At 60.5% G+C, this 115,343-nt stretch carries 98 protein-coding genes, 4 tRNA genes, 1 other RNA gene, 4 pseudogenes and 1 riboswitch (2 of these 108 running past the window's edge); of the genes and pseudogenes, 81 read left to right on the top strand and 26 right to left on the bottom strand.

What is annotated here, in order from left to right:
• The 11 genes from MMB48_RS00505 to MMB48_RS00555 all read left to right on the top strand — a co-directional run.
• Positions 1 to 224 carry the 3' end of an urease accessory protein UreF gene (locus MMB48_RS00505; protein WP_032745054.1) on the top strand. The gene continues 598 nt to the left of window position 1, outside the view, so 224 of the gene's 822 nt are visible here — the last part of the coding sequence; the start codon falls outside the window, past its left edge; its stop codon occupies positions 222 to 224.
• A 43-nt stretch (positions 225 to 267) separates the two neighbouring features.
• Entirely contained in the window at positions 268 to 879 is a 612-nt protein-coding gene (gene ureG, locus MMB48_RS00510) for an urease accessory protein UreG (RefSeq protein WP_032745053.1), read from the top strand.
• A gap of 55 nt (positions 880 to 934) precedes the next feature.
• Entirely contained in the window at positions 935 to 1,789 is an 855-nt protein-coding gene (locus tag MMB48_RS00515) for an urease accessory protein UreD (RefSeq protein WP_032745052.1), read from the top strand.
• A 31-nt stretch (positions 1,790 to 1,820) separates the two neighbouring features.
• Complete coding sequence (locus MMB48_RS00520; RefSeq protein WP_155270638.1) at positions 1,821 to 1,967, top strand: hypothetical protein; 147 nt, start codon at positions 1,821 to 1,823, stop codon at positions 1,965 to 1,967.
• Between the two features lie 40 nt (positions 1,968 to 2,007).
• Positions 2,008 to 3,459 carry an FAD-dependent oxidoreductase gene (locus tag MMB48_RS00525; protein WP_032745051.1) on the top strand — a complete coding sequence of 484 codons (1,452 nt, stop codon included), beginning with the start codon at positions 2,008 to 2,010 and terminating at the stop codon, positions 3,457 to 3,459.
• Positions 3,460 to 3,596: 137 nt separating this feature from the next.
• Positions 3,597 to 4,535 carry a zinc metalloprotease HtpX gene (gene htpX / locus MMB48_RS00530; RefSeq protein ID WP_032745049.1) on the top strand — a complete coding sequence of 313 codons (939 nt, stop codon included), beginning with the start codon at positions 3,597 to 3,599 and terminating at the stop codon, positions 4,533 to 4,535.
• A 160-nt stretch (positions 4,536 to 4,695) separates the two neighbouring features.
• Complete coding sequence (locus MMB48_RS00535; RefSeq protein WP_080714885.1) at positions 4,696 to 7,215, top strand: LamG-like jellyroll fold domain-containing protein; 2,520 nt, start codon at positions 4,696 to 4,698, stop codon at positions 7,213 to 7,215.
• Between the two features lie 156 nt (positions 7,216 to 7,371).
• Positions 7,372 to 7,445, top strand: a tRNA-Gly gene (locus MMB48_RS00540).
• Between the two features lie 187 nt (positions 7,446 to 7,632).
• A complete protein-coding gene (locus MMB48_RS00545) occupies positions 7,633 to 8,745 on the top strand; it encodes an MFS transporter (protein WP_230581278.1) in 1,113 nt (370 codons plus the stop codon).
• A gap of 429 nt (positions 8,746 to 9,174) precedes the next feature.
• On the top strand, positions 9,175 to 10,344 hold the full coding sequence (locus MMB48_RS00550) for an ImmA/IrrE family metallo-endopeptidase (RefSeq protein WP_032745044.1): 1,170 nt from the start codon (positions 9,175 to 9,177) through the stop codon (positions 10,342 to 10,344).
• The gene (locus MMB48_RS00555) at positions 10,337 to 10,900 is read left to right on the top strand and encodes a DUF4411 family protein (protein WP_050496308.1); all 564 of its coding nucleotides are present in this window, start codon (positions 10,337 to 10,339) and stop codon (positions 10,898 to 10,900) included. The genes MMB48_RS00550 and MMB48_RS00555 overlap by 8 nt, the downstream gene beginning before the upstream one ends.
• A 16-nt stretch (positions 10,901 to 10,916) precedes the next feature.
• On the opposite strand, the gene MMB48_RS00560 is transcribed toward MMB48_RS00555, so the two are convergent.
• Positions 10,917 to 11,117 (bottom strand): tyrosine-type recombinase/integrase, encoded by a 201-nt coding sequence (locus MMB48_RS00560; protein ID WP_208430657.1) that lies wholly within the window; start codon positions 11,115 to 11,117, stop codon positions 10,917 to 10,919.
• The gene (locus tag MMB48_RS00565) at positions 11,111 to 11,257 is read right to left on the bottom strand and encodes a hypothetical protein (RefSeq protein ID WP_208430658.1); all 147 of its coding nucleotides are present in this window, start codon (positions 11,255 to 11,257) and stop codon (positions 11,111 to 11,113) included. Before MMB48_RS00565 ends, MMB48_RS00560 begins: the two co-directional genes overlap by 7 nt.
• Positions 11,258 to 11,907: 650 nt before the next feature.
• Here MMB48_RS00565 and MMB48_RS00570 point away from each other — a divergent pair.
• From MMB48_RS00570 to MMB48_RS00595, 6 genes are all read left to right on the top strand, one after another.
• A complete protein-coding gene (locus tag MMB48_RS00570) occupies positions 11,908 to 12,237 on the top strand; it encodes a hypothetical protein (protein ID WP_080714884.1) in 330 nt (109 codons plus the stop codon).
• A gap of 119 nt (positions 12,238 to 12,356) precedes the next feature.
• The gene (locus MMB48_RS00575; RefSeq protein ID WP_032745042.1) at positions 12,357 to 13,082 is read left to right on the top strand and encodes a GntR family transcriptional regulator; all 726 of its coding nucleotides are present in this window, start codon (positions 12,357 to 12,359) and stop codon (positions 13,080 to 13,082) included.
• Complete coding sequence (locus tag MMB48_RS00580; protein ID WP_032745040.1) at positions 13,069 to 14,097, top strand: ADP-ribosylglycohydrolase family protein; 1,029 nt, start codon at positions 13,069 to 13,071, stop codon at positions 14,095 to 14,097. The genes MMB48_RS00575 and MMB48_RS00580 overlap by 14 nt, the downstream gene beginning before the upstream one ends.
• Before the next feature lie 3 nt (positions 14,098 to 14,100).
• Positions 14,101 to 15,045, top strand: a complete 945-nt coding sequence (locus MMB48_RS00585; RefSeq protein WP_080714882.1) for a PfkB family carbohydrate kinase — start codon at positions 14,101 to 14,103, stop codon at positions 15,043 to 15,045.
• 124 nt (positions 15,046 to 15,169) lie between these two features.
• The gene (locus MMB48_RS00590) at positions 15,170 to 16,639 is read left to right on the top strand and encodes a purine-cytosine permease family protein (protein ID WP_032745036.1); all 1,470 of its coding nucleotides are present in this window, start codon (positions 15,170 to 15,172) and stop codon (positions 16,637 to 16,639) included.
• 32 nt (positions 16,640 to 16,671) lie between these two features.
• Positions 16,672 to 17,232 carry a cysteine hydrolase gene (locus tag MMB48_RS00595; protein ID WP_032745034.1) on the top strand — a complete coding sequence of 187 codons (561 nt, stop codon included), beginning with the start codon at positions 16,672 to 16,674 and terminating at the stop codon, positions 17,230 to 17,232.
• Between the two features lie 221 nt (positions 17,233 to 17,453).
• Here MMB48_RS00595 and MMB48_RS00600 read toward each other — a convergent pair whose 3' ends face one another.
• Together MMB48_RS00600 and MMB48_RS00605 are read right to left on the bottom strand one after the other, a co-directional pair.
• On the bottom strand, positions 17,454 to 17,612 hold the full coding sequence (locus MMB48_RS00600; protein ID WP_234884536.1) for a hypothetical protein: 159 nt from the start codon (positions 17,610 to 17,612) through the stop codon (positions 17,454 to 17,456).
• A gap of 430 nt (positions 17,613 to 18,042) precedes the next feature.
• On the bottom strand, positions 18,043 to 18,681 hold the full coding sequence (locus MMB48_RS00605) for a mismatch-specific DNA-glycosylase (RefSeq protein ID WP_032745033.1): 639 nt from the start codon (positions 18,679 to 18,681) through the stop codon (positions 18,043 to 18,045).
• Between the two features lie 151 nt (positions 18,682 to 18,832).
• Between MMB48_RS00605 and fbaA the strand changes: the two genes are divergently transcribed.
• From fbaA to ilvC (MMB48_RS00675), 14 genes are all read left to right on the top strand, one after another.
• Entirely contained in the window at positions 18,833 to 19,921 is a 1,089-nt protein-coding gene (gene fbaA, locus MMB48_RS00610) for a class II fructose-bisphosphate aldolase (protein WP_012576570.1), read from the top strand.
• Positions 19,922 to 20,124: 203 nt separating this feature from the next.
• Positions 20,125 to 20,541, top strand: coding sequence for an AAA family ATPase (locus tag MMB48_RS00615; protein WP_032745031.1), 417 nt, complete (start codon positions 20,125 to 20,127; stop codon positions 20,539 to 20,541).
• A 10-nt stretch (positions 20,542 to 20,551) separates the two neighbouring features.
• Positions 20,552 to 20,911, top strand: coding sequence for a hypothetical protein (locus MMB48_RS00620; protein WP_032745030.1), 360 nt, complete (start codon positions 20,552 to 20,554; stop codon positions 20,909 to 20,911).
• Positions 20,912 to 21,020: 109 nt separating this feature from the next.
• Complete coding sequence (locus tag MMB48_RS00625; RefSeq protein ID WP_032745028.1) at positions 21,021 to 22,307, top strand: adenylosuccinate synthase; 1,287 nt, start codon at positions 21,021 to 21,023, stop codon at positions 22,305 to 22,307.
• A gap of 23 nt (positions 22,308 to 22,330) precedes the next feature.
• Positions 22,331 to 23,914, top strand: a complete 1,584-nt coding sequence (locus MMB48_RS00630) for a ClC family H(+)/Cl(-) exchange transporter (protein ID WP_032745026.1) — start codon at positions 22,331 to 22,333, stop codon at positions 23,912 to 23,914.
• A 186-nt stretch (positions 23,915 to 24,100) separates the two neighbouring features.
• Entirely contained in the window at positions 24,101 to 25,162 is a 1,062-nt protein-coding gene (locus tag MMB48_RS00635) for a fluoride efflux transporter FluC (protein WP_032745137.1), read from the top strand.
• Complete coding sequence (locus tag MMB48_RS00640) at positions 25,162 to 25,557, top strand: fluoride efflux transporter FluC (protein ID WP_003832500.1); 396 nt, start codon at positions 25,162 to 25,164, stop codon at positions 25,555 to 25,557. Before MMB48_RS00635 ends, MMB48_RS00640 begins: the two co-directional genes overlap by 1 nt.
• 273 nt (positions 25,558 to 25,830) lie before the next feature.
• The gene (locus tag MMB48_RS00645) at positions 25,831 to 26,916 is read left to right on the top strand and encodes a LacI family DNA-binding transcriptional regulator (RefSeq protein ID WP_032745025.1); all 1,086 of its coding nucleotides are present in this window, start codon (positions 25,831 to 25,833) and stop codon (positions 26,914 to 26,916) included.
• Between the two features lie 192 nt (positions 26,917 to 27,108).
• Entirely contained in the window at positions 27,109 to 28,635 is a 1,527-nt protein-coding gene (gene gtfA, locus MMB48_RS00650; RefSeq protein WP_032745023.1) for a sucrose phosphorylase, read from the top strand.
• 204 nt (positions 28,636 to 28,839) lie between these two features.
• Positions 28,840 to 30,477, top strand: a complete 1,638-nt coding sequence (locus tag MMB48_RS00655; protein WP_032745022.1) for an MFS transporter — start codon at positions 28,840 to 28,842, stop codon at positions 30,475 to 30,477.
• Between the two features lie 488 nt (positions 30,478 to 30,965).
• Positions 30,966 to 32,333: an MFS transporter gene (locus tag MMB48_RS00660; protein WP_007057579.1), complete on the top strand. Its 1,368-nt coding sequence runs from the start codon at positions 30,966 to 30,968 to the stop codon at positions 32,331 to 32,333.
• A 477-nt stretch (positions 32,334 to 32,810) separates the two neighbouring features.
• Positions 32,811 to 33,017 (top strand): hypothetical protein, encoded by a 207-nt coding sequence (locus MMB48_RS00665; RefSeq protein ID WP_230581276.1) that lies wholly within the window; start codon positions 32,811 to 32,813, stop codon positions 33,015 to 33,017.
• Between the two features lie 131 nt (positions 33,018 to 33,148).
• A complete protein-coding gene (locus MMB48_RS00670; protein ID WP_230581275.1) occupies positions 33,149 to 33,601 on the top strand; it encodes a hypothetical protein in 453 nt (150 codons plus the stop codon).
• Positions 33,602 to 33,883: 282 nt separating this feature from the next.
• Positions 33,884 to 34,936, top strand: a complete 1,053-nt coding sequence (gene ilvC, locus MMB48_RS00675; RefSeq protein WP_032745020.1) for a ketol-acid reductoisomerase — start codon at positions 33,884 to 33,886, stop codon at positions 34,934 to 34,936.
• A 146-nt stretch (positions 34,937 to 35,082) separates the two neighbouring features.
• On the opposite strand, the gene MMB48_RS00680 is transcribed toward ilvC (MMB48_RS00675), so the two are convergent.
• The 3 genes from MMB48_RS00680 to MMB48_RS00690 are packed head-to-tail and all read right to left on the bottom strand — an operon-like array spanning position 35,083 to position 36,970.
• Complete coding sequence (locus tag MMB48_RS00680) at positions 35,083 to 35,676, bottom strand: energy-coupling factor transporter transmembrane component T family protein (protein WP_012576582.1); 594 nt, start codon at positions 35,674 to 35,676, stop codon at positions 35,083 to 35,085.
• Positions 35,673 to 36,389 (bottom strand): energy-coupling factor ABC transporter ATP-binding protein, encoded by a 717-nt coding sequence (locus MMB48_RS00685; protein ID WP_230474130.1) that lies wholly within the window; start codon positions 36,387 to 36,389, stop codon positions 35,673 to 35,675. The genes MMB48_RS00680 and MMB48_RS00685 overlap by 4 nt, the downstream gene beginning before the upstream one ends.
• A 14-nt stretch (positions 36,390 to 36,403) precedes the next feature.
• Positions 36,404 to 36,970, bottom strand: coding sequence for a biotin transporter BioY (locus MMB48_RS00690; RefSeq protein WP_012576584.1), 567 nt, complete (start codon positions 36,968 to 36,970; stop codon positions 36,404 to 36,406).
• A gap of 320 nt (positions 36,971 to 37,290) precedes the next feature.
• Here MMB48_RS00690 and MMB48_RS00695 point away from each other — a divergent pair, with 320 nt between their 5' ends.
• Entirely contained in the window at positions 37,291 to 37,590 is a 300-nt protein-coding gene (locus tag MMB48_RS00695; RefSeq protein WP_230581282.1) for a CHY zinc finger protein, read from the top strand.
• 242 nt (positions 37,591 to 37,832) lie between these two features.
• Positions 37,833 to 38,885: a ketol-acid reductoisomerase gene (gene ilvC / locus MMB48_RS00700; RefSeq protein WP_007051650.1), complete on the top strand. Its 1,053-nt coding sequence runs from the start codon at positions 37,833 to 37,835 to the stop codon at positions 38,883 to 38,885.
• Positions 38,886 to 39,093: 208 nt separating this feature from the next.
• Here the strand turns inward: ilvC (MMB48_RS00700) and MMB48_RS00705 are convergent, their stop codons facing one another.
• The 5 genes and pseudogenes from MMB48_RS00705 to malQ all read right to left on the bottom strand — a co-directional run bounded on the left by MMB48_RS00705 (position 39,094) and on the right by malQ (position 46,674).
• Positions 39,094 to 39,885, bottom strand: a complete 792-nt coding sequence (locus MMB48_RS00705) for a hypothetical protein (RefSeq protein WP_032745018.1) — start codon at positions 39,883 to 39,885, stop codon at positions 39,094 to 39,096.
• The gene (locus tag MMB48_RS00710; protein ID WP_032745017.1) at positions 39,882 to 40,910 is read right to left on the bottom strand and encodes a membrane protein; all 1,029 of its coding nucleotides are present in this window, start codon (positions 40,908 to 40,910) and stop codon (positions 39,882 to 39,884) included. Before MMB48_RS00710 ends, MMB48_RS00705 begins: the two co-directional genes overlap by 4 nt.
• 206 nt (positions 40,911 to 41,116) lie before the next feature.
• Positions 41,117 to 42,931: pseudogene (locus MMB48_RS00715) on the bottom strand (alpha-amylase family glycosyl hydrolase).
• A gap of 159 nt (positions 42,932 to 43,090) precedes the next feature.
• The gene (locus tag MMB48_RS00720) at positions 43,091 to 44,125 is read right to left on the bottom strand and encodes a LacI family DNA-binding transcriptional regulator (RefSeq protein ID WP_032745016.1); all 1,035 of its coding nucleotides are present in this window, start codon (positions 44,123 to 44,125) and stop codon (positions 43,091 to 43,093) included.
• A gap of 311 nt (positions 44,126 to 44,436) precedes the next feature.
• Positions 44,437 to 46,674, bottom strand: coding sequence for a 4-alpha-glucanotransferase (gene malQ, locus MMB48_RS00725; protein ID WP_032745014.1), 2,238 nt, complete (start codon positions 46,672 to 46,674; stop codon positions 44,437 to 44,439).
• Positions 46,675 to 47,037: 363 nt separating this feature from the next.
• Here malQ and MMB48_RS00730 point away from each other — a divergent pair, with 363 nt between their 5' ends.
• The 20 genes and pseudogenes from MMB48_RS00730 (at position 47,038) to MMB48_RS00825 (ending at position 67,138) form a co-directional block, all read left to right on the top strand.
• Positions 47,038 to 47,319, top strand: a complete 282-nt coding sequence (locus tag MMB48_RS00730; protein ID WP_136527177.1) for a hypothetical protein — start codon at positions 47,038 to 47,040, stop codon at positions 47,317 to 47,319.
• Positions 47,298 to 49,373 carry an alkaline phosphatase gene (gene phoA, locus MMB48_RS00735; protein ID WP_032745012.1) on the top strand — a complete coding sequence of 692 codons (2,076 nt, stop codon included), beginning with the start codon at positions 47,298 to 47,300 and terminating at the stop codon, positions 49,371 to 49,373. The genes MMB48_RS00730 and phoA overlap by 22 nt, the downstream gene beginning before the upstream one ends.
• A 430-nt stretch (positions 49,374 to 49,803) precedes the next feature.
• Positions 49,804 to 51,699 carry a molecular chaperone DnaK gene (dnaK, locus tag MMB48_RS00740; protein ID WP_032745010.1) on the top strand — a complete coding sequence of 632 codons (1,896 nt, stop codon included), beginning with the start codon at positions 49,804 to 49,806 and terminating at the stop codon, positions 51,697 to 51,699.
• On the top strand, positions 51,699 to 52,379 hold the full coding sequence (gene grpE, locus MMB48_RS00745; RefSeq protein ID WP_032745009.1) for a nucleotide exchange factor GrpE: 681 nt from the start codon (positions 51,699 to 51,701) through the stop codon (positions 52,377 to 52,379). Before dnaK ends, grpE begins: the two co-directional genes overlap by 1 nt.
• Before the next feature lie 212 nt (positions 52,380 to 52,591).
• Positions 52,592 to 53,602, top strand: coding sequence for a DnaJ C-terminal domain-containing protein (locus tag MMB48_RS00750; RefSeq protein ID WP_032684209.1), 1,011 nt, complete (start codon positions 52,592 to 52,594; stop codon positions 53,600 to 53,602).
• Positions 53,603 to 53,616: 14 nt separating this feature from the next.
• Complete coding sequence (locus MMB48_RS00755; RefSeq protein WP_012576594.1) at positions 53,617 to 54,204, top strand: heat shock protein transcriptional repressor HspR; 588 nt, start codon at positions 53,617 to 53,619, stop codon at positions 54,202 to 54,204.
• A 130-nt stretch (positions 54,205 to 54,334) separates the two neighbouring features.
• Positions 54,335 to 54,431, top strand: a riboswitch (TPP riboswitch).
• Between the two features lie 47 nt (positions 54,432 to 54,478).
• Complete coding sequence (locus MMB48_RS00760) at positions 54,479 to 55,831, top strand: solute carrier family 23 protein (protein ID WP_032745008.1); 1,353 nt, start codon at positions 54,479 to 54,481, stop codon at positions 55,829 to 55,831.
• Positions 55,832 to 55,867: 36 nt separating this feature from the next.
• A complete protein-coding gene (locus MMB48_RS00765) occupies positions 55,868 to 56,989 on the top strand; it encodes a coenzyme F390 synthetase (protein ID WP_032745007.1) in 1,122 nt (373 codons plus the stop codon).
• Positions 56,976 to 58,475, top strand: a complete 1,500-nt coding sequence (locus tag MMB48_RS00770; protein WP_032745005.1) for an acyl-CoA reductase — start codon at positions 56,976 to 56,978, stop codon at positions 58,473 to 58,475. Before MMB48_RS00765 ends, MMB48_RS00770 begins: the two co-directional genes overlap by 14 nt.
• An 86-nt stretch (positions 58,476 to 58,561) precedes the next feature.
• Positions 58,562 to 59,331, top strand: a pseudogene (locus MMB48_RS00775) (SDR family oxidoreductase).
• A 112-nt stretch (positions 59,332 to 59,443) separates the two neighbouring features.
• Entirely contained in the window at positions 59,444 to 60,115 is a 672-nt protein-coding gene (locus MMB48_RS00780) for an HAD family hydrolase (RefSeq protein ID WP_032745004.1), read from the top strand.
• Positions 60,116 to 60,349: 234 nt separating this feature from the next.
• Entirely contained in the window at positions 60,350 to 61,075 is a 726-nt protein-coding gene (locus MMB48_RS00785) for a DedA family protein (RefSeq protein ID WP_012576600.1), read from the top strand.
• A gap of 353 nt (positions 61,076 to 61,428) precedes the next feature.
• Complete coding sequence (locus tag MMB48_RS00790) at positions 61,429 to 62,247, top strand: P-loop NTPase (protein WP_257798113.1); 819 nt, start codon at positions 61,429 to 61,431, stop codon at positions 62,245 to 62,247.
• A gap of 4 nt (positions 62,248 to 62,251) precedes the next feature.
• The gene (locus MMB48_RS00795) at positions 62,252 to 63,319 is read left to right on the top strand and encodes a CpaF family protein (protein ID WP_050496307.1); all 1,068 of its coding nucleotides are present in this window, start codon (positions 62,252 to 62,254) and stop codon (positions 63,317 to 63,319) included.
• Positions 63,319 to 63,975 carry a Flp pilus assembly protein TadB gene (tadB, locus tag MMB48_RS00800; protein WP_032745001.1) on the top strand — a complete coding sequence of 219 codons (657 nt, stop codon included), beginning with the start codon at positions 63,319 to 63,321 and terminating at the stop codon, positions 63,973 to 63,975. The genes MMB48_RS00795 and tadB overlap by 1 nt, the downstream gene beginning before the upstream one ends.
• On the top strand, positions 63,972 to 64,574 hold the full coding sequence (gene tadC, locus MMB48_RS00805; protein ID WP_032745000.1) for a Flp pilus assembly protein TadC: 603 nt from the start codon (positions 63,972 to 63,974) through the stop codon (positions 64,572 to 64,574). Before tadB ends, tadC begins: the two co-directional genes overlap by 4 nt.
• 284 nt (positions 64,575 to 64,858) lie before the next feature.
• Entirely contained in the window at positions 64,859 to 65,146 is a 288-nt protein-coding gene (locus MMB48_RS00810; protein ID WP_012576605.1) for a DUF4244 domain-containing protein, read from the top strand.
• A 5-nt stretch (positions 65,147 to 65,151) separates the two neighbouring features.
• Positions 65,152 to 65,529, top strand: a complete 378-nt coding sequence (locus MMB48_RS00815) for a TadE/TadG family type IV pilus assembly protein (RefSeq protein ID WP_032745132.1) — start codon at positions 65,152 to 65,154, stop codon at positions 65,527 to 65,529.
• A 53-nt stretch (positions 65,530 to 65,582) separates the two neighbouring features.
• Positions 65,583 to 65,960 (top strand): Rv3654c family TadE-like protein, encoded by a 378-nt coding sequence (locus MMB48_RS00820; RefSeq protein ID WP_012576607.1) that lies wholly within the window; start codon positions 65,583 to 65,585, stop codon positions 65,958 to 65,960.
• Between the two features lie 47 nt (positions 65,961 to 66,007).
• Entirely contained in the window at positions 66,008 to 67,138 is a 1,131-nt protein-coding gene (locus MMB48_RS00825) for a diacylglycerol/lipid kinase family protein (RefSeq protein ID WP_032744997.1), read from the top strand.
• A 195-nt stretch (positions 67,139 to 67,333) separates the two neighbouring features.
• Here MMB48_RS00825 and MMB48_RS00830 read toward each other — a convergent pair whose 3' ends face one another.
• The gene (locus MMB48_RS00830; RefSeq protein ID WP_032744996.1) at positions 67,334 to 67,933 is read right to left on the bottom strand and encodes a TetR/AcrR family transcriptional regulator; all 600 of its coding nucleotides are present in this window, start codon (positions 67,931 to 67,933) and stop codon (positions 67,334 to 67,336) included.
• A gap of 195 nt (positions 67,934 to 68,128) precedes the next feature.
• On the opposite strand from MMB48_RS00830, the gene MMB48_RS00835 reads away from it, so the two are divergent.
• Both MMB48_RS00835 and recR read left to right on the top strand, forming a co-directional pair.
• Positions 68,129 to 70,837: a DNA polymerase III subunit gamma and tau gene (locus tag MMB48_RS00835; RefSeq protein ID WP_032744995.1), complete on the top strand. Its 2,709-nt coding sequence runs from the start codon at positions 68,129 to 68,131 to the stop codon at positions 70,835 to 70,837.
• A 25-nt stretch (positions 70,838 to 70,862) separates the two neighbouring features.
• Positions 70,863 to 71,465, top strand: a complete 603-nt coding sequence (gene recR / locus MMB48_RS00840; RefSeq protein ID WP_007051621.1) for a recombination mediator RecR — start codon at positions 70,863 to 70,865, stop codon at positions 71,463 to 71,465.
• Here recR and MMB48_RS00845 read toward each other — a convergent pair.
• Positions 71,462 to 72,595, bottom strand: a complete 1,134-nt coding sequence (locus MMB48_RS00845; RefSeq protein ID WP_032744994.1) for a class C sortase — start codon at positions 72,593 to 72,595, stop codon at positions 71,462 to 71,464. The two genes, recR and MMB48_RS00845, sit on opposite strands and share 4 nt — an antisense overlap.
• Positions 72,596 to 73,006: 411 nt before the next feature.
• Here MMB48_RS00845 and MMB48_RS00850 point away from each other — a divergent pair.
• The 3 genes and pseudogenes from MMB48_RS00850 to MMB48_RS00860 all read left to right on the top strand — a co-directional run.
• Positions 73,007 to 73,450: pseudogene (locus tag MMB48_RS00850) on the top strand (DUF4143 domain-containing protein); the annotation flags it as partial.
• Positions 73,451 to 73,814: 364 nt separating this feature from the next.
• The gene (locus MMB48_RS00855; protein WP_012576614.1) at positions 73,815 to 74,579 is read left to right on the top strand and encodes an aspartate kinase; all 765 of its coding nucleotides are present in this window, start codon (positions 73,815 to 73,817) and stop codon (positions 74,577 to 74,579) included.
• 55 nt (positions 74,580 to 74,634) lie between these two features.
• The gene (locus MMB48_RS00860; RefSeq protein WP_012576615.1) at positions 74,635 to 75,201 is read left to right on the top strand and encodes an ACT domain-containing protein; all 567 of its coding nucleotides are present in this window, start codon (positions 74,635 to 74,637) and stop codon (positions 75,199 to 75,201) included.
• A gap of 77 nt (positions 75,202 to 75,278) precedes the next feature.
• Here the strand turns inward: MMB48_RS00860 and asd are convergent, their stop codons facing one another.
• On the bottom strand, positions 75,279 to 76,373 hold the full coding sequence (gene asd / locus MMB48_RS00865) for an aspartate-semialdehyde dehydrogenase (RefSeq protein ID WP_032744993.1): 1,095 nt from the start codon (positions 76,371 to 76,373) through the stop codon (positions 75,279 to 75,281).
• A 233-nt stretch (positions 76,374 to 76,606) separates the two neighbouring features.
• Here asd and MMB48_RS00870 point away from each other — a divergent pair, with 233 nt between their 5' ends.
• The gene (locus tag MMB48_RS00870) at positions 76,607 to 77,227 is read left to right on the top strand and encodes a DUF5701 family protein (protein WP_032744991.1); all 621 of its coding nucleotides are present in this window, start codon (positions 76,607 to 76,609) and stop codon (positions 77,225 to 77,227) included.
• Positions 77,228 to 77,229: 2 nt separating this feature from the next.
• Here the strand turns inward: MMB48_RS00870 and MMB48_RS00875 are convergent, their stop codons facing one another.
• The gene (locus MMB48_RS00875; RefSeq protein ID WP_032744989.1) at positions 77,230 to 78,810 is read right to left on the bottom strand and encodes a metallophosphoesterase family protein; all 1,581 of its coding nucleotides are present in this window, start codon (positions 78,808 to 78,810) and stop codon (positions 77,230 to 77,232) included.
• A gap of 688 nt (positions 78,811 to 79,498) precedes the next feature.
• Between MMB48_RS00875 and leuA the strand changes: the two genes are divergently transcribed.
• Positions 79,499 to 81,415 carry a 2-isopropylmalate synthase gene (gene leuA, locus MMB48_RS00880; RefSeq protein WP_012576620.1) on the top strand — a complete coding sequence of 639 codons (1,917 nt, stop codon included), beginning with the start codon at positions 79,499 to 79,501 and terminating at the stop codon, positions 81,413 to 81,415.
• A gap of 69 nt (positions 81,416 to 81,484) precedes the next feature.
• Here the strand turns inward: leuA and MMB48_RS00885 are convergent.
• Positions 81,485 to 83,650, bottom strand: a pseudogene (locus MMB48_RS00885) (transglycosylase domain-containing protein).
• A gap of 429 nt (positions 83,651 to 84,079) precedes the next feature.
• Here MMB48_RS00885 and ffs point away from each other — a divergent pair.
• The 5 genes from ffs to MMB48_RS00910 all read left to right on the top strand — a co-directional run bounded on the left by ffs (position 84,080) and on the right by MMB48_RS00910 (position 90,737).
• Positions 84,080 to 84,174: signal recognition particle sRNA small type (gene ffs, locus MMB48_RS00890), an RNA gene on the top strand.
• A gap of 71 nt (positions 84,175 to 84,245) precedes the next feature.
• Entirely contained in the window at positions 84,246 to 85,394 is a 1,149-nt protein-coding gene (locus MMB48_RS00895) for a phosphatase PAP2 family protein (RefSeq protein ID WP_032744983.1), read from the top strand.
• 126 nt (positions 85,395 to 85,520) lie between these two features.
• Entirely contained in the window at positions 85,521 to 88,610 is a 3,090-nt protein-coding gene (gene topA, locus MMB48_RS00900; protein ID WP_032744981.1) for a type I DNA topoisomerase, read from the top strand.
• Between the two features lie 277 nt (positions 88,611 to 88,887).
• The gene (tmk, locus tag MMB48_RS00905) at positions 88,888 to 89,589 is read left to right on the top strand and encodes a dTMP kinase (RefSeq protein ID WP_032744979.1); all 702 of its coding nucleotides are present in this window, start codon (positions 88,888 to 88,890) and stop codon (positions 89,587 to 89,589) included.
• Positions 89,586 to 90,737, top strand: coding sequence for a DNA polymerase III subunit delta' (locus tag MMB48_RS00910; protein WP_032744977.1), 1,152 nt, complete (start codon positions 89,586 to 89,588; stop codon positions 90,735 to 90,737). The genes tmk and MMB48_RS00910 overlap by 4 nt, the downstream gene beginning before the upstream one ends.
• 20 nt (positions 90,738 to 90,757) lie before the next feature.
• Here the strand turns inward: MMB48_RS00910 and MMB48_RS00915 are convergent, their stop codons facing one another.
• The 3 genes from MMB48_RS00915 to MMB48_RS00925 form a co-directional block, all read right to left on the bottom strand.
• The gene (locus MMB48_RS00915; RefSeq protein WP_032744975.1) at positions 90,758 to 91,390 is read right to left on the bottom strand and encodes a LacI family DNA-binding transcriptional regulator; all 633 of its coding nucleotides are present in this window, start codon (positions 91,388 to 91,390) and stop codon (positions 90,758 to 90,760) included.
• 123 nt (positions 91,391 to 91,513) lie between these two features.
• Complete coding sequence (locus MMB48_RS00920; RefSeq protein WP_032744973.1) at positions 91,514 to 91,774, bottom strand: HPr family phosphocarrier protein; 261 nt, start codon at positions 91,772 to 91,774, stop codon at positions 91,514 to 91,516.
• A gap of 34 nt (positions 91,775 to 91,808) precedes the next feature.
• Complete coding sequence (locus MMB48_RS00925; protein ID WP_162859228.1) at positions 91,809 to 91,979, bottom strand: hypothetical protein; 171 nt, start codon at positions 91,977 to 91,979, stop codon at positions 91,809 to 91,811.
• 51 nt (positions 91,980 to 92,030) lie between these two features.
• Here MMB48_RS00925 and ptsP point away from each other — a divergent pair, with 51 nt between their 5' ends.
• From ptsP to MMB48_RS00945, 4 genes are all read left to right on the top strand, one after another.
• Positions 92,031 to 93,680 carry a phosphoenolpyruvate--protein phosphotransferase gene (ptsP, locus tag MMB48_RS00930; protein WP_032744972.1) on the top strand — a complete coding sequence of 550 codons (1,650 nt, stop codon included), beginning with the start codon at positions 92,031 to 92,033 and terminating at the stop codon, positions 93,678 to 93,680.
• Between the two features lie 210 nt (positions 93,681 to 93,890).
• Positions 93,891 to 94,445: a YbhB/YbcL family Raf kinase inhibitor-like protein gene (locus MMB48_RS00935; protein WP_032745126.1), complete on the top strand. Its 555-nt coding sequence runs from the start codon at positions 93,891 to 93,893 to the stop codon at positions 94,443 to 94,445.
• Between the two features lie 143 nt (positions 94,446 to 94,588).
• Positions 94,589 to 96,190, top strand: a complete 1,602-nt coding sequence (locus MMB48_RS00940) for a C69 family dipeptidase (RefSeq protein ID WP_032744970.1) — start codon at positions 94,589 to 94,591, stop codon at positions 96,188 to 96,190.
• A 157-nt stretch (positions 96,191 to 96,347) separates the two neighbouring features.
• Entirely contained in the window at positions 96,348 to 97,865 is a 1,518-nt protein-coding gene (locus MMB48_RS00945; RefSeq protein ID WP_032744968.1) for a formate--tetrahydrofolate ligase, read from the top strand.
• A gap of 303 nt (positions 97,866 to 98,168) precedes the next feature.
• Here the strand turns inward: MMB48_RS00945 and MMB48_RS00950 are convergent, their stop codons facing one another.
• Positions 98,169 to 98,516 (bottom strand): phenylpyruvate tautomerase MIF-related protein, encoded by a 348-nt coding sequence (locus tag MMB48_RS00950; protein WP_012576632.1) that lies wholly within the window; start codon positions 98,514 to 98,516, stop codon positions 98,169 to 98,171.
• A gap of 200 nt (positions 98,517 to 98,716) precedes the next feature.
• Between MMB48_RS00950 and MMB48_RS00955 the strand changes: the two genes are divergently transcribed.
• Entirely contained in the window at positions 98,717 to 99,253 is a 537-nt protein-coding gene (locus MMB48_RS00955; protein WP_032744967.1) for a GtrA family protein, read from the top strand.
• A 51-nt stretch (positions 99,254 to 99,304) separates the two neighbouring features.
• On the opposite strand, the gene MMB48_RS00960 is transcribed toward MMB48_RS00955, so the two are convergent.
• The gene (locus tag MMB48_RS00960; protein ID WP_032744966.1) at positions 99,305 to 100,756 is read right to left on the bottom strand and encodes an MFS transporter; all 1,452 of its coding nucleotides are present in this window, start codon (positions 100,754 to 100,756) and stop codon (positions 99,305 to 99,307) included.
• 239 nt (positions 100,757 to 100,995) lie between these two features.
• Here MMB48_RS00960 and MMB48_RS00965 point away from each other — a divergent pair, with 239 nt between their 5' ends.
• The 3 genes from MMB48_RS00965 to MMB48_RS00975 all read left to right on the top strand — a co-directional run bounded on the left by MMB48_RS00965 (position 100,996) and on the right by MMB48_RS00975 (position 103,651).
• Entirely contained in the window at positions 100,996 to 101,655 is a 660-nt protein-coding gene (locus MMB48_RS00965) for a histidine phosphatase family protein (protein WP_032744964.1), read from the top strand.
• Positions 101,656 to 101,742: 87 nt separating this feature from the next.
• Complete coding sequence (locus MMB48_RS00970) at positions 101,743 to 102,651, top strand: hypothetical protein (protein WP_032744962.1); 909 nt, start codon at positions 101,743 to 101,745, stop codon at positions 102,649 to 102,651.
• A gap of 124 nt (positions 102,652 to 102,775) precedes the next feature.
• Complete coding sequence (locus MMB48_RS00975) at positions 102,776 to 103,651, top strand: D-hexose-6-phosphate mutarotase (RefSeq protein ID WP_032744960.1); 876 nt, start codon at positions 102,776 to 102,778, stop codon at positions 103,649 to 103,651.
• A gap of 87 nt (positions 103,652 to 103,738) precedes the next feature.
• On the opposite strand, the gene MMB48_RS00980 is transcribed toward MMB48_RS00975, so the two are convergent.
• Positions 103,739 to 104,833 (bottom strand): DUF805 domain-containing protein, encoded by a 1,095-nt coding sequence (locus tag MMB48_RS00980; RefSeq protein WP_032744959.1) that lies wholly within the window; start codon positions 104,831 to 104,833, stop codon positions 103,739 to 103,741.
• Positions 104,834 to 104,983: 150 nt separating this feature from the next.
• On the opposite strand from MMB48_RS00980, the gene gltX reads away from it, so the two are divergent.
• From gltX to MMB48_RS00995, 3 genes are all read left to right on the top strand, one after another.
• On the top strand, positions 104,984 to 106,504 hold the full coding sequence (gene gltX, locus MMB48_RS00985; RefSeq protein WP_032744957.1) for a glutamate--tRNA ligase: 1,521 nt from the start codon (positions 104,984 to 104,986) through the stop codon (positions 106,502 to 106,504).
• 211 nt (positions 106,505 to 106,715) lie between these two features.
• Positions 106,716 to 106,788, top strand: a tRNA-Glu gene (locus MMB48_RS00990).
• A 39-nt stretch (positions 106,789 to 106,827) separates the two neighbouring features.
• Positions 106,828 to 106,902: transfer RNA gene (locus MMB48_RS00995), tRNA-Gln, on the top strand.
• A 270-nt stretch (positions 106,903 to 107,172) separates the two neighbouring features.
• Here MMB48_RS00995 and MMB48_RS01000 read toward each other — a convergent pair.
• Together MMB48_RS01000 and MMB48_RS01005 are read right to left on the bottom strand one after the other, a co-directional pair.
• On the bottom strand, positions 107,173 to 107,670 hold the full coding sequence (locus tag MMB48_RS01000; protein ID WP_032744955.1) for a hypothetical protein: 498 nt from the start codon (positions 107,668 to 107,670) through the stop codon (positions 107,173 to 107,175).
• A gap of 165 nt (positions 107,671 to 107,835) precedes the next feature.
• Positions 107,836 to 108,684, bottom strand: a complete 849-nt coding sequence (locus MMB48_RS01005; protein WP_012576643.1) for a YoaK family protein — start codon at positions 108,682 to 108,684, stop codon at positions 107,836 to 107,838.
• Positions 108,685 to 109,009: 325 nt separating this feature from the next.
• On the opposite strand from MMB48_RS01005, the gene MMB48_RS01010 reads away from it, so the two are divergent.
• Positions 109,010 to 109,489 carry a hypothetical protein gene (locus tag MMB48_RS01010; protein ID WP_412488997.1) on the top strand — a complete coding sequence of 160 codons (480 nt, stop codon included), beginning with the start codon at positions 109,010 to 109,012 and terminating at the stop codon, positions 109,487 to 109,489.
• Between the two features lie 514 nt (positions 109,490 to 110,003).
• Here the strand turns inward: MMB48_RS01010 and MMB48_RS01015 are convergent.
• A tRNA-Ser gene (locus tag MMB48_RS01015) sits at positions 110,004 to 110,088 on the bottom strand.
• 301 nt (positions 110,089 to 110,389) lie between these two features.
• On the opposite strand from MMB48_RS01015, the gene MMB48_RS01020 reads away from it, so the two are divergent.
• From MMB48_RS01020 to MMB48_RS01035, 4 genes are all read left to right on the top strand, one after another.
• Positions 110,390 to 112,033, top strand: coding sequence for a DUF6020 family protein (locus MMB48_RS01020; protein ID WP_032744953.1), 1,644 nt, complete (start codon positions 110,390 to 110,392; stop codon positions 112,031 to 112,033).
• A 170-nt stretch (positions 112,034 to 112,203) separates the two neighbouring features.
• Positions 112,204 to 114,132: an FTR1 family protein gene (locus tag MMB48_RS01025; protein ID WP_032744951.1), complete on the top strand. Its 1,929-nt coding sequence runs from the start codon at positions 112,204 to 112,206 to the stop codon at positions 114,130 to 114,132.
• Between the two features lie 132 nt (positions 114,133 to 114,264).
• Positions 114,265 to 114,960 (top strand): iron transporter, encoded by a 696-nt coding sequence (locus MMB48_RS01030; protein ID WP_080714872.1) that lies wholly within the window; start codon positions 114,265 to 114,267, stop codon positions 114,958 to 114,960.
• Between the two features lie 152 nt (positions 114,961 to 115,112).
• Positions 115,113 to 115,343: the 5' portion of a DUF2318 domain-containing protein gene (locus MMB48_RS01035; protein ID WP_032744948.1), read on the top strand. It continues 1,038 nt past the right edge of the window; 231 of the gene's 1,269 nt are visible here — the first part of the coding sequence; its start codon is at positions 115,113 to 115,115; its stop codon lies off the right edge, out of view.

The following is a 115,343-nucleotide window of genomic DNA, read 5'->3' on the forward strand; positions in this document are numbered from 1 at the left end:
ATTGCTACTCGCTGCTCAGCGCACTCACCGTCTGCGCGGTCAAAGCCGTGCCGATCAGCCAATATGCAGGGCAGGTGGCGCTCAGTCGTGCGTTTCCCGAAATCGTCGCCGCGGTCGATCTGGCGTTCACGCTCACTCCCGATGACCTGGGTGTATCCGGGGCGTACATCGACATCGCGGCCATGCAGCACGAAACGTTGTACTCACGGTTGTACATGAGCTGAGCAGACGGAACACGATACCACAGTGTTGAAAGAAAGGAACATCATGAGTTATGTGAGAATCGGCGTGGCGGGACCCGTTGGCTCCGGCAAGACCGCTCTGATCGAGCGGCTGACCCGCAAGATGGCCGACGATTATTCGATATGCGTCGTGACGAACGACATCTACACGAAGGAAGACGCCGAATTCCTGATCGCCAATTCGCGCCTGCCCGAGGACCGGATCGTGGGTGTGGAGACCGGGGGATGCCCGCACACCGCCATTCGCGAGGACTGCTCGATGAATCTGGAGGCGTGCGAGGCGATGGCCATGTCTCACCCGGACGTGGACATCATCTTCGTGGAATCCGGCGGAGACAATCTGTCCGCGACGTTCAGCCCCGATCTGGCGGATGCGACGATCTATGTGATCGCCACCGATGAGGGAGACAAGATCCCCCGCAAAGGAGGGCCGGGCGTGACGCGTTCCGATCTGCTGGTCATCAACAAGACCGATATCGCGGATCTGGTGCACGCCGATCTGAATGTGATGGCGCGCGATTCCGAGAGGATGCGTAACGGCCGACCGTACCTCTTCACCGATCTGATGAACGACAAAGGCGTGGACGACGTCATCGCATGGATCCGGAAATCGGTCTTGTTCGAGGACATGCGGTGACTGCATGAATCACGCCATCGCACGACCACGCACCGCACGACCGTAAGAGGGGCGTATGCCGGAAAGCACATTCCGCATGTCCACGGCGTTCCGTCATGGGCGCACCAAAGTGGACGACCTGTATTTCGAGGCGCCATTCAAGCTGATGACGCCGTTTCATGACGGCGCGCACACGGATTGCATGGTCATGCTCGCATCCCCCGGTTTCCTTGGCGGCGATGTGGCGCATATCGAGTGCACGTTCGGAGCCGATACCGATACGACGATGCGCACGCAGAGCTACGAGAAAGTACTCGACACGGCTGACGGCGAGGCGAAACGAACCATCGACCTGACGGTGCTGGACAACGCGAAAGCCGTGTTCCTGCCGTTCCCGGTCATCCCGTTCGCGCACTCGGTGTTCTCGAACGTCACGAACGCCCATATCGGTGCGCAATCGTCATTCATGTATGCGGATGTGGTCACCTGTGGTCGTGTGGGCATGGGGGAGCGGTGGAAAATGCGGCGGTTCAGCAGCTCCACTCGCGTCTATGTGGACGAGGCGAGCGAGGAGGGCGGTCCCCGGTCTCGCCCCCGTGGCGACGGGGAGGAATCCGCCCCGCGTCTGGTCTTCGCCGACCGCCTGCTGCTGGAACCGGACCGCTTCACGTATACGGATACGGCCATGTGGCGGGAGTTCACCCACTGCGGCATGGCCTATCTGCACGTTCCCCGCCGGGAATCAAGGCGGACGCAGATGACGGCGGAGGACGAGCTCGTCGAACGGATTCGTGCGCTGGCGCACGATCGTGGGCCGAGAGGCGAGATCGGCGTGAGCCGCCAGAACGAGGGGATCGCGGTGCGTCTGCTCACCGACCGTGGGGACGACGCCTTCGGGTTCTTTGCCGAAGTCGCGCAATTGCTGCGGTAGATAACCGAACACTCGTGCACGGCGTGTCGACATGCTCCTTGACGAGACCCGGAAACTGGTCGATGACCTCTCCGCCGCACTGTTGCGCGTCGAACGCATCATCGACATGCTCAAGCGCGAACACGACCAAGAGGCGAACCGGCCGGGCGGCGAGATGCGCCCGCATCCCCACGAATGATCCCTATCGCAACGGAAGGCTTTGCGCTAGGCTAGAGCGCGTGACTGAATCCGTGAATACTGAACTCCGCATTGCTGTAATCGGCGCCGGGCCGGCCGGCGTCTATTCCTCCGACATCTTCCTGCGCCAGCTCAAGAAGTTGGGTGAGGGACTCGGCCTTGGCACCGAAGCGCGCATCGACCTGTTCGAAAAACTGCCGGTACCTTTCGGGCTGGTGCGTTACGGCGTGGCTCCGGACCACCCGTCCATCAAGTTCATCGCCTCCGCGCTTGAGAAGACGCTCGACAACCCGAATATCCACCTGTACTGCGATGTGGAATTCGGCAAGGACGTGACCCTCGACGAACTGCTGGCCCGCTATGACGCCGTGCTGTTCGCCACCGGCGCGGTCAAGGACAAGCCGCTGAACCTGCCCGGCGCCGACCTTGAAGGCGTGTACGGCGCCGCCAAGTTCGTCGAATGGTACGACGGTTACCCCACCGGTGCCCGCGAATGGCCGCTTACGGCCGAGAACGTCGCCGTGATCGGCGGCGGCAACGTGGCCATGGATGTGGCCCGCGAGCTCATGCGCGACGCCGACGACCTCAAGGCCAGAACCGACATTCCCGACAACGTGTACGAGGGCATCGGCCAGAACAAGGCCAAGGTGCTCCACCTGTTCATCCGCCGTGGCGTGGCCCAGGCCAAGTTCAGCGTGCAGGAACTGCGCGAGATGGAGAAGTTGCCCGGCGTGCAGCTCATCATCAACGAAGACGACTTTGACCTGGACGACGAGACCATCGAGGTGGCTGGCAAGGACAAGCTCACCCGCCAGATGGTCGAGGAGCTGTTCGCCATCCGCGAGATGGCCGAAGACATGGAAGATGATGGCGACGTCGACTTCGAAGGCAATCCGGCCGACCGCAGGTATTATGTGCACTTCAACTCCGCCCCCACCGAGATTCTCGGCGAGGACGGCAAGGTCAAGGCCATCCGCGTGGAACGTACCGAGACCGGCGCCGATGGCAGGATGCGCCGCACTGGCGAGTTCACGGACTACCCGGTCGAGGCCGTCTACCATGCCATCGGCTACCGGCCCGCCGAAGCCCCCGGCATCGCCTACGACGAACATGGCGCCCACCTGGCCAACGCCAACGGCGACGGCCGCATCACCGCCGATGCCGACGGCGGCGACGTGCGCGAACGGTTGTACGCCACCGGTTGGGCCAAGCGCGGCCCGGTCGGTCTGATCGGCTCCACCAAGTCCGACGCGCTCGCCATCGTGACCAACATGCTCGAGGATCTGGCCAAGGCCGCTGAAGGTGGCCGTGTGGCAGCCGACCGCGACCCCGAATCCATCGACCGACTGCTGGCCGAGCGCGGCGTCCGCCCGATCGACTTCGCCGGCTGGAAGAAGGTCGATGCCTTCGAGCGTGCCGAGGGCGCCAAGGAAGGCCGCGAACACAAGAAGGTCATCGATCCCGAGCAGATGCGCGAGCTCGCCCACGCCTGACGGTTCGCCCGCGCCGTCCGGCACCCGTCCGTACCCGCGCCCCGTGTGGGCGCGGCCGGGCGGACCGGGCGAATATTCGACATTGCGCTTGGCGCATATCCAGCAATCATTCAGCCTGCGACTTTAGTGTGTGCAGTATGGATGCCAAAGTACGGGTGCACGGCCACTTCAACGGCCTGAAAACGACGTTGCTCTTTACCCTGATGTGGGCCGTCATCATGCTCATCTGGTGGGCCACGGGCGGCAGCAGGCAGACGTTGGGCGTCTATATCGTCATCGGACTGGTCACCACGTTCGGCACCTACTGGTTCTCCGACAAACTCGCCATCGCCTCCATGGGCGCGCGGGAAGTCAGCGAACAGGAAGCCCCGGAAATCTACCAGATCGTGCGTGAACTGAGCGCCAAGGCCGGCAAGCCCATGCCGCGCATCTACATCGCCCCCACCATGAGTCCGAACGCCTTCGCCACCGGACGCAACGAACGGCATGCGGCCGTATGCTGCACCCAAGGCATCCTGCAGATTCTCAACGCCCGTGAACTGCGTGGTGTGCTGGGCCACGAACTTATGCACGTGTACAACCGTGACATCCTGACCTCCGCCATCGCCTCCGCCATGGCCACCGTCATCTCCTACCTGGGCTACTCCCTGATGTACTTCGGCGACAACCGGAGCGATGATCGCAACGATTCCGGCGGACTCGGCCTGATCGGCGCGTTGTTGAGCATGATTCTCGCGCCGATCGCCGCCTCCCTGATTCAGATGGCCATCTCCCGCACGCGTGAATACGACGCCGACGAGGACGGCAGCCTGCTGACCGGAGACCCCGAAGCCCTCGCCTCGGCGCTGAACAAGATCTCCTATGGCGCGCAGGCCGAGCCGATGCGCAAGACCGCGGGCACCCAGTCCGTTTCCGCGATGATGATCGCCAATCCGTTCTCCATGGCCGGCTTCTCACGCCTGTTCTCCACGCATCCGCCGACCGAGGACCGCATCGCGCGTCTCATGCAGATGGCCAACGAAATGAACGGCACGCCGATCGCTCCGCCCACCTACTCCACACGAACTATTCGCTAAGTGCCTCCTACGTAGGTCTCCATCATTGTTTTTTCGTTGTTCATGGGTGAGCCACGTCTTTGTCGGGCAACTGTAATCGCTGTTTTCTAGCGTGTACTCGCTGATGTCGCTGAACCATGGAAACACGTGAGCGCATGAGCGTGAACACAAGGAGAAAACAATGAAAAGACATTACGCTGTACCTGTGGTGCCAGCTATGGTTATGGTGCTAGCTAGCGTTCTGGCAGCTCCGTCCGCGCATGCCGAGCAGTCTGCAACATGGGATTTGCCGCGAGATAAGGATGTCGTGGCGCGATTCGGTTTCGGCAGTGATATTCACGTGGGGCGCGACAGCGGCAAATATGGTTCTGCTGTAGACAAGCTCAAGAATGCGTTGAGCGCTTACCGCCAATCGGGCGTAGATGCGGTCGGTTTTTCCGGCGATCTTACTGATTCCGGTCAAGTCGGCCAGTACCAGACCTTGATGGACACGTTGAACGCCGGCACGGATGATTCCGAACAGGTCATTCTGGCTATGGGCAATCATGAAACACTTGATGCGGGTGTGTCAGATTCGCCGCAACGTTTCAAGAAGTACACCGGGCAAGATATGAACAAACTGGTCGAAGTCAACGGCGTCGATGTCATCACGATGGGACCGCAGAACGAGGATGACGATTATCGGGCGGATTGCGATTTCCTGAAGACTACGCTTGACCGCATCACCTCTCGGGCGAACTACGATCCGAACCGCCCGATTTTCGTGCTGACCCATCACGGCGTGCAGAATACCGCCTATGTGACCAACGAATGGTACGGCGAGTACGGTGCCGGTACCGACCACGACCTGGTGAAACTCATGCAACAGTATCCTCAGATCATTCAGGTTTCCGGACACTCCCACGCCACGTTGGAAGACGCGCGCTCAATTGATCAGAGCTTGGGATACACCAGCATCCAAGACGGTACGATTGGCGCCTATTTCGAGAATGAAAGCGGCAAGGTGGATCCTATTACCGGTACTGCCGCCACTCGGCCGGCCGATTCCGAGCTGGCCTCGCAGGGGTTGTTGGTCGATGTGTATCGGGACGGCACGGTGAAAGTGCATAGGATGAATTTCGCAACCGGCACGTGGATATATCCTGACGAACCATGGACCATTACCGCCGATGGAGCCAAGGCTAACGTGTATGGCAAGAATCGTCCAAGTACCCCGGCCATGTTCCCGGACGGCGCGTCGGTAGGCTTTGACACTGCGAAGACCACCGGGAACAGTGCTGCTGTCACCTTCCCGGCAGCCAAGCCCGCTGACGGCACGAACAACAATATGATTCACTCATATCGCATCACGATGACGCCTAAGAACGGCGGCGAGACGGTATACAAATCCGTGTTCAACGATTATTACTATGCCAAGGCTGGGGTCGGGGCTGCTGGAGCCGTGCCGACCCAGAAAAGCAGGTGGTCCGTTACCGTTAAAGGCCTGACGCCGCAGACGGAATACACAGCCACGGTCGAGGCGCTGACCTCGTTTGAAGAGGAGAACGGGGCTGCCGGTGCCGTGATCGCCAGCGGCCAGACAAGTGTGACCACCAATGAGGCCCCTGCTCCCAGCCCGATGTTCAATGTTGATTTTGGCAGTGGCTCGGCCGATGACTACTACGCTCACCAGTCCGTTAAGCAGGGTGGCGTTTCCGCAATCGAGGATAACGCCGAGCTCGGCCAGCAAGTGCTGCATGTGCGTGGCGGAGATGGTGGATACCGGTACACGATGGAAGACGAGGACTACAACGCCATCGCCAACGGATTCACCACGGATGTCGTATTCTCGATTGCGGATGTGCAGAAGGACCAGTGTGTCTTTTCCAATCAGCAAAATGCGGGATTCGGCTTTGAAGTCGAGAACGGCAAACTGGAATTCTGGCTGAATGCCGGGAGTGGCCGAGCCAAGCCAGCAGTGGCTATTCAGCCCGATACTTGGTATCACGCCAGTGCCGTATACGATGGCAACACCGTAACGCTGTATTTGAACGGCGAGAAGGTTGATTCGGCGTCGGCTAAGAGCGGCTTGGTGATTCCGCCCAACGGCGCAAAATACTTCTTCATCGGTGCGGATACCAGCGGCTCTGGCGCTCCGGAATACCAGATGAAGGAAGGGTATGTTGCTCTTGCGCGCATCTCCAGCCAAGTGTTCTCTGACGATGAAGTTGCCGCATCATATACCAACGCGATGGGCGGCGGCCCGGCCGCCAAGCAAACGGTGCGCCAGGCCTTGACTGCGGCTAAGCGTGTGGTTGAAGCTGGCCAGGGAAACTATAGCGATGCAACGTGGTCTGCGTTCGCCGATGCCTATACCACTGCGCTGGTGCGGGTCGAAGACTTCCGTGCCGCCCCGGCCGACCTCAATGCCGCTGCGGTCGCCCTGCGTTCAGCACAGCAGGCATTGCAGGAAACGAATAGCGGAGATGACGGGAATGGCGGCAATGGCGGGGACGGTGGATCAGACGCTGGTGGCCAGGATGCTAATCAGCCAGGCGGTTCGCACGATTCCGATTCCGGCGCGGACAAGTCCTCCGCCAGTCAGGAAGCCAATGCTGCTGACCGTTTGAGCGCAACAGGTGTGAACACGGCTGGATTGTTGGCCGTAACACTGGTACTTGTTGGTGCGGCGCTGACGCTGAAAGTCGTTCGGCGTAGATAGGCCCGGAAAGGCAATTCGGGCATTGTCTAGATGTGAATAACACCAAAGGCGTGTGGTGGAGCATTGTTCAAGTTCCGGCACACGCCTTTTCCAGGTAGAGAAGTCATGCTACAGTGACTCTTCGTGCAATACGCCAAGAGTGTTGGCAGCGCACGTGCGGACATAGTTCATCGGTAGAATGAAAGCTTCCCAAGCTTTAGAGGCGGGTTCGACTCCCGTTGTCCGCTCCACTTGTCTCAAATGGTGAGACCATCCAATCATTCCAACGTTTTTTTTTAATCTTGTAGACACCTGCTCAATCACTTGGTCTTTTGATGAGATAGTGATTCCTGCGGACATGAGGGGAGGCTTCTAATGCGTGGTCAACAGCGCGCCATTAGGGTTTTGTTTGTTGCGCAGGGACTGAGTCTCGCTGCGATGAGCGTTGACCTAACGGTCACTGCGCTCGTGGGCAGTGAGCTGGCCCCGTTCGCGTGGATGGCGACGATACCGATCGCCTTGATCGCGTTGGGGACGGTGTTCGCCAATACCTTCGTCAATCGCCTCATCGCCCGCATCGGGCACAAGCATGTGTTCGAGGCCGGGGCGGTCATCGCCATATGCGGCGGAATCAGCTCGTTCTGCGCGGTATGGTTCCACAATTTCCCGCTTCTATGCGTCGGCACGTTCGCGGTCGGCATCTATCAGGCGGCCTCCAACTACTACCGTTACGCGGCGGCCGATCTCAACCCCGATACAAAGGACCGGGCCGTGTCCGTGGTGCTGTCGGCAGGCGTCATCGCCGCGATTGTCGGCCCGTTGCTGGCGACGTGGGCCGAGGGACTGTTCCCCGTCCACTACGCAGGCTCCTATCTCATCGTAAGCGTCCTCGGCATACTCGCTCTGGCGACGGTGGCGATGTTCCCGGCAGACCAGCAGATCGGAAACACGCGGCAGCCCGTTGGTTCGGCGCAGAAGGTCGGCCTGCTTGAGCTTCTGCGCCGCCCGCGCTTTCTGCTCGGCATCGCCTTGGGATTCACCGTGTGCTGCGCCATGACCATGATCATGGCCGGCGCCCCGCTGGTGATGGAACATGTGCTGCACGAATCCGACGGCACGCGCATGCAGGCCATGCAACTGCACATGCTCGGCATGTATCTGCCTATGGCATTGATTCCACTGCTCAACTCCAAGAAACGCTCTCACACGGTCTTTGTATCTCTTGCTCTAGGGCTAGGCCTTGTCAGCTGTCTGTTGGGTCTAGGTCAGAACGCTCCGCTCGTCGCGATGGCATTGCTGGGCATCGCCGTCGCCTGGGCACTCGGCTACAACGAGGGCACGGTGTTGCTGGTGAGCTCGTATTCCGCCGACGAAGTGGCGTCGGCCAGAGGCAAGGGCGAGTTCTTCCTCGTATGCGGACAGGTCATCGGCAGTCTGTTGGCCGGCTCCGTCATCGAATTCCTCGGATGGCGGACCATGCTGGCGATCCTGACTCTGCTGTTTGTGCTGACATCCGGTATCGCCATCAACAGTCGAAAGGCTATCGTCTAGCTTTAAATCGAAAAACCAATAGGAATCGGCGAAAGGTCTTGGAACGGGAATTCCAAGACCTTTCGCCGACTTTGCTTCTCAGTAGCTTGTATTCTTGCGATGATCAGCGGCTTTTCGGCATCGGCCAGGTAGGGTTCGACTCCCGTCGTCCGCTCCATTCGCTTCAACGCTGAGGCTGCAAAACCTAATCATTCCAATGATTCTCAATTATGTAGGCACTTGCTCGATCACACGATTTTTGCCGAATTGTTGTCATCGTGTTGTCACGAGAGAGCTTGACTGTTCAGGTTGGATGATTTCTCTTGGTAACCTATTTTTTGAATGGTTATGAGTAATTCTGGGATCTAAGAGAATTCGTGTCGCGAGACATCATCGCATTACCATCTGGTATGGTAAACAATTTTGGCCTAGGCAGGAAAGGAGTGCATTATGGCTGAAATAACCGTTTATCCAGCCACGCTCCGTTGGGCCGTTAAAACAAGTAATGCTGATCCTGCTGCTGTGGCTGCCAGACGAGGTTTGGCAGATTTTCCGGAATGGCTGAGTTCTAGTGAACCGCTTCGTCTCTCCTTCAGTAAGCTGTCGGATATAGGAAAGGCGCTGCAAATGCCATTCGGCAGTCTTGTGCGTTCCTCCGTTCCTGAGCAGCATGAGGATGAGTTGGTTCAGTACCGTACCATTAAGAATCACGGAGTCGAGCCGAGTAGAGATTTGCGAGACGTGATCCGTCTAATGCGTAACCGTCAAGATTGGGCTAAAGATGAGCTCTCTGCACGGGGGCTTGATGAGAACCAGCTTGTCGGCAGCGTTGCTTCTGACATATCCGCTGAAGAGCTTGGGAAGGCGATTCGTGAGAAACTTCAGCTGGATGATGCATGGTATGCGCGCAAAACTGTGGAGGAGCAGTTCCGATACATTAGGCAGCGAGCCAGCGAAAATGGTCTGATTGTGATGGTTGATTCCAAAGTGGGGACTTCTCACAGGCGCTTAAGCGTACAGGAATTTCGTGCATTTGTTCTCTTGGACCCGACGGCCCCATTGATTTTTATCAATCGCAATGATTCCTATTCTGCGATGCTTTTTTCGTTGCTTCATGAGATTGGTCATGTCCTGCTCGGAAGTAACGAAATCTTTAATGATGATTTTGCAATGGGTGAAACGCGGGTTGAGAGGCTTATTAACCGGGCTGTCGTTCAATCTGTCGTGGATAATCAAGATTTTTGTAGCTACTGGAAAGAGTCCAGCCGCAGAAGTAACGATATATTGATGATTGCTAATGAATGTGCGAGGCGCTATGGCCTTAGTGCGTTAGCGCTCACCATTCATGCCAGGTACTTGGGGTTGGCTGCTGATGAAGATGTGCAGACTGTGTCTGAAGAGATGCGGGAGCGTCTTAGTAAAACACGCAGTAGTGATGCAAAAGGCGGCAATCAGAACAACACGAATGCATTCCATCTAGATAGCGGTTTCGTTGGATTAGTGAAGAGCAGCATTGACCGTGGTTCTCTGAGTTACTCTGATGGTTTTTCTTTGCTGGGTGTGAAATCCATCCAGGCTTATGATGGCCTACTCCAGGTGAAGGGGATGGCGAATGAGTGATTTATTTTTGCTTGATTCAGATATTTTTATTAGCTCATTTCGTACCCATCATCCTTTTTCATATAAAGAATTTCATTCTTTCTGGCGTTGGCTAGAGAAATTGGCTTCTGAGGGGAAGGTGCTTCTACTTGATTCCGTTTATAAGGAAATAACGCATAAGAATAGTAAAGGCCAAATCGATGAATTAGGGCAGTGGGCTGAAGCTATTTTTAGTGAACGCCAAATTAGTCATAAGACCGATGAGATTGGTGCGGCTTATGCCCAGGTGCAAGATTATTTGGCTACATGTGGCTGTTATCGTTCTGCCTCGTATGCGCAGTGGGAGCCTGAAGATAAAGCTGATCCTTGGCTCATTGCTGCTGCCAAAGTCCTTCATGCCACCGTCGTGACAAATGAGCAGGCGGTAAAGCCGACGCGTAATCAGCCTTTAAAAAGGGAGCCTAAAATTCCCGATGTGGCTGAAGCTTTGGGCGTGCATACCATGGGTTTGCGTGAATTTTATGACGCAAGTGGCGGTCTCACCCATAGTGCTTATCCGATACAACCGGCATTCTAGTTAAGGTCTGATTGACTTACATAGTTCCTGCGGTTGCGATCTTGTTGCTGATAGATGTTGCCACGTCGTCAAGATCGGTGTCGAATAGGTCTGCATAAGTATCCAGCGTCATGGCCGCGTTCTTATGACCCAACATACGTTGTACGGCCTTGACATTGGCTCCGGAGCTGATGGCGATAGATGCCGCTGGGTGGCGAAGGTCATGGCAGGTTAGCATGGGAACGCCGGAATCGCGCAATGCTCTTGAGTACCAACTGTGGTTTTCGCGGATTGCTCGCGCAGGTGGCCGCCAGAAGGTGAGGTGAACACCAAATCCTCGGCATCCTTACCTTCGCGTTGCTTTTTGAGGGCCTCCATTACTTGCTTTGGAACGGGAACGTCCCGTATCTCCCATGTTTTCGGAGCTCCCTCAAAATGTTTTCTGCCAGAACGCACCCAACTTAGGCGCACCTTAAGTCGGTTGTTCTGGACATCCACATGCTTGACGCGCAATGCAGCCGCCTCGCCCCATCAGAGGCCGCAGAAGCCCAGCGTCAAGATTAAAGCCCGGTAATTGCCGGATGCATTGGCAAGACTAACGTCGGTAATGGAAATGGTAGCATCGGCAAACCCGGCTGCTCTTCGGAATCGTAGCAGGGCAAACCCAATCAGCGGCACGTCAATGCCGATACATCGGGCAACCTACCGAATACCGGTGTTTCGGTGGTAGGTGTGCTATCGGTGATGGCGTTACTGTCCACTGCTGCCGTCGCCATCGGTCGTAAGGCGTCATTCCATGAACGCAATTAGCATTCGATTGGCTCGAGGGTAGGAGCATTCCGTACACAACGAGCAGGCTGTGCTTTGCAGGCGCGTCTGCCCGTTTTTCCATCGGCGGAGGTGTTGCCACATATTCGATATTCGCACTGATCCGTATCATAATGACTAATCGGTGAGGTAGGCACGGCTCATCGCGGCGTATGTCGGGTGCAGATAGATTACAAGTGAGGCGAAGAAGAAGGTCGCGGATGACGATGTTCGGTCCGTCGCCGGACGTCGCGTGCGTCGGCGTCACGCACGACGATGGCACCGTGTTCGCCCGCGCGCCCGATCGTGCGATGAGCCGACCATGGCCATGTACTTCTGATCCGTGCTCCAGCCGTCGGCGGGGAGGTGACGAGAACCGTAACGGCATGATCCGCCGGTACCTGTCCAGGCGCTGCGAGATCAGGATGGACGTGGCGAAGAAAATCAGGGAGATTGTTGACGAGACCGACAGCCGTCCCATGCGCGTGCCGGACTACCTGACACCCAATGAGGCGTTCGTCGACGAATTGCTGGAATTACAGGACCAATAGAGGCGTTGCAGTTCTAAACAGACAACGAGGATGACGCAACTTGTACAAACCTGTGTTATCCTGTATACAGTTGTTCAATGTCAATGCCGATTGTATCAGCATTGTTCTGGAGGTCGAAGATGACTGCTTACACCCGGACGGAACATCTGCGGCACGAGCTCGCCTCGCAGATTAGGAATGGCACACTCAAGCCAGGGAACAGAATCATGTCCGAAACGCGCCTGGCCGAGGAGTACCAGGTCTCCCGCGGCACCGTGCGCAGGGCCTTGGAACAATTGAAGAAGGCGGAACTAATCGAAACCCGTATGGGATCGGGCAGTTATGTGGCGTTCAATGGCGGTAGCATGAGCGGGCCGGACGGATGGACTTCGGCCTCGTTGCGTTCAGGAGCGCCGACCACAACAGAACTGCTGTCCATCGCGTTGGTTGATCGTCCTTCGTCGCTGGAAGGGGAGAGTGAGTGTGAACGCTTCTATAAAATTGCCCGCCGTCGGCTTTTCAGGTCGGCACCGGTCTCGTACGAGGTCTCATACTTACCTGCCATCCCGGCGTTATGTGGAGTAATCGAACGTGCGGGGGGTCTTATCGACGGTTCCATTTTGAAAACCATGGAACAGGCCGGGCTTCGGACAGCCTCCGGATATATGAACGTATCCGCCGATAGGCTCGGCCCGATTGCCGAAACGCTGGAAAAGACCCCGGGAACGGTGTTTCTGTTGTCCGAACGGCACAACTTCGGAGATGACGGCGCGCTGGTCGAATACGTGCGTTCGTTCCTCGATCCGGGCCACTTCACGCTGCATGTCACCACAGGAGAAACTGGAGGAAACCATGGTGATCGATGAACATCTGACCGAACGTGCCCGTGGCGCAATGATAGGTCTCGCCGTCGGCGACGCGCTTGGGATGCCTACCCAAAGTATGTCAGCCACGCAAATCGTCGAATATTACGGCGGTCTAATCCATTCGCTGATGGACGCTGTGCCGCAGCAGCCAATCGCGCCGAATATGCCGGCTGGGTCGGTGACCGACGATACGGAACAGGCATTCGTACTGGCCAATCGCCTTATCGAGGATGACGGTCGAATCGACAACGACGCGTACGCCCAAGATCTCCTGCGCTGGGAGATGAAAATGAAGGCGCGAGGCTCGCTCGATTTACTTGGCCCGTCCACCAGAGCCGCGTTGCAAGCACTGACGGATGGCGTCGAACCGGAACATACTGGTCGATTCGGCACCACGAACGGTGGCGCTATGCGCGCCACCCCAGTAGGCATAGCTTTTAGACCGGGGAAGACTTTGGCCGAGGAAGCCTGGCGATCTTGCGTGGTGACTCACAACACGGTCCAGGGCATCGAATCGACCATGCTTGTATCTGCCGCCGTGAGCTTCGCAGTTGAAGGGAGACGTGATTTCCTTCAGAAGGCGTTGGAGTTCGTGGAATCGCAGCCGACGCGCGGCAACTGGTCGGCCAAAGCGTCCGTCGTGGCTCGCGTGAAGATGTTCATGGAACGGGTCATCAGCGAAGGCGTCACCATATCCGATGATGAATTCGCCGTCATCCTCCGGCGCGACTGTGGCACCAGCGTGGAGGCCAACGAATCCGTAGCTGCGGCGTTCGCCATCGCAACCCGTTTCTTCGACAGACCCACCGAGGCACTGTGCTTTGCGGCCTCCCTCGGCGGCGACACAGACACCATCGCCGCGATTACGGGCGCGATGCTCGGTGCGTGGCATGGGGTGGATGGTTTCGACCAAGCTATTGTCGGCCAGGTGCTACGCCGGCTCAAGGACGACAACCGGCTTGACGTGAGCCGAACGGTGGCGGGACTACTCGCCTTGAGGGAACGGGAAGGCTGAACCATGGGACGTGGAGCCGTTATCTCGCTGGGGCAGGTGATTGTCGATCTGACCATGAGCGTCGGTAAAATCCCCCAACCAGGCGAGGATGTATTCGCCGACAAGGTCGGAATCTGCGTCGGAGCGAGTTACAATACCTTGCATGCGGTACGTCAGATGGGCGTCGCAGCATGCCACGCCGGCGTCCTTGGCATTGGTCCTTGGGCGGACATGATTCGTGAAGTCTTCAAAAATGAAGGAATTCGTCACATCGGTTCCGATGATGTGGACAGGGATTCCGGATTCTGCGTAGCACTGACCGACGCCGCAGCCGAACGAACCTTCATCTCGACGCGCGGTGCCGAAGCCTACGGCGACGAAGACACCTTCCATAACATCGATCCGTCTGACGGTGATGTCGTACATATCAGTGGATACACCTTCGCGCATCATACTGGTGAAGGATTACGGGCTTTCATACGGCGGACCTCGGTAGGACGGAACTTCACTGCGTTGTTCGACCCGTCGCCGGTGGTGGCTCATATCAACGACGAGACGTTTGACGAAGTGGTCAGATACCGTCCGATTTGGTCATGCAATGAACGGGAGGCGACTATTGTCGCGAAGCGTCTGGGATTGCCGGGCGACCGGTTCACGTCCCGTGCCCTAATCGAACAGATGGCGCGGTTGCTGGACTCCACGTTGATCGTCCGTATCGGCAGGGGCGGCGCATGGCTGGCTCGGCCGGACATGGATGCTGAACTCGTTCCAGGATGCCCGGTCCATGCCATCGACACCAATGGTGCTGGTGACTGCCACGCTGGTGTACTGTGTGCCGAACTGAGCTGTGGAATAGTGCTCCATGAGGCGGTCAGAACTGCAAATGCGGCGGCCTCCATTGCAGTGACACGACGGGGGCCGGCCACATGCCCTACAAGAAAGGAGGTGAGGGAAATGCTCTCGTCATGAGAGCGTTTGGTCAGTTTGACCATAAGATGATGTGCCCGCACGGTGTGAGAGCATGAGGGAAGGACGTTCTCACCGGTCTGGGCGCTTTCTGCAAAGTGCAACGAAGCAAAGGAGACCTTACGAAATGAGTAAGGATAGAGGAGCCCTCACTGTCGAGGAGCAGGGCATTGACACAATTTCCGAAGACGAGCGCAAAGGCACACCGGGCAGCTTGTTCTGGCCTTGGTTCGCGGCGAACATCTCCATGTTTGCCATGTCATACGGCGCATGGGCTCTGGGATTCGGTATCTCCCTCTGGCAGGCCACCATCATGGCCATCATCGGCGTGGTCGTATCATTCCTGCTGGTAGGCGTTATATCCATAGCGGGCAAGCGCGGCAACGCGCCGACCATGGTGCTTACCCGTGCCACCTTCGGAGTGGAAGGTGCCAAAGTGCCGGCTGCGTTGAGCTGGATTGCTACACTGGGCTGGGAAATTTCCCTGACCACCACTGCGGTGCTTGCTCTGTCTTCCACCATCACCAAACTCGGCTGGGGTTCTGGTGACGCGCCGAAGCTCATCTCCGCCATCGTGGTGGTCGGTCTGGTGGTGGTCGCCGGCATCTTCGGCTATGACTTGATCATGCACTGCCAGCAGGTCATCACTATCGTGACCGGTGTGATCACCGTCGGATTCTTCATCCTCGGCTGGGGACACATTGACTTCGCAGCCATCGGACGGATTCCGTCTGGCAGCCTGCCGGCCATGCTCGGCTGCTGCTTCTTCGTCATGACTGGCTTTGGCTTGGGGTGGGTGAACATCGCGGCAGACTATTCGCGCTATCTGCCGCGCAAGGCGTCTAATGGTGGCATCGTCTTCTGGACTACGTTCGGCGCATCCATCGCCAATGTGTTCCTCATCTTCTACGGTCTGCTGCTGGCTGGGTCGAACGCCAAACTCGCTGAAAACGTCGGCAACGACCCGATTGGGGCCATGGCGTCCATTCTGCCCACTTGGTACCTCATCCCATACACCCTTGTGGCTGTGCTGGGCCTCATGTCCGGATCTATCATGGACAACTACTCCAATGGATTGGCACTCCTGAGCTTTGGCGTCAAACTACCCCGTACGGCGGCCGCTGGGCTGACCGCCGCGCTCACCGTGGCGGGCGTGGTCTACGTGACCTTCTTCTCCGATACCTTTATTGGCCCGTTCCAAGGTTTCCTAACCACCCTAGGTGTGCCCATGGCCGTGTGGGCAGGCATGTTTGTGGCCGATGTGATTCTTCGCAAGAAGGACTACAGCACTCCCGACCTGTATGATCCGAACGGTCGCTACGGCAAGTGGAACGTTAAGTCGTTCATCATCCTCGCCGTCGGTACCATCCTCGGTTGGGGCCTCGTGATTAACACCGCCGCAGATTGGTTGACCTGGCAAGGTTATCTTCTCTTCCTGATCGGAGGCAAGGATGGCAGCTGGGCTTCAGCTAACCTTGGCGTAATCGTAGCGCTGCTGGTTGGTCTGCTCGGTGCATTGATCTTCCAGCGTGAGGACATCGCCAAGCAGGAGGCGGACCTATCAGAGTTTGAAACGACTCTGTCTGAAGCCAACTGACAAGCGGCGTAACTGTAGGAAAGGAGCGCATGATGATCGCAGAAGACGAGTGGCTGGTTGTCATCGACCGCCAGAAAGTATTTGCCGAAAGCAAATGGTCCACTTGGGCCTGTGCTGGAGGAAGCTACTACAGTACCGACGAACCGTTCGGAAGACTGGCCAAGGCGTTTGGCGACCGCGTGGTCTACACTCGCTACATCGCGCCGATTCCGCCAAAGGACGCCTGGGTTGACTACTTCAAGAACTGGCCGCAATTCCTGGTACCGCCGGACGATCCGATGTACGATTTCACCGATGAGACCGCGGCGCTCGCTGAAGGACACCAAGTGGTGGACCGCACCACATTCGGCAAGTGGGGTTCGCAGTTGATTGGAGCAATCGGCGGAGCTAAGAAGATCACGGTCTGCGGCGTGGCCACTGACTGCTGTGTGCTCACCACCGTGCTCGCCGCCGCCGATAGTGGTGTGGCAGTACGCGTGCCAGCTGATGCCTGTGCCGGCAGCACTCCGGAGAACCAGGAGTTGGCACTCAACACAATGCGCTTGTTCGAGCCACTGGTCACGGTGACCGATACTGAATCAATTCTGGCATAGCAGCATTCGACACACATTCACGGGCGAATGGGCCTTGCGTTGTTCCTCGAACCAACATATTGCGGAACAACGCGGGGTCTTCTTGTTTTGCTGCACCCCGTTGTCTAAATGAAAGTGCAACACCCGTTAGATTGGTAACTGTCTAGGAAACCAGCCCGAAGGGATGTTGCATCTATGGGAGAAGCATGTTCGCACCTGTCGGAAGAGGAGTGCAGGATTGCCTAGGGTGTGTTTACACTAGTTGGGTTTTTGGCTGTGTTTTTCAGGTAGATGGCGATGAGGATGGGCCGGGGGTTGGCGAGGAGGGTCTCGTCGAGCCTGTCGTGGCGGGTGGCGGCCTTGCGGTGGTGCTTCATGCGGTTGAAGACGCGTTCGACCATGTTCCGCCCCTTGTGCGCCTCCCTGTCGCGATTCCATGGGGCCGCACGGTTCCCCTTGGGCGGTGCGGCCGGCGTCAGGCCGAACGACTCGGCCGGCAGCCGGGTGGAACCCCCGTACGCGCGGTCCATGAGCGGGCGCGTGCCCATGGACCGCGTCGCGCTCGTTGCCCGGGCTCAGACGGATCTCGACGACCGCGCTCCCGCCGTCGGATGGCACGTGAACTTTGGTATTCCACCCTCCCCGGGAGACGCCGACGGACCGGGAGCCCCTTTTTCGGCGCCCCGGCCGTGTGCCGGTGGACCTTCACGCCCGTGGGGTTCATGGTGGGCACATACGACAATTATCACGCAAAACTTAAATCGTTAACAATGTCTGGCTCCCCTCAGAGAGGGGAGCCGGAATTAACAAACGAATCAACGGTGTGGGATACTAGCGCGCGGCGGCGAGATCCAGACCGGCCGCGTCGGCGACCCTGCGCCACCAGTCGACCAGCACCGGCATGGTGGCGTGCGCGTTCAACCCGCTGGGCTGGGGAATCACCCACAGCTGCGCGCCTCCGAACCGGTCGGTCTCTTCCGCGGTGAGGTCCTGCAGCCCCAGCGCGGCGGACTTATCGGCGAACGCCTGTCGGTACGCCGTGATGCCCAGTATCGCAATGGCCCGGGGATGGACCCTCGCGCACAGCTCCCGCAGCCGATCGGCGCCCTGACGCAGCTCGGCGGTGTTCAGCTCGTTCGCTTTCGCGGTGGCGCGATTGACGAGATTGGTAAGCCCGATGCCGCGGTCGATCATCATGCGCTCATCGCGAAGGCGCAGGCCGTAACTGGCGTCCACCTGCCACGGCGTGAGCCCCGAGGCGAAAAGCGACGGCCAGAATCGGTTGCCGGGATAGGCGAAGGGTGCGTTGACCGCGGCCGTCCATAACCCGGGGTTGATGCCTACGATAAGCAGTTTGGGGTGTGGGCAGCGGATGTCGTCGACCGTGCCGTCGACGAAACCGGCGAGCTCGGTGCGCTTCGGCCGCCGGCCTTCCAGCGGAGAATGTCGAATATCGCTCACGGGTTCCATGGTAGTCGTGCCCCGCTTACGGCGGTTTGCGGCGTAGGTTCGAGTTGTCGGTGAGCTCCGCGCCTCGCGGGCAAGGTGATCTTGCGCACATTCGCCGCCGAGGCCTCCCCGACAATGCGATTCGTCACTCGGCGGCGGGATAATGGAAGCCATGACTATCGCAACTGCCGAACGCTATGCCGAAATGCTGGATGCCGCCCGCCACGGCGGATACGCCTATCCCGCGATCAACGTGACCAGCACGCAGACGCTCAACGCCGCGCTGCAGGGATTCGCCGAGGCCGAGTCCGACGGCATCATCCAGGTGTCGGTCGGCGGCTCCTCCTACTTCTCCGGCCAAAGCGTGAACGACCGCGTGGTCGGGTCGCTCGCGTTCGCCGCATTCGCGCACGAGGTGGCGAAGCGCTACCCGAACATCACGGTCGCGCTGCACACCGACCATTGCGCCAAGCAGTACCTGGACGGCTGGGTCCGCCCGCTGCTCGCGCACGAGGCCGAACAGGTCAAGCGCGGCGAAGAGCCGACGTTCCAGTCGCATATGTGGGACGGCTCAACTGTGCCGCTGGAGGAGAACCTGGACATCGCCGCGGAGCTGCTCGAGAAATCCGTCCGCGCGCATACGGTGCTGGAGATCGAGATCGGCGCGGTCGGCGGCGAGGAGGACGGCCATTCCGCGGAGATCAACGAAAAGCTGTATTCCACGCCGACCGACGGCGTGCGCGTGGCGGAGCGGCTCGGCCTCGGCGAGCACGGCCGCTATATGGCCGCTTTCACCTTCGGCAACGTGCATGGCGCATACAAGCCGGGTGTGGTCAAGCTCCGCCCGGAACTGCTGCGCGACATCCAGTCCGAAGTGTGGGACGCGGCCCTCGACGGCCGTCTTGGGTCGCTGGGCGCGTCGGCGGTGTCCACGTGCGCGCTGCCGGACATGCCCGAGCGCAAGCCCTTCGCGCTGGTGTTCCACGGCGGTTCCGGCTCCACGCCCGACGAGATCGCCCGCGCGGTGAGCTACGGCGTGGTCAAGATGAACATCGACACGGACACGCAGTACGCCTTCACGCGCGCGGTCGCCGGCCACATGTTCGCGCATTACGACGCCGTGCTCAAGATCGACGGCGAGGTCGGCAACAAGAAGCTGTACGATCCGCGCTCCTGGGGCCGCGAGGCCGAATCGGCCATGGCTGCCCGCGTGGTCGAGGCGTGCCGGCAGCTCGGCTCGGCCGGCAAGGCATTGAAGTAGCGAAGCGGCGGGCGGCACCGCTGACGGGCTGCGGTCATGTGATGAGATCAGGACATTGATGGATTGTTCGCCAGACGGATGGGGACTGCAATGAGCGCACCGACGGAGGATGATCGTATCATGAGGCCGGATGTAATGTGCCTGCGGCAGTTGTCCCTGCATAATTGCAGGGAGGCAATCGTTTCGATGGATATGATGGCTGCTTGAGTTCCGAGGTCAGCATCAAGAAGATGTCGGTCTGGTTCGAAAAAATGACTGCGCGGGAGTACCGCAAGGGAACCGTGATACCGGAATTCCGGGCGGTGCGGCGCGTGGTCACGGATTGCCTTCGCCTGTTGACCGGCTTCGACGACGCCAGCATCGCCTACGACGGCGGTTTCGTGGTCAGTTACACGGCATCCGACGGAACATACATGGAGGATCAGCCGTTCGAAACTCTGAGCGACGGCTATCGCGTAGTCATCGGGTTGGTGGCCGACATAGCGCGGCGTATGGCACAGCTCAACCCCTTCCTCGCCGAACAGGCTGTTGCGCGAACTCCCGGAGTGGTGCTTATCGACGAGGTGGATCTGCATCTGCACCCCAAATGGCAGGGGGAAGATCCTGGGCGTTTTGCATGAATTGTTCCCCTTGGTGCAATTCATCGTCACCACGCATGCCCCGATGGTGATCTCCTCGGTACAATCCAAGAATCTACGGGTGATCGAGCCGGTCGATGGCGGTGACGGCAAGTACGTCGCCGTCTCTCCGGACGACGAAACGTACGGTGTCAACGCCGGGGCGATACTGCGCGAAGTCATGGGGACCCCGGATAAGCCGGCGGCGGTTCAGGATAAACTGGATGAATTCGGCCAGTATCTGAACGACAAAGAATACGGCAGGGCTCAAGCGACGCTACGAGCGTTGCAGAACGAGGTAGGGGAAGACAACCCAGATCTGAGCAACGCGTGGGCCGCGTATTATTTCGCCGTGCCGGCGCCGGACGCGTGAGGGCGCGCGGGTAGCTTGGACAGGCCGGCGGCTGCATATGGCGTGGCAGCGGTAGAGGCTGTACGGTAGTCTGTGTTCGGCGGAAAAGGCGATGTTGCGGAGGTGTGTTATGCCTGGAATTGTTCTTATTGGTGCTCAGTGGGGCGACGAGGGTAAAGGCAAGGCTACCGATCTGATCGGCACCAAGGTCGATTACGTCGCGCGCTTCAACGGCGGCAACAACGCGGGCCATAGCGTGGTGGTCGGCGATGAGTCGTACGCCCTGCACCTGCTGCCCTCCGGTATTATCAACCCGAACCTGACCCCGGTGATCGGCAACGGCGTGGTCGTGGACCCGGAAGTGCTCTTCGAGGAGATTGACGGCCTGGAATCCCGCGGCATCGATTGCTCCCACCTCAAGGTGAGCGAGGCCGCACACATCATCGCGCCCTACCATCGCACCCTCGACAAGGTGACTGAACGCTTCCTTGGCAAGCACAAGATCGGCACCACCGGCCGTGGCATCGGCCCAGCCTACGCGGACAAGATCAACCGTGTCGGCATCCGCGTGCATGACCTGTTCAACGCCGACCATCTGCACGACAAGGTGGAGGCCAGTCTGCACCAGAAGAACCAGATGCTGGTCAAGCTCTACAACCGTCGTCCGATCGACGTGGACCAGACCACCGAGGAGCTGCTGAAGCTCGGCGAACGCCTCAAGCCGTACGTGGCCAACACCGGCCTGATTCTCAACAAGGCGCTTGACGAAGGCAAGACCGTACTGTTTGAAGGCGCTCAGGCCACCATGCTCGATGTGGATCACGGCACCTACCCGTTCGTCACCTCTTCCAACCCGACCGCCGGCGGCGCCTGCACCGGCACCGGCGTGGGCCCTACCAAGATCACCCGCGTAATCGGCGTCTCCAAGGCCTACGTCACCCGCGTGGGCGAAGGCCCATTCCCCACCGAACTGCTGGACGAGTCCGGCGAATGGCTGCGTCAGCAGGGCCACGAGTTCGGCGTGACCACCGGCCGCCCGCGTCGCTGTGGTTGGTTCGATGCGGTCGTCAACCGTTACGCCTCCCAGGTCAACGGCCTGACCGACATCGTGCTCACCAAGCTCGACGTGCTCACCGGCCTGAAGGAGATTCCGATCTGCGTGGCCTACGACGTGGACGGCGAACATCACGACGATATGCCGACCGATCAGGCCGCTTTCGCCGCCGCCAAGCCGATTTACGAGACCATGCCCGGCTGGGACGAAGACATCTCCGACTGCCACTCCTTCGACGAGCTGCCCGCCACCTGCCAGGCCTACGTCAAGCGTTTGGAAGAGCTGAGCGGCTGCCGTATCTCCGCGATCGGCACCGGTCCGCAGCGCGATCATGTCATCCAGATCAATTCGCTGGTCGACTGACCGTCTGCAACGAATTTCCCGGCTTGACTGGTAACGACGCGGCACATGATATCCGCCGGCTGATTCCGCGATTCGACCACTTGAAGTGGAAGATGGCGGCGGCCGGCATAGTCATTGGTCTGGTTTCAGGATTGCTGGTTGTCGTATACCGTCTCGGCATCGAATACGGCACGGATGCGTCCCGTTGGATATATGCGCGGATTCGCGAGACCCCGTGGCTGATTGCGCCGTGGGCGGTTGCCGCGGTGGCGGCCGCGCTGGCGATCGCGTGGATGGTCGGCAAGGAGCCGATGGCTGGTGGCAGCGGCATCCCGCAGACCAACGGCGTGGTGATATGCGGCTTGAAGATGCGTTGGCAGACGATTCTGTCAGTCCGTTTCGTCGGTGGACTGTTGGGCGCGTTGTTTGGTCTGTCGCTCGGCCGTGAGGGGCCGTCCATTCAGATTGGTGCGTCGGGCGCGCAGTGTGTATCCCACCGTTTGCGCGGCCGCCGCCGTGAGGACATGCAGGAGCATTATCTGGTCACCGCCGGTGCCGCGGCCGGCTTGTCCGCCGCGTTCAGCGCGCCGCTGTCCGGCATGATGTTCGCTTTGGAAGGGGTGCATCGGAGTTTTTCCCCTGCGATTCTGATGGGCGCCACCGCCGCATCGCTGACCGCCGATTTCGTCTCGAAATACTGTTTCGGTCTGCGTCCGGTTTTGGATTTCGGTGATATCGGTCAGCTGTCGTTGGAAGAGTATGTGTGGCTGATTCCGTTGGGATTGGTGGCCGGTTTGGTTGGTTCGCTGATGAACCGCTCGTTGCTTGGCTTCCAGACGCTGTACGGCAAACTGCCGGCATGGAGCCGCCCGATGATTGCGATTGCGATCGCGTTGCCTGTCGGCATCTGGTTGCCCGATGTGCTCGGCGGCGGCTCGAATCTGATTGATACCGCCGAACATGCGCGCGTCGGCTTGGGAATGCTGTGTCTGCTGTTCGTGGCGAAGATGCTGTTCACATCTACGAGTTTCGGCTCAGGCGCGCCTGGCGGTATTTTCATGCCGATTCTTGCGGTCGGTTCGTTGGCCGGCGGCATCTGCGGTGAAGTGTTGCATCGATTCGGTGATCTGCCATCCGACGCAGTGGCGGTGTTTGCGGTGTGCGTGATGACGGGCACGCTCGCCGCGTCCGTGAAAACGCCGATCACGTCGATTCTGTTGGCTGTGGAGATGTCTGGAACGTTGACGCACATGCTGCCGGTCGCGGCCGTCGCTTTCATCGCGCTGTTGGTGTCCGATTTGCTGCGCACCAAACCGATCTATGGGGAGTTGCTGGAGCGGTACGTGCGCGCGCAAGGCATGCAGATGGCGATCGCAAGCCATGTGGGCAGCGGCATTATGGAACTGCCATTGGAAATGGGGGCGATTGCGGACGGCAAGCGGGTGCGTGACGTGCGTTGGCCGTCTGGGTGTCTGATCATCGGCCTGCGTCGCGGCGAAAGCGAGATCGTGCCGCGCGGCGATACACGGCTGCGTGCCGGCGACTATCTGGTGGTGCTGTTCAGTGGCGAGGAGGAGCGCGAGGTGCGACCTGCGATGCGGCGGCTGTGTGATGCCCGGCTTGACTGAGCCTGGCTGAATTCGGCTGGACTCTGGATGTACGAATCTGCGGAATCGGACATCCAGGGTGCATACGTTGGCGCTCCGTGTAAACTCATATGCGTTAGGAAGGCAGCAATCGCGGCCCAGCTCGTTGTTGCACGGCCTATGGGCGGAACAACGCTGTCCGCGGAAGGCCAGTACAGGGGGAGCGCAATGGAATCGCAAGAACAATCGCCGGGAGACGTGGTGACTGCGGGTGAGGACTCGCATCCCATCACGCAGGCAATCGACGCTGTTGAGGTGACGCATGCTGGTGCAACCGCGCCCGCCGCTAACACCATGGATCCGCCTACGATTCCCCTGGCACCGATGAAACGTATGCAGGCGCGGTTCAATCCGCTCGCCGACGGACTGATGTATGTTGTGGTGTTCGTCGGTGGATTTGTTGGAGTCGGCTGTCGGCATGCGTTGGATATGCTTCTGCCGTCGGTCAGCGGGACGCCGTTCGTTGTGGGCACGTTTGTGTCGAATATGGTCGCCTGCTTCCTGTTCGCGATGCTGACCGAATTCATGGCGACCGCTTCGTGGCTGCGTCGCCGGGTGCGGCAGGTTGTCAGCCGTGGCGTTGGGCTCGGCTTGCTCGGCGGGCTTTCGACGATGTCCGGCGTGATGCTGGAAACGATGGAAGGTTTGCACGAGCGGCATATCGCCAGTGCGCTTGGCTATCTTGCGGGAAATTTTGCAGGCGGTTTGCTCACTGCCGCCGCCGGCGTGGTTCTGATGCAGGCACTGCTGTCACGGAGTACTCGAAAGCGGGTTCGGGGTGCGTTTTCAGCTGTTTCCGTTTCCGATTCTGCCGAATCGGACACGCAGGGCGTACGCCATGTGAAAGTGGCCGACGTGGCGCGTTCTGCCGCGCAGGCCGCAATGGAAGCCGCGCAGGCGGCGCAGCAGGCCGCGCAGACGGCCCAGCAGATTGCACAGACGGGACAGGTTCCGCGAGTCGAAACGCCAACCGTGCCGCCGCCAGCCAGCCAGCCTATGCAGACAGGCCGCGTTCCGCAGGTTCCTCCGCTGGTCGTTCCTCAGCTGGCACAGTCATCGCAGCCGTTGTTGTGCGAGCCGGATACTCCAGACTTGGGGCAGCTGCCCGAGATTCAGCAGTCGCAGCCGATCCAGCAGCCGGCCAACCCGCTTCCACCCAGCTTCGAGCCCAAACCGATCACTGCGGAGATTTCGCTTGTCGCCGACCCGACTACCGGGGAGGTGCGCTGATGATGTGGATGATCTGTCTGTTCGGCGGTCTGGGCGCCATGGCCCGTTACGTGCTCGACGTGTCAATTCAACGAGGCTGGAACCGCGAGAATCGGAGAACGAACCGCAACTTCCCGCTATCCACGCTCGTCATCAACGGCGTCGCCTCGCTATGCGCGGGCATCGCCATGATGTCCTACTATTCGCAATCCGTGGATATGGACACGGTCATGATGTTCGTTGTCGGATTTCTCGGTGGTTTCTCGACATTCTCCACGGCGCTCAACGAAGTGGTTTCATTGATTCGCCAGCGTCGTTTTACGCTGGCTCTGGGCTATGGAATAGCAACCGTCGCGGTGCCTCTCATTTGCGTGGCCACCGGTTTCGGCATTGCGCTGCTTGCCAATCCGGCGTAATTTTCACGTTACACGGACGGTCGCTGAGTAACGTGAAAGAAATCTGAGTACAACCGCCATCAAGGCCGCCAGTCCGGATGCAACGCTGGTGATTGCATTCGACCAGACCAAGCCGCTGCTGAAGGCCTTCGCCTCCGCGGGAGTCGACACTAAGAAGCTGTATTTCGTTGCCGGACTGTCGAACAGGTTCGAGAGAATGTAAATGAATGTAATATTAGCGGTAAACACGTGAGAATACGGCGATAGAACAGTGATGACGGGGAAGGTGCGATCATGGTCGGCATGCGCGATGTGGCGAAGAAGGCCGGGGTGTCTCTGAGCACCGTCTCGCTGGTGGTGAACGGCAACGGGTACGTGTCTGATGACATGCGCGAACGTGTGCGCAAAGCCATGCAACTGCTCAATTATGTGCCGAACGAGCTTGCCCGCAATCTGTATCATGATCGTACGAATCTGGTCGGCGTCATCGTGCCCACCATCCGCCACCCGTTCTTTGCAACGTTTACCGCACATCTGCAGCATGCGCTCGCCGCGCAAGGATTACGCACTATGTTGTGCTCTACCGCAGATGAGGCGGACGGCGAAATCCAGTATGTCGACATGTTGCGTCGGCACATGATGGACGGCATCGTCATGTGTGCGCACACTTCGCATCCCGGCAATTATTGGACGTCGATTCATCGCCCGATCGTCGCGTTCGACCGTGTGCTTGGAGACGGTATTTCGTCGATTGGATCCGACCACGAGCAGGGTGGGCGATTGATTGCGCAGATGCTGATCCGCAATGGTACCAAACATGTGGTGATGATTGGCGGTCCGCGAGAGCAATTCTTCGATTTGGCTGCGCGCGGAGAAGTCGAGGAAGGACCGTTCGATTTGGGAAAGACCACGTTCCCGACGGTGCGCTATTACCTCACGTTGGAACAGGAATTGACCTCCGCAGGCGTGAAATACGAGTACGTTGAAGCTGGCGAAGTGATGGATTTTGCCGGCTATCATCGTGCGGTCAGCAATGCGCTCGACAAGGTGACGACCGACGGCGTCGATGCCGTGGTCAGTTCCGATATTGGCGCGTCGTTCTGCGTGCGCGAAGCGTTGAGCCGCGGAATTTCCATTCCTGACGAGCTGCAGATCGTTGCCTACGATGGTACGTATTTGACTGATTTGGCCGGCATGAAGCTGACCGCGGTCGCGCAGGATTTCTCGGCGATCGCACAGTCGACGGCCGACCATATCGTGCAGGCTATTGCCAATGAGGAAGTGGCCGCGGCTAACGCTTCACGCAGGGACATCCCCAAGCCGTTCGAGCCGAACGTGCTTATTCCCATGACGCTGGTGCCAGGCGATACCACGCGTTGATGCTGCGCGTTGGAACGCTGGGTTGTGTAGAACACCGCATCAAACCGGTTCGACACGCGCATTTTGCGGTATTACTGGACATCGACGTCCCTTTCGAGGTAATATCAAACCGGTTCGATACGTATAAGTATGTAAAAGCACGCATACACTGCGTACACATTGCACCTGCATCCATGAACCAAGGGGGGTCCCATGAAAAACAAAGTGCAGCTCATCGCTTACGCCGATCGTCTCGGCGATGGCACTCTTAGCTCGATGACCGACATCCTGCGCACCCACTTCGACGGCGTGTATGACGGCGTGCATATCCTGCCGTTCTTCACTCCGTTCGATGGTGCGGATGCAGGCTTCGACCCGATCGACCACACCAAAGTCGACCCGCGTCTCGGCAGCTGGGACGACGTCGCTGAACTTTCCAAGACCCACGGCATCATGGTCGATGCCATCGTCAACCACATGAGCTGGGAATCCAAGCAGTTCCAAGACGTGCTTGAAAAAGGTGAGGAATCCGAGTATTACCCGATGTTTCTGACCATGAGCTCCGTCTTCCCGAACGGCGCCACCGAAGAGGAACTGGCCGGCATCTACCGCCCGCGCCCGGGCCTGCCGTTCACCCACTACAAGTTCGCCGGCAAGACCCGCCTGGTCTGGGTCAGCTTCACTCCGCAGCAGGTTGATATTGACACCGATTCCGACAAGGGCTGGGAATACCTCATGTCCATCTTCGATCAGATGGCCGCATCCCACGTCAGCTACATTCGTCTCGACGCCGTCGGCTACGGCGCTAAGGAAGCTGGCACGAGCTGCTTTATGACTCCGAAGACATTCAAGCTCATCTCCCGCCTACGCGAGGAAGGCGTCAAGCGAGGCCTCGAAATTCTCATTGAGGTGCATAGCTACTACAAGAAGCAGGTTGAAATCGCCTCCAAGGTGGACCGCGTCTACGACTTCGCCCTGCCTCCGCTGCTCCTGCACTCGCTGTTCACCGGTCACGTGGAACCCGTGGTCCACTGGACCGAAATCCGCCCGAACAACGCCGTCACCGTGCTCGATACGCACGACGGCATCGGCGTGATCGACATCGGCTCCGATCAGCTCGACCGCAGCCTCAAGGGCCTCGTGCCCGACGAGGACGTCGATAATCTGGTCAACACCATCCACGCCAACACCCACGGCGAATCCCAGGCCGCCACCGGTGCCGCCGCCAGCAACCTCGACCTCTATCAGGTCAACAGCACGTACTACTCCGCGCTCGGCTGCAACGACCAGCACTATCTGGCCGCCCGCGCAGTCCAGTTCTTCCTGCCCGGAGTGCCGCAGGTCTACTACGTGGGCGCGCTCGCCGGCCGCAACGACATGGAACTGCTGCGCAAGACCAACAACGGCCGTGACATCAATCGCCATTACTACTCCACCGCCGAAATCGACGAAAACCTCGAGCGCCCGGTGGTGAAGGCCCTGAACGCCCTGGCCAAGTTCCGCAACGAACTGCCTGCATTCAATGGCGAGTTCAGCTACGAAGCCGACGGCGACACATCCATCACCTTCCGCTGGATCGCTGCCGACGGCAAGACCAAGGCCGCTCTCATCTTCGAGCCCGGCCGCGGACTCGGCACGGATAACACCACTCCGGTCGCCAGCCTCGCCTGGACCGATGCCGCCGGTGACCACGAGACTGATGATCTGCTGAGCAACCCGCCGATTGCCGATATCGACTAACCGTTGGCTCATAAACGCCACTCCGCTGTGCGCGCTCCAAGTAGTGCGTCCGGCGTAAGCTGGGTCCATGGAAAACAAACCGCCCGCAGTGCACTGAAGCTAGTGCGCTCGGGCGGTTTTGCATGTGGCGGGGTTGCGGGTCATGCTCAGTCGGAGCTGGCCGGTACCTCCTGCCGGTGATGAGAGCAAAGAAAGAGCAGCAACATGTTGGAACCGTACGTGCGCCCGGGTATTGACGACCGCCCGGATCTCGACAAGGCATTGAGTCCCGAAGACAAGGATGCCGTGGCCCGACTGGCCATCAAAGATCGTCGGCGTCCTCCCGAGGCATCCGCCGATCAGCCCGAGGCCCAGGCCGTGCGTCTGGCGGCCGCCGGTTCGTCGGCTGCTGCCGCTGCCGCGGCCAGCGTGGATGCCCCTGCGCCTGATCTGTCGTCTGCATATCTCGATATGCGCGATCCGATGGTCGCCGCCAATGGTCAGCGACCCACCGCTGTTCAGATTTCCCGTCTTAATTGGGGTTTTTTCGTGGCTTCGATTCTGGCCGGCGCGCCTTGGGCGGCGTTGAACACCATCGCCATGCCCAACGCGGTGGCTCGTCTGTTCGGCTACGACACCGCTTCTGCCATATCGGTCACCATCAATCCGTCCACCGGCCGTCCGCTGCCCGTCGCCACTGACTTGGTGGTGCCTCTGGCCGTGCTGGTGGTCGTTGGCGTGGTGGCCTCCATGTTCGCGATGCCCTTGGTCTCCGCGCTGTCCGACCGCACACGTATTCCTCTGGGCCGCCGTACCCCGTGGATGGTGGCGGGTGGCGTGCTGTGCGCGCTGATCACGCTGGTTCTGGGGCAGAACACAGGCCTCGTAGTGCTGTGTTTCTTCTGGGCGCTCATGCAGTTTGCCTATGCGATGATTTCCGTGCCGTTGGCCAGCGCCATCAGCGAACGGGTTCCGGACAAATTCCGTCCGCGCATTGAGCGCTGGCACGGTATCGGCGTGATGCTTGGCCAAGCGCTTGGTGTATGCATGGGTGCGCTCGGCGTGATGTTCGACTCCTTCACGCCGTTTGCCTACACCGCCGTGCTGTTTGCGGTTTCCGGCATCCTGACCGTGATCATGCTGCCCAAGGAGCCTTCCAGCCAGGAGCAGCCACATCAACGATTCGAGTCGGGCCAGGTGTTTGACCAGCTGCGTCCGCCGGCACATGCGCCTGCATTCGCCCGTGTGTTCGCCGCTCGCGTGTGCATGATGACGGGCGTTGGACTGACCGGGGTCTTTCTGTGGTATCTCGTGCGCTTTTGGGTGTATGGCAAGGCTGTGGTGTTCACTTCCGCGCCATTGACCATTCCCGCGGGCCTCCTCATCGCCGGCATGGCCGCGGCAACGCTCATCGGTGCTGCGCTCGCGTCCTGGGCCGCTGGGCCGATCTCCGAGAAGATCGAGGAACGGAACATCGCCACCACTGCAGTGGTGGCGGCATCCTGCCTGCTGTATGCCATCGGCGTGGCGGTGGCATGGGGGCTCGGCGTCTGGTCCACCGGCACGGCACGCGAAAACGGCATGCTGCTCTTCGCGCTGATCTCCGGATTCGCCTTCGGCATTTACGATTCGCTCGGCCTTGAACTGGTGATGGACTCTTTGCCCGACCCGCGCCGAGCCGGCCACGACCTCGGCATTTATGCGCTCGCCAACTCGGCCGGTCTGGCGCTCGCCGCCATCATCGGAGCCGTGCTGGTCAGCGCATTTGCGAGCAGCTTCGGCTACTACCTGCTGTTCCCCTCCGCCGTCGTCATGGTGTTCCTCGCCGGAATCATCACCCTCACCGCCGAGTCCGCGCAATGACGGGCCGGTCCGGCTCCCCGGCCGCCGGCGGCGTTCCTCCCCGCGGCGGGGGCGTTCGTCTCGGCGACGTGGCGTCCACAATGTGAACCCTTGCTGGATTGGCAAGACAGCCAGACCTATGTTTACATTCCAGTTCAGGTCGAACGGCCTGAGGAAATACTGAAAGGAGGCCACGCGATGACTGGATTCAATGCTTCTGCGTTTGTATCCGCACGAATTATTAGCCCGTCTTCGCTGGCGGACTAATTCGGCATTGATGCTTGAAGCCCCGTCAACGAAGGCAGGGCCAATCAAGCTGACACAATCGGTAAGGCCCTGCATGATGCGGGGCTTTTTTGTTGCGCTCACAAGGCTTACGGCAGAATCCCGCAGACGGAAACGGTAGCGGACAGTACACGGCAACAACACAGCAACAGAACAACAACCTCCCTGTGAGACGAAATAATCGCCCGCCAATGAGAGTGAACGAGAGCAAAACAGGAGTAACAATGACTGCAGCAGTCGAAGAGACTGGCTTAGGGCAGGCGGCAGGTAAAGCCGCTACCTTGGTACGCGATTCGGTCAAGACCGTGATCGCTGCATCGATGGTCGGTACCGCCATCGAATTCTATGACTTCTACGCCTACGGCACCGCCGCGGCAAACTACTTCCCGCACATCTTCTTCTCCGCGAAGGACAACCCCACCGTCGCACTGCTGATGAGCTTGCTGACCTTCGCCATCGCCTTCATCGCCCGCCCGCTGGGCTCACTGATCTTCGGCCACTTCGGTGACCGCATGGGCCGCAAGACCACGCTGGTCGTCAGCCTGATGACCATGGGTGTCGGCACCTTCCTGATTGGCTGCCTGCCCACCTACGATCAGGTCGGCGTTGGCGCAGTCGCCATCCTCTGCCTGCTGCGCTTCATCCAGGGCATCGGCCTGGGCGGCGAATGGTCCGGTGCGGCACTGGTCGCCACCGAGAACGCGCCTGAAGACAAGCGCGCGCTGTACGGCTCCTTCCCGGAGCTGGGCGCGCCGATCGGCTTCTTCCTGTCCAACGGCACCTACTTCGTGCTCGAATCCTTCAACAATCAGGACGCGATGCTGGCCTGGGGCTGGCGTGTGCCGTTCCTGCTGTCCGCCATCCTGGTGATCGTCGGCCTCGTGGTCCGCGTTCACATGGAGGAGACCCCGATCTTCCGTATGGCTCAGGAGCAGAAGAAGGTCGTCAAGTCCCCGCTGACCGAGGTCTTCCGCAAGTCCTGGCGTCAGGTGCTGCAGGCCACCTTCCTCGTGGCTGTGACCTACACGCTGTTCTACACGCTGGCCACCTGGTCGCTCGCGTGGGGCACCAAGAGCTCCGCCGACGGCGGCGGCGACCTCGGCTTCAGCAACCAGCAGTATCTGCTGATGCTCATGGCCGCCGTATGCGTGTTCGCGCTGTTCATCGTGCTGTCCTGCGTGTACGCCGACCGGATCGGCCGTCGCCGTGTGATCGTCTTCTCGTCCTGCGCGCTGGTGGTGTTCGCCTTCGCCTTCCCGTTCCTGCTGGACGGCGGTCTGGTGGGCCAGCGCAACTTCGTGGCCACGATGGCGTTCCTGTGCGTCGGCTTCATGCTGATGGGCATCGCGTTCGGCCCGATCGGCGCGTTCCTGCCCGAGCTGTTCGAGGCCAATGTGCGCTATTCCGGCTCCGGCATCGGCTACAACCTCGCCGCGATCGTCGGCGCCGCGTTCGTGCCGACCATCGCCACCTGGCTGTCCGCCAACTGGGGCGTGCACTCGGTCGGCCTCTACCTCGCCGTGATGGCCGTCTGCTGCCTGATCGCCGTACTGTCCTGCAAGGAGACCAAGGACGTCGATTTCACCAAGTGATACCGGCGGTTGATCGACACCCCTCACGCGGTTCCGACTCCGTTCGGGTGCCGCCGGGGGGGGGCACATTGCGCCAACCCCCGTCTGTATTCGGGGGTGGGCCATTGGCGCGCGGCGGCGCACCGTGGTGCGTAATGGCGCGCAGTGGCGGCCGGCGGACATCTATCTGCGGTAGGAGGGGCGCCGAATACAGAGGGGCTGACGGTGCTTACCCCAACCGACAAATCAGTCTATGAAAATAGCGAAAGCTTCACAAAACCGGGCCATCAGGGAATACGTGTCCAACGTGTGATGATGTGATATTTTTGCATTGGCGGGATGTTGATTAAATTAGGGCGCTTATCTGCTTCCGGACATGATGATTAGACAACAATGAATAGTGTATGAATGGTGAATGATATTGGCTGTTGTTGCTGATGTATGCTGCCTTGATGGGGTAAGATTATCGTGTCTGTAGAAATGGGGTGCGCTAGGCGTATGAAAGCAATGAGTATGGTCTTCTGTGCCCTTTTCGTCATCGGAGCATTGGGCGCGACGCCTTCCGCATTCGCTTTAGATGGCCGCGCCGAGGTGAGTAATGCTTTTGCATATTTATTGTCAACCTTGGCTGACGTAGAGAGTGTGCTTTCAGAGAACGTTGAGATTTCCAATTCGATTTTTGTGACGTTGAAGGTGACGCCGTGACTCATATGTTTGGTGGAACATTGAGGCGAACGGTTGGGTTTGTGGCGGTGATCGTGGCGGTAGCTTCGGGATGTTCGGGATGCGTCGCGCGTTCGAATGACGCATGCGGATATTTGGCGTCGAATATATCGGTGCGTGATGCAGTGAATACGTTCGTGCGCGGCATCGCCGATCGCGACGTGGAGACAATCTGTTCGGTCGTCACCGGCAGTGAAGGCCAGTCGCCGTCCCGAGAAAGTATCCGTGAAGCCCTTCCGGACGTCGCCGATAATCTGGCGGACATCAGCGGAGGTACGTTCGCGTTTGGGGTGTCGGTGGAGCATGGGTTCGACGAGTTGTATAACGTGGGCCTTTCGTATAACGGGCGAAGACTGGTGATTGCCTGTGAGGGAGATAGCGCGGCGTGCGATTCCGGGCAGCAGCAGTTGACGTTGCTGGTTCAGGCTGATGGATATGCGCGTGCGATTGCGCGGGGAGAGCAGTCGGGCATGGACGTGAGGCGCGTGGTAACGGATGACGGTGCCCCATTCGCGGTGATATGGCGGCCGGAATCGTTGGCGCAGTGCACTCTGGGTGACGGATAGCCGATTCGGGATGGGGTGCCAGTTGTCGCCGGATGAATCATGTGGGTCTGCTGCGTGCTGCGCGATCGGCCGGTGCATGCCGGCGCCAAAGGAAAATCGGCCGGTCACAATGTGGACATGGGGGACGTCCGTGGGTCGGGGAGGACTAGAACAATACCCCAGAAGGGGATGACTTTCCCGCGGGGACACAATCCGCCACGTCGGAAGCCGTCCGCAATCAACGGATTGCCGGACGCATCATGCGCTCGACAGCATCGTCAAGACATCAAAGGAGCGCCAATCATGGCAGCAACTATCTGGTACGAAAAGGACGCCGACCTCGCCGCGTTCGAAGGCAAGAAGGTCGCCATCCTCGGCTACGGCTCGCAGGGCCACGCGCATGCGCTGAACCTGCGCGACTCGGGCGTCGACGTGGTGGTCGGCCTGCGTCCGACCTCGAAGTCGGTCGAGTTCGCCAAGGAGCAGGGCCTGGAGGTCAAGCCGGTCGGCGAGGCCGTCGCCGAGGCCGACGTGGTGATGATCCTGCTGCCCGACCAGTACCAGGCCAAGGTCTATCAGGAGGAGGTCGAGCCGAACCTGAAGCCGGGCGCCGCGCTGGCCTTCGCCCACGGCTTCAACATCCACTACGGCTACATCAAGCCGTCTGAGGATCACCCGGTGTTCATGGTCGCGCCGAAGGGCCCGGGCCACATCGTGCGCCGCGAGTACGCGGCCGGCCGTGGCGTCCCGGTCGTCGTTGCTGTTGAGCAGGATCCGGACGGCAAGACCTGGCCGCTGTGCCTGGCTTACGCCAAGGCTCTGGGCGCTCTGCGTGCGGGTGCCATCAAGACCACCTTCACCGAGGAGACCGAGACCGATCTGTTCGGTGAGCAGGATGTCCTCATGGGTGGCATCAACCACCTGTGCGACCTCGGTTTCGACGTGCTGACCGAGGCTGGCTACCAGCCGGAGATCGCCTACTTCGAGGTCTTCCACGAGCTGAAGATGCTGGTCGACCTGGCTAACGAGGGTGGTCTGAACAAGGCTCGCTGGTCCTGCTCCGACACCGCTCAGTACGGCGACTACACCTCCACGGTCATCACCGAGGAGACCAAGAAGCGCATGCAGTACCAGCTCAAGCGCATTCAGGACGGCTCCTTCGCCAAGGAGTTCATGGATGATCAGGCTGCTGGCGCCCCGAAGTTCAAGAAGCTGCAGGAAGAGTTCTCTCACCCGCACCTCGAGACCGTCGGCCCGAAGCTGCGCGCCATGTTTTCCTGGAACAACGCCGAGGCCAAGGACAAGGACGAGGCTGAGTCCTTCAACGGCAAGATCGCTCGTACCCAGGTTCAGTGACCTATGACCTCCTTCTGATGAGGGAGGTGGCATCGCGTAGCGATGGCGGAGGGAGAGATCGTTAGGATTAAATCCCTTTGTACAAGCAAGAAACCGCCGTTCCCGTTCATACGGGAGCGGCGGTTTCTTGTGTTCAGTCGAATCAGCTACAGCCCACGACTATCGAGCGCATCGGCCAGCTCGTCGGACTGCTTCAGGATAAGCACCAGCAGAGGCACCGCCCATGCGGTCACGCCACCGTGACCTCCACGGGCCTGATTCGCTTCCCGCACAATTCGCACATTGCGATTAATCAGTGGAATCGCTGAGATGGTCAATGCGCACAGTAGCCCAATGCGGTCCGGATTGACGCCGAATCGTCGCAATGGCCGCAATGCTGCCAGCACGGTATCCAGCATGTCTTCAGTGCGGGTGGTGAGTGTTACCAGATTTGCGATCATGACCAGTTCAAGTACGCGCACCGCATTGAACGCCGTGGTTTGCCATGGCACAAAGAACACCTGCACCACCACGGTGAATGCCACCACCCACCACGCGCTCCACAATTGACGAGCAAAAACGTGCGGACCAAGGCCGGACATGGCATACCATATTGCGCATAGCGCGCCGCAGACGGCTATCGCCCACCACGATAGGTGCGGAATCACCAATACCGTTGCCATCACCAGTGACACGATGAGTTTCACTGCGGCAGGGCATCGATGCAGCACGCTATCGCCTGCGATATACAGCGAAATCATAGGGACGCCTCGGCTTCTTCGTTGTCCGCGACGCCGCAGTCGGCAAGATATCGCGCGATAACGTGGCGTGGCTCGCCGGTTTCGATAATGTGCCCATCGGCAAAGCGAACTGCCATATCGCAGCGTGCGGCAAGCCGAAGATTATGGGTGGAAACAATCAGCGGGCAGGCGATATCGTGTATCAGCAGATTTTCGATGCGCGTCGCGTTGGGCAAATCGAGCATGGTGGTCGGCTCGTCGGCAAGCACCAGCTCCGGGTTGCGCACGAGCACGGCGGCAAGGGCCAGCATTTGTTTCTGCCCGCCAGACAGGCTGTGCGCCGGAGTGCCAGCGTGAGGCGTTAGGCCGAATGATTGCAGCTGACGGTCAACCAGTGCCGAAGACTCGGATTTGCTCAGCCCCATGCCCCGCAGCGAAAAGGCCACGTCTTCGGCTGGCGTGGGCATGATGATTTGCGTGTCAGGGTCGGTGAACACGAACCCCACTTTGCGGTGCAGCTGCTTGGCTTGCCGTGTGGGGTCGAAGCCCATGACACGTATGGTGCCCGATGTGGGCTTGGCCAGACCGTCGATCAGACGGAGAAAAGTGGATTTACCTGAGCCGTTGACGCCAATGACGGCAATACGACGAGGGCCTGAGCCCCCAGCAAGACCAAGGTCAAGCTGGCAACTCAGGTCATCAATAATACGTTTGCCTTCTGCCTCGACGCTCACATGGTCGAAGACGATCATTTGCTAGCGCGCAACGATTCGGGGAATGCGGCCGGGTATGCGCGCATCAGCGCGGTGGCAATCAACGTGGCAATCACCACTTTGGCGATATCACCGGGAACAAAGATCATGCCGGAGATAATAACACCCTTGAGAGGAGCGCCCATAACCAATGCCTGAACCGGGAATCCGATGGCATACGGAATCAGTACGCCGCCAACCAGGCTTGCCAGCGCACTCTTCCACCACACCAGACGATGGCCCTGATGTGCGATAAGTCCGATCACCAAGGCTCCAAGAATCCAGCCGTACAGATATCCAGCGCTTACACCCACGAAAATCGCTGGACCGCCGTTGCCGCCAAGCAGGGGAATGCCGACGAAGGTGAGTACGAGCATCAGCAACACCGACAGCATTCCATTCACCGGTCCCAGAATCAGACCCGCTAACATCACAGCAAGGGTTTGCAGAGTAATCGGTACCGGACCAACAGGAATGCGGATAAAGCTGAACACACTGAGCAACGCGGCGAACATGGCAATGCGCACCAAGTCGCGGCTCGTGAAATGAACATGCGAAGCCATAATAAATACAGTCCCTTCATAGTAGTTGCCATGTGCTTTCGGCCGAATCTGTCCCTCCGCCCGATGCTCCCCATGGAGCTCGTGCGGCATATTGCTTGCACGAGTGTGGGTCGCAGACCGCTGCACATGACGAGTTGTAATAACGAGCACTCATGCTAACGATGATGAGCGGCGTGCGATTGGTTGGCCTGTACAAAAAATAGTGCATCTACTTGTGCAACACTGAATATTGGTCATAGCCGGAAAGGGGAGGCATAGTGAACGGCGTGAGTGACGGATCGCAGGACAAAGGCTGGAATCCAGCCATTCGCGGGCGTCTCGTGGATGGTCAGGGGCGATGTGTTCACTGGCATTCGCCATTGGATGTTGTTGCGAATCGTTTCGCCTGCTGTGACGAATATTACGCTTGCTACCGGTGCCATGATGAACTGGCTGGACATGATCGCATCGCGTGGCGAGACATGGATTCGCTCGCTGTGATGTGCGGTGTCTGCCGGCACCAGATGACGCCTCGCGAATACGGGCGGGCGATGGAGTCTGTTACTCCGTGCTGCCCTTGCTGCGGCGCACGGTTCAATCCTGGATGTGCCCTTCACCACGATATTTATTTCAGTGATTGATGGAGGCGGACGCTGGCGCAACTCTTGTTTTGGAATTGCTATGCGGGGGTGGCAAGTCTATTTCTCATGCTCTGGCGTGAAATAGCTCACGTTGTGGACTCTGACCGGGCTGTGGCCACGTTGTCGGTAGTATTGAACTCGGTTTGAGGGACACAATCCTTGCAAAACAGGACTCATCTGCACACCGTAGATACCCCGGCGCCCGTGGCGCCACACCCCACTACTGAAAAGGAGTGCCAATAATGGCAGCACAGATCTGGTATGAGAACGACGGTGATCTTTCTGTTCTCGAAGGCAAGAAGGTCGCAATCATCGGCTACGGCTCCCAGGGCCACGCCCACGCGCTGAACCTTCGCGATTCCGGTGTCGACGTGGTCGTCGGCCTGCGTCCGACCTCCAAGTCGGTCGACTTCGCCAAGGAGCAGGGCCTCGAGGTCAAGTCCGTGGCCGAGGCTTCCGCCGAGGCCGACGTGATCATGATCCTGGCCCCCGACCAGTACCAGCGCACCATCTGGGCCAACGACATCGAGCCCAACATCAAGCCGGGTGCTGCTGTTGCGTTCGCTCATGGCTTCAACATTCACTACGGCTACATCAAGCCGTCTGAGGATCACCCGGTGTTCATGGTTGCCCCGAAGGGCCCGGGTCACATCGTTCGTCGTGAGTACGCCGCTGGCCGTGGCGTGCCGGTCGTCGTGGCCGTCGAGCAGGATCCGCGTGGCGATGGTTGGGCTCTGACCCTGGCCTACGCCAAGGCCCTCGGTGCTCTGCGCGCCGGTGCCATCAAGACCACCTTCAAGGAAGAGACCGAGACCGATCTCTTCGGCGAGCAGAACGTGCTCATGGGTGGCGTGAACAAGCTCGTCGAGATGGGCTTCGAAGTCCTGACCGACGCCGGCTACCAGCCGGAGATCGCCTACTTCGAGGTCTGCCACGAGCTCAAGATGCTCGTCGATCTGATGAACGAGGGCGGCCTGAACAAGGCTCGTTGGTCCTGCTCCGACACCGCCCAGTACGGCGACTACGTCAACACCGTCATCAACGAGGACTGCCGCAAGCGCATGGAATACCACCTGCAGCGCATCCAGGACGGCTCCTTCGCCAAGGAGTTCATCGACGATCAGGATGCCGGCGCCCCGCACTTCAAGGAACTGCAGGAGAAGTACTCCAACGAGCGCATCGAGACCGTCGGCCCGAAGCTGCGCGCCATGTTCTCCTGGAACAAGGATGGCGTCAAGGATGCCGACGAGGCCAACTCCTTCACCGGCAAGATCGCCCGCGCCCAGGTTCAGTGAGCCCCTGTAGCTCCCGCTGGCGCATAAGCGCCTGAGGAGAGTACCCAGCACGTACCAAAAGGCCGCCGCTCCGATTCATTCGGAGCGGCGGCCTTTCGCATGGTCCCACCATATAGTCAAACCTCCACCACGTAGTAAAATCCCCACGACGTAGCAAACTACCCACCACGTGGTGACGCAAAACGGCTTTATTCCGCGGAATACAAAATTACGCTGACATCGTGGTAGAAGATTCATCGCGTGGTGGGATAGACAGTTGATATACGCCGGCTATCAAATCAATGATGTCTTGCTGTGTTCCCCGTATGCCGAGCTGCTTCATCGGAAGCGTTTCATGGGATATTTCCCCAAGAAAATCAGCGAGATCATGGTAGGCCTCGTCGTTGAGAGACACGCGATCCTCTGGAGCAAGTAGTTGAGCCAAACGGAATACATCATATTTGTGCTTCTTGAGATCTTTTCCGTCTACGTGCTCGCCATGTTGTTCTCGGGCGTTGAGATCCAACCATGCTTTCGCCTTGAAAGGAATGAGATATTTCTCGTTAAGCACGCTGATGCCTTGTATTGATTCGCGGCCTTGCTGCAGTAGCCGATAGTAGCTGTCGTTCAGCATGATGGCTGACAGGCTGGAAACGTCGTTTGCAATATGCAATGGCGTCAGGAACGAGTTCGGCACAATAGGGAAGTCAGGGTGACGTGAAAATAGCTCGATCATAGTGGGATACCCGTACGTACTGGGGTGCATGAAACGGTACAGGTGAGGCTGTGCGGAGTTCTTCGTGATAGAGGTGTATCCGCCATCGCGAATGAAAGACCACAATCGTTGTGCAAACTCGCGAAGATGTCCCTCGGCAATCAGCACCATGTCAATATCTTTGGTGGCTCGGAAGTCCAGGTCGTTGTCGGTCATGATGATGGCACAAGCGGTGCCGCCGATGATTACGTAAGAATCTTCGTAGCCGGCAAAGGCCGTTCTGATGAGCTGCAGGCCTTGTGTCATATTGTCGCTCCTGAGAAAGTATTGCGGATGGATTCTTGTATGGCGTCTTCCAAACGTTCGTCGGCAATCTCACCAAGAGTCAGGGCCGTGGAAATGGGGTCGGCAAGGTAGTCTTCCTGCGTATATTGAGCAAGCAGGCGGGGATCGTACCTCCACAGCTCCAGAATATATGCATTATCTGGCACCTTTTCCAAAGCGGGGTCGATAATGCATAGTTCCTTGTTGTGCTGCTTGAGCCAATGACGTTCAACGGCATAGATTCGCAGTTTTGGGGTGGACAGTTGCGTCCTGCGCGAAAGAGCAAATTCGCCGGCCGGAATCAGCTCGTCGGCAATCATCTGGCGATTGCGATTCGTGACGGTATATTTGCTGAATATTGGTGACTTCAGGAGATGCCAAGATGATTTCAGTAAATCAAGTCGGCTGGTCTGCCTTGAAGTCAGTAGTTCGACGCTATTGCTGCGGCCTTGCTTGGTGCGGTGCACGAATGCCAGCTGTTCTAACAGCGTCACGGCAACGCTGACCTGAGCTTCGGTAAACTGAAGCGCTCGGGCAATATCTGATTGGACTTTGCTCTCGTTGGAGTAGAGCAAATACAGCCAGACCAGCTGTGTTGCGGGGGAGAAGGGTCGCACCTCGATATCCTGTGCGTTCTCCAGCGGCCGTGAGGAGATGCGCTGGGTGAACACCATGCCCAGTGCAGGGATATACAGTTGGGTACCGGGCACGATGAAAGGAACGTGATTCTGAATCAGGGCTTTTCGCTGGTATGCAGAAAGCCGGGGAAACTGAAAGACAATAGGCAGATCCGTCCGCTGCTCAAGCCTGCTGGCGTCGGCGGTGACGCGTGTGATGCTGAATGGGTGAGCCTCTCCGCTCGCGATTAGCATGCTCGTGTTGTCGATGGTGAGTTTGCTGAATGTCCGTCCGTTGGCCAGAAATAGCGGCAGTGAGGCAGTGCCATCCCAAGAAGTGATTTGGCAGGGCAGACCAAGTGTCTCGCGAATGTAATGCTCGGCATCCATGTCGACCTCAATCCTTAACGAAAATCTGTAAGATTCACATCTCTTGTTAAGTATATAGAATATTATTAAGTATTTCGGGGTTGGCATGTCGCGAATGGAAAGAAAGGGCAGTCATCCCCGAAATGGAGACAGCTTAGCCGGGAAAAAGGACGACGCCAGCATCCGGAGAAGATGGATGACTGGCGTCGGGTAAGCTCGCAAAAGCACTACTGAACAACCCACGCAGAAGTGTCGGTGGGGAGCTGTCCTTCGGGGGTCAGCGGGCCGGACGCCAGCGCCACGGAGCCATCGGGCAGCGCGACCGGGGCATTGCCGAAGTTGGTGATTGAGGTGAACACCCGCCCGCCAACCGCCGCGCGGGTGTACGCCACCACATCGTCGCCCATGTCCACCTGCTCGGCCGTGGTGTCGCGCGTGGCGGTCAGCGACTCCTGGCGAATCGCCAGTGCGGCGCGATACAGCGCGAGCATCGAGTCCGGGTCGGCTTGCTCCACGTCCACCGCGTAATCCTTGAACCACAGCGGTTGCGGCAGGTGCGGGTCGGCGGCCGGCGTCACGCCCTCAGCGCGCGTAGCCGGCGAGAAGCCGAAGGAAGCGCCCGTGCCGAACTGGCCGGCGGCGCACAGCGGCACATGGTTCTCGCCGGTACCGTCATCGGCCGGAGTCGGACGGCTGAAATCGGCCAAGGCCGGCTCATCGGCGGCGGTCCACGGCAGCGGCACGTGGCAGCCGTCGCGGCCCTTGTCCATCGTGGCCTGAGCAGTGTGGAAAGCGGTCGGATCCTCCAAATGATCCCACGGAATATCGGCCACCTCAAACAGGCCCAGCTCCTCGCCCTGATAGATATAGGCGGCGCCGGGCAGGCCGAGTTCCATCAAAGCGGCGGCGCGGGCGCGGCGAGTGCCAAGCTCGCGATCCTCGGGATAGGTAGTGCCGTTGCGCAGCAGCCAGTCGTGCGGCAGCTGGTGGTAGGGCGCGCCCTTGATCTGCGGCAGGCCGTAACGGGAGGGGCTGCGCGGCACGTCGTGATTGTTCATGACCCACGTGGTGGTGGAACCGCCGGTTTCGGCCGCCGCCTTGAGTCCGGCGGCGATGGCCTCGCGAAACTCGTCGGCATACCAGTTGGCTTGCGCGAAGTCGAAGTTGAAGGACTGGCCCAGCTCGTCCATCGAAGCGTACAGGTGCTGGTGCTCGGGCACCACCCACGCCTCGGCCACGGCAAAGCGCGGCGGGTCGTACTCGTTGAACACCTTGCGCCATTCGCGGTAGATATCGTGCACCTCGCGACGGTCGAACAGCGGGTGGCTGAAGTCATGATTCAGCACGCCGACCACGCTGTATTCGCGGCCGAGCTCTTCCAACGGCTTGGATTCGAGGTCCTTGGCCAGGCCGTGCGCCACGTCGATGCGGAAGCCGTCGGTGCCGTGGTCGGACCAGAAACGCAGGGTCTTCTTGAACTCCTCGTGGGTGTCCGGATTCTTCCAGTTGACGTCCGGCTGCGCCTTATCGAACAGGTGCAGATACCACTGGCCGTCGGCCACGCGCGCCCAGGCCGGGCCGCCGAAGAAGGATTACCAGTCGTTCGGGGGCAGTTCGCCATGCTCGCCGCGGCCGTCGCGGAAGATGTAGCGGTCGCGCGCCGGGGAGCCAGGCTCGGCGGCGAGGGCCTCCTGGAAGAACACGTGCTTGTCAGCGGTGTGGTTGGGCACGATGTCCACGATCACCTTGATGCCGGCCTCGTGCGCGGCCTTGGCCATCGCGTCGAAGTCTTCCATGGTGCCTAGGCGCGGGTCGACGTTGCGGTAGTCGATCACGTCGTAGCCGCCGTCCGCCAGATCGGAGGGGTAGAACGGGGAGAGCCAGATTGCGTCGACGCCGAGGTTCTTCAGGTAGTCCATCTTCTCGGTGACGCCGGCGATGTCGCCGAGTCCGTCGCCGGTGACGTCCTTGAAGCTGCGCGGGTAGATCTGGTAGACGACGGCCTGCTTCCACCAGTCGTCATTGAGGTTGTTGGCGGTCATGCCGATTCCCTCCTGTTACGGGTGCGTTGTGGTTGGGTTGTTCCGGTCGCGCCCGAACTGCTGTGTGAAGGCCCAACCGTTGTATTAATGATGACAACGATATCATGTGAATTACGCATGCAACAATCGATTTATCGGCGTTTTGCGGTGGCAACGTGCTCACGCCTGCGCGGGCGCTGCTGTCGCGGCAGGCGGCGCGGTGGTTTCGCGCAGTATTAGCGGAGTGTCCGGCCGTGCGAATGCCGGTTCGATTGACTTGCCGGCAATGGCATCCAATACCATGTGCCCGGCAGTCGCGCCCATTGCGAACGGGTCCTGATGCAGCGTGGTCAGTCCCACGGCGGCGGACAGGGCGGAATCGTCGAAGCCGATGATGGAAATGTCCTGAGGTACCCGCCGCCCGTATTGACGCAGGCGATACAGCACGGGCGCGGCCATTTCATCATCCTCAAAACAGAAGGCGGTGATGCTGGGGGAGGCGTTCAGTACGGCGTTCAATGCCGCGTTGCTTTCGCCAAGACCGCGTTGAATGCTCAGGGGCGTTAGCTCGATCCCCGGATGGGCGGCAGCGGCATCAATGACGCCCTGCAAACGAGCCTCGGCACTGTAGCGCATATTGGTTTCGGTCGGTGCGCTGCCGACGAACGCGATATGCCGGTGGCCGAGTGCAATCAGGTGCTCGATAGCCGAACGTGTGGCGGCGTAATCATCAATGCTCACGCCTGCGTCGAACCCATCGGTGGAGGGGATGTTGATGCCGACAATCGGCACGTGCATATGCTTCAGTCGCTCCACCTCAGCCGGTTCGATGTCGAAGGAGCTGACAATCACCGCATCCGCATTGCGCCGCACGGGCAAATCCGCAAAGAAGTCGTGGCGCTCGGCGGCGTTGCGCATGGGGTAGGGCACAGTGTCGTAGCCGGAGGGGCGCAGCGCCGAGTCAAGACCGGCGAAGATGTTCGAATTGAACCAACTGGCGATGGTCTCGCTGGCAAGTAGTGCGATACGGAACGATTGGCCGGATTTTAGGGCGGCGGCCGAGCGTGAGACTGAGTAGTCGAGCTTTTCGGCCGCGGCCATCACTCGGTCTCGAGTCTCGGGAAGCACCAGATCCGGCTTGGCGAAGGTTCGGGACACCGTGGATACGGAAACGCCGGCCTCGCGGGCCACTGCCTGAATGCTTGCCTTGGTCATATGCCGTCGCTCCTTCGCCGTCGCGAACAATCATTGTCATGACAACGATAACATGCCCATAACAAGTCGTCGTCTTCGGCTATCTCGATTACGAGGGGCTGATTTAGGGTGTCCCGGACATCTACTTCCGTTTCAAGGGGCTCCTTGCCGGTGAAACCACAAGTGCAAACGACTTTGTGCCAACGTCATTCCGCCGTTCTCGCGTTGGGTCTACTTGGGCACCAGCCCCTTGAAACGGAAGTAGATGTCCGGGAAAGGCCAAATCAGCCCCTCGAAGCCGATTTAGGCCAATTCCCCATTGCCGGAATCGATCACCGCTTCTCTCGGCGCATCACGGCGGCTAGGGACTGCACGCGTGGCAGGTCGAAGACCTCGTCGGTATGCACCACGTGGCCTGAGCTGTCCGCCAGCGGCACGCGCCAGTTCGAATACTCGCTGGAAGTGCCCGGCTGATTCTGGGAACGGCATTCGCCCACGCCGTCCACCAACGCTGCCTGCAGCAGCAGCGACGGCGTATCGGTGAGCATGGCGTGCATCGCCTCCACGATCTCCTGCACATGGCCTTCCACATCATCCGCCACGGTCTGCGAGATATAGCCGTTCTCCACCAGACGGTTCATCATGGCCGTGCGTTCGGCCATCGCCGAGGCGGCGAACGCCTCCACCGGCTCGCTCAGGAGATGCAGCTCCTCGCGCAGCTTGACGTGTTCGAAGTTCAGGTAGCCGGCGGTGGGTGGCAGATCGTGCGTGGTCACCGAGGCCAAGGCCTGCTTGCGGTAGTCCTCGGGTGCGCGGTACGGGTCGCCGGCGTTCGGCGAATCGTCCACGCGGTTGAACCATTCCACGTCAGTGCCGAGTACGCCGTGATCGGCCAGAATGCGGCGCACGTAATCCGGCACGGTGCCCAGATCCTCGCCAACCACCATGCCTCCGGCGCGCGTGGCTTCGATGGCCAGTACTCCCAGCATCGCTTCGTGGTTGTACGTTACGTATGCGCCGTTGAGGGCGCCGAGCCCCTGCGGAATCCACCACAGGCGGAACAGGCCCAGCACATGGTCGATGCGCACCGCGCCCGCGTGCTCGTACATCGAATGCACCATCTCGCGGTACACCTGGTAGCCGGTGGCCTCCAGATAGCGTGGGCTGAACGGCGGCTGGCCCCAATCCTGGCCCTGCTGGTTATAGAAGTCCGGCGGGCAGCCGACCGTGACGCCGCCGGAGGCGAAGCGTTCCGGATTGGCCCAGGCATCCGCGCCGAGCCCGTGCACGCCCACGGCCATGTCTTGCATCAGACCCAGTGTCATGCCGTGGTCCAGCGCCTCCTGCTGCGCGGCGTTCACCTGCTCGGCGGCAATCCACTGCAGCCAGCGGTTGAACTCGAACAGGTCGTGGTGCTCCTCGACGAGCTGGCGCACGGCCGGGTCGTCGATGGTCTTCTCGAAGAACCAACGGTTCTCGCCCCACGGCGCGCCCCATACCTCGAAGCACAGGCACCAGGTGGCGAAGGAATCGAGGTCTGGGCCGGCGGTGGTCTTGAAATGCTCGAATTCGAGCTCGCGCTTGTTGTTGCGGCCCGCGTCGAAGATCAGGCGCAGCGCCGGGCGTTTGGCCGCCCACGCCGCGTTGATGTCCATCGGGTTCGATTCGTCGTTGCGTGCGGCCACTGAATCATGCAGCGCATCCACCTGCGCTCGGATATCGGCCGGCAGCGTGCCGTATTCGGGGATGTCCTGCGGGCGGATGTACGTCACGTTGAGGAATCGGCGCGATTCCGGTAGATACGGCGATGGCTCAAGCGGCGGAATCGGCGCGCCGGCGTGAATCGGGTTGATGAGCATGAAGTCGGCTTTGGACTTGTCGGCCGCGTCCGCCAGCAGCAGCTTCAGATCGCCGTAATCGCCGATGCCCCACGATTCGCGAGACCGCACGGAATACATCTGCGTCATCCAGCCCCACCGTTGGTGCTCGGCGACCGCCTCCGGCACGGGAATGCGCGCGGGGGCGGCGATGATGGCCGCCTTGCCCTCGCGCCCGTCCACCGTGACGGTCAGTGTGTGGTAGCCCATCGGCAGATCGGGAGCGATGGTCAAGTCCGGCTTGCCGGAATTGAGGTGCGGCAGCAGGGCAAAGTGGCCAAACGCGGTGCCGTCCTCCAGTTCGATGGAGACGGTGATGTCCGCGTCCGACGAACAGTTCAGGGTGATGCCGGTCGGTTTGCCGGTGGTGGCAACGATGGTGGAGGGGAGCAAACGTTTGCTGTTTTCCACCTCAAGTTGGGTCATGGAGCGTGCGATGGCCTCGTCGCTGGATGCGTCCACGTCGAGGGCGTTGAGTACGGCGACCAAGGCCGCGTCGCTGATTTCGGTGTAGGTGCCGAGCTGGTCGATGAATGAGGTGGCAAGCCCGCAGGTTTTGGCCAGCTTGACCAGCGGACGGGTGAGTCGTTCAGCGCTTTCCGTACGCTGCGAGGCACCGGAAGCGGCGTCGTTGGTGGCGTCTGCGATGGTGCCGGTGCTGGTCGCTGCGTCGTTGCCGTGCGCGTCGGTCATGATGACTCCTTGCTTGCAAATCGGGTACTGCTAGTCGTTTGCATTGCTGTTCGAGGGCCGCTCTGCGTTGAGGTTCCGGCAATCTGGCAGACCAATGTCCGAGTTGTTCTGTCTTTACCGTAACTCATATTGACAACGATTGCAATATATTCGGTGAGTTGGGCAATTAGCGGGCTATCCGAGCATGACGAACGACTGCGGGGAGAGCGTCGGGTGGCCGTCCCAGCGCCAGTCGAGGTAGAAGTTCATGTCGAATCCGGCCTGCATCGATTCGTTCGGTCGGCCCACATTCGGCGACGAACGCCGCCTCGGGGAATTCGGGGCGGATTTTCGAGAACATGTACTGCCAGGTGCGGATCGTGTATGGCTTTGCCGGTTCATGCGGCGATGATGCCTCGGCCGATTCGACGAAGAATGTTCACCCGGCGTTCTTCCGGCGGTATCCGGACGTTGGCTTGTGAGGCCTACCGTGAAATCCGGAATCGAAAGATCCAAGCAATGCAGGTGCGGAACGGTTCCGCAAAGCTGGAAGGCGTGACGACGACGGACGCGGCCGAACGGGTGCGGCCGGAGGAGTGCGGGCCGGACGGCGCAGATGACACTGCATGGAAGAAGGAAGAACAATGGGCAATCACAAGGCTTTGACGAGCGCCGTAGCGGCGATCGCCTCCATTGCGACGCTCGGCGCGCTCGCCGCTCCGGCGTTTGCTGTCGATGCCGCAAACGGCACCTACAGCCCCAACGGCAAGTCGGTCGCCGAGCTCGCCAAGCACGGCGCGGCGCAGCGCATCGCCGCCATCGGCAACAAGAGCGCGAAGAACGTCGTGCTGTTCATCGGCGACGGCATGGGCGATTCGGAAATCACCGTCGCCCGCGACTATCTGAAGGGCGCCAACGGCCACTTCGATGGTCTGGACGCGGTCGGTCAGCCCGGCGCGCTTGACGACGTGCAGGCGGGCACCGGCCAGTACACGACCTTCTCGCTCGGCGACGGCAGCAAGGACAGCGCCGTCGGCAAGGATGCCGCCGGCAAGCTGGTCGCCAACCCCAACCCGGGCAAGCTCACCCCCGTCACCGATTCCTCCGCGTCCGGCTCCGCATGGGCGACCGGCACCAAGACCTACAACAACGCCGTCGACGTCGACATCTACGGCAACCCGCAGCTGAACCTCTTCGAGCTGGCCAAGGCCGCCGGCAAGGCCACCGGCAACGTGTCCACCGCGGAAATCCAGGACGCCACCCCGGCCGTACTGGAATCGCACTCCACCGAGCGTGCCTGCTACGGCCCGCAGGGCAAGACCGACGGCACTTCCAACAACGCCTCCAAGCAGTGCCTCGCCAACCAGCTCAAGGAGAACGGCGGCATCGGCTCTATCTCCGAGCAGCTGCTCGACACCCGCGCCGATGTGACCATCGGCGGTGGCTCCAAGTACTTCCGCCAGACCGTGCAGGGTGGCGAATACAAGGGCAAGACCGTGTGGGAGCAGGCCAAGGACATGGGCTTCCAGACCGTTGAGAACGACCCGGCCGCGATGAACGCCCTGCAGTACAAGGATGGCCAGCCGGTGCTCGCCCTGATGAGCGACGGCAACATGCCGACCAAGTTCAACCCGTCCAAGGCCACCGCCAAGGATCCAGCCAAGGACGCCAACCCGACCGTGTGCACCCCGAATGACGCCTGGCTCGGCAACCGTGGCGCCTCGCTCAAGGACATGACCAAGAAGGCGCTCGATCTGCTCAACGCCAACCCGAACGGTCAGAAGAACGGCTTCCTCCTGCAGGTCGAAGGCGCTTCGATCGATAAGCAGGACCACAACGCCAACGCCTGCGGCCAGATCGGCGAGACCGACGACTTCGACCAGGCCATCGCCTACGCCATCAAGAACGTGGACCTCACGAACACGCTGGTGATCGTCACCGCCGATCATGCGCACACCTCCCAGGTCCTCAACGCCCAGCCGGCCTACGCGCTGTCCACCGTGCTCAAGTCCGCCGACGGCAACAACATGGTCGTCTCCTACGGCACCGCCCAGGAAGCCTCCACCGACGCCGAAGGCGGCTACAACGGCGGCGACATGGAGCACACCGGCACCCAGCTGCGCATCGCCGCTTCCGGCCCCGGCGCCCAGCGCGTCATCGGCCTGACCGATCAGACCGATAACTTCTACACCATCGCCGGCGCCCTGGGCCTGGCCACTTCCCCCGACGAGCAGAACGCGCTCTCCAAGGACGGCACCGTGAAGGTCGCCCGCACGCAGGCCGGCTACGTCGCCAATGTCGACGGTTTCAACGGCGACGCGCTGCTCAGCTACGAACTGAAGGACAAGAACGGCGCCGTGGTGTCCAAGTCCGATTCCAGCACCCCGCTGTCCGGCGTGCGCGTCAAGCCCGCGCAGACCACTTCGATCGCGCTCGACAAGATGTCGGAAGGTGCCGAGTACACGCTCACCGTCACCGGTCGCCAGTCCGGCAAGGTCGCGACCGTCGCCATCCAGGCGCCGGCCGCCGGCTCCGCCGACAAGAAGCCGGGCACCGACAAGAACGGCGTGATCGCTTCGGGCAAGGTGCCGAACGATTCCGCGGTCTCCGGCCCGCTGGGCGCCACCGGTACCGCCGTCATGGCCATCGCCATCGCGGCTGTGATGCTGGTTGCGATCGCGATGCTCATCAAGGCCGCGCGTAACGCCAGGAACAACTGATTCGGCCTTGGCCGACCGGTAATCCCGAGTCGTCCAGCCGCCGGAAAACGATCGCCCGCCGAGCCGATGCCCGGCGGGCGATCGTTTTCCGGCGGCTTTTGGCTGTGACGCGATACGTGCCGCGTGCCGCGCTTCGCAGAAACCTGAGTGAGAATCGCTCAAGTTTTTTGCCGAATCCGGGAATATGCACTTGCGGTTTAAAGTTGAGTGGTGTAGGCTCAAGTTTCGGAAGCACGGGAATGGGCGGTTGCGAATGCAAACCCCACAACCGAGAGGAACCGCACAAGGAACCGACCGAAACCCGGGCGAAGAACGAAAGAACGAACACGTGCGAGACGGCTCGTGCACACCGCGCGTCACAACCCGAACAGGTCGTGGCGAACGGCGGCGCCGGCCGGGCAATCGCAAGTCCCACAAAGGAGCACACATTATGGCACGCGCAGTTGGTATCGATCTGGGAACCACGAATTCCTGCATCGCAACTCTTGAAGGTGGCGAGCCCACCGTTATCGTCAACGCTGAAGGCGCGCGCACCACGCCGTCCGTGGTGGCCTTCTCCAAGTCCGGCGAGATCCTCGTCGGCGAAGTGGCCAAACGTCAGGCCGTGACCAACGTTGACCGCACCATCTCCTCCGTCAAGCGCCACATGGGCACCGACTGGACCGTCGACATCGACGGCAAGAAGTGGACCCCGCAGGAGATTTCCGCGCAGATCCTGATGAAGCTGAAGAGGGACGCCGAGGCCTACCTTGGCGAGCCCGTCACCGATGCCGTCATCACCTGCCCGGCATACTTCAACGATGCCCAGCGTCAGGCCACCAAGGACGCCGGCAAGATCGCCGGCCTGAACGTCCTGCGTATCATCAACGAGCCGACCGCAGCCGCTCTGGCCTACGGCCTCGAGAAGGGCAAGGAGGACGAGCGCATCCTGGTCTTCGACCTCGGTGGCGGCACCTTCGACGTTTCCCTGCTGGAGATCGGCAAGGACGACGACGGCTTCTCCACCATCCAGGTCCAGGCCACCAACGGCGACAACCACCTCGGTGGCGATGACTGGGATCAGAAGATCATCGATTGGCTGGTCTCCGAAGTCAAGAACAAGTACGGCGTCGACCTGTCCAAGGACAAGATCGCGCTGCAGCGCCTGAAGGAAGCCGCCGAGCAGGCGAAGAAGGAACTCTCCTCCTCCTCTTCCGCCAGCATCTCCATGCAGTACCTGGCCATGACCCCCGACGGCACCCCGGTGCACCTGGACGAGACCCTGACCCGCGCGCACTTCGAGGAAATGACCTCCGACCTGCTGGGCCGCTGCCGCACGCCGTTCAACAACGTGCTGCACGATGCCGGCATCTCGGTGAGCGACATCGACCACGTGGTGCTCGTCGGCGGCTCCACCCGTATGCCCGCCGTCAAGGATCTGGTCAAGGAGCTTACCGGCGGTAAGGAAGCGAACCAGTCCGTGAACCCGGATGAGGTTGTGGCAGTCGGCGCCGCCGTGCAGTCCGGCGTCATCAAGGGCGACCGTAAGGACGTTCTGCTTATCGACGTGACCCCGCTGTCCCTCGGTATCGAGACCAAGGGTGGCATCATGACCAAGCTCATCGATCGCAACACGGCCATCCCGACCAAGCGCTCCGAGGTCTTCTCCACCGCCGAAGACAACCAGCCGTCCGTGCTGATTCAGGTCTACCAGGGCGAGCGTGAGTTCGCTCGCGACAACAAGCCGCTGGGCACCTTCGAACTGACCGGCATCGCTCCGGCTCCGCGTGGCGTCCCGCAGATCGAGGTCACCTTCGACATCGACGCCAACGGCATCGTGCACGTGTCCGCCAAGGACAAGGGCACCGGCAAGGAGCAGTCCATGACCATCACCGGTGGCTCCGGCCTGCCGAAGGACGAGATCGACCGCATGGTCAAGGAAGCCGAGGCGCACGAGGCCGAAGACAAGCAGCGCAAGGAGGACGCCGAGACCCGCAACCAGGCCGAGGCCTTCGCCTACTCCACTGAGAAGCTCGTCAACGACAACAAGGACAAGCTCTCCGACGACATCGTCAAGGAGGTCACCGACAAGGTCAACGCCCTGAAGGAGGCCCTGAAGGGTGACGACACCGAGAAGGTCAAGACCGCTCAGACCGAGCTGATGACCGCCGCTCAGAAGATCGGCCAGGTCCTCTACGCCCAGCAGGGTGCCGAGGGTGCCGCGGCTGGTGCCGGTGCGGCTGGCGCTGCCGGCGCTGGCGCTTCCGCTGGCTCCGCCTCCGGTTCCGACGACGACACCGTCGAGGCCGAGGTCGTGGACGACGATGACGACAAGGACAACAAGTGATGTCCGAGTTCAACAAGGACGACTACCTGAACGACCTGCCGGATCCCGACCAGGCCGCTGAGGGTGCCGCTTCCGCCGCGCCGCAGGACTCGGCCAAAGCCGAGACCGCATCCCAAGCTTCCTCTGACGAGGGAGCTGGTGCGGCGAAGTCCGCGACTGAGGGAGAGACCCCGGCGAACGCCGGAGCGGAACAGCCGAGCGATAGCTCGTCCGATTCCGCTCCCTCCGATTCCGAAGACACCCTCACCCCCCTCGGCAAGGCCAAGAAGGAAGCCGCAGACTACCTCGAAGCCCTGCAGCGCGAACGTGCGGAGTTCATCAACTACCGCAATCGCACGCAGAAGGAGCAGGAGCGCTTCCGCCAGCACGGCATCATCGACGTGCTGACCGCGCTGCTGCCCGCCCTCGACGATATCGACCGCATTCGCGAACACAGCGAGATGGACGACTCGTTCAAGGCCGTTGCCACCAAGATCGACAAAGCCTTCGAGAAGTTCGGCGTCGAGAAGTTCGGCGAAAAGGGCGAGGACTTCGACCCCACCAAGCATGACGCGATCCTGCACAAGCCGGACGCGAATGCCGAAAAGGAAACGGTTGACACCGTGGTTGAGGCCGGCTACCGCATCGGCGACCGCGTAATCCGTGCCGCCCGAGTAGTAGTAGCCTCCCCACAAAACTGACGACCAGTTCGCTGCAATGAGTTGACAGTGCCTTAGCTCCCTCTGATGAGGGAGCTGATATTTACCTCGGCTCCCCTCTCTGAGGGGAGCTGTCAGCGAAGCTGACTGAGGGGAGCTTAACGGATGCCGTAACTCCCCTCAGTCGCCTATGACGACAGCTCCCCTCAAGGAGGGGAGCCAATCATAAAGACTTTTCTAGAAAGGAGACATGAATGGCTGAAAACGAATGGCTCAGCAAAGACTTCTACAAAGTCCTTGGTGTCTCCAAGGACGCTTCGGACGACGACATCAAGAAGGCGTACCGCAAGCTCGCCCGCAAATACCATCCTGACGTCAACAAGACCAAGGAAGCCGAGGAGAAGTTCAAGGACATCTCCGAAGCCTATGACGTGCTGAGCAAGAAGGAAGATCGCCAGAAGTACGACGCGATTCGTCAGTTCGGCATGGGCGGCGCCCGCTTCGCCGGCGGTTCCGGCGCCGGCGGCTTCGATGCTTCCGGTTTCTCCGACATCTTTGGTTCCATGTTCGGCCAGGGTGCCGGCGGCAATGGCTCGCGCATCCGCTTCTCCACTTCGGGCGGCGGCCCCAACAACATCAACGACATCTTCTCGATGTTCGGCGGTGCTGCAGGCCAAGGCGGCTACAGCCAGCAGGCGTACGGCAATGCCGGCGGCTATGGCTATGAGGAGGCCCCGCGCCCCGAAAACGGCGAGGACCGCAACTCCAAGATCAGCCTGACCCTGCGTCAGGCGGTCAAGGGCGCTACCGTGTCCCTGTCCGTGGACGGCAAGAAGTTCAAGGCCCACGTGCCTGCGGGCGTCAAGGACGGCCAGAAAATCAAGCTTGCCGGCAAGGGCAAGCCGGGCATCAATGGCGGCAAGGCCGGTGACCTGTACCTGCACGTCACCGTCAAGCCCGATGCCGCGTTCTCGATGCGCGGCCACGACATCGTCATGGACCTGCCCGTCACCGTGGGCCAGGCCGTGGCCGGTGGCAAGGTCGAGGCCAAGGACATCGACGGCAATCCCGTCACCTTCAAGGTGCCGGCCGGTTCCAGCTCCGGCGCGGAGGTCAAGCTCGCGGGACTCGGTGTCCAGCGCGGCAACCAGCCGGGCGACCTGATCGGCCGCGTGCAGATCATGGTCCCCGCCAAGCCGGGTCTGGCGGTCAAGCACGCCGCCAAAGAATTCGACGAAAAAGCCGGCGACTATCTCAGCCTGTAATCAGGAGGTGAACAATGGCGCGGTTAGCCAACCAAATGAAGCAGTTGTACGCAATGTGCGCAACCGCGCTGGTGATGGGCAGGGCCGATCTCGACGGAGCCGATGATGTCGGCTTCGATATCGAACTGCCCATCTTCACCGTCGGCCAGGCCGCCGAACTGGCCAACATCCACCCCCAGACCCTTCGCCAGTACGACCGGCTGGGTCTGGTCCGTCCGCAGCGCACCGATGGCGGCGCACGCCGCTACTGTCTGCGCGACATTGCCCGCCTGACCCGAGCTCAGCGCCTAAGTCAGGATGAGGGCATCAATCTTTCCGGTATCGCGCGCATCCTCGAGCTCGAAGAAGAGAATCGACAGTTGCGCCGTGAAGTCAAGCGCATGCAAACCGGCGACCAGGAAAGCGTCTTCGCCGCTGGCCGAGACGGCAACATCGTGGAGGTGCAACGCTCCAACCGCGCCCGCCTCTGGCGCAACGCCATCCGCCGCGAAACCCGCGAACTGCCCGGTCGCGATACCGCCGCCGATACCGCTGCCTGCACCACCGGCGACTCCAACTTCACTCCCGCCGGCTCCAAGTCCATGGTCCTGTGGGGTTGGTGAGTCTGGCCGCATTGCTTCGATTCCTTCTCCATTCGTAAAACTGTTTGTTATCTCACATCGGGCAGCTGCCGAAAAAAGCACGATTTTTCTTGACGGAGATGTCAAGGTTTGTTACGGTGACGTGCGAAAACCGATTCGTAAGGGGTGCTTTAGGCTGAGACGGTATGTGCCGAACCCTTCGAACCTGTGAGCTAACACTCGCGTAGGGAATACGACGGTTGAACTCCTCTGTTCGGCTCGGCATCCCATATGCGCGTTGAGAGAGAGGAAGCGTATGTCAATACGCAAGGAGCTGACCGCCCAGAACGTACTGCTGGGTTTCCAGCATGTGTTCGTTTCCAATGTTTGGCTTGATCCGGTATTCGTGGCCGGAGCAATCGGCTTATCTATTGCCCTATCGTCGAACATGATTAACGCCATCTTCATCGTCTCCGGCCTGGTTACTCTGATCCAGGCCACTCGGCTGGTTCGCCTGCCGGTGGTGCAGGGGCCGTCAGCCGCGTTTGACGCGTTGATGATCGCGGCAGGTACGGCTGGCATGCTGGGGGCGGCGAGTTCGTCCATTCTCATCGCTTCGCTTGTGTTCCTGTTGCTGTGCCTGACCGGTGCGATAGAGCGGATGAGGTTCCTGTTCTCTCCGATGATCTCGGGCGTGGTCATCTTCATGGTCGGTGTCTCGCTGTCCGGATTCACGCTGAGCGAGTTTCTTGGTGGGGCTCCCGGTGACAAAACGTTTGCCGATCCGCACATCCTGACCGTGTCGATCCTGACCACGGCGATTGTGCTTGTCCTGTCGCTGCTCGGCAAGGGTCTGCTTAAGTCGTTCTCATTCCTCATCGCGCTTGTCGTCGGCACCGTGGTCGCCGCGGCGTTTGGCATGGTGGACTTCTCTCCTGTGGCTTCCAAGGGATGGTTGGGCCTGCCGACCTTCATGCCTTACGGGCCGTTTACGTTTGACTGGAAGATCTTCATTCCGTTCTTCATCGCCTATATGGTTGCCGTCATGGAGGCTCTCGGCGTCTATCAGGCGGCTTCCGAGATTCAAGGCACGACCCTCGAACGCAAGCAGGTGCGCTACGGCCTCGCCGGCGAGGCGGCAGGTTCGGCCATTTCCTCGCTGATTGGTGGATTCACCACCACCGCATACCCGCAAAATGTCGGCCTGCTCAACCTGACCGGCGAAGGCAAGCTGCGCACGCGCACGCCTGTGACAATCGCCGCCATTCTGTTGCTGATTCTGGGCTTCGTGCCAAAGGCGGGCGCGCTGCTGTCCGTCATTCCCTCGGCAGTCGTCGGAGGCATCTTCCTGCCGGCTGCGGCCAGCCTGATCGTGACCGGTCTGCGAGCCTTGCGCAAGGTCGCTGATGACGAGCGCCGTCAAACGGTCATCGGCATGTCTCTGCTGCTCGGCATCGCCCTGCCCAAGGCGCTCTCCGGCCTGACCGGCGGCGCAAGCGTGTTCTTTGGCAACAACATCATGGTCGGTGTATTCAGCGCCATCATTCTCAATGCGCTGTTCGTCGCTCTTCCGGATTTGGTGGCGAAGCATCGTGCGCCGGCGTCCGTGGATGTTCCAGCAGCCGATCCGGCGGATGGGACTGGCGCTGCGGCGCACGATGAACGATAATGCTGGTTGATATTGGATATTGACAGGAGCGATGCAATGACTGATGTGATGGATGACGCGCGTCGTATCAAGCGCGGGATTCTGGATTTTATCCATACCTATGGCTGTGAGCAGGCCCCGGAAGAGGCGTTTGGTGCGTTGGCGCGCGACGTGTTCATCTATCAGTACACGTATGATCTGCCGTACCGTCGTTACTGCGCGGCTAAACGCGTCACCCCCGCAACGCTCAAGGATTGGCGGGAGATTCCGCCGATGCCGGTGGACGGGTTCAAGCACCTTGACCTTTCGACCATACCGACCGAGCAGTGCAAAGCCGTATTCATGACGAGCGGAACCACGCATGGCGGCAAGATGCGTGGGCGCAACTTCCACCCTGATCTTGAGGTGTGGGATGAATCGATGATTGTGCCGTTCCGTCATTTCATCATGCCGGATCGTGAACGCATTCGCATTGCTGTGATCTCTCCGGCGTGGGACATGAACCAGAACTCCTCACTGTCGCGGTATCTCACCAAGGCCGTGGAACTCTGTGGCAGCGAAGGCAGCGGCGTGTTCTTCGATGAACATGGGCTCAAATTCGATGGCATCATCGATTTCCTCAATCGTGCGGTGTCCGACGGCGAACCGGTGATGCTGATGGGTGTCTCGTCATCCTACCTGTATCTGCTCGATTACCTGCATGAGCATGATCTGACGTTCGCGCTGGCCCCCGATAGCCGCTTGTTCGACACTGGCGGCTTCAAGAGCACTAAGCGCGACATCACCGAAGACCAGATGCTTGACGAACTGGAACAGACACTGGGGGTGCCGCGCCACCACTGCGTCAACATGTATGGCATGACCGAGTTGAGCTCGCAGATCTATGACCAAAATATTCTGTCGTGGTATACGGATGGCACCAGCAACTATCTCAAGGCGAACCCCGCCTGGGTGCGCACGGTCTTCCTTGATCCGGAAACGCTGGCTCCCGTCAAGGATGGTGAGACCGGTGTGATAGCCCATTACGACCTTGCCAATTGGAATTCATGCATCGGTATTCTGACCGAGGATCTTGGCTACCGGACTCCGGACGGATTCCTGCTGCAGGGCCGGGCGAAGGGAGCCGAGGCCCGTGGTTGCTCAATCGCAGTGGACGAGGTCATCAGTGCCAACCGCTGACGAATCTGTGAGTCAGGCCATTGATGTCTTCCACCTGCCTTCGGGAGCGGATGTTTCGGATTACGAAATCTATGATGTCGCCACATCGGATGGGGTGAAGCGTTTGCGCTATCCGCGACTGGATGGCCCAAAGGTGACTTCCCTTGCCAAGCAGCTTGCCGATGTTCGCAACCGCACGCTTGCCGCGATGAGTGTCAACGATATTCTCGACATCGTGGCCGACGCGGCCCAACTATGGGCCGATCCGGATTTTGAGCTGCGGCGTCAGGCTGAACTGCTGATTCCCGCAATCACCGGATATGAGCCTGACATGGTGCGGATTGAGCTCAAACGGTATATGCGCCAGTTCAGGCGTCGTGAACTGCTCCGGTTCCTGGACTCCGAAATCGGTCAGCCGTCCATGCTCGACGAATTCCGGCCGAACAAGGCGGGGGGATACTCTAAATATGTGGGCCCGGCGCTCACCTATCAGGTGTTCTCCAGCAATGTGCCGGGGATTCCCGTGTGGAGCATGGCGATGACCCTGCTGGTCAAAGGCGCGATTCTTGGCAAATCTTCATTTTCCGAACCGGTGATGCCTGCGTTCTTTGCTCGCAGCATTGCGATGGTCAATTCCGACCTCGCTGATGCCATTGCGGTGGTTCCATGGAAGGGCGGCTCGCAGCAGCTCGAGGATTCAGCCATCGATGTGGCCGATGCCGTGATTGTTTACGGTTCTTCGCAGACTACCAAATTGATTGCGGGCAAAGTCGCCGGATCAAAGCCCTGTCTAGGTTACGGAGCAAAAGTCGGGTTGGCGTTCATTGGCCGAGAGGCTTTGCGCCCTGATACCTATGCCGATACCGTGCATCGTGTGGCTGTTGACATCGCCACATATGACCAGCAAAGCTGCCTGGCTCCGCAGACCGTGTTCGTGGAGACTGATGGAGCCCTCACCGCTCGTGAAGTGGCTCAGCTGCTCGGTGGCGAGCTTGAGAATCAGCAGCGCAAATATCCGCGCTCCGTATTGAGTGACGCCGAGAACGTGGCCATTCAGCGGGCGCGCACCGACGCTGAGATGAGAGCCTTGATGGGCGGGAAGGCCGCAGTGTTCGCCAGTGGCCATAGCACGGCATGGTCGGTGCTGTATCGAGAACTTGACGGTAGCGGTGCCGACGAGGATGTTGCTTCGCTGATGTCGCCGTTGAACCGCACCGTCAACGTGGTGGCGGTGCCAGATTTGTTGGACGCTGCCAGAGGATTGACTTCCTGCCGTGGCTGGCTGCAGAGCTGCGGTGTCGCTGTGGATTCGACCAGACTGTTTGGTCTTGCAGATACATTGGCCGAGGTCGGTGTGAATCGCATCTGTCCGCTCGGTGAGATGGATCGGGCGAAATCCGGCTGGCATCATGATGGGGGCTTCAATCTCATCGATCTGTTGCGCGCGGTGGATGTCGAACGCGGCAGCGACGCGTACGGCGATTCGTTCGATATGGATATGGAATAGGCCTGTGCTGTTGCGGGCAGCAGGGGCTGGTAGCGGGGCGAAAGGCAAGGGTAATGACAGAGCAAAGCGATATGGCACGGCGTCCAATGGTGAATCTGGATGGCAGAACAGCGATCATCACCGGTTCCGGCAAGGGCATAGGAGCGGCCGTGGCGAAATGCCTGGCATCGCACGGAGCCGCTGTCGTCATCAATTACGTACATGACGCCGCCAGCGCGCAGCGCACTGTTGAAGACATCCACTCGCTGGGAGGCTTGGCTATAGCTGTACAGGCGGATGTTTGCGATGAATCGCAATCTTCCAAGCTGGTGGGTGCCGCTGTCGACTCATTCGGCGGCGTGGACATCTTAGTGAATAATGCTTTCGGACGCTTCTCCTTTGACCCGCGTCGCCGTTCCACTTTTGCTGGAGGCGATTGGAATGAGTTTAGCGCACAGATCGAGGGATGCCTGCATGGTGCATATCTGATGTGCTCACATGTGGTGCCGCTGATGCGAGCCCAGACCTCCGGGCGTATCATCAACATCTCCAGCAATCTGGTCGATTCGCCCATCGTGCCCTACCATTCGTATCTCACTGCCAAAGGCGGCTGGTCGGCATGACCCGCTCTCTGGCCCAGGAGCTGGGCGGCTTCGGCATTACCGTTAATGCCATTGCCGCAGGTTTGACGGCCGGAACCGCATCCAGCGCAGCCACCACCGAGGATGTTCGTGAACGAATCATTGCCATGACGCCTCTTGGCCGCCTTGCCCGTCCCGATGACATCGCCGGAGGGGTCGCGTTGTTGGCGTCCGACATGGCCGGCTTCATTACCGGGCAATGTCTGCACGTCGATGGTGGTTTGACCATGCGCTGAGGCGCAGGGGCGGTGTGCTGACGCGCTATGGTTGTCGCATCCGGTTGGTGCAATGGAATGCAGCAAGAGTAAAGGCGCCAATTGGCGTGCGGGCATGCGAACGGAGGTAACCATGTTGCTCAAGGCCGTGTTTTGGGATTTGGATGGAACGCTTATCGATTCGGAACCGCTTTGGCATGACGGCGAAATCGAAATCGCGCACAACAATGGCGGCGAGTGGAACGAGGACCTCGGTTGGGCGTGCTCCGGTACTCCGGTGGCTCACGTGGCAGAGGTCATGATTGCGCATGGCTGCACATTGAGCGTTCCCGAAATCGACAAGCAGCTCAAGGATTATGTGTTCAAGGCGGAGGTCGAACGTCTGCCGTGGATTCCTGGTGTGCAAGACGTGTTGCGCTCGCTCAATGAGGCCGGCATCCCATCCATGCTGGTCACTACTTCGCCGCGCCGTATGGCGGAGAACATCATGAAACAGTCCGAGGGACTGTTCGCCGGCTACGTCTGTGGCGACGATCCGTACGAACACAAGCCGAACCCCGCGCCCTACCTGGCCGCAGCCGACAAGCTTGGCATCGCCCGTGAAGACATGGCCAAGTGCGTGGTGCTCGAGGATTCTTCGGTTGGACTTCAGGCCGGTGCGGCATCGGGCGCGACTCTGATTGCGCAGACCGGCTGGATTCGCACGGATACTTCCGGCCTGGGCCAGTTCGCGTCCATAGAATCGTATGACGGTATCGATGCGGCCGCGCTGGACGGTTTCGTGCACCAGCGTCTTGGTGAGTAATTGATTACATCACCGCGCATGCAGTTCTCCTCATGAGCGGTGGAATGTGTTGACGATATACCAGCGAAGCACGCCATATTTGTAAGGAAGATGGCAGTAATGGCTGCTATGAGGTTCCGGTGGCCCCCTCTTGTATCGGGGCGACTGGTAGAGTGGTTGACGGTTTTCAGACGAATGTCTGGTTATTGGACAGATTGTTCACACATATAGACGTATAGGACTCATAGGAATCACATGGGCTTCGTTAATTTCATCCTCGAACTGCTGAAGGATCCGCGTGCCGCGATTGCCGGTTGGATTGCCATGGGCGTGGCGCCGACCCTCGGATTCATCTTCCTCATCGTATTCATCGAAACGGGCGTGGTGTTCTTCCCGTTCCTGCCCGGTGATTCGCTGTTGTTCGCGGCCGGCGTGTTCGCAGCCCCGGATGCTGCGACCGGCAAGGCCGCGCTGCCGCTGTTCTGGTTGCTGCCGGTGGTTTGGTGCGCGCCGATTATCGGCGACCAGTGCAACTACTTCATCGGTCATTTCTTTGGCCGCCGTATCATCCAGTCCGGCAAGGTGAAGGCCTTGACCCCGGAGCGTTTGGCCAAAACCGAGCACATGATTGAGAAGTGGGGCCCGCTGGCTGTGTTCCTAGGCCGCTTCTTCCCGTTCATTCGTACGTTCATGCCGTTCATTTCCGGTATTTCCGGTATGCGTTGGAGTCGTTTCACGCCGTTCTCAGTGCTCGGCGGCCTGTGCTGGTCCACGCTGTTCACGTTGCTGGGCTACTTCTTCGGCAACATTCCGGCCGTGCAGGATCACTTCGAGCTGGTGATCGTGCTGATTCTGCTGGTCTCGCTCGCCCCGACCATCATCGGTCTGTTCAAGGCCAAGTTCGGCAAGAAGAAGCCTGCCAAGGTGACCGATGCTCAGCTGGACGTCATGGAAGACGGCATCAAGAACCTCGATAAGTGATCAAGAAATGTAGATTACCGCATAAGGAATCGTCGTGAAAAATGAAGGCCCTGACCGTGCATATGAGGTCAGGGCCTTTTGCATGAGATGGGCGTGAAACAGCACCGTGGTTATCCACATTTGTCGTGGACGACATGCCGGGGTGTGGATAACTCGGCAAGCTAGAACCACAATGGTCGATTCGTGTTGAGCATTGAACTCGGACACGTTTCAATCGGCTTATGAATAGCAATACCTCACCCCGCGTGGCGCGTAGGATCACTTCGCCAGCGGTAGCACCTCCGGGCATTCCGCTGCCCACGGACGATGCGCCGATTCCAGCGCATCGCTACTACACTCCGCCGCCCAGGCCGTTGGCCTCATGCGAACGGCAGAGATCGGGCGAGGCTCCGGCACTCGCCCTAACTACAGACACCAGCTTTCATAACATTGTGACGATGACGTCAGGCCATGGAGGCGTGGGGTTGAGTGTCATGGCTTCCATGCTTGCATGGACATTGGCGAGACGTGAACACAGCTGCGTTCTCATAGACGCTGATTTCGTGGCCGGATGCCTTGATCTGCTACTTGGCGTAGAACGAGAGCCGGGCTTACGGTTCAGCCAAGTCGACGCGCCCCTCGGCCGTATCGAGGGTGAGGCGATGAACCATGAGCTGATGACGTGGGAGGGTGTGCGAGTACTTCCCTACGATCCTTGGAGCGCGCGCCAGCCTGACTGGTGGGAAGTTCAAGCGGCCATCCGGGCTTTGGCGGAAGCGAACGACGTCGTCATCGTGGACGCCGGGCAAGGGGGACTCATTGAGACCGTGCCTGATTTACGCAGTGGCATGCAGGTGATTGCCGCGGAATTGTCGGTAATGGGATTGGCTAGGGCCAAAGCGCACCGGTCCAGACTGGATTCTTGGGGCTGTGAAGCGCCACATATCGTCGGCGTGGAACCACGTGGCGCTCCACGTGGGAGAGGGCACGTGGGTATTGGCGAGGCGCAGGATTACTTGACTGCCACGGTATTGGGTCCTGTCAAGCCAAGTGTCAATCTGTGCGGAGACGTACTGGAAGGCCTCGGCATCAGATCGGTGACCAAAGGCAGTCGCAAAGCCATGAACTTGCTTGCCGATCTCGTAGAACAGGCCATTCGCCCGGTTTCGGGAACTTCTCACAAGGACCAGTGATGCTATGGCTGCCGTAATCACTCGGGCTGACGAGCCCGGCGCAGTGCCCAGAACTGTGTTCTTCGGTCTATTGAATGATGTGGCATCCGACCCGCAGGTTACCGATTTGGCGGTGACCTGTGATGGCCGCGTTTGGGCGGACCGCGGCAATGGCATGCGCGAAACAGTATTGCATGTGCCGTTCCGCTCGCCGCAAGTAGTTCGAGAATACGCCGTCCAACTGTGCGCGCAGCTTGGGCGCAGACTGGATGATGCCTGCCCGATAGCGGACGCCGCCAGTCCAGATGGCATCCGCGTGCATGCGGTGATTGCCCCATTGGTGCCACAAGGTGCCGCGATTTCCATACGATTCCCTGACCGAACCATGGCATCGCTACAGCACCTGAGCAAATTAGGCGTATTCCCGGCTGCTTGGCTGCCGACGTTCGTGGGATTGGTGCGCAAACATGCCACAGTGCTAATTACCGGCGGAACAGGCGTGGGCAAGACCACCTTGCTCAAGGCGCTGCTGGCGCAATGCGACGTGAACGAGCGCATCGTCACCGTAGAGGAAGTTCGTGAACTGGGGGAACTGGGACGCGGCGATCATGTCTCGTTGGTAACACGCGAGGCGAATGTGGAGGGCGTCGGAGCCATAAGCCTGGCGGACTTGGTCAAAGCGACATTGCGAATGCGCCCCGACCGCGTGGTGCTGGGCGAATGCCGTGGTGCGGAAATCGTTGACCTACTGCGCGCGTTCAATTCCGGTCACCACGGCGGCATGACCACCGTGCATGCGGACGGCGTGGACCGAGTGCCGTCCAGGTTGATTTCGCTTGGATTGCTTGCCGGAGTCAGTCCACAGGCGTTGGCCATGCTGGCGGCAGGTGCTTTCGACGCGGTGGTGCATTTGGAGCGAGTGAACGGACAGCGGCGTATCACGCAGATCGGCGAACTGCGCGTAGCACATGGTGAACTGGCAGGAACACCGCTGGCGGTATGGAATGGCCGCCATCCTCCTCGGTATGCCGCCGAATGGGGGCACTTCATTGAACGATGGGGCATCGTTCCCGGGCCGAATGGTGGTGGGTGATGATGTGGTGTGCTGTTCTGGCGGCGCTCGCGGTGCTGATATGGCCGGGGAAGAAGTCCGGAAGATTGCGCCAGCTGGCTGGTAAAGAGCGCACGGTCGATTCCGCAGCCATAAACGAACCTCGATATGCCGACTCACCTCGCGTGGGCGTTGCACAGGTGATTACGTCCGCCATCGCGCGATTGCGAGGTGGTGGCACATTGGTTGAAGCATTCGAGGAACAATCCAGCAGACGCTTCGCCACTCATCGCATTACTGTGGAACGGCTCATAGCGATGTTCGAACAGCGGCGTCTGCCCGACGAATCACCAGCGCAGGTACTTGAAGCTGCACGCGGGGTCACCGCCGCAGCGGTTTTGAGCGATGAGCTCGGTTGCCAAGCGGTGCCATGTCTGGAAGCGGTATTGACTGCTTACCGGCAGATGAGGCTGATGCAGAACCTGCGATCGCAAGCATGTGCCGTGCCTAAAGCCACTGTGGGGCTGCTGAGCGCGCTTCCGGCCGTCACTGTGGCATTGGGCGAGCTTCTGGGAGCTAGACCATTGGCGTTCTTGATTGGATCGCCGCGCGGTGTGGTCTGCCTGACATTGGGAGGATGTTGTTATGCTGCCGGCTTGGCATGGATGCGGGCATTGTTGAAAGGCAGCGGATTATGAGTACGGTGTGGGTACACGCCGCGGCAGGCTGTGCGGCGATTGCTAGTTGGCTGTATAAGGTTCCGGTTCGTCATGACAGCCGCTTGCCGTGTGAGGAGCCGGCTGCAGCGCATGATTGCGGGTCGTCATGGACCATACTCATATTGCGCATGTTGCAGGTGTCATTGCGGCAAGGCTCTTCGATTCCCCGGGCGCTTGACATGGTGGGCAAAGCCGTCGGCGACGACTGCGGTGTTCGCATGAGCGAGGTCGGGAGCTCCCTGACCAGAGGGGTTCCCTGGGCTGATGCGTGGCATGCCGCTATGGCTGTTCAGCATGAGGGTGCGCCAGCTGATAGTCCATCCGGGGAAGATACGAATACCACGCAACGAGATCTTGGACTGCTGCAATCGGCCTTGGAATCGTCATGGACGCATGGCGATATGCCTGGCGTGCGCCTCGAATCCGCCATTGAACAGCTGGACCGTGACGAGCGTGCTGCCATCGAACGGAATGCCGCGAAGCTGTCGGTAAAGCTACTGATGCCTACAGGGCTATGTTTTCTGCCGGCATTCGTGCTGGTAGGAGTCATTCCGGCGATTGCGTCCTTCATGATGTGAATGTAGGCGTGAACCGAGTGCGCTTGGGCTGAATTTTGTTGTATCGCTCGGTATTGCACTTGGCTGCGTTTGGTTATCCACATTTGTGGTGGACGACACGTCGGGGTGTGGATAACTCGGCAAGCTAGAACCACATCCCCCGTTTTTCCTGGTGCATGAAGCGTTGATAGTCCACAGTGGTATGCACCCCGCGTCAACCCGGCGCGGGGGCCAACCACTCACACACGCATGGGGAAGGTGCGAAGCCACTGCGCAGCTTCCCCTCCTTACCGAAAGGAACGCCAATGAATACCCCTATCCCCGTCATCGTCGACGGGCAGGCCGGCATCTTCGCACACAGCAAGGCTCGTGTGGCCACGCTGAACGCCAAGGCAAAAGAACGGCTATGCCTCATGGACGCACGCTTCCGCACCCTCATGGCTGAGCCCGAAGAAGGCGCAGCCACTGCGGAATACGCAGTCGTGCTCGTTGCGGCTACAGGCTTTGCGGCAGTGCTGGTCGCCATCCTGAAATCGGACGCCATCAAGACGTTGCTGACCAACATCATCAAACAGGCTCTGAAAGTCGGGTGACAGCCATGAAGACCATGACATGCCGATGGCGGCTCGCCAGACTGCCGCCAGACCTATGCACAGGATCGGCCACCGCCGAATTCGCGATCGTATTGCCCAGCGTTATCGCCATCGCCGGGCTGATACTGGCAATAGGACGTGTGGTCATCGTTTCCATGGACTGCCAAAGTGCCGCGGCAGCGGCTACACGCGAGTTTGTGGTTACCGGTGACGAATCATCCGCGCGCAGCATAGCTGCGGACGTTGCCGGGGGAGATCCCCGCGTCAGCATTGCCCACAACGGCCAATCGACGAGCGTGATGGTCGAATGTTCGGTACTGCCCGGTCCACTGGATGTCACTCCAACGCAGGTTACCGGCAACGCTACGGCGATAAGACAATAACTGGTCGGCTGCTGGCTGGGCGGCCGCAATAGAAAGGAATTGCGGTGCAGGGAATGCGTTATGAGGAGGGGTCGGGCACGATGGCCGGAGCCATGCTGGTTATGGCGGTGAGCATTGCGCTCGCGGTGGCGGCAAGTGTGGGCAACCTCATGATCTGCCAGAATCGAGCGCGTTCCCTCGCCGACCTTATTGCCGTTGACGCCGCGTATGCGCTGTGGCATGTGGATATCGGTGATCCATGCGCGCTTGCCGCAAACATGGCTGAAGCGAATGGCGTCACGCTGGGCTCCTGCTCCGTGCGGGATGAAGACGTGTTGGTAACCATCAAGGTGGAAACCATGGTTCCGGTGGCATCATCCGTGGAGCGGACGGCTCGGGCCGGACCGGTGAATTGTACGGAAGGAGACAATTATCACAATAATGGACCGTAAGCACTGATGCTCTGGCGGGCTTCTGGACCTTTGGTTAAGGTGAGAGCATGAGCGAGAGTGAACGCACAGAACGCCGTCGCGTGGTGGCCATGGTGGGCAATCCCACTTCCGATAAGGGTCGTGGTGCCAAGGTGGATGCGCGAGTATTGGGACTGCTGGAGGACGCCGGCCGTGCCCATAACTTCGACGTCATCGACATCACCGGCACGAGTTTCGACGATTCCCTGAACCAGGCGCGTGAACGCGCGCACGAGTACGACTATCTGGTGGTGGTCGGCGGCGACGGCATGATCGCACTCGGTGCCAATGCCGTGGGTTGCGGCGGTAAGCCGTTGGGCATCGTGGCCATGGGATCGGGCAATGATTTCGCTCGGGGACTTAAGCTGCCGGTCAATCGCATCGAAACCGCAGTGGAAGGTATCGTCGGCGCTATCGTGCGCGGATCACACATTGATGTGGACATGGGACGCGTGACCTCTTTAGACGGTGGCTATGCCGTGAACCCATCCACCGGCGAGGAATACGAGTACCAGGAGAGCAAGTCTGCCGAGCATCCGATTGACCGGTACTATGCGGGCATGCTGTCCTGTGGTCTCGACGCGAGCATCAACGATCGTGCGAATCATTCGCATCTGCCGACCGGCACCATGCGCTACTTCGTGGCGGTGCTGGTGGAGCTGACGCATATGAAGCGTTATGGGTACCACATCAAAGCCACGCTGGCGGACGGTACCACGGATGAACGGGACATCGTCACGCCGTTGCTGACGATTGCGAATTCGCGTCATATCGGTGGCGGCATCGAGGTCTCGCCGTACTCCTGCTTCTCCGACGGGCTGTTGGACCTGGTGTGGATGAATCACGTGCCGAACTTCGGCGAATGTGCGGTGGCCATCTCGAACGCCTATAATGGCAAGCTGCTCGCCTCAAAGGTGTTCGGGTGGAAGCGCATACGCGAGATCGAAGTCACGCGGGCAGCGGAAGGAGACGAGCCACCGGTGCTGATGGCGGACGGCGAATACATCGGGCATCTGCCCTTCAGGGTGATGGCCGAGGACTGCGCACTGCGCGTGCTGGTGCCGCCGGCCGTAGCCGCCCGTGAGGTGGACTCCCGACAGGAAGTGCTTGACGCCATCGCCCGAGACGGTCGCGACCCCGTAACCGGCCAGTTCGCCTGACCTGATTATATTGGCTCCCCTCATTAGGCTGAGCCGTAAAGCAAACAGTCCAGTGCTGTTTGTAGGCGAGGGTTCGACGATAGTCGAACCAGAAGAGAGTCAGCCGTAGGCTGTTCGCAATTGCGGACGAGCTGGCCGCGAAGCGGACTGAGGGGAGTACGGGAGAGCGGTACCAGAGCCAATGGCCGTCAGACTTCAGACGACATAGCTTTCGATATGCAGCGTCTGCGCCATGACCTCTTTGATGGTTCGGTCGCTGATGTTCGGATGCGAGCGAACCAGCGAGATAAGCCCCACGATTAGCGTGAAGAATGTCTCATGGACGTTGGTGATTGGCAGACCATGCATCTGCTCGAAATCACGTACGGTGGTCTGGGCAATGTAGTCGGCAATACGGTCCGCCGCGCGGTCAATGAACTTGATATACAGTTCGGCGTTGCCATCTTGGATCATACGGTTCGAAAAGGGGCTCTCGTCGGCGATCAGGGAACGGAGCACGCGCACGATGTCGTCTAATGCCTTGTTCACGTTGCCTGTTTCGCGCGCTTGGTTCCACTGCTTCAATGTGGTGAGGATTTCGTCGATGACGTCGTCGAGTACTGCGTCGGCTACGGCTTCCTTGTCTTCGAAGTAATGGTAGAACAGTGAACGCGTCATACCGACTTCGCTTGCGATGTCGGAAACGGTGATTTTGGAGAAGCCTTTTTCCAGACACACTTTGCGCGCGGCTTGCACGATGGCGTCGCGCCGGGCATCGCCACGGGTAGGGCGTTTCTCGTCGAGGATATCGCTCATGGGTGCCTCCTGACTACAACCGTTATTGACACTATGTTAATACAAAGAAAGCGGTTAATAACAATAAAAATGCGGTAACCGTTGTCAGATGAATGTCGTTGGAATATAAAGAGTTTTCCTGATTCGGCAACTATGAGCCCGGTTTATCTTGACTTTTTATCGGTTAATTCTGAGGGCAAAGGTAGGTTAGTAGCTATGGCACTTGCATTGTATCGTCGCTATCGTCCGGACACCTTCGAAGGGGTCATCGGTCAGGACCAAGTCACGGTCCCGCTGATGCGCGCCTTGGACGAGGGCAAGCTTACGCATGCCTATCTGTTCTCAGGGCCGCGAGGATGCGGTAAAACCAGCTCCGCGCGTATCCTGGCCCGTTGCGTCAACTGTGCCAAAGGGCCGACTTCCCACCCCTGCGGCGAATGCGAAAGCTGCAAGGACCTGGCCACCGGCGGTCCGGGTTCCATCGACGTGGTCGAAATCGATGCGGCCTCGCACAACGGTGTGGATGATGCTCGAGAATTGCGAGAACGCGCTGGGTTCGCCCCTGCGCGCGACCGCTATAAGATTTTCATTCTCGATGAGGCCCATATGGTCACGCAGCAGGGCTTCAATGCGCTGCTCAAAATCGTTGAAGAGCCGCCTGAACATGTGATGTTCATCTTCGCCACCACCGAACCAGACAAGGTGATCGGCACCATCCGTTCGCGCACCCACCACTATCCGTTCCGTCTGGTGCCGCAGGAAGTCATGGGTCCCTACTTGGAGACGATCTGCGACAAGGAAGGCATCAAGCCCGAGCCCGGTGTGCTGAAACTGGCGATGCGCGCCGGTGGCGGCTCCATGCGAGATACCCTGTCTGTGCTTGACCAGCTGATGGTTGGTTCGGTCGAAGGCGTTATCACCCATGATGCCGCTGTAGCCCTGCTCGGCTTCACGCCAGAGGCGCTGATCGGTGAGGCCGTGGATGCGGTAATCAATCACAACGGCGAAGCCCTGTACGGCGTTATCCAGAAAGTCGTGGTCGGCGGATTCGATCCGAGACGATTCGTCGAAGACCTGTTGGCTCGTGTGCGTGATCTGCTGGTGCTTACGTTGGCTGGGGACCGTGCGGAATCCGTGCTGTCTGACACGGCCGAGGCCGAGGATATGGACGACTTGCACCGTCAGGCCAAGGCGTTGGGCCTGGGAGCCCTGACCGCCATGGCAGACATCATCAACACTACGTTGGGTGCCATGACCGGAGCCATTTCTCCGCGTATGCGCTTGGAACTGCTGGCCGCGCGATTGTTGGCCGGCAGTGAATCAGGCTTTGCGACAGCCGCTCCCGCGCCAGTCGCTTCTGGTATGCCGCCTGCGGCTGCTTCTTCGACTACGTCAGCCGCTTCCGGTGCGGGTGCCAGTGGTTTTGCCGGCTCATCGCGAGGCGGGTTTGCCGGAGCCTCACATGGCGGATTCTCCGGTGCTGCACGCAACCAGCAAGCAGCCGCGCCTCAGAGCACCGCTTCCCATGAATCTGTTGGAGGCAATGGCCCTGTCAACGGCCCGGTCAGCGACCGACCCGCGGGCTCTCCGTCTGTGCAACCTGCTGTAGCAACTACTGCTGCCAATGCCGGGTGGGGCGCTCCCGCCGCGTCGCCGGCCGCCCCGGCCCAACCGGTGGCCTCGCCTGCGGCATCGGATAATCGGTCCATCGACGAGAAGTGGGATGCAGCCGTCGCCGCTTTGCCGGAAACCATTCGTGAATATGTGTCACGAGACAAGGTGCCGACCGTAAAATTCGGTCCCAACCGTAAGGGTCTGCCTTGCCTGTCGATGACGTTCGACAAGTCGCTGAGCCAGCACGCTTTCGCCTTGGCCGTGGATAACAGCGGTAAGAAGGCGGCGGCCGTGGTGATGGATGCCGTGCGCAACGAGTTCGGTGCCAATGCAGTTATTGCACCTTCTGCGGTCGCGGCGAATGGCGAGCGAGTCGAATCCGTCAAACGTATGAGCCCGGAGCAATTGGCCAAGGTCAAGCAGCAGATTGCCATGGCCAAGGCCGGATTGGCCGCGTCGAGTTTGGGCGCGGGCCTGGGCATTCATATGGGGAGCGAGCCGAAAGCTCCGAAGCTGGCTGCAACAGGCCAAGCCGAGGATACGGACGACAGCCATCGAGCCGATCAATCCGGTGCATCCACGGCGGCGAAGAGCTGGAGTAACGATGACCCTTGGGCCAAGCCGGCCGTAAGCAACGCTTCGCCGCAATCTGCAGACGGGTTCGCACCTAACGAGCCCGCTACTACGCCTGCGCCCGAAGAACATCACAAGAAGCATGTTGCGGTTCCGGACATCAGTGATGGTGTTGATCCGTGGGCCGCTCCGGCCGCTCCTGTTGCTCCTGCTGCACCCGCTGCGTCCGCTGGACCCACTGAACAGTCCACGGGGCAGCCAGCCACCGCATCTTCCGCTACGGCAGCTGCCGGCGCAAGCGATGATCCGTGGAATCAGACGCAGTCTCAGGCCGCGGTCTCACCGGCGTCGCAACCGGCCGAAGCCGACCCGTGGAACCAGCCATATCAGCAGTCTCCTCACGATGATCCGTGGAATCAGCCGCAGGGGAACCATGCTCAGGCGGCTCCGCAGGCCACCCCGCACGGTGATCCGTGGAATCAACCGCAACCCGCACAGCCGACGCCGAATGCCGACCCGTGGAATAGCCAGCCGCAGCCCCAGCCGAAACCACAACCGCAAGTCGCGGCCGAGGATGACGAATACTCGATGAACGACCAGTCGCTCGGCGAGGCGACGGCCATGAATCTCGACGATCTGAAAAAGCTATTCGAGGTCAAAAAAGTCGAGCAATTCGCGGCAGATGATCCGAAGAACCCCAAGAACATCCAGCCTGCCAAGAAGCACTCGGATGAATAATGAGGACGAATAACGAGGAATACCCATGGCACTTGCTTATGACGGCGCAATACAGCGACTGATCGACGCTTTCGGGCGGCTGCCCGGCATCGGGCCGAAGGGCGCGCAGCGTATCGCCTTCTACATGCTGTCCGCGCCCGAAGATGAAGCGCGCGATCTGGCCGAGGCCATCGAGGAGGTCAAGGCCAAGATCCGCTTCTGTGATATTTGCGGCAACGTGTGCGAATCCAGCCCCTGCCCGGTATGCGCCGACCCGAGACGTGACCGTTCGGTGATCTGCGTGGTCGAAGAGCCCAAGGATGTGATGAGCATCGAGCGCACGCGCGAATACCACGGCCTATACCATGTGCTCGGCGGCGCAATCAACCCAATGGCCAACGTTGGCCCTGCCGACCTGCGTATTCCCGGTCTGCTCAAACGCTTAGAAGGCGATGAGGTCAAGGAAGTGATTATGGCGCTCGACCCGAATATTGAAGGCGAGGCCACCACCAGCTACTTGACCCAGCTATTGCGACCCGTAGGTGTCAAGGTCACCCGACTTGCCAGCGGCCTGCCGGTGGGCTCCGACTTGGAGTACGCCGACGAAATCACGCTGGGCAGGGCGCTGGCCGGTCGGCGTGAGGCCTAGGCCAGCGTATCATTGGCGCTTTCGCCCTTGCGGCGCATCCACGGCCAGAATGCGCCGTGGCGGATGATGCGCGCGGCCTTGTGCCGTCGTGCCAACCAGATAATGAACAGTCCTGCCGCCAGTATGCCCAGACCAACACCAAGGGCGATATTGCGCGCGTCAAGCACGTCATTCGGCTCGGGGGCCGGCATCGGAATTGCCACGCGGTGCCCGGAGATAAGCAGTCGATGCGTGTTCACGCCGTATGGCGTACAGGTCATCAAGGTGACACGGTCCTCACCCGGCACAATCTTGAGCTTCGACGTGTCATCCGGCAAAATCACCGAAATGCGGTCCACTTTGTAGCCCAAAGTTTCGCCCATGACTTCGATGTAGAAGAAGTCGCCCTCTTTCACCTCGTCCAAACGGGTGAACATCAGCGCTTCAACCAACCCGCGGTGCCCGGTAATGACCGAATGGGTGGATTTACCTCCCACCGGCAGCGACGTGCCGTACAAGTGGCCGGCACCAGAAGCCAGTGCTTCCTCGGAAGTGCCGTGATAAATCGGCAGATTGATGGACTGTTTGGGCACCTTGATTGCGCCCATCACGCCGTTGCCGGTATTAAGCAGTGACTGGTATTCCTTGTCTTTCTTTGAGGCGGAATCCTCGCCGCTGGCTTGGGATCCTCCTTGGGCGGCGGAGAACGGATCGACGGCTTCACCCAAGATGGGCTGGCCGGATTCAGCGAGTTTCTTGTTGTATGTGCGGGCCGCCGTGAGCTTGTCTTCCGCCTGCGGATAAGGCCAGCCGGCTACTTCTTTGGCTGTGGTGGCGGTGGTGGCGGCCAAGTTGCGGTCGGACTCGAATTGCAACGCTAGCGGGAAGCAGGCCACGGCGATTGCGGCGATCAGCAACACAATGGTGATGATGCGCATCGCCCACAGGTTGCGTTGCAGGCGTCGGCGCTTGGCCACGAGATCGCTGATATCGATGACTTCGTCAAATGGTGTTGGAGCGAATGCTGCGGGCTCGGGACACGCTGAGGAAACGTTGTCATTTGCAGATGTGGCATCCGGCATGGCCGCGTTGTTTTCCCGCATTTCCTGTGAGGCACGCTTACTCGTCGAACGTCGATGCAGCAATGCCATAGTCGCCTGTTCCTTCGCTTGATCTGCTCATGATTTGCTTATACAAGACGGCCGGCCCGTCTTAGTCGTGGTTGGCATAGGTGCTGCCGCAAATGGCAACGCCGCACGTGCCACACTGCGAGACGTTACTCCGCACCAAGCCTTTCATGCAACATGCCGACGAGGGCCATAGGGGGCAATGTAGGGGGCATAAGAAGTCCGAAAAATGCGATATGAACAACGTTGCTACGGCTGTAAGTGATGTGGCTTACTTTGGGCAAGCCGTTGAGATGCAAGGGACCGCAAAGGATTGCAAAGTATGGCAACATGATAAGCCGCGGTGCCGGCAATATTTGACAGAGCTTTCAAATAGGGGGGGTATGAATGCATAAAGAGGGAATATATTGCCCCGATAAAAATCAGTTCATATCATTACGTTCTAAGACTGCAGTGAGAACGAGCCCAACCAGACACTTCAGCGACCCGTCGATAGCTTGTGCGGTACTGCACGCGACCCCGGAGAAACTCCTTAATGATTTCGAGACCTTTGGCTTGCTGTTTGAGTCCATGTGTATTCGCGACCTGCGTGTGTATGCTGATGCGCTTGGCGGAGATGTGTTCCATTATCGGGATAAGACGGGATTGGAATCTGATGCGGTCATTGGCCTGCATGATGGACGATGGGCTCTCATTGAGGTCAAGCTCGGAGAAAAGCAGGTTGATATTGCGGCGGCCCATTTGAAAAAGTTGGCTGACAGAATTGATCAAGATCACGAAGGCCGTCCGTCATTCTTGATGGTGCTGACCGCTACGGCTGCCGCTTATCGCCGGGATGATGGGGTATTGGTAGTGCCGTTGGCCACGCTTGCTCCGTGAGCTCGTATCGTGCGTTTGACCGATCGTTCTCAACCCAAAAGGAAAAGGCCCGGGCTGCGGAACCGGGCCTTGAAAAGGAGAGAGGAAGAAGAAGGTATTCAGTTATGGGGGTTCTGCGGAAACCTCGCCGGTTTGCTTTCGTTTGCCGGTAATTGATAGTTAACCGCTCGAATCTCAAAGGATGGATGCGGCTGCCTTAAAGAACCACCGGTGAAAACTTGAATATTTGCTGAACAACGTAGGCCATGCCCGTGTCCACATGCCGGCGCGGGGTCGCGGGGTGAACGCGGCAACCTTTATAATCGTTGCGTTTGCGTAGAATATCGACCAAACAAATCTCTAAGAGAAGAACAAAAGGACAGCAGTGGCTCTCATCGTGCAGAAGTACGGCGGCTCGTCGGTCGCCGATACCGAATCGATCAAACGTGTGGCCAAGCGCGTTGTTGAGACGGAAAAGAAGGGCAACAAGGTGGCCGTGGTGGTCTCCGCCATGGGCGACACCACCGATGACCTTATCGATCAGGCGCTGAGCATCGACTCCAACCCGCCCGAGCGCGAGATGGACATGCTGATGACCGCAGGCGAGCGAATTTCCATGAGCCTGCTGGCCGTGGCCATTCACGCCGAAGGCAGCCGCGCCCACTCCTTCACCGGTCAGCAGGCCGGCTTCTTCACCGACGCCCGTTACGGCGCGGCCCACATCAAGGCCGTGAGACCGGACCGCGTGAAGAACGCGCTCTCATTGGGAGACATCGCCATCGTTGCCGGCTTCCAGGGCATCAACGCCAAGGGTGACGCCACCACGCTCGGTCGCGGTGGTTCGGACACGTCCGCCGTGGCACTCGCTGTGGCCCTTGGTGCCGACATCTGCGAGATTTACACCGACGTGGACGGCATCTTTACCGCTGATCCGCGCATCGTGCCTTCTGCCCGCCGCATTCCGTCCATCGATTATGAGTCGATTCTGGAGATGGCCTCCTGCGGCTCCAAGGTGCTGGCACTGCGCTGCGTAGAGTACGCTCAGCGTTTCAACATGCCGTTGCACGTGCGCTCTTCGTTCTCCCGTCGCCCCGGCACGCTGGTTGTGCCTGACGGCATTGACCCGCGCACGCTGCCGAACCTCGACTGAGCGCGGCTATAGCGAACAAGAATCGTAAGTAACTTCAACCAAGACAAGGCAAGACATGACTGAAGAAGAAGCGAAATCCATGGGCGACCTGTTCCCTGACCTAGGCCCCGAGGCGCCGGTGATTTCCGGCATTGCCCACGACCGTTCCGAGGCGCTGGCCACCGTGCGTGGCGTGCCGAACGAGCCGGGTATGGCCGCCAAGGTGTTCACCGAGCTGGCCACCGCCGGCGTGAACGTGGACATGATCGTGCAGGCCGGCGCATCCGTTGGCACTGCGGACATCTCCTTCACCGTGCCCGAATCGGCCGTCAAGCAGGTGCAGAACACGCTGCTCGACAAGCAGGAAGTGCTGGGTTACCACTCCTTTGATGTGAACACCAACGTCGGCAAGGTAGCCGTGGTGGGTGTTGGCATGAAGACCCACGCCGGTCTGGCTGCCAAGTTCTTCCAGGCTCTGAGCGATGAGGGCATCAACGTGCTGATGATTTCCACTTCCGAGATTCGCATCGCCGCACTCGTGCCGCTCGATCAGCTCAACGATGCCGTCAAGGCGCTGCACACCGCATACGGTCTCGATGCCGATCAGATCGAAGCCGTGGTGTACGGCGGTACTGGCCGCTGAGCCGCTGAGCCGCGTTTGCGGTATATACGACGAAAGCCCTCCTCACGGAGGGCTTTTGCGATTTTAACGAGTTTCAACTACTTCTTGGTGATGTAGCCGAGAGCCTTAAGCATTTCGGCGCATTCAAGGGCACCGCCGGCTGCACCGCGCAGAGTGTTGTGGGCCAGACCCACGAACTTCCAGTCAAAGATGGAGTCCTCGCGCAGACGGCCGATGGAGACGCCCATGCCACCCTCGTAATCCACATCGAGCTTGACCTGCGGGCGGTCATCCTCGGTGAGGTACTGGATGAAGTGCTTTGGTGCGTGCGGCAGCTCCAGCTCGGAAGCTTTGGACGTGTAGTTCACCAGACGGTCGATAAGCTCTTCCTTGGTGGCCTTCTTGCCGAAGTTCAGGAACACGGTGGCGGTGTGGCCGTTGAGCACGGGCACGCGGATGCACTGGGAAGTGATCTTGAGGTCGCCGTCGAACGGCACGATCTCGCCCTTCTCGGCGTCCACATGACCGAACACCTTGAGCGGTTCCTTCTCGGACTTCGCTTCTTCACCGGAGATGAACGGGATGATGTTGCCCACCATCTCAGGCCAATCCTTGAAGGTCTTGCCTGCGCCGGAAATCGCCTGATAGGTGCTCACAACCACCTCACGCGGTTCAAATTCCTTCCACGCGGCCAGTGCCGGCGTGTAGGCCTGAATCGAGCAGTTCGGCTTGACGGCGATGAAACCACGAGTAGTGCCCAGGCGCTTGCGCTGGTGCTCGATCACCTCGAAGTGCTCCGGGTTGATCTCCGGCACCACCATCGGCACGTCCGGGGTCCAGCGGTGGGCGCTGTTGTTGGAGACCACCGGGGTCTCGGTCTTGGCATAACGCTCTTCAATGGCGCGAATCTGGTCCTTCGGCATGTTTACCGCGGAGAACATGAAGTCCACGTTCGCGGCCACGGACTCGGCATCGTCTCCATCGACGACCACCATGTTCTTGACGTATTCGGGCATCGGGGTTTCCATCTTCCAACGGTCTCCGACCGCCTCGGCATACGTCTTGCCGGCGCTGTGCGCGGAAGCGGCAAGGGTGACCACCTCGAACCACGGGTGATTCTCAAGCAGCGTGATAAAACGCTGACCGACCATACCGGTGGCACCAAGGATGCCGACCTTTATCTTTTCGGGCATGATGACCTCTATGACCTTCGGGTTTCGATGGGCTGATACGTTCAAGCGACCGTCTTGCAATGGCCGCAAATACACGGTAATTGTACGAAACATGCAGAACAACAGTGGCCGTCTTCCCATATGGTGGCTCGGCGGTGCACCCCATGGCGTACCCCGCGCCGCGCAGCCCGATATCCTCTCCATAACTGGCAAAGTGACTAGCGAAGAGACGGCAGTGTTCTACACTGGTAGCCATGTCTATCGCATCAGTAGAGGCGCAAAAGCAACTCGATCGTATCGTGGCCCTCGGCTACCCGGACGTGGCGGATATGAGTGCCGCCGCATTCCGCGCGCTTGCCGAGCCGCTCATCGGCGCGCTCGAGCATTCCGATCTCGGCTCGAACATCCTACTGGTGCCTACGCGCGAGCTAGTCTCGCCCGAATCGCTGATTGCGCGAACCTCCATCAACCGCATGGCCGGCTTTACCACCATGCCTCCGCGAGACATCGCCAGCTTCCTGCCGCAAGACGGATTCATGCCGCCGGAAGGCCCGTTCTATCTGGTCGTCAATCCACACACCGGCACGTGCTATATCAATCGCGAGCCGGATGTGGCCCGCAAGCTTATCGACTCCGATGAGCGCCTGCCGCTCACCCTCGAGGAAGGCTTGGCCATCGCCACCCAGCACCCGGAGTGGCTGCTGGAAAAGAACGGCTTCAATCTGCTCGGCTCACGCTCCGCAGACGGCCGTGTGCCGAGCATCTGGATGAGCCAGAACGCACCGCGACTGGGAGCCGTCTGGCCCAATTCCCGCCATACCTGGCTGGGCAACGCGTATTGCACGGCCCGTCGCGGGGTGAGCCTGTTTAAGTAGGTTTAGCGCGCGGCCTTGATCAGCGAACGGATGATGGCTATAAAGCCAAGGCTCATCGCGCCGGCCACCACGGCGAACACCTGCGGGCGGCGCAGCTCGTTGCGCGCGCTGACCGCTCCGGTAACGCAATGATCCTCGAACCAGACGCGCAGCTCGTTGCTGGAGTAGCGGCCGACCAGATTACCCCATGTGAGCATGCGGGTCACATAGCCCGCCGGATTGCTCTCATGGAATTCAAACAGGCGAATGCCGCGGTACCGCGACTTGGGACCATAGCATTCGAACCCACACGTGGGCGCATAGCCCAGATCGATATCATGCACATGACCAACGAAAGAGTTCTTATGGTCATGCCCGCAGAACAGCGCGAAATAGCCGCCAGCCTCGCGCAAGGCATCCACCTCGCCCACATTCTCGTCCGCGCAGCCGATCGCCTCGCCGAGCCGCGAGCCGGGGCGGCAGACCTCATGGTTGAGCACATAGCAACGCCCGGCGTGCGTGCGCGCGCCTTCCACGGCGTTCGGCGTCCATGCGGGCACTTCCTTCAGACAATCGTAGAATTCCTGCGGCGGAATGTGCTGGAAGGCGATGGCCGGCACGGGCTTGCCGTCGCCATTGCGCTCGCCCAACTCGGTTTGGACGGACCCCAGCCATTCGATGGCCTTGGGGGTGGGGGTGCCGTACCCGTCGGCGTCGGCTAGGTCAAGTCCTCGCGGATTGACCACATACGCCGGGTATTGGGCGTCGTTTTCTTCGGGTTTGCCGGCATAATCGCCTGAATTGACCATCATAACGGACATGGCCACGCGGCCGGAACCATCGGAGGACTCGACGGGCAGCGCGAACGTGCCGGGCTCGAGACTGTCGTCGGGGTTCAGGCAGCCGGGGTATTCGCGGTAGATGTCATCCTGTTCGTCGGCCAGAATGCCGCATTGGAAGTCGTGGTTGCCGTAGGTGGCGGCAAAGGGCACGCCGGCCTCGACGACCGGACCAAGGAAACCGGAGAACGTGCGGCGGACCTTTTCGCGGGTCTCATTCATGAGTTCGTCGAGGGTCGCCGGCGTCTCGTGTGCGGGGCTGGCCTTGCCGGATTGCGTTGAATATACGAGGGTGGAAACCGTCTCGGGCGTGGGGCTGGTCTCAACGGAATCGCCTACTTCGGAAGTCGTGATCACGTCGGTCGAATCGGCGCCGGCAGCGGCGACGGCGTTCGTCACGGTATCGGGGTCAAGCAGCGCGGCTGGAACAGGCTTGCCGGCTTCGGTGAGACGATCGGCCACGCGATCGGATACTTTGCGAATTACGGGGTGACGCTTGATCCCGCGGATTTTGGCCTCGATCTCGGTGACCGCGCGCACGCGAGCGCCCGGCTCCTCGCCGCGGCGGCGCAGGAACGTGTCGATGTAGGCGGGATCATAGCCGCGGATCTGGTCGCCGGTGAACACCACAAGATCCGGATCGGCTTCGCGGATGGCCTCGCGGATGAGGCGGATGGTGTCGGGCAACACATCGGGGCCGTCCTGTACGTCGGCCATTTGCAGCACGCGGAAGCTGCCGTCTTCGCGGAATCGCAAGCTCGTCATAGCTCTTCAGTCTATGTTGCCGGGCGGCGGATCGCCCGCGCGTTCACAGGACTGGCACAGCAAGGGACGGGGCAGGGCGGGGTGCCGCAGCCGTGTTGTTGCTTGATGGTGCCGCGATTTTGTCATGCAGCGTCGGTGGAGATCCAGACAGCGTCCCTATGCTGACGTTCTGAGACCATTGGCGTCGTTACTGATTCATGGAATGGCCCGGCGCCGACGCTCAAAGAGGCTAGCGTCGGCGGTGGGCCAATATTTGTCGCGTTGCCGATGGTTGTGGGCCTCGTAGTGTCGGTAGTGTGCCATAGCCTGGCAGTTTGCCGACGATAAGCTTTCCCAGAGTCGGTATTTCGCCATAAGTTGGTCCGCTGACGACGCTGAGCCGTTTGGCTGTCGGTGCAGTACCAATATTTGGCCCGCCGCCGACGTATGGAGGGCCATCTGGTGGGGTATCGCAGGCGGGGTGTTGTGCCGGAGTCAAAGCGTGGCCCGGCGCCGACGCTGAGTGCCCTCATGCCAGCCAGGTGCATAAGCAAATGCCACGATACGGCATTTCCCGCGGGTTTGCCCGAACCGGCCTGTAGGATGTTACGTGCGTATTGACAAATCCGCGTGGCCCGGCGCCGCCCTGGCACAACGCCGCAGTCGCGTCCGCAAGAGGGCCCGCGCAATAACCAGTAAAGGAGGAACAATGGGTCAGGATCAATCATCCGTTTTTGATCTCGCAGCGGTAGCCGCAGCGTCCAATGGGGGGAACAACGACCCGCTGCTGCCTCCGGCGCGATTCATCGGCGATCCGCAGAAGCCGAGTCGTATGCCGTACAACAAGTACGCCTCATACAGCGAGCAGATCCCGTTTGATTACCCGGAGCGCACGTGGCCGGGCAAGCGACTGCAGCGCGCGCCGCGCTGGTGCTCCGTCGATCTTCGCGACGGCAATCAGGCCCTCGTCAACCCGATGGATTCCGAACGCAAGCTGCGTTTCTGGAACCTGCTCGTCTCCATGGGATTCAAGGAGATCGAGGTGGGCTTCCCGTCCGCTTCCGAGACCGATTTCGACTTCATCCGTATGCTCATCGAGCGTGAGCTTATCCCGGACGACGTGACCATCGTGGTGCTCACCCAATGCCGCGAGCACCTCATCCGCCGCACATACGAGGCGCTGAAGGGTGCCAAGCGCGCCATCGTGCACTTCTACAACTCCGTGTCTGTGCTGCAGCGCGAGGTCGTGTTCCGCAAGAACAAGGAAGAGATCAAGAAGCTCGCCACCGACGCCGCCGAACTGTGCAAGGACCTCGAGAACGAGGCCAAGGGCATCGACCTGTACTATGAGTACTCGCCGGAATCCTTCACCGGCACCGAGCCGGAGTACGCCGTTGAGGTGTGCAACGCCGTGATCGGTGTTATCAAGCCGACTCCCGAGCACCCGATGATCATCAACCTGCCCGCCACCGTGGAAATGACCACGCCGAACGTGTTCGCCGACGAAGTGGAGTACGTCTCCACCCACCTTGACGATCGTGATTCCGTGGTGCTCTCCCTGCACCCGCACAACGACGAAGGCATGGGCGTGGCTGCCACCGAGCTGGCCGTGTTGGCCGGCGCCGACCGCGTGGAAGGCTGCCTGCTGGGCAACGGCGAGCGTACCGGCAACGTCGACTTGGTCACGCTGGGCCTCAACTGGCTCACCCAAGGCATCGACCCGCAGCTTGACCTGTCCAACGTGCCCGAGATCCGCAAGACGGTCGAATACTGCAACCAGATCAAGATCTCCGAGCGTCACCCGTACGCCGGCAACTTCGTGTTCACCGCGTTCTCCGGTTCGCATCAGGATGCCATCAAGAAGGGTCTCGAGGCTCGTCAGGTGGCCGCCGAGCGCGCTGGCGCTGATCTTGACAGCTTCGTGTGGCTCGTGCCGTACCTGCCGATCGACCCGAAGGACATCGGCCGCACGTACGAGGCCATCATTCGCGTCAATTCGCAGTCCGGCAAGGGCGGCATGGCCTACCTGCTCAAGACCAACCACAATCTTGACCTGCCCAAGCGTCTGCAGATCGAATTCGACAAGATCGTGCAGAACTACGCTGACACGACCAAGAAGGAAGTCAAGGACGGGGATATCTGGCGTCTGTTCAAGGACGAGTATCTGCCGGTCGAACAGTCCGGCATGACCGCCGCCGGTGTGGTTGTGGGCGATACGCATGACGCCTCGCTTGAGCCGTGGGGTCGGCTGAAGCTGCTCAAGGTGGCCGTCAGCTCCGGGGAGGATGGTTCCGATACCGTGCTCAAGGCCCGCCTGCTCGACCGCGGCGTGAACGTCGGGGACGATGAGCCCGTGGAGCGCGAGGCGTCCGGCATAGGCAACGGTCCGATCGCCGCCTTCCTGAACGCCATTTCCAACTTCGGCGTGGAAGCCTCGATCATGGATTACGTGGAGCACACCATGTCCGTCGGCACCGACGCCATGGCAGCCTCGTACGTGGAATGCCAGATCGGCGAGGCCGATGACGCGCAGATCGTGTGGGGCGTAGGCATCGACTCGTCGATTACCACCAGCGCCCTGAAGGCGATTATCTCCGCCATCAACCGTTCTCAGCGTCAGCGCTGAGCGCTAACAGAGCAAAACGAAGCTCCCTCTGATTGCATCAGAGGGAGCTTCGTTGTCTGTGTCTACTTACTACTTGACGCCGTTGGTGTCGGTGTTCCCGCCGGTGCCTCCGGAATTACCCATTATCGTTACCGTTTGTTCTCGTTGTCTCCGTCGGTAGTGGTGCCGGGATAATTCGGGCACTCGGTGGAATAGCTCGGATTGGCGAGGCACTGCTGGGCGAACTCCTGGGCCTGCTGTCGCTTCTTGGCTTCCTCTTCGGCCGCCTTCTGCTGTGCGTCCTGCTCAGCCTGCTTCTGCGCGTCTTCGGTGGACTGCCTGTTGGCGTTGGACTGGTTGTTGGCGTAGGGTTGGACGCCGCTCTGCCCCCTGGCCAGGCCCCAAGTGCCATCGGGGCCGCCGATCTTGCCGTTGTCTTTGGCCGTCGGGAACTGCTCCACCGCCGTGCCCTGCAGGGCCTGGGCCATGAATTCCTGGAACAGGTGCGCCGGATATCCGGTGGAGGAGATGCCATATCCCGAGAAGGCTGGCACCACTTGAGGATTGCCGTTGCCATCCGGGTTCCAGATGGCCCAGACATTCATCATGCTTGGGGTGTACCCCACGAACGATGATGCCAGTTCGTCGTTGGCGGTGCCGGACTTGCCGGCGATGGGACGGCCCAGCTTGGCCGATGTGCCGGCCGCGGTGCCGTAGGTGGTCGTGCCCTGCATGGCTTCCTGTACCAGGGCGCAATCATTGGCGTCGAACACCTTGGTGCCTTCGCTGGGTGCGTTGTACATGTCCTTGTTGTGGGAGTCGAGCACTTTGGACACCATATGCAAGGTGTTTTTCACACCATTGTTGGCGATGGTCGAATGGCCCTGCGCCAGATCCCATACGGTCAGGGCGTTGATGCCGAGCACGTTGTACATGGAGGCCTCGTCGATGTCGCCCTGGATGCCAGCCTCATGGGCGATATCGGCCGTGCGTTTCGGCGTCAGATGCTCATTGACGTTCATGAACACCGTGTTCACCGAGTTCGCGGTGGCCTGATACAGATTGATGCTGCCCCAGTTGTTCTCCAGAGCGTTATTCACCTCTTGATCCAAGCCGGTGAAGTGCTGGTGGGAATTGCCGTTGAACAACGTATCGAAGCTGACGCCGGATTGCGCGGCCCCCCAGCAAAGCGAACGGCTTCATAGTCGAACCCGGTTCGAACAGGGCCTGATCGGCGTTGTTGAGCTGCTTGGACAGATAATCCGAACCGGCGTATACGGACAATACTTCACCGGTCTTCGGGTCCAGCGCTATGCCGCCGATCTGCAGGGATTCAGGCATGTCGCCCAGGCGGGTGTCGCCGATGGACTGCATGAGATCCTGCTTGCCCTTGTCGATGGTGCTGATGATCTTGTATCCGCCGGTATCCAAATCCTCTTTGGTAAAGGCCTTGGACTGCACCAGCTCACGGCGCACCATATCCAGCAGATAACCGTTCGGCCCCGCGTACTCGTTCTGCTGCGCCACCGCGGCGGTCTGCGGGAACTTGGCATCAGTGTACTGCCTGGCGGTGATGTAACCATCCTCCTGCATGATGTTCAGCACACGCTTGAAGCGCGATTTGGCCATATCGGCGTTATCGGCTGGATCCCACGTGGACGGTGACGGAATAATGCCGGCGATCATCGCCGCCTCAGACAGCGTCAGATCCTTGGCGTCCTTATTGAAGTATGCCTTGGCTGCTTCCTGGATACCGTAGGAGTTGCGGCCCAGATAGATGGTGTTCATGTAGTTGCACAGCACCTCGTCCTTGGACTCGGTCCGTGCGATCTTGAGGGCCATGATGGCCTCGCGCGCCTTGCCCGCATAGGATGTGGTTTCGCCCATGTAATACCGCTCGGCATACTGCTGGGTGATGGTGGAACCACCTTGGCGCGTGCCCTTGGTCACATTATTAATGAATGCGCGGGCGATGCCCTTCAGATCAAGACCTTTATCCGTGTAGAACGTACGGTTTTCGGACGCCACAATCGCGTTGCCGATGTAGTCCGGCAACCCCTCGCAAGAAATGATTGAACGATTCTGCTCCGCGTAGGAGCCGATCGCGGTGGTGCCGTCCGCGTAATACACGGTGGTTTTCTCGGCCAACGCGAACTTTTCGGGTTGCGGGACCTCAGTGGTGGTGTACAGATATGCGAATACTGCGATACCGGCCAGCACGCCCAGCCCAATCAGGGAGAAGAAGATGCCCAGCACCCATTTCAGTACACGGTGCTTGCCTTTTCCCGTGTTCTTCTTCCTGTTCGGAGCTCGATGGCTATTGGAAGCCTTGTGGCTTGCGTGGCGGGAACGGCTCTCCTGGGGCGTATAGGGGCCCTCCTGCGCGGAGTGGTCGGCTCTGCTTTGCGCGGTGCGCGGTTGCCTCAGAGCGGGGCCATTGCCTCCCGAATGTGCACGACGAGTATAAGAAGCCATGGTGTCCACCGTAACTGTTGGCCTTGAACAATCGTTTGACGTGAGCGTAACCACACGCGTTGATACCGGTATTTTTCCGGAATTCTTACAATTGGGAACGCTCCTTGATACGGCGTGAATATTGCCTGAATGCGCTGGTTGGCCTGCCGCGCGACCCGGCACGCACGTTTCGTGTCGTTGCGCTGGTCCATACGTCTCCATAGACTTATCCCCAGCCTCCACGCGGCGCTATGTCACCCAACTCCCCCAGGGCAGGAATGCAGCAAGGGTAAGTGGCCTCTGGCGGGTGCGTGGAGGTTTTCTTTATGTGCGGATTTGGCTGTGAGCTGGCACTAGCGTGGTCCCCTGTCCGGGGCGCGGCCGTACAGTCGAACGTATGAATGACGCACAGACCCCTAGAATTCGTGACCCGCATGCGGCGGTCAATCTGGTCGGCTCAGGCGCAGCGCAGCCTGACTCGTCGTCGAACGTTGTTGACCCATTGGCTGCGCTCGGCCCGGTCTCCGGTTCAGATGCATCGGCATCCACATCAGGCTCCTTACGGGATTTCAGGCCGCTGGACATGAACGATGCGGATGGGGCATCTGATATCGACCGTGGCTTGGCCCGGCTTGACCCGCTCACCGTGCGCCCGCGAATCTCCAGCCGCGTACTGTGCGTGGTATTCGGTCTGCTCCTGATCGCTGTCGGCTTCGGCGTGTGGTGGGGGTGCGTGTTTACCGAAAACGGACAATCGTATGACGAACTGGTTTGGAAAAACCTGCACAACGATGTACCGTCCTGGACCACCGGCGTGATGAACGCCGTCGCACAATCCTGGCTGGTTATCGCTGTCAGCTGCACAATTGCCGCAATCGGCATTATTACGGCGCTGATTCGACGCCGCTGGTGGTTGGCCGGGCAAATCGCCGTGTTCGCCGTGGTCTGCTTGGCCGTCACCCGTATCAAGGGTCTGTTGCCGCGTCCGTTCATCATCAACACTGAATCGCCTGCCGCTAATTCCGCGCCTTCCGGGCATGCGATGCTGGCCGCAGCCTGTGCTGTGATTCTGCTGCTTGCCGTGCCTCGTGCGGTTCGAGCTTTGGCGGGCGTCATCGGCGTGGTTTGGGCGGTGACCGTGGGCGTTTCCGTGATATACGGACAATGGCATCGCCCTTCGGATGTGGCGATGTCCATCCTGCTGGTGGCGGGATTGGCCCTGCTCGCTCTGGCAGTTACACGCAAGTCCGGCATGGACGAGCCGGGCCACCGCGTCTCCTCAGTGAGCGTGCAAATCGTCGGCAGCGTGCTGATTACCGGGGGCCTGCTGTTGCTCGTCTACAGCGGTTATGTGATCTGGCAGGTGGTGCCGGGGCTCAACGTCAGCGCCAGCTGGGCGGTTCAGGGAGCGAATGTCAGCGCTGTTGTAGGCATTATGGGCGTGGCCATGCTCGCATTCGGACTGTTGCTGGCCCTGCGTCAGATCACCGCCGCGCCCTTAAGCCGGCTGGGGCTGATCGGCGCTCCGCCGGCACCGCCCAAATGATAAAACATGGGGTGCGAACGGCCGAATTTGTCCGGCGCAACGGCGGAATTTGGCAGTTGGACATGATTCATGAGTATTATGACGCCAGAAACGTCGTGTGTTTCGCGCAATACATAAGGAGTGGGTATGGCTACCAAACTGGTGATTGTGGAGTCTCCGACCAAGGCCCACAAAATCGGTGACTACCTGGGCAAGGGGTATACCGTCATGGCGTCGGTCGGTCATATCCGCGACCTCGCGCAGCCCAGCCAGGTGCCCGTGGCAGACAAGGCCAAGTTCGGCAAGTTCGGCGTGGACGTCAACGACGGGTTCAAGCCCTACTACATCGTGGACGGCGATAAGAAGCGTACGGTCAGCGAACTCAAATCGGCCCTGAAGAACGCCGACGAACTCTATCTGGCGACTGATGAGGATCGCGAGGGCGAGGCCATCGCGTGGCACTTGGTGCAGACCTTGAAACCCAAGGTGCCGGTCAAGCGCATGGTGTTCCACGAGATCACCAAGAACGCCATCAACGCCTCGCTGGGCAAAACGCGCGATGTCGACAGCCATATGGTCGACGCTCAGGAGACTCGCCGTATTCTCGACCGTCTGTACGGCTATGAGCTGTCGCCGGTGCTGTGGCGCAAGGTGGGACCGGGCCTGTCCGCCGGCCGCGTGCAGTCCGTGGCCACCCGACTGATCGTGGAACGCGAGCGCGAGCGTATGGCGTTCAGGCGCGCGCCGTACTGGGATATCGTCGCCACGCTGTCCGCGCCTGACGCGCTGGGGGAGCGTGGCGAATTCTCCGCCCGCATGATCGCGCTCGGCGGCAAGCGACTCGCCGGCTCCAAGGATTTCGGTGCCGACGGCCAGCTGACCCCGGACGGGTTCGCGGCGAACGTTCGCCAGCTTGATGAGGCTGGTGCCACCGCCGTGGCTTCGGCACTGAAGACCGCCGATTTCACTGTGATGTCGATGGAAACCAAGCCGTACCGCCGCCGCCCGCAGCCGCCGTTCACCACCTCGACCCTGCAGCAGACCGCCGGCAATCGCCTCGGCATGGGTGCTCGCGCCGTGATGCGTGCAGCACAGAGCTTGTACGAGAACGGCTACATCACCTATATGCGAACCGATTCGGTGACGCTGTCGCAGGAGGCCATCGCCGCCGCCCGCAACGCCGTCTCCTATCATTTTGGCGACGCATTCCTCTCTGACGAGCCCAAGCAATACGCCACCAAGACCGCCGGCGCGCAGGAAGCCCACGAGTGTATTCGCCCGGCGGGCTCGCGCTTCCACGACCCGGATGAGCTGGCTTCCAAACTTCCCGGCGACCAGCTGCGCCTATACACGCTGATCTGGCAGCGCACGCTTGCCTGCCAGATGGCTGACGCCACCGGTTCCACCGCCACCGTGCGCCTGTCTGCGCCGGCTGGCCCCACCGAGGGCGAGGCCGTGTTCCAGGCGTCCGGCACAGTCATCGAATTCCCCGGCTTTATGAAGGCCACGGGGGAGGGACGCAAGCCCAAGGCCGCCGCTCCCGGTGCCGGGGCTGGCTCGGACCAGGCTGCTGCTGCCGCCGGCAAGACGGACGCCAAGGCCGTCAGGGGTGACGCATCCGAATCCAACACCTCCCTGCCGCCGATGAGCGTCGGCCAGCAGGTCGAGGCAAGCGACATCGAACCGGACGGCCATGAAACCCAGCCACCGGCCCGCTACACCGAGGCCACGCTGGTCAAGACGCTGGAGGCTAAGGAGATCGGCCGCCCGTCCACCTACGCGAGCATCATCTCCACGATTATGGATCGCGGCTATGTGTATGAGCGTGGCCGTGCGCTGATCCCCAGCTGGCTGGCATTCTCCGTGACCAAGCTGCTGGAAACGAACTTCCCCAAGCTGGTCGACTACCAGTTCACCGCCGAGATGGAAAACGGCCTTGACCGCATCGCCCACGGCGAGGAATCCGGCCGCGACTGGCTCACCCACTTCTACTTCGGCTCCGGCGAGGGTGCCGCCCGCAACGCCGACGAGGCGCACGAAGGCCTGCAGCAGCAGGTCGCGCAGCTCGGCGAGATCGACGCGCGCGCCATCAACACCATCGACATCGGCGACGGCCTGCACGTGCGCGTCGGCCGTTACGGCCCGTATCTGGAAGATATGGAGCATCTGGACGCCGAAGGCAACCCGAAGCGCGCCTCCCTGCCGGACACCATCGCGCCGGATGAGCTGACGGTGGCCGTGGCCCGCGATTTGATCGACAACCACTCCGGTGGACCGCGCGAGCTGGGCGTTGACCCGGTATCCGGCGGTACCGTCGAGGTGCGCAATGGCCGGTTCGGGCCGTATGTGGCGTTGGTGCCGCCGGCTGAGGCTTCGGCTGGCGCTGCTGGTGATACTGCTGGTGCTTCTGCGGCCAAGAAGGGTTCGAAGAAGGCCGCGGCCGCCGCCGCGTCGCGCCCGAAGATGGCCTCGTTGTTCAAGACGATGAGCCCTGAATCACTGTCGCTGGAAGACGCGCTAAAGCTGCTGAGCCTGCCGCGCGAAGTGGGCACATACGAGGAAACCAACGCCGAAACCGGCGAGGTATCCGAATGCACGGTGGCCGCCAACAACGGTCGCTACGGCCCCTACCTGACCAAGACGGGTGCCGACGGCAAGTCGGAGACCCGCTCGCTGGCCTCGGAAGACGAGATCTTCACGGTCGATATCGACAAGGCCAAAGAACTGTTCTCGCAGCCCAAGTACGGCCGCGGGCGTGGCCGTGGTGCCGCCAAGCCGCCGCTGCGTGATTTGGGCAAGGACCCGAACACCGGCAAGAACGTGACCATCAAGGACGGCCGTTTCGGCGCGTACATCACCGATGGCGAGACCAACCGCACGGTGCCGCGCCAGTACACGCCTGAATCCATCACCCCTGATGACGCCTTCCGACTGCTCGCCGAAAAGCGTGCGGCTGGTCCCTCCACCCGTGGCCGTCGCGGTGCTGGGCGTGCCGGTGGCGCCAAGGCCGTTGCCGGCAAGGGCAAGAAGGGCGCTGCTTCGGCTGCGGTTTCGGCGCAGGAGGCCAGGCGCGCCGAACGCCGTGCCGAGGTGAAGAAGCTGGCGAACAAGGGCTGGTCCAACCAACGCATCGCCGAAAAGCTCAGCTCCACCGCCGCCACCGTCAAGAAGGATGTCGACTGGCTGACCGCCAACGAGGGCTACGAGCGCCCCGCCGTAATTCCCAAGCGTGGCTGAGCGGAATTATTGCTCTACTTGCGTTTCAAGGGGCTGATTTCTCGTTTTGAGAATATCTACTTCCGCTTCAAGGGGCTGGTCATCTGCTGAACCACGAGTATGAACGGCTCCGCGCCAACGTCATTCCGCCGTTTTGGAACGTTGTCTACTTGGGCAACAGCCCCTCGAAACGGAAGTAGACCTTCAGAAAAGACCAAATCAGCCCCTTGAAACGGAGGTAGAGCTGGTTTAACTGCCTGTTGGGCGCAACTCTGCGCCTAACGCTAAGGTCAATAGCATGAGCGGTCTGTTTGTTTCGTTTGAAGGTGTCGATGGCGTGGGCAAGACCACGCAAGTCGAGCGGCTGCGTGCGTATCTTGAGGCTCAGGGGCGTACCGTGGTCGTTACCCGTGAGCCGGGAGGCACTGCGTTAGGCAAGGCCATTCGCCAACTGCTGTTGCACGGTGTGGATGGGGGCGCCGTCGACATTGCACCGCGCGCCGAGGCGCTGCTATTCGCTGCAGACCGAGCCCAGCACGTTGCCGAAACCATCCGCCCGGCATTGGAGCGCGGTGAAGTGGTGATCACCGACCGCTATATAGACTCTTCCTTGGCCTATCAGGCCGGTGGCCGCGAACTCACGCCAGAAGAGATTCGATCCTTAAGCATGTGGGCCACCAACAACCTGCTGCCCGACCGCACATATCTGCTGGACATGGATCCGGCGCTTTCCCACAATCGTCTTGAGCATGCCGAAGATCGCATGGAGTCGGCCGGCAGCGACTTCCAGTCCCGCACCCGTCAGGCGTTCCTCGACTTGGCCGCGGCCGAGCCGAATCGTTTCCACGTGATCGATGCCAGCCAGTCCATCGAACAGGTGTGGTCCGCCATCGAAGCGGACATTCAGACACTGCTGCGGGACAATGTTGCAGATGTGGATACGGTGATGGCGCGATCCGGGGCGTCTACAGGAGCCGTGACGATGGGCGGTGTCCGATGAGCGTATGGGATTCACTAGTCGGTCAGCAGCCGGTAATCGACATGCTCAGTCGCATCGCGCAGGGCGACCCGGGGCAGATCACCCAGTCGTGGCTGATTTGCGGGCCTCCCGGCTCCGGCCGTTCCAATATGGCCCGAGCATTCGCGGCGGCGCTGGAAAGCCCCGACCACGGCATGAACGATGAGCCCACGCGCGTCACCCAACAGGTGCTCGCCGGCACCCACCCGGATGTCACGGTGCTGACCACCAACAAAGTGACCATCGGCATCGACCAGGTGCGCGAGATCATCACCACCTCCGAGCAAATGCCTGCCACGGCACCATGGCGCATCATCATTATCGAGGATGTGGACCGCATGCTGGAGCGCACCACCAATGTGCTGCTGAAGGAGATCGAGGAGCCGGCCGAACACTGCATCTGGCTGCTATGCGCGCCCAGCGCCCAGGACGTGCTGCCCACCATCCGCTCGCGCACGCGCATTGTGAATCTCGCCGTGCCCTCCGCATCGGCGGTGGCTGAATTCTTGACCTCCACTACCAATGTTGAGCCGAAAATCGCCCAGCGTGCGGCCCGTCTGGCCGAGGGACACATCGGCATCGCCAAGTTGTACGCCACTGACAAGCAGGTGATGACGGATCGCGACGAATTGGTGGTGGGTGTACTGAACCTCGCTCGCGCCTCGGACGCGGTGCTGCTGGCCGGCAACCTCATCGACAACGCCAAGGCCCAGGCCGAGGTGGACGCAAGCCGCACCGCGGCCGATCAAGAGGCGGAATTCCGCCGTATCAACGGTCTTGAGCCGGGGGAGCGGATTCCGCCGAAACTGCGCGGCGCGTTCAATCAGATCGCTAAGAAGGACGATCTCAAGCGGCTGACCACACGTCGCACGCGCGATGTACTTGACCGCGCGCTCAATTCCATCGCCTCCATCTACCGTGACGTGGCGGTATTGCAGAACAACGCGGAAGATTCGGTCGGGCTTATCAACCTGGAGAATCGGTCGGCCATCACCGAGCTATCGGTACGACTGAACCGTGCCGGGGCAGTGGCCCGTCTGGACGAAGTGGCGCACACCCGCAAGCGGCTTGCCGGCAATGGCAACCCGTTGCTGGTGTTTGAATCGCTGTTCTGCGCGCTGATTCCGTAAGGTTCTTCCCGCCGCCCGATTTATTCGGCGTCCTGCGAGTCCGGAGCAATCAGGCGCGAAGGCAAGTTGACATGTACTGGGGTGCTGGATTGATCGGCAAGCAGCCGCAGCAGCTCGTCGGCAATCTGTTGCAGGCCGGGCTGAACCGGCTCGGAGTCAGGCGTGAACGTGGTGTGCTGCAACCCTCCGATTTGCACGGCAGGAATCTCCTGCGCATATTGCGCCAGCACATCGCCCAAATCAATGCCGGGCAGTGGCACGACAATCAGTCCATCCACATGGCGCGCGGCCATCAACACAATGCGTTCCTTCTGCACTTCCGGCGTTCTGCCGACGCTCAGCGCTAATTGCCGGCCGCTCCTGTTGACCAGCGGCTCAAGCGTATCGATGAGCCGTGCGCTGAACGGATCCTGAACGCTCGGCACAATCAGGCCGATGGTTCTCGTCACAGTGGAACGCAGCGCACTGGCCGCAAAATTCACCGAATAATTGAGGCTGTGAGCCGCGGCTCGCACGCGGCGGGCGATGTCGTCGTCCTTGGTGCGTTTGCCGGAAAGCACACGGGATACCGTGGCCGTGGAAACATTCGCGATGGCGGCAACATTGACGATTGAGGCGGATGATGATGATTCCGCTGGCTCGTTCGCGGTCATGTGTGCCTCCTCTCCCAGAAAGCAAGCCGGCTCGGTGAAATTACCGGCAATCACTATAGAACAAAAGACGGCCGCCCGGACAGGCGGGGCGGCCGTTTGGCAAGTGAGAGAAGTTTCGCCCGTTTACTCGGCGGCGAGCAGGGTCTCGGTCAGGGAGTCGGCAACGGTCTCGGCGTTGTCTCCCTCAACGGTGATCTGCACGGTGTCGCCCTGCTGAACGCCCAGTCCCATGACGGACAGAATCGAGCCTGCGGGGACGGCCGCGCCGCCTTCCTTGGCGATGGTGACGTTGCAGCCGGAGGCCGCCACGGCCTGAGCAAACTGTGCTGCAGGACGTGCGTGAATGCCGACCGGATCAGTGATGGTGATGTTGCGGGTAACCATAAGGACACTCCTTTGCGTCTGTCTGAAATGGAAGTCATGCGGCCAATTGCGGCAGCTGCTTGATATCGAGTATACCGAGACGTAAAATAAAATCCAGAAAACGATTACCGTTGGCGTGTTGCAGATGATAGACCACCATAATAGGGGAACTAACAAGGAAGAACTTGCCGGCAATGGCTGCGGCTGCATACTCCGAAGTAGGCATCGAGGCCACTGCTCCAAAGAACTACTACCCTACGAACAAAGGAGAACCATTATGGAAATCAAGGGTGTTGGCATTGGCCGCGGCGTGGCGGTCGGCTCGGTTATTCGTATGGCGGTCCCTCTGCCGGAGCCTTCCGACGCGCCCCGTGCCGATACCGTGCCGGCGCAGAAAGAGATCGACCGCGTCACTAAGTCGCTGGCCGTGGTGAATGCCGACCTGAGCCGTCGTGCCGAAGAAGCGGCCAACGGCGACGAAGGCGCCAAGCAGGCCGCCCCGATTCTGCAGGCCATCTCCATGTTCGCGTCCGACCCCTCGCTGGCGGCCAGCATCACCTCGCTGATCAACGGCGGCAAAACCGCAGAGCGCGCCGTACTGGAAGGCTTCGCCGCAGTTGAGGATATGTTCCGCGCCATCGGCGGATACCAGGCCGAGCGTGCCGCCGATCTGCACGATGTGGGCCAGCGCGTGATCGCTGACCTGATGGGCGTGCCTGCTCCCGGCATTCCGGAAAGCGAGACCCCGTTCGTGCTGGTGGCCGAGGATCTTTCCCCCGCGGACACCGCCGCAATCGACCTGAACAAGGTGCTGGCCATCGTCACTTCGCAGGGCGGCCCAACCTCGCACACCGCCATTCTGGCCCGCGCTCGCGGCATCGTGGCCGTGGTCTCCGCCGCCGAAGCCGAGAACCTGGCCAATGGTGAGCAGGTCATCGTCAACGCCGCCAAGGGCGTGGTGGTTACCAACCCGACCGCTGCTGAGATCGAGGATGCCGAGGCCGCCAAGGCTCACGCCGCCAAGGCCAAGGAGCTGCGCGGCAAGCCGGGCTCCACCAAGGACGGCCACCACATTCCGCTGCTCGCCAACGTGGGCAAGCCCGCTGATGCCGACCCGGCCCTGGAGTATGGCGCCGAAGGCGTGGGCCTGTTCCGCTCCGAGTTCCTGTTTATCGGCAACTCCGAGCCGCCGAGCGTGGAAGAGCAGACCAAGGCCTACGCCGAGCTGCTGAGCCGCTTCCCCGGCAAGAAGGTCGTGATCCGTATGCTGGACGCCGGCGCAGATAAACCGCTGCCGTTCCTCACCCCGGAAGACGAGCCGAACCCCGCCCTCGGCCTGCGTGGTCTGCGCACGCTGAAGGCTCACATGAACGTGCTCGAAGGCCAGCTCAAGGCGCTCGCCGCCGCCGATGCCCAGACCGAGGCCGACCTGTGGGTCATGGCCCCGATGGTCGCTGACGAGCATGAGGCCGATTACTTCGTCAAGCTCGGCAAGTCCTTCGGGCTGAAGAAGGTCGGTGTGATGGCCGAGGTGCCGTCCATCGCGCTTATGGCAGACAAGGTGGCCGAGGTGGCCGACTTCGTTTCGATCGGCACCAACGATCTGACCCAGTACACGCTGGCCGCCGACCGTACGCTCGGCTCGGTCGCCAACTACCAGACCGCATGGCACCCGGCGGTGCTGCGCGCCATCAAGCTCATCGCCGACGCCGGCAACGCGCACGGCATGCCGGTGGGCGTGTGCGGTGAGGCTGCCGCCGATCCGGATTTGGCCGTGGTGCTTGCAGGCATCGGCGTCAACTCGCTGTCCATGACCCCGGTGGCTCTGGACGATGTGCGCGCCGAGCTGGCCAGCTGGACGCTAGAAGAAGCGCAGGAGAAGGCCGCCAAGGCCCTCAACGGCGACTTCTACACTCCGGCTGAGTGACTGTGGCCGAGCAATCGGCTGAATAATTGGGATGATGCCTTGTTTTCTATCTCTTTGAGAATGGGAAGCAAGGCATTTTCGGTATTCCAGGGCTTCCCTTCCGTCGAGGGGAGGCCCTCAGTCGTGTTTGGATATCACCATGTATTGTGATGGCGTTTTGAGTTGCCGCAGACTGAAATCTGCAACATGGCTCGCGATACACTGGTGGGTATGAAGATTTCCGCCGATTTCACCGTCATTCCGGACGATTTCGCCAAGGCCGCGGCCCCTGAATATTTCAATGGTGGCGTGCCTGTGGTCTCCTTCCCGTTCTACATCGATGATGTGAACCCCGAAGCTCGTTACCTGCACTGGGAGTTCGTGGATCCGGATTCGATTCCGGTCTGCGGTTTCGAGTGGATTCACTGGTCCGTGGCCAACCTGCCCATCGGCGCGCTGATGTACGACTTCAACGACTCACATGCGCTGGCCATCCCGCCGGACTTCTCCCGCCAGCTGCCAGCCATGATTCCGGAGACCGTGCAAGGCCGCAATTCTTCGGCCTCCAAGTTCCTTGGTCGTAGCACTGACCCGGCCGTGATTATGCGGTACAACGGACCGCAGCCGCCGGACAAGGATCATGAGTATTACCTGCAGGTGTGGGCCACCAAGAAGCCGCTTCCCGGATTGAACCAGGGATTCTGGCTCAACGAACTGCTGCACGCGCTGCGTGCCAGCGGCGAGACTCCCGACACCGACGGCGTCTTCCTGACCGGCAAGGCGTGAGCCACATGAGCCCCCGCAGGCGGGGGCTGTCAGCATCACTGACTGAGGGGTGGGTCAGTACAAAACCTCCTTCAGTCCGACTTCGTCGTTCAGCTCCCGCCAGCGGGAGCGTGACCACAACAAAGAAAGGACACCATCACACTATGGCCTGCACCACGATTCTGGTAGGCAAAGACGCGAGCTATGACGGCTCGACCATCATCGCCCGCAACGAGGATTCCGCCAACGGCGAGTTCAATCCGAAGCGCTTCATCGTCGTCAAACCAAGCGAGCAGCCGCGTGAGTATAAGTCGGTGATCTCCCACCTGACCATCACCCTGCCGGACGACCCGCTGCAGTACACCGCCGTGCCGAACGCGGACCTCAAGGAAGGTATTTGGGGCGAGGCCGGCGTCAACGAGGCGAACGTGGCGATGAGCGCCACCGAAACCCTGACCACCAACGAGCGCGTGCTCGGCGCCGACCCGTTCGTGGAATACACGCCGGCCAAGGGCGATGAGCCCGAGGTGCCCGGCGGCATCGGCGAAGAGGACTTCCTGACCATTGTGCTGCCGTATGTCAAGACCGCGCGCGAGGGCGTCCAGCGCCTCGGCTCACTGCTCGAGGAGTTCGGCACCTACGAGATGAACGGCGTCGCCTTCTCTGACTCCAACGAAATCTGGTGGCTGGAAACCGTGGGCGGCCATCACTGGATTGCCAAGCGAGTGCCGGACGAGGCCTACGTGACCATGCCGAACCAGCTCGGTATCGACGAATTCGACCTTGAGGACGCCCTGGGTGACCAGGAAGCGCACATGTGTTCCGAAGACCTTGCCGAATTCATCGAAACCAACCATTTGGACCTCGCGGTGGAGAACACCACCCCGTTCAACCCGCGCGACGCCTTCGGCTCCCACTCCGACTCCGACCACGTGTACAACACCCCGCGCGCCTGGTACATGCAGCGCTTCCTCAACCCGTACGACGAGGTGTGGGACGGCCCGGACGCCGACCACAAGCCCACCTCCGACGACATCCCGTGGGCCCGCCAGCCGGAGCGCAAGGTGACCATCGAAGACATCAAGTACGTGCTGAGCTCCCACTACCAGGGCACTCCGTTCGATCCGTACGGCCAGCTGGGCGATGAGCGCACACGCCACATGTACCGTCCGATCGGCATCAACCGCCAGAGCCAGCTTGCGGTGATGCAGATTCGCCCGTACCGCCCGCAGGCTTCCCGAGCTATTCAGTGGATGGCATACGGGTCCAACCCGTTCAACACGCTGGTACCGTTCTTCCCGAACGTGGACGCCACGCCCGCCTACCTCGAAGACACCACCACCCGCGTGACTTCCGAGAACTTCTACTGGGCCAACCGCATCATCGCAGCCCTATGCGATGGCGCCTTCCGCTCCACGTCCAACGCCGTCGAGCGCTACCAGGAGAAGACCGGCGCGATGGGTCACCGTTTGGTGTCTGCCACCGATGAGCAGGTGGCACGCCTTGGCTTGACGGCCGCCGAGGAAGCCTCGCAGTCTGCTGCCGAAGAGGAATTCGAGGCGGATAACGTAGACGGTGATGTGCAGCCGATGACCCCGGACGAGACCATCGCCGCGCTGCGTAACCCCGAAGTGCGCGAGATTCTCGCCACCGCCAACCAGACCATGGCCGACCAGCTCAAGGAGGAAACCGACAAGCTGCTTGACTCCGTGCTGTACGCTCGCAGCATGGAGATGAAGAACGGCTTCCACATGTCCGACTTTTAGTCCGTATTGAGCTCCCCTCCCTGAGGGGAACTGACCGCGAAGCGGACTGAGGGGCTAAGCTGTTAAGAAACAGCCCAGTGGGCTGTTTCTAGGCGAAGAGGCGGCGGCGGCCGCCCCACCACCCCGCTCCGCCATCATCAACACAGAAAGGCATTAAATGACCACCATCGAAGACTTCACCAGCCAGTACGGCCTGGTCCAGAAGATCGACGCATTCGGCTACATGAAGTACCTGGCCGAGAACCCGGACGCCCCGTGCAAGCACGGCAAGGTGGTGCTCGTCACCGCCGATACGCCACTCAAGGCATCGCGCGGCGAAGGCAAGACCACCACGACCATCGCCTTGATCGACGCCCTGAACAAGCGTGGCATTGATGCGGCCGCCGTGCTGCGTCAGCCGAGCATGGGCATCACCGCAGCCGGTTCCAAGGGCGGTGCCTCCGGCGGCGGCAAGGCATCCCTGACCCACCCCGAGCTCATCGACTGGGGTCTGTGCGGCGAAATGGGCGCCATCGAGGCGGCCCAGAACCTGCTCGTCTCCTTCGCCGAGAAGGCCATCGATGAAGGCAAGCTTGACACGATTCTCGTGCCGCGTGTCTCCGAGGTGCCGAGCCGCTCCCTGCGCTCCACCGCCGTGGACTACGGCAAGGGCAACGTGCCGGAGAAGGTCGTGCTCACGCCGACCTGCGAGCTCATGCAGATCATGGTGCTCTCCCGCTCGATGGATGAGATTTCCGAGCGTGTATCCAAGATGATCGCCGGCACCAAGGACGGCAAGGCCGTGACCTTCGGCGAGTTCGTGGACCTGTGGCGCATCACCGGCATTCTGGCCGACGCGGTCAAGCCGGCCAAGACCGAGACCGTGAACGGCTCCCCGGTCTACGTGCACGGTGGCCCGTTCGCCAACGTGTCCATCGGCATTCCGACGCTGGTTTCCGTGGAAATGGCCTGCGCTCTGCATGATGTGGTTGTCGTCGAAGCCGGTTACGGCACCGACGCCGGTGCCCAGAAGTGGCTGGACATCGCCTGTCGCGAGTATGGCGCGCAGTGGCCGTCCGCCGCCATCGTGGTGACCCGCGCCTCCACCTGGCGCGACGATCCCGAGCTGGCCTGGCGCTACCCGTTCCACGTGCAGCGCCTGGAGAACCTGGACATTCCGACCTTCCCGCTCATCAACCTGTGGGAAGGCGAGGACGATCAGGTCCCGTCCCTGCAGGCCACCGCCGATGAGCTAGGCTTCCGCACGCCGATCGTCGGCAATCTGTTCCGCGACGGCGGCGAGGCGCTGGTCCCGCAGCTTGACGGTTTCGTCGATGCGTTGCAGAACGGCTCCATGCCGGCCAAACCGCATTCGCACAAGGGCATGGCCCTGACCGAGAACGCCAAGTGGGTGGCCGAGAACGCCTACGGCGTACCGGCCGAGCGCGTGATCTACAAGCCGGGCTTCACCGAGTCTGTGTCCGAGGCCATGGAACTGTGCCAGAGCGCAGGCATCTCGCTGGACAATCTGACGTTCGTGGCGGTCAAGTCCCCGGCGACCATGACCGACAACGACCGTGCCCCCGAAGAAGAGCGCACCGTGACCCTGAAGAAGGTCGAGGTGCATGCCGGTGCCGGTCTGGTCCACGTCAACCTGACCACCAGCCTCACCACCCCTATGCCCAAGATCGTCTGATGACAGGCACGAGGTGAGGTAACTCGCTTTCGAGGGGCGGATTTCCGGTTTTCCGGAGGTCCATCTGCGTTTCGAGGGGCTCTTCGATTGCGAAACCCGGAGTATGATCATTGAAACTGCAATGTTTATACTCCGGGTTTCTTGTTTTAGAAGCCCCTTGAAACGCTAGTAGAGCTTCTGAATGTTGGAAATCAGCCCCTTGAAACGTAGAAAGCCCGCCACCGGCGGGCTTTCTATATCTGAGCTTCCCTCTTTGAGGGGAGCTGTCAGCGAAGCTGACTGAGGGGAGCCAGAATACGCGAACTAGAAGTTGCCGCCATTCCAGCCCCAGTCGGTGGTGGCGGTGTAACGGATGTAGGTGCGGTCCTCGGGAATGCCGAGCGTGGAGTTCAGCGCGGCCATAATGCTCTCGGTCAGCTTTTCCCAAGCAGAGCCCGGCACGGAGCGGCCGAACACGTTGACCTCCACATAGGCGGCGGGCTGGTCATCGCTACCACCGAAGTAGATCGGCATATTGTCTTCGAACGGGCACATCAGCCAGCCCTCGGACTTGCCCGGCACGGCGGTAATCGCCTTGCCATAGGCGGCCTTCAACGCCTCGCGCTGCTCAGGGGTGGTGGACACGGACACATGAGTGTGAATAACGGGCATAATTCCTCCTTGATTCGGTTCACTTCCAGTCTAGCCTCAGCGGCTGCTGTTGAACATGGCATGCGGACGTAGGAAGCTGCTCGCAGAGCGGACCGGGGCAAGGCCAATTGGGGAGATTATTGGCCTTTTCAGCCAATATATGTTCCGCAGTCAGCCCAATAGTGTTGAATACCCTTGTGAGAAAATTGATTGAACAGCTGATGAAGTTCGGCATTGTGGGCGTCATCGCCTTTGTTATCGACTGGGGTATCCTCAACCTATTGGTTGGCATATTCCACATGCACAACGTGCTGGCTGCCACCATCTCTTTCATCATCTCGCTGATTTTCAACTATCTGGCGAGCATGAAATTCGTATTCAAGCATCGTGATGACATGGCGCGCTGGATGGAGATCCTTATCTTCGTGGTGGGCGCTGTAGTCGGTCTGTTCATGAATGACGCGATTATCTGGATTTCCACCTATGGCATGAACCACGATGCCTATGTATCGCAGCATGCCGAATATCTGTTGCGTACCAATATCGGCAAGTTGGTGGCCACTGCCGTGGTGATGATCTGGAACTTCTTGATTCGCAAGTGGCTGCTCGACGATACGCACACCAATGCGATGAACCGTCTGAAGTCCGCTGAAAATCGACTGAATGCTGAGGAGCTTGAAGCCAAGTGGCAGAACAGCTTCTCCCACAAGCTCGGCATCTGGTCCCTGGAACACACGCCCAAAGGCTGGTCGAAGTAGCGTTTTGACGTATAGCTAAGCCCCCTCGTCAGAGGGGGCTTAGCTTTTGTCTCACACGCTCACTTCGGTAAGGGCCGGCTGCTCGGTGGAGCCCTTGATCTGTTTGAAGCCAATCAGCGCAATCACCAGCGAGGCCAGTGCTAAAGTGGTCACCACCATGAAGCCGCCATGCGAGCCCATGCGGTCAATGAACTGGCCGGCAATCGCCGAACCGGCGGAGGAGCCGATGGAGTTCATCGCACCCATCCACGCCATGCCCTCGGTCAAGCGAGAGGGCGGCACCAGATGCAACATGAGCTGGTTGCCGTTGATCCACGTCGGGGCCTGGCATACGCCAATAATCAAGTAGATGATCATGATTACCCACAGATGCTTGGCGAACAGGAACGTACTGATGCCGATGTTCACCACGGCCAGGCAGAAGTAGAAGCGCTTCCACAGGGCAATTGACCAGTTCTTCGCGCCATACACCAATGCGCCCATCAGCGAGCTGAAGGAGAAGCAGGCAAACACAAAGCCCGTGTACTGCTTCATATTCGCTTCGGTGGCGAACGCAATAATCGAGATGCCCGTGGCCGACTGGAACGCGCCCAAACCGAACCAGGTGACGCACACCGCAATCAGACCCGGACCCCAAATGGACGCCTTCTTGCCCGAACGCGCATCGGCGACCGCCTGCTTAATGGCTGCGTTAATCGTGGCCTCATCGGTCACGCCTTCACGCTCAAGACGGCGGCGGGTCTCCTCGGCGGCGGTTTCCACCTTCAGCGCCTCAGCTTTGGCGGCCTCGCGCTCACGGTATTCCTTGCGGGAGATGCCCTCGGCGCGCGCCAGCGCGGTCTGCGATGGCGGCTCGGTGGTCAGCTCGGTCAGGAACATCAGCGCACCGATCACCACGCACATGCCAGTGAACGAGAACGCCAGCAAACCGGAGATCACGGCCAGCGTGGAGGCCAGCGGATTGCCGATCACCCACATGCATTCGTCGAGCACGCCGCACAGCGACAGCGCGCGGTTCGTGCGCTCCCGGTCACCCTTAAGAATCTTGGTCCAGCGCGCGCGGCTCATCGCGCCCCACGGCGGAATGGCGGCCAGGAACGGCGTCAGACAGTACAGCACCCATTCCGGCGCGCGGTTGGTAATCGCCGTCACCAGCGCGATGGCGGCCACAATCCAAACGATAATCGTCGGAATCGAGACCTGCCTCTGGCCGAACTTGTCGGTCAGCTTGCCCAGCAGCGGCGTGGCCACGGCCAGCGCAATCGCCTGAATGGCGGTGAGCATGCCGGCCAGCGAATAGTTGCCGTAATAATGCTGTACGGAAATGGTGATGGTCATGCCGACCATCGGGAATGGCATGCAGGCGATGACCGAGCCGATGGAATAACGGGCGGTATGCGGAATGCGCAGTAGTTCCGCATACCCACCAAAGACTTTGTGGCCTACTTCCTTGATGCCGGCCAGAATGGTGCTCGAGTTCGAGTTGGACGAGTTATTGGACATAACAGCACTACGCTCCTTTCCGCTCCCGATTGGATGTCCCCCGCTGGCGTGGCGTGGCCGGCGAAGCCCTCATCGAATGATGTGTTGTCCATGGTCGCGCAAAGTTTGCGTCGGATTTTCCCATCCGCATATTTGCGTCACGGATACTCTACGGGTGTCCACTCCGCGACACGCGGTAGATTGGAGATATTAAGACAACGTTCTCATGCCCTTCAGGGCGGGAAGCAGAAAGGCGACTCATGAGCGCTACCACCATCCATTTCGTCCGGCATGGCAAGGTATACAACCCCGGCCATCTGCTCTATGAGCGACTGCCCGACTTCCATCTTTCCGACCTTGGCCGTCGCATGGCCCAAGCCACCGCCGCGTACTTGGCCAAGAATCCCCAAACCAATACGATTGCAGCCGTCTACTCCTCGCCGCTCGACCGTACGCGCGAGACCGCCGGCGCGATTCTCGATGCGCTGAACCCCGTGCGCGAGGCTCGTGGCGAGGCTCCGCTCACGCTCACCACTGATGAACGGGTGATTGAGGCCGGCAACGAGTTCCGTGGCAAGCGCATCGGCCATGGCGAGGGCGCGCTGTGGAAGAACGGCAACTGGAAGCTCGTCACCAACCTGTACAAGCCGAGCTGGGGCGAGTCCTATCAGCACATCGCGGCGCGTATGGACGACTTCGCCCGCGAGAAGGTGGCCCAGCACCCCGGCGAGCAGATTGTGGTGGTCAGCCACGAATCGCCGATTTTCAGTTATCGACATTATCTGGAGACCGGCCACCCCGAGCACTGGATGTTCCTGCGGCACACGGCGCTCGCCTCCGTGACCTCGGTGACGTATGACAACGAAACCGGCCGTGTGATGTCAATCACGTATGTCGACCCAGCAGCCAACGTCAAGTAACGGCACACTGGTGTTAGGACATTGGCTCCCCTCGGAGAGGGGAGCCGAGACGCACTACAATCGAGTGGTGGACGCGAAGGAGCATAGATGACCATTGAACTCAATCGTGAGGCAATCGCACAGGTCGCGGCATTGCCGGCGGTAACTGAGGCCGCCGAAGCCGGCTCGGCGCTTATCGGCCTATGGCCGCTGACCGAAGCCATGCAAATGGACAATGACGCCAAGTACGCGGAGAATCTGCAGGTGCGCCTCACCCGCGCGTTCGCCCGCGTACTGACCGGCGAGGACGTCACCGTGCCCGACGCCGAATTCGTGTATGAGGGTGCCGATGAGATTCCCGGCCGTCCGCAGAACATCGTTGATGCGCTGCTTGCCGCCAATGACGCCTACGATACGATGGCCGGGTATTGCACATCCGGTGATGCGCGGCTGGTCTTCGACGCCGCCGCGACGCTGGGCGTCCATTGGAGCGACTCCGTCGCGCACGCCGTCCGCGCCACGATAGCCGACGTGGAGTCGCAGATCGAGGCCGACGCCGTTCAGGGCCGCCTGGCCGCGTCCGGCGAGCCTGAGGACGTCGCCGACCGTTTCGCCACCGCGCTCGCCGTATGCGATGCGTTGCTGGGCGTGGTGGCCGAAGACGCCGGCGCCGACGCCCGGGCTCGGGCGACCGCCGTGCTGCCGATTCTGCTGTACGTCAATGAGTTGCGCGAACAGTGCTCGATTCCGCGTATCTGCCTGACCGATCGGCAGATTTCCGAGCTTCTCGATGCCCGTGCCGGGTCCGGGGACGCCGGGACCCTGGCCGCCACCGCCGCATACATCGCCCCTTTGGCCCGCGACGAATGGACCAAGCATCATGACGATGTGCTTTGGGATCCGGGCGAGGCCAAGAGGAGGGCCAAGGAGGAGGACGAGAAGCGCAACAAGGAGGCTCTGGCCGCCAAGTTCGCCCACATCAAGGACGATCCGGGCAAGGAGGCCGTGGAGCTGTAGCCGGTGCCGGACGACGTGGGCGGCGTCGCGCGCCGCCGGTTTGCGATCGTCTTGCCATCGTTTTCGCCGCGGCGGTATCCTATGGGGTGAACAGTATCGTCCGTGCAATGGAAGTGGAAGGTCTATGGACAACGATGTCAATCTGCGCACGCTTGTCAACGATGGCGGCAGCGCGGTAATCAGCGATTACGGAGCGCATCTGCTGCGCTGGGCCCCGACAGGACAGCCGGATGTGGTGTGGACGCCGAGCACGTGGCGCATCGAACCCGGCAAGCCGCTCGGCGGCGGGGTTCCGATCTGCTTTCCGTGGTTCGGGCCCGGATTCGCGCATGGCCGGCAGCTGGCGATCACGCCATCCCACGGATTCGCAAGGGTGCGCCGGTGGACGCTGGATGAGGAGGGGTTCACCGATGACCGGGTGCGGTATGTGATGGATTCCGAGCGTCTGACGGATGGCGAAGTGCCGTGGCTTGACGACGAGCCGGAGGCGCGCTTCCGCGCCACATACGACGTGCATGCCGCTGACACGCTGACGATGAGCCTGACCGTCGTCAATACCGGTGATGTTCCGATGTCGTATGAGGCCGCGCTGCATTCCTATCTGCATGTGGGAGATGTATCCGACGCCGGTCTGGTGGGTCTGCGGGGGGCGACGTATCTGGACGCCACCGCGACCGGTTTCCCGTCGCGATTGCAGGAGCCGGAGGCGGTGACGTTCAGCGAACGGCCGGTGGATCGCGTGTATTATTCGGATTCGTCCGTGCAGTTGCGCGACGCCGTTCTGGGCCGCGTGGTGCATATCGTCAAATCCGGCTCGCCGCAGACCGTGGTATGGAACCCGGGCAAGGAAGGGGACCATATGCGTTGCGCCAGACCGGGCGAATGGCGTGGTTTCGTGGCGGTGGAGGCGGCGGCATGCCGCGACCGCGGTGTGACGTTGGCGCCGGGGGAGTCGCATACGCTTTCCCAGACGTTGTCGGTGGAGACGCTTGACGTGTGATGATGCACGGCGGCGCGGCATGCCGCCGCCGATTACGGTGAGGTCCCGTTCGTCTCGAGCGGGGCCTCACCGTTGATGCACGTCGCTTCAGCGGGTTTCGCCGGAGTCCGGGCCGGCGTTCTCGTGTTCGGGCGGCACCTGGCCGTATTGCGGGGCCGGTGCGTATTGTGGAGTCTGCCCGTATTGCTGCTGGTTCTGCCCATACGTGGGGACGGTCTGGCCGAAGTCTTGGGCGGGGGTGCCGGGAGCCGGGAATCCCGGGGCGGCGGAGGCACCGTGCGGCATACCGTAGGCGTTTTGGGGTGCGGTGCCGATCGCCGCGTCGTCGTCGAACCGTGCGCCTTCCGGCTTGGAGGGCAGGGCCATGAACACAATGCCGGTGACCGCGCTGGCCAGCATGATCAATCCGCCGATGGCCAACGCGCCGAAGCCGCCGGTTGCCAGAGCCTCATAGCCGTAGCCATAACCGTAAGCGTAATTGTGGCCGATGGCGCCGATGGCGCCGTACAACGCCGCGCCGCCGCCGACGATCATGATGAGCAGTCCCAGAGTCATCATGCCGCAGAAGACGGCGACCCACCAGCCGGGCTTGTTCGTATCGTGCAGGCGGCGGACGGCGAGCGCCAGGCCGGGGACGACGATGGCCAGGTTCCACAGGCTGGTGAGGAAGTCCAGCCTGCCGTCCGTGACGTCGCCGAGCAGGGACAGCAGGGCGTTGATGATGACGGCGGCCAGCGTCCACCACCAGAATTCACTGCGGGAGGCGCGTCCCCTGAACACCGTGTATTTCTGCCAGAAGCGGAGGAAGGCTTCGGAGAAGGGGCATCCGTAGTACGGCTTGTTCAGCGGCACCGCGCCGGTGGGGGCCGCGTACTGGTTGTAGGTGGGGGGAACCTGGCCGTAGACGGGGGACGGCTGGGCATAGGGATTGGCGTTCGGAGCGGACTGGCCGTAGGACTGGCCATACTCCTGCTGGCCATACTCCTGCTGGCCGTAGATGGGCTGGCCGTAGGGTTGCTGCTGCGCCGCTGACGCCGGGGCGGCGAAACGACCGTGATCCTGCCCCGCAGGCGTCGCGGTGGGGGCTCCATATTCGGGCGTGCCTGAGTGGTGTTGGATGGGGCCGCCGTTAGGCGTGGGCGTGGGCGTGGGTGGTGCGGGCGCGTTGCTGGGATCGGTCATTGATTCCCCTTTCATAAGACGATTGCGTCCCTCCATTCTCTCATTGAGCGGGCGCGGCGTTCAACATCCACGCCGAGTGGCGTTCCGCAACGGTTTCGGCCCCGCCGCCGTGGGCCGTCGCGTCCGGCGCGCGCGGCACAATAGGGGACTATGACTGATGCTGAAAACACCAAACCCGAACTGCCCAAGAACGTTCGTGTTCGCTTCTGCCCGTCGCCGACCGGAACCCCGCATGTCGGCATGATTCGTACCGCCCTGTTCAACTGGGCGGAAGCTCGCGCCACCGGCGGCACGCTGATCTTCCGTATCGAAGACACCGACGCCGTGCGCGACTCCGAAGAAAGCTACAACCAGATTCTCGAATCCCTGCGTTGGCTGGGCATCGACTGGGACGAGGGCATCGACGTGGGCGGTCCGCACGGCCCGTACCGTCAGTCCGAGCGTACCGCCATCTACAAGGATGTTGCCGCAAAGCTGCTCGAAGCCGGCTACGCCTACGAGTCCTTCTCCACTCCTGAGGAAATCAAGGAGCGCAACCTTGCCGCCGGCCGTCCGGCTGAGTTCGGCTACGACGGTTACGATCGCAACCTGACCGATGAGCAGAAGGCCGCCTTCCGCGCCGAAGGCCGCAAGCCGGCGCTGCGTTTGCGCATGCCCGATGAAGACATCGCCTTCGACGATTTGATTCGCGGCACCATCGAGTTCAAAGCCGGCAGCGTGCCGGACTACGTGATCGTGCGCCCGAACGGCGACCCGCTGTACACGCTGACCAATCCGGTCGATGACGCGATGATGGAAATCAACGTCGTGCTGCGTGGCGAGGACCTGCTGAGTTCCACGCCGCGTCAGATCGTGCTTTACCGTTACCTTATGGAACTCGGCATCGCCAAGGAGATGCCGCTGTTCGGCCACATGCCGTACGTGATGGGCCAGGGCAACAAGAAGCTCTCCAAGCGCGATCCGGAATCCAACCTGTTCAACCATCGCGACAATGGCTTCATCCGCGAGGGTCTGCTCAACTACCTGGCGCTGCTCGGCTGGTCGATCGCCCCCGACCGCGACGTGTTCTCCATGGACGAGATGGTCGAGAAGTTCGATGTGCGTGATGTCAAGGCCAACCCGGCCCGTTTTGACATCGACAAGGCCATCTCCATCAACGCCGAGCACATCCGTATGCTCAAGCCCGAGGACTTCCTGCGCCGCTCGGTGCCGTACCTGCACCGCGACGGTGTGGTTTCCGCCGATTCTTGGGATGCCCTGACCGATCGTGAGCGTGAGGTGCTGACCGCCGCCGCGCCGTTGGTCCAGCCGCGTGTACGCCTGCTTGGCGAGGTCGCCGGCATGGTCGGCGCGCTGCTGTCCACCGAGGAGTATCTGGAGCCTGCGGATGACGCCAAGAAGCAGCTTAAGGATTCCGCCGGCGAAGTGCTGGACGCCGCCATCGCCGCCCTCGAGGGTGTGGATGAGGCCGATTGGAAGACCGACAACCTGCATGAGACCCTGAACAAGGCTCTGGTTGAGGAGGGCGGCTACAAGCCGCGCCTCGCTTTCGGCCCGGTCCGTGTGGCCATGTCCGGCCGCCGCGTCTCCCCGCCGCTGTTCGAGTCCATGGAGATCGTTGGCAAGCCGATCACCGTCGCCCGTCTCAAGGGCCTGCGGGCGCATCTGTGATGCGTCGTCCACCGCACGCCGGCGGATGATGGGAGCGTGACGCATGGCGGGCATCCGTACATACGGATGCCCGCTTTCGCGTTGCATGGGGTGTTCCCGCAGAACGGCGGAAAATGGCGCGACACGCCGGGATTTGCGTGAGAGCAGGGTAGCGCGTAATATATCTACCTGTTGCGCGGTTCGCCTCGCAGCCGGTTGAAAAACTGAATATGCCCCCATCGTCTAGCGGTCTAGGACTACGCCCTCTCACGGCGCCAACACCGGTTCAAATCCGGTTGGGGGTACGACGAACAACTCTTCGGAGTTGCTACGCCAAGCCAAATTGGGGTGTGGTGTAATTGGCAACACAGCTGATTCTGGTTCAGCCATTCTTGGTTCGAGTCCAGGCACCCCAGCCAATAACCCTCGCGGATTAGCGAGGGTTTTTTGTTTTTACACGTCCTGCTCATGAGATACGGCCGAGAGGGTAATCCTGAATAGACAACTCTGGGGCAAAGACTGGGCTATAGTCCCAATCCGTGACTCAGAAACGGCAGAAATCCCGCGTCCGAACGTAAGGGGCGCGGGATTTCTGCCGTTTCGGGCCGTGCAGGACCGGCCGACATCGCGCGTTGCCGCGACTTGAGCGCTGTCCGATCCTGAAAACGTGAGGGAAGACCGCCCTCGTCTTACTTCTTGACCGCGTTGACGGCGTCAACAGCCTTCTGCAGCGACGTGGTGTGCTCGTGGTACCACGTGACCTGCTGTTCGAGTTTCTTGGTCGCGGCCTGGTAGCCCTTGGTGTCGTCGGCCACGCAGCCTTCGTACGTCGGCAGTTCCACGGTCAGTTCCTTGGACAGCGCGTCGAGAGCGGAGGCGTCCGAGACGCCTGCCTCGGTCAGAGCGGCGGCTTCTGCAGCATCGCCATTGACCAAGTTGTTGTAGTCGTTGGTGGCGTTACGTACGTCTTCCGAGGCGGCGGCGCAGGCGGCCACTGCGCTATCGTACTGAGACGCGCTGTATGCGCGGGTGCCGAACACCGCGACCGCGGCGATAATCGCCACCGCCACGATGGCAATCACTATAGCGACCCACTTCGTCACTCGCTTGTTGTGCGGCTGTGCCGTCGCTTCTGCTTGGTTCTGGGATTCGTGCTGGTTGCCGTTCGCCTGCTGTGCGTCAGTCATATCTACCTCTCCTTCTCACTGCCCCTGTTTGTATCTTGCGGAGGGCCTGTTTCAAACAACGGGTATCCAACATATCGAGGAGAGCCGAGATTGCCGGGCGTTTCCTACTGGTTGCGCTGTGGCGTGGCCGTTTTTGTCTCATATGGCGAAAGTATGCGCCAGAGGCTATTGCCGGCCGGTGACCCACGGCGCATCCGAATGGACGTGCGGAATCATCATCGCGATGACCGCCAGCAGACACCCGAGCATCACCATCAAGATGATGTTCTCGTGTCCGTGCGCCTGCAGAAGCGCGCCGGTCAGCGCGCCAGACGCCAGCGCCAGCATTACGACCGCACGCCGCCCGAGCTTCGACTGCTGGTGGCCGTGTGCCGAAGCGTCTGCGACGACGCCGGTCAGCGTCATCGTGAGCACGGTGGTGGGCAGGTCCGGCACCGACAGCTTGCGGGCGGTGGAGTTCTGGATGCCCATTGCCGGGGCGAGCAGCACGATCAGCAGGATGATGTGCAGGTCGATGTGCCGTGCGGTGGGGAAGTTCAGGCTCGGCTGTGAGGCCTGTGAGGCCTGGGTGGTCTGTGCAAGCCGTGCAATCGAGGAGACGCCGGACGCATCGTCTGCGGGGCCGGTGATGAGCTGGTTCAAAAGATAGACACCGATTAGCGCGGCGAGTACGAACGACGCCTGCACGCAGGTAGAAACCAACAGATGCTTGGCCCGGTTCTCCTCGAATCGCCGGATGATGCGCCCGCCGATAAGCGCGCCGACCATGAAGGAGACGAGCGTCAGCGCCGACGTCCACCAGACGAAGCCTTGGGCATGGGCGATCGAAAACCCAAGAAACACGATGTTGCCGGTCACGTTGGCCACGAACACATGCCCCAGCGACAGGTAGCTCAGCGCGTCCACCAGCCCGGCGACGAACGTCAGCACCACCAAGGCGGGGGAGAGCAGACCGTATCTGTCTTCCTTGCGGGGAACCAACGTGCGTCCTGCTTCGGCAAGATGTGATGTCATGGTTGCGACGAGGCTCCTTTTCGGGATTGAAATTATGGCGAGAACATGCGTCGGTCGACGCCGCCACTCTACTCCCTACTCCCGTACGGTGACGGTGAACTATCGACGCTTTGGCCAATCAGATGCATCGGCATACCAGTGGTGCACTGGTGATTACGCATTTTTGAACTTCGCTAACTGAATGGTCACTCAATCCGGATAATATCTTTCGAAGAGTTCGTTGCAGGTGCGATGGCAATGGGCAAAATGTGCATCCACGGTTTCCCAGTTGTGCTTCCATCCCGTCCCGCCGCGCATTCGGCCAATCGACGCGAGAAGGGAGTCCATGAAGAAAAGTGAGGCTTCTGCTGTCAATCCGGTGATGCAGATCGATGTGCCGAAATCCCGCAGCGTGGTCTCGACCAAGTCGGGCAAGGTGTTGCGACGCCGTATGAAGGTGGATGGTACGCCGGAGAGCGTGCCGATGTACCCGTACGAGATCGCCACGCGCCTGTCCGATTTGGGACGTTTGGACTTTTCCGCGCAGCCGGTGCCGGATGCGACCCGTGATGATTTCGATCCCCTTGAACGCGACCGTCTGCGCCGGATTATCGGCACCTACCAATCCAGTGACCGTAATTTGTTGGAACTGACCGATGAGGAGCTGGAGAAATCCCTGCAAGCGGATGTCATGGAACTGCTGCATGTCGATGCGAACCAGGCGTACTACCAGCTGTCCAAGCTCGTTAAGGGTGGGAAGCTGAGGGTCATTGGCCGTGGCAAGGGGGCGCGCTATACGATCGGTGGCTTTACCGGGCGAAAGTGATGTGCTGGCGGATGTGCCTGTATGGATGCTTTGTGCTGGGCATCGTCCGAACTTGGGAAGTCGTTTCGGTACTTAGGAAGGTACCTAGGAACCTAGGAAGTGGTGTGGGTAAGGTTCCTAGGTTCAGGTATGCGTTCGTGTGGCGTTCATCGGAGGGGGTCAGGGGGAACCTTCGCGCTGGGCCGACCGGTATTCGCTGCGATGCGCTTGCGATACGGAGGCTGGGATTGTTGCGAACCAAAACGAAAAAAACTGCGCGGAGAACATGAAGGGATTCGAATCGGCCCACTGACGGGACACATGGGGCGCGGTCGGACTTCGATGACGAACACACGGCAGGCGAAGGCTCGAAGGCGTTTTCAGAATCGTCGGTTCCGATATGTGACACACGCGGCAGGTCGGGGCCAAAGGTGTCGAAACGGAGGGAACCTGGAGGGAACCGACAATCGGAAGGAACCAAAGCAAAACCCCGGAAACCGAATGATTTTAACGGTTTCCGGGGCTTCAATACGGGCGGAGGATACGAGATTCGAACTCGTGAGGCTGTTACACCAACACGCTTTCCAAGCGTGCGCCATAGACCACTAGGCGAATCCTCCATGCTTTGCAGCGCGCAATTGAACTGTGTTCCGCAGGCAACTCGAATAAGTTACCACAGGTTTCGGATAAGTGCACGCTTCGGCGTGGCGCGTGTCGCGACGCGGATGTGAAGAATGATCACTGCGAGTGAAAGGCTCACTGGAAAGTCCCGCGCAACACCCGCACAAGGACCGCATGCTTGTGCAGGGCCCACACACCCGCGCGCACCTACACAACCCCCGGTAAAGAAATCACCGTATCCGGGTGAATTTTCGATGTTCGCCCGGCGCGCGCCCGCAATCGCGCCTAGGCTGTTGAGTCATGAACGAGGGGACAGCGGCCGACGTAACCGCAGCACATGGTGGCCGGTCGCGCCAATCGAAGAAACACTCAAAGACGTACCGCAGCATATCCGCGATCCTTAGTTGGCTCACGGCCCGCCGCCCGACCACGTTATCCACATCGCTGCGCGCGCGATTCCTCTCTTACCTGCTCACGATCGCTATCGCCTGGCTACCGTGGCTCATACTCACCTGGCCGGGCTCGATGCGCGACGATACGCTTGCCCAATATCTGCAATCGTCCGGTCTGCACCACTACTACACTCAGCATCCGCTGTTTGATACTCTCACGTTCGGCTTGTTCTGGCATATCGGCAGCGCACTCGGCTCCCCTCTGATCGGGCAGGCCCTGTACACCGTGACCCAAGCGGTTCTACTCGCCGCCGGGTGCGCGTTTCTGCTGTGCTACATCCGCAAAATCGGCTCGCCGCGCTGGCTCATCGGTCTAGGCCTCGTCTATCTTGCCACCAACTATGTGGTGGTCGGCGCAATCACCACGATGGGTAAGGACTCGTTGCACGCCGTGTTCTATCTGCCGTTGGCCGTGCTGTTCGTGGAGGCTTGTCTGACGCGCGGCTCGGTACTGGCTCGCCGCCCGGTGGCATTCGCGTTCGTCATCCTGTTGTTCGCCACCATCGTCTCCAAGCGGACGGCGCTCATAATCGTGCTATGCGCCGGCTGCTGTTTGCTCGTTGTCTGTACGCCCAAAGGCGCGCGGCGTCGTGCGTTTGCGTGTCTTGCGGTTGCCATCGTTGTGGCGCAGGGCGTGTGGACGCCATTAAGCGCGGCCGCCACGCATGCGAATCGATCGCCCGGACGTGAGGTGTGGGGCCTGGTCACCCAGCCCGTGGCCCGGCTCGCGCACGATGATCCCAGTGCGATAGACAAGGTTCAGCGGCGGCGACTGAACGCGATCATGGATCTCGACTGGGCCGCCGCCGGCATCAACCCGCACCGCACCGATGAGACCTTCCGCACTCTGCGCGAGCACCCTAGGCCAACCGCGGCGCAACAACTCGCGGCCCTGCAGGTCTGGGCGCAGCTCGGCCTCGCGCATCCGACTGAATATGCCACGGCCTATGCCGGGGTGACTCGCGGATGGTGGGACCCGCGCGTCAATTTCGCGTACCCCACTGATTCCGACTACCTGTTCACGCCTAGCTATCTCAGGCAATGGGCATCTTTCCTGACTGAAGGTGCTTGGAAGCATACTTCCGACGGCGATGCCGATACCGTGGCAGCCGAACGGCTTGCCGCCATCGAACATGACCTTGCGCCGCTGAGGGGTACCTCCGATAAGCCGCAATGGCAGAAAAATATATTGCGGGCGATTCATCGGTGGGCGCGTTCGGATGGTCGCGTCGGTGTTCGTAAAGGCAATCTGCTGACTTCGATGGCCCTGTACGTCACGTGGATTCCGCTGGCTGCGGGTCTTGCGCTGGTGGTGCGGCCTGCGCGACGACGCTACGGCCCCGCACTGGCCGCTTACGGTTTGTTGGCATTCACGGTGCTGTCGCTGTATGCCTCACCCATGGCACTATTTTGGTATCCGATTCCGGTATTCCTCGCGTTGCCGCTTTTTGTGGTGTTACCGTTCACATTCCGGGATAGCCATCCTCTCTGAGCATAGTTATCTCAGATGGTGAAATAATTACGGGGTTAAAAAGCACTAAAACGCCTCTTCTATTACCTCTCACCCGTCAGAAAATCAAGACTGTTGTTCAAGAATTTTTTTCTATAGAGTTCATAGTTGGTTTTGGACCATTCGAGTACTTGAAGTGAGAGGAATTCAGCATGGTTCGTCGCGCCTGCGCACAGTCCGCTGAAATGAACACGATTCGGGAACGTGATACGCGCGTTGCCGTTTCTCGCGTGCGCGCGAAGTCGGGCAGCACCGGTCGTCTGCAGTCGGCCACGGTCTCGGCTCGTGCATTTGCGGCCATCGTTTTTCTGTTTGCGATGATCGCCGTGACCTTCCTCCCCTCCGCCATCATTCCGCAGTCCGCGTTCGCCGTGACGCCGGCAACCACTGCCACTGCTGCCACCTTCAAGAGCGACGACACCACCAGCGTCGATTACGCGACCTGGGCCGACGTTGCCAAGGCCGTCGAAGCGCAGTTGCAGGAAGGCCTTAAGGAATACAAGGACGGCAACCCAATGGGTGCCAAGTCCGATTTCGGGGCTGCATACACCACCGTCTACGTGACGTCCAACTTCAACAAAGTGGTGAGCGACACCATCGGCACAGATAAGCAGACCGCGCAGCAGCAGGCCTTCCAGGACCTGCAAAGCCAGGTGTTCACGTCAGGCCAGGACGATCAGCTCACCCAGAAGGTCAACGACCTGACCGCCGACCTCGACGCCACGGCCCAGCAGCTCGACGCCAACACCAACCTCGCCAACCCGAAGCAGTACTCCGAAGACCTCCAGAAGCAGATCGCCAAGGAGCGCAAGGAGCTCGACGCCAAGAAGAAGCGCACCAAGGAAACGGCCAAGACCTGGAAGGAAGTCGCGGACGCGATGCTTCCGATCTTGGACAACGCCTACAAGGCCTACGAGGGTGGCGACGCTGCCAAGGGCACCACGCTCGTGAACGACGCCTACTACCAGCACTACGAGAAGCTCGGCTTCGAGAAGACCGTGCTGAGCGCCATCAGCGGCAACCGCGTCTCCCAGGTGGAATACCAGTTCAAGCTGTGCCGCTCCTCGATGAACACCGGCAAGCCTGCGTCCGAAGTCAAGAAGTACGTCGACGACCTGAAGAACATGCTGACCACCGATGCCGCCAAGCTCGACGGCGGCGCGGCCGATGAGGAGGGTGGCTTCCTCAAGTTCATCACCAGCTCGGTCGGCCAGGCGTTCCTGATTCTGATTCGCGAGGGTCTTGAGGCCCTGCTCGTGGTCGCCGCTGTGGTGGCCTACCTCGTCAAGTCCGGCAACAAGCGTTTCACCAAGTGGATCTACGTGGGCGTGCTCGCTGGTCTGGCCGGTGCCGGCATCGTGGCGGTCATCTTCATGCTCGCATTCGGCGGCTCCAGCCCGCTGCAGGAGATCATGGAAGGCGTGTGCGCGCTCGTCGCCATGTGCATGCTGTTGTGGACCAGCAACTGGATGCTCAACAAGTCCTCGGTGGAAGCGTGGAACCGCTACATCAGGGAAAAGACCGAAGCCGCGGTGGCCTCCGTCTCCTCGCAGGTCGAATCCGGCGAGAAGGTGGCTTCCCGCACGGTGATTTCGCTCGCCATGCTGAGCTTCCTCGCCGTGTTCCGTGAGGGCGCTGAAACCGTGATCTTCTACCAGTCAATCTACACGATGAGCCAGGATACGCATGGCATGGTGGTCGGCGCACTCGCCGCCGCCGTGGTGCTCGTGATCATCTTCCTGGTGATTCGCTTTACCTCCGTGAAGATTCCGATTGGCCCGTTCTTCCTGGTCACCTCGATCCTCATGTCCGTGCTGGTGGTTGTCTTCGCCGGCGGCGGCGTGCACGCGCTCATCGAGGGCGACCTGCTGCCCGCCAACTACCTGCCGGGCGTTCCCACCAACGACTGGCTCGGATTCTACCCGTACGTCGAATGCATCATCGCCCAGGTACTGGCAGCCATCGCCGTCATCGCGCTGTTCGTGGTCGGCTTTGCCAAACAGCGTAAGGCCAAGGCCCGGCTTGCGGCCGGTGCGAGCAAGTCGGACGCGAAGGCTGACGAGGAGAGCGCGCAGGCGTAGCACAATGCCCGGTGCGACCATCTTGCGCAACACAACTTGCGACATGGCAACGGAAGCGATTCCAGCCCACGCCGCCACAACTAAAAACAGATAATAAATAATCCATTCACCACAACAAAAGGAATAAGAGAAATGATGAAGGACAAGAAGCTTGCCGCTCTGCTCGGCGTGCTGCTCGCCGGCTCCATGGCTGTTTCGATGGCTGCTTGCGGTTCCACCAACAACGCTTCCGATACCAAGTCCGCGACCAGCTCCTCCGACACCGCCAAGAAGGACGACTCCAAGAAGGCCGACGCCCCGACTGAGACCTCCGGCTTCGAAGAGGTCCCGGTCGGTCCCTCCGGCACCGCCGAGGAGCAGGACAAGGCCGCTGGCCCGCTGACCGTGGGCGCCGTCTACTTCCAGCCCATCGACATGTACCCTGCTTCCATGGGTCTGAAGGCTGCTGACGCTTCCTTCCACCTGGAAGCCGACATCCACGCCTCCCAGGAAGGCACTGACTACGGCTACGGCAAGGGCGACTTCGTCCCTGACCTTACTGTGAACTACACCATCATCGACAAGTCCACCGGCAAGGAAGTCGAGGGCGGCCAGGCCACCTCCGGTACCTTCATGCAGATGAACGCCTCCGACGGCCCGCACTACGGCGCCAACGTCAAGCTCGACAAGGCCGGCACCTACCAGCTCAAGCTCTCCATCGAGTCCCCTGAGAAGAACGGCTGGATGCTCCACGTTGACCCGGAGACCGGTGTCAAGAACCACAAGTTCTGGACCGAGCCCATCGAGGTCACCTTCGACAACTGGGACTACACCCCGCGTCAGTGGTGATTGCCTAAGCAGAAAGCCCCTTCGTCAGAGGGGGCTTTACGCCGCTTTAGGGAGATAATTCTTAGGACGGTCTAAAAACTCCCCTCAGTCCGCTTTGCGGACAGCTCCCCTCAGGGGTGGGGGAGCCTAAGGTGAACAGAGAAAGGACGCGAATGCTTGAACAATTCGTGGCAGTGATGCCGGGCACCTTGGCCCCCGCATTGCTGGTGATGAGCCTGAGCGTGATGCTCACGGTCGGCGAGGGGCGAGATAAGCCGATAAGCTCGCATTGGCGTCTCATCGGCCTGACTGTTGGCCTGATCGCCGCTACCATATTCGCCGGCCTGCGTGCCTCGGCCGTGATCAACCAGCGCACGTTCGTCAACTATCCGGTGCTGTGGTGC

It is taken from the genome of Bifidobacterium sp. FKU, from assembly GCF_026016385.1.
Classification (GTDB): Bacteria; Actinomycetota; Actinomycetes; order Actinomycetales; family Bifidobacteriaceae; genus Bifidobacterium; species Bifidobacterium infantis.

What these genes read in the sequence shown, in the direction of transcription:
- ureG (WP_032745053.1), top strand. Translation starts at nt 268, where the DNA reads ATGAGTTATGTGAGAATCGGCGTGGCGGGACCCGTTGGCTCCGGCAAG.
- MMB48_RS00515 (WP_032745052.1), top strand. Translation starts at nt 935, where the DNA reads ATGCCGGAAAGCACATTCCGCATGTCCACGGCGTTCCGTCATGGGCGC.
- MMB48_RS00520 (WP_155270638.1), top strand. Translation starts at nt 1,821, where the DNA reads ATGCTCCTTGACGAGACCCGGAAACTGGTCGATGACCTCTCCGCCGCA.
- htpX (WP_032745049.1), top strand. Translation starts at nt 3,597, where the DNA reads ATGGATGCCAAAGTACGGGTGCACGGCCACTTCAACGGCCTGAAAACG.
- MMB48_RS00535 (WP_080714885.1), top strand. Translation starts at nt 4,696, where the DNA reads ATGAAAAGACATTACGCTGTACCTGTGGTGCCAGCTATGGTTATGGTG.
- MMB48_RS00545 (WP_230581278.1), top strand. Translation starts at nt 7,633, where the DNA reads ATGAGCGTTGACCTAACGGTCACTGCGCTCGTGGGCAGTGAGCTGGCC.
- MMB48_RS00550 (WP_032745044.1), top strand. Translation starts at nt 9,175, where the DNA reads ATGGCTGAAATAACCGTTTATCCAGCCACGCTCCGTTGGGCCGTTAAA.
- MMB48_RS00555 (WP_050496308.1), top strand. Translation starts at nt 10,337, where the DNA reads ATGAGTGATTTATTTTTGCTTGATTCAGATATTTTTATTAGCTCATTT.
- MMB48_RS00560 (WP_208430657.1), bottom strand. Translation starts at nt 11,117, where the DNA reads ATGCTAACCTGCCATGACCTTCGCCACCCAGCGGCATCTATCGCCATC.
- MMB48_RS00565 (WP_208430658.1), bottom strand. Translation starts at nt 11,257, where the DNA reads ATGGAGGCCCTCAAAAAGCAACGCGAAGGTAAGGATGCCGAGGATTTG.
- MMB48_RS00570 (WP_080714884.1), top strand. Translation starts at nt 11,908, where the DNA reads ATGACGATGTTCGGTCCGTCGCCGGACGTCGCGTGCGTCGGCGTCACG.
- MMB48_RS00575 (WP_032745042.1), top strand. Translation starts at nt 12,357, where the DNA reads ATGACTGCTTACACCCGGACGGAACATCTGCGGCACGAGCTCGCCTCG.
- MMB48_RS00580 (WP_032745040.1), top strand. Translation starts at nt 13,069, where the DNA reads ATGGTGATCGATGAACATCTGACCGAACGTGCCCGTGGCGCAATGATA.
- MMB48_RS00585 (WP_080714882.1), top strand. Translation starts at nt 14,101, where the DNA reads ATGGGACGTGGAGCCGTTATCTCGCTGGGGCAGGTGATTGTCGATCTG.
- MMB48_RS00590 (WP_032745036.1), top strand. Translation starts at nt 15,170, where the DNA reads ATGAGTAAGGATAGAGGAGCCCTCACTGTCGAGGAGCAGGGCATTGAC.
- MMB48_RS00595 (WP_032745034.1), top strand. Translation starts at nt 16,672, where the DNA reads ATGATCGCAGAAGACGAGTGGCTGGTTGTCATCGACCGCCAGAAAGTA.
- MMB48_RS00600 (WP_234884536.1), bottom strand. Translation starts at nt 17,612, where the DNA reads ATGGTCGAACGCGTCTTCAACCGCATGAAGCACCACCGCAAGGCCGCC.
- MMB48_RS00605 (WP_032745033.1), bottom strand. Translation starts at nt 18,681, where the DNA reads ATGGAACCCGTGAGCGATATTCGACATTCTCCGCTGGAAGGCCGGCGG.
- fbaA (WP_012576570.1), top strand. Translation starts at nt 18,833, where the DNA reads ATGACTATCGCAACTGCCGAACGCTATGCCGAAATGCTGGATGCCGCC.
- MMB48_RS00625 (WP_032745028.1), top strand. Translation starts at nt 21,021, where the DNA reads ATGCCTGGAATTGTTCTTATTGGTGCTCAGTGGGGCGACGAGGGTAAA.
- MMB48_RS00635 (WP_032745137.1), top strand. Translation starts at nt 24,101, where the DNA reads ATGGAATCGCAAGAACAATCGCCGGGAGACGTGGTGACTGCGGGTGAG.
- MMB48_RS00640 (WP_003832500.1), top strand. Translation starts at nt 25,162, where the DNA reads ATGATGTGGATGATCTGTCTGTTCGGCGGTCTGGGCGCCATGGCCCGT.
- MMB48_RS00645 (WP_032745025.1), top strand. Translation starts at nt 25,831, where the DNA reads ATGGTCGGCATGCGCGATGTGGCGAAGAAGGCCGGGGTGTCTCTGAGC.
- gtfA (WP_032745023.1), top strand. Translation starts at nt 27,109, where the DNA reads ATGAAAAACAAAGTGCAGCTCATCGCTTACGCCGATCGTCTCGGCGAT.
- MMB48_RS00655 (WP_032745022.1), top strand. Translation starts at nt 28,840, where the DNA reads ATGTTGGAACCGTACGTGCGCCCGGGTATTGACGACCGCCCGGATCTC.
- MMB48_RS00660 (WP_007057579.1), top strand. Translation starts at nt 30,966, where the DNA reads ATGACTGCAGCAGTCGAAGAGACTGGCTTAGGGCAGGCGGCAGGTAAA.
- MMB48_RS00665 (WP_230581276.1), top strand. Translation starts at nt 32,811, where the DNA reads ATGAAAGCAATGAGTATGGTCTTCTGTGCCCTTTTCGTCATCGGAGCA.
- ilvC (WP_032745020.1), top strand. Translation starts at nt 33,884, where the DNA reads ATGGCAGCAACTATCTGGTACGAAAAGGACGCCGACCTCGCCGCGTTC.
- MMB48_RS00680 (WP_012576582.1), bottom strand. Translation starts at nt 35,676, where the DNA reads ATGATTTCGCTGTATATCGCAGGCGATAGCGTGCTGCATCGATGCCCT.
- MMB48_RS00690 (WP_012576584.1), bottom strand. Translation starts at nt 36,970, where the DNA reads ATGGCTTCGCATGTTCATTTCACGAGCCGCGACTTGGTGCGCATTGCC.
- ilvC (WP_007051650.1), top strand. Translation starts at nt 37,833, where the DNA reads ATGGCAGCACAGATCTGGTATGAGAACGACGGTGATCTTTCTGTTCTC.
- MMB48_RS00705 (WP_032745018.1), bottom strand. Translation starts at nt 39,885, where the DNA reads ATGACACAAGGCCTGCAGCTCATCAGAACGGCCTTTGCCGGCTACGAA.
- MMB48_RS00710 (WP_032745017.1), bottom strand. Translation starts at nt 40,910, where the DNA reads ATGGATGCCGAGCATTACATTCGCGAGACACTTGGTCTGCCCTGCCAA.
- MMB48_RS00720 (WP_032745016.1), bottom strand. Translation starts at nt 44,125, where the DNA reads ATGACCAAGGCAAGCATTCAGGCAGTGGCCCGCGAGGCCGGCGTTTCC.
- malQ (WP_032745014.1), bottom strand. Translation starts at nt 46,674, where the DNA reads ATGACCGACGCGCACGGCAACGACGCAGCGACCAGCACCGGCACCATC.
- MMB48_RS00730 (WP_136527177.1), top strand. Translation starts at nt 47,038, where the DNA reads ATGGCTTTGCCGGTTCATGCGGCGATGATGCCTCGGCCGATTCGACGA.
- phoA (WP_032745012.1), top strand. Translation starts at nt 47,298, where the DNA reads ATGGGCAATCACAAGGCTTTGACGAGCGCCGTAGCGGCGATCGCCTCC.
- dnaK (WP_032745010.1), top strand. Translation starts at nt 49,804, where the DNA reads ATGGCACGCGCAGTTGGTATCGATCTGGGAACCACGAATTCCTGCATC.
- grpE (WP_032745009.1), top strand. Translation starts at nt 51,699, where the DNA reads ATGTCCGAGTTCAACAAGGACGACTACCTGAACGACCTGCCGGATCCC.
- MMB48_RS00750 (WP_032684209.1), top strand. Translation starts at nt 52,592, where the DNA reads ATGGCTGAAAACGAATGGCTCAGCAAAGACTTCTACAAAGTCCTTGGT.
- MMB48_RS00755 (WP_012576594.1), top strand. Translation starts at nt 53,617, where the DNA reads ATGGCGCGGTTAGCCAACCAAATGAAGCAGTTGTACGCAATGTGCGCA.
- MMB48_RS00760 (WP_032745008.1), top strand. Translation starts at nt 54,479, where the DNA reads ATGTCAATACGCAAGGAGCTGACCGCCCAGAACGTACTGCTGGGTTTC.
- MMB48_RS00765 (WP_032745007.1), top strand. Translation starts at nt 55,868, where the DNA reads ATGACTGATGTGATGGATGACGCGCGTCGTATCAAGCGCGGGATTCTG.
- MMB48_RS00780 (WP_032745004.1), top strand. Translation starts at nt 59,444, where the DNA reads ATGTTGCTCAAGGCCGTGTTTTGGGATTTGGATGGAACGCTTATCGAT.
- MMB48_RS00785 (WP_012576600.1), top strand. Translation starts at nt 60,350, where the DNA reads ATGGGCTTCGTTAATTTCATCCTCGAACTGCTGAAGGATCCGCGTGCC.
- MMB48_RS00795 (WP_050496307.1), top strand. Translation starts at nt 62,252, where the DNA reads ATGGCTGCCGTAATCACTCGGGCTGACGAGCCCGGCGCAGTGCCCAGA.
- tadB (WP_032745001.1), top strand. Translation starts at nt 63,319, where the DNA reads ATGATGTGGTGTGCTGTTCTGGCGGCGCTCGCGGTGCTGATATGGCCG.
- tadC (WP_032745000.1), top strand. Translation starts at nt 63,972, where the DNA reads ATGAGTACGGTGTGGGTACACGCCGCGGCAGGCTGTGCGGCGATTGCT.
- MMB48_RS00810 (WP_012576605.1), top strand. Translation starts at nt 64,859, where the DNA reads ATGAATACCCCTATCCCCGTCATCGTCGACGGGCAGGCCGGCATCTTC.
- MMB48_RS00815 (WP_032745132.1), top strand. Translation starts at nt 65,152, where the DNA reads ATGAAGACCATGACATGCCGATGGCGGCTCGCCAGACTGCCGCCAGAC.
- MMB48_RS00820 (WP_012576607.1), top strand. Translation starts at nt 65,583, where the DNA reads ATGCGTTATGAGGAGGGGTCGGGCACGATGGCCGGAGCCATGCTGGTT.
- MMB48_RS00825 (WP_032744997.1), top strand. Translation starts at nt 66,008, where the DNA reads ATGAGCGAGAGTGAACGCACAGAACGCCGTCGCGTGGTGGCCATGGTG.
- MMB48_RS00830 (WP_032744996.1), bottom strand. Translation starts at nt 67,933, where the DNA reads ATGAGCGATATCCTCGACGAGAAACGCCCTACCCGTGGCGATGCCCGG.
- MMB48_RS00835 (WP_032744995.1), top strand. Translation starts at nt 68,129, where the DNA reads ATGGCACTTGCATTGTATCGTCGCTATCGTCCGGACACCTTCGAAGGG.
- recR (WP_007051621.1), top strand. Translation starts at nt 70,863, where the DNA reads ATGGCACTTGCTTATGACGGCGCAATACAGCGACTGATCGACGCTTTC.
- MMB48_RS00845 (WP_032744994.1), bottom strand. Translation starts at nt 72,595, where the DNA reads ATGGCATTGCTGCATCGACGTTCGACGAGTAAGCGTGCCTCACAGGAA.
- MMB48_RS00860 (WP_012576615.1), top strand. Translation starts at nt 74,635, where the DNA reads ATGACTGAAGAAGAAGCGAAATCCATGGGCGACCTGTTCCCTGACCTA.
- asd (WP_032744993.1), bottom strand. Translation starts at nt 76,373, where the DNA reads ATGCCCGAAAAGATAAAGGTCGGCATCCTTGGTGCCACCGGTATGGTC.
- MMB48_RS00870 (WP_032744991.1), top strand. Translation starts at nt 76,607, where the DNA reads ATGTCTATCGCATCAGTAGAGGCGCAAAAGCAACTCGATCGTATCGTG.
- MMB48_RS00875 (WP_032744989.1), bottom strand. Translation starts at nt 78,810, where the DNA reads ATGACGAGCTTGCGATTCCGCGAAGACGGCAGCTTCCGCGTGCTGCAA.
- leuA (WP_012576620.1), top strand. Translation starts at nt 79,499, where the DNA reads ATGGGTCAGGATCAATCATCCGTTTTTGATCTCGCAGCGGTAGCCGCA.
- MMB48_RS00895 (WP_032744983.1), top strand. Translation starts at nt 84,246, where the DNA reads ATGAATGACGCACAGACCCCTAGAATTCGTGACCCGCATGCGGCGGTC.
- topA (WP_032744981.1), top strand. Translation starts at nt 85,521, where the DNA reads ATGGCTACCAAACTGGTGATTGTGGAGTCTCCGACCAAGGCCCACAAA.
- tmk (WP_032744979.1), top strand. Translation starts at nt 88,888, where the DNA reads ATGAGCGGTCTGTTTGTTTCGTTTGAAGGTGTCGATGGCGTGGGCAAG.
- MMB48_RS00910 (WP_032744977.1), top strand. Translation starts at nt 89,586, where the DNA reads ATGAGCGTATGGGATTCACTAGTCGGTCAGCAGCCGGTAATCGACATG.
- MMB48_RS00915 (WP_032744975.1), bottom strand. Translation starts at nt 91,390, where the DNA reads ATGACCGCGAACGAGCCAGCGGAATCATCATCATCCGCCTCAATCGTC.
- MMB48_RS00920 (WP_032744973.1), bottom strand. Translation starts at nt 91,774, where the DNA reads ATGGTTACCCGCAACATCACCATCACTGATCCGGTCGGCATTCACGCA.
- MMB48_RS00925 (WP_162859228.1), bottom strand. Translation starts at nt 91,979, where the DNA reads ATGCCTACTTCGGAGTATGCAGCCGCAGCCATTGCCGGCAAGTTCTTC.
- ptsP (WP_032744972.1), top strand. Translation starts at nt 92,031, where the DNA reads ATGGAAATCAAGGGTGTTGGCATTGGCCGCGGCGTGGCGGTCGGCTCG.
- MMB48_RS00935 (WP_032745126.1), top strand. Translation starts at nt 93,891, where the DNA reads ATGAAGATTTCCGCCGATTTCACCGTCATTCCGGACGATTTCGCCAAG.
- MMB48_RS00940 (WP_032744970.1), top strand. Translation starts at nt 94,589, where the DNA reads ATGGCCTGCACCACGATTCTGGTAGGCAAAGACGCGAGCTATGACGGC.
- MMB48_RS00945 (WP_032744968.1), top strand. Translation starts at nt 96,348, where the DNA reads ATGACCACCATCGAAGACTTCACCAGCCAGTACGGCCTGGTCCAGAAG.
- MMB48_RS00950 (WP_012576632.1), bottom strand. Translation starts at nt 98,516, where the DNA reads ATGCCCGTTATTCACACTCATGTGTCCGTGTCCACCACCCCTGAGCAG.
- MMB48_RS00955 (WP_032744967.1), top strand. Translation starts at nt 98,717, where the DNA reads ATGAAGTTCGGCATTGTGGGCGTCATCGCCTTTGTTATCGACTGGGGT.
- MMB48_RS00960 (WP_032744966.1), bottom strand. Translation starts at nt 100,756, where the DNA reads ATGTCCAATAACTCGTCCAACTCGAACTCGAGCACCATTCTGGCCGGC.
- MMB48_RS00965 (WP_032744964.1), top strand. Translation starts at nt 100,996, where the DNA reads ATGAGCGCTACCACCATCCATTTCGTCCGGCATGGCAAGGTATACAAC.
- MMB48_RS00970 (WP_032744962.1), top strand. Translation starts at nt 101,743, where the DNA reads ATGACCATTGAACTCAATCGTGAGGCAATCGCACAGGTCGCGGCATTG.
- MMB48_RS00975 (WP_032744960.1), top strand. Translation starts at nt 102,776, where the DNA reads ATGGACAACGATGTCAATCTGCGCACGCTTGTCAACGATGGCGGCAGC.
- MMB48_RS00980 (WP_032744959.1), bottom strand. Translation starts at nt 104,833, where the DNA reads ATGACCGATCCCAGCAACGCGCCCGCACCACCCACGCCCACGCCCACG.
- gltX (WP_032744957.1), top strand. Translation starts at nt 104,984, where the DNA reads ATGACTGATGCTGAAAACACCAAACCCGAACTGCCCAAGAACGTTCGT.
- MMB48_RS01000 (WP_032744955.1), bottom strand. Translation starts at nt 107,670, where the DNA reads ATGACTGACGCACAGCAGGCGAACGGCAACCAGCACGAATCCCAGAAC.
- MMB48_RS01005 (WP_012576643.1), bottom strand. Translation starts at nt 108,684, where the DNA reads ATGACATCACATCTTGCCGAAGCAGGACGCACGTTGGTTCCCCGCAAG.
- MMB48_RS01010 (WP_412488997.1), top strand. Translation starts at nt 109,010, where the DNA reads ATGAAGAAAAGTGAGGCTTCTGCTGTCAATCCGGTGATGCAGATCGAT.
- MMB48_RS01020 (WP_032744953.1), top strand. Translation starts at nt 110,390, where the DNA reads ATGAACGAGGGGACAGCGGCCGACGTAACCGCAGCACATGGTGGCCGG.
- MMB48_RS01025 (WP_032744951.1), top strand. Translation starts at nt 112,204, where the DNA reads ATGGTTCGTCGCGCCTGCGCACAGTCCGCTGAAATGAACACGATTCGG.
- MMB48_RS01030 (WP_080714872.1), top strand. Translation starts at nt 114,265, where the DNA reads ATGATGAAGGACAAGAAGCTTGCCGCTCTGCTCGGCGTGCTGCTCGCC.